The following is an 88,810-nucleotide window of genomic DNA, read 5'->3' as shown; positions in this document are numbered from 1 at the left end:
GCCGCCCCCTCCCCCCCGGCCCCCCCCCCGCAGGCGGGAGAGGGGAGCCCCCCGCGGACCGCCCTCAAATAACCCCGCCGTTCACGCGCAGGGTCTGGCCGTTGACCCACGCCCCGTCGGCGCCGGCGAAGAACGCCACGGCGTTGGCGATGTCCTCTGGCGTGCCCAGGCGTTCGAGCGGGGCCATCTTTGCCATCCGGTCGATCAGTTCCGGCGACTTGCCGTCGAGGAACAGTTCGGTGGCGGTTGGCCCCGGGGCCACCGAATTGACGGTGATATTGCGGCCGCGTACCTCCTTCATCAGCACGGCGGTCATGGCTTCCACGGCGGCCTTGGAGGCGGCGTAGACGCCGTAGGTTGGCATCAGCAGGCCCACCAGGCTCGACGACAGGTTGATGACGCGGCCGCCGTCGCGCAGCCGGCGTGCCGCCTCGCGCAGCGTGTTGAACGTGCCCTTCAGGTTGATGTGGATGACGCTGTCGAACAGCGCGTCGTCGCTTTCGGCCAGCGTGGCGAGCTTCATGACGCCGGCGTTGTTGACCAGCACGTCGACCCCGCCGAATGCCGCCTCGGCGGCGGCAAACATGCGGGCCACGGCGGCCGGGTCGCTGACGTCGGCCTGATGGGTCAAGGCGCGGCCGCCAGCGGCTTCGATGTCCGCGGCCACGGCTTCGGCTTCGCGGGCGCTGCCGGCGTAGTTGACGACGATCGTCAGGCCGTCGGCCGCCAGGCGTCGGGCAATGGCGGCGCCGATGCCGCGCGAGGCGCCGGTCACGATGGCGACGCGGGTCGGCTGGGAGTCGGTAGCGGTGGTAGGGGTGGTGATGGTCGCGGTCATTTCAGGGCTCCGGGTAAGTCGCTGCGGGTTGGGTAGACCGCGTTGCGCCGCGGTGTGACTGCACTATGCGCGATAGTCCGCGCTGGATAATCGGTCTAGAATTGCCTGCACTTGTTCTGTCAAGGAAACAATGGTTTCCGTGTAGGCATCAAGAGGCACATAAAGAGGGCGCAGATGGACCGATTCGACGCGATGCGGCTCTACACGCGGGTGGTGGAACGCCGCAGCTTCACGCTGGCCGCCAGCGACATGGACGTGCCGCGTTCCACGGTGACCAAGGTGATTGCCGACCTGGAAAAGCGCCTGGGCGTGCGTCTGCTACAGCGCACCACGCGCGTGGTGCGGCCCACGCTGGACGGCGAGGCGTACTACCGCCGATGCCTGCGCATCCTCGACGACATCGAGGACGCCGAAGGCGGCTTCAGCGGGGCCGAGCCGCGCGGGATGCTGCGGATCGAGGTCCAAGGCACGCTGGCGCGGCATTTCCTGATGCCCGGCTTTCCCGATTTCCTGGCCCGCTACCCCCAGTTGCAGATCACGATGAGCGAAGGCGACCGCTGGGTCGACCTGGTGCAGGAGGGCGTGGACTGCGTGCTGCGCTATGGCAAGCTGCCCGACAGCGAACTGGTGGCCCGCCAGGTGGCCATGCTGGACCGGCTGACCTGCGCCACGCCCGACTATCTGGCGCGCTTCGGCACGCCGGCCGATCTGGCATCGCTGGAGGGCCACCGGATGGTCGGCATCCGCCAGATGAGCAGCGGCAATGTCACGCCGCTGGAGTTCGTGGTCGGCGACGACCTGAAGAGCCTGTCGCTGCCGTGCCCGCTGGCCGTGACCGGTACCGAGAGCTACCTGGCCGGCATCGAACTGGGCCTGGGCATCGCCCAGGTGCCGCGCTTCCATATCGTCGATCAGCTCCGGCGCGGCGCGCTGGTGGAGATCCTGCGCGACACGCCGCCGCCGTCGCAGCCGGTGTCGCTGCTCTATCCACGCTCGCGCCAGCTATCGCCACGGGTGCGGGCGTTTCTGGACTGGGCGGCGGGGGAGTTTGCGCGGCGCCAGTTGGCGGCTTGATGGGGCGTGGGACGGCTGCCATTTTTGGTATTCTTCGCGGCACACAAACAAGAAAACTGACAGGGTCCGTCACCACGAACATGGAAGCGCCAACGCAAGGCCGTCTTACGCCGCCCGCCCGGATTCACATCCTGATGGCCCGGGATGCGCAAACCGCAGTCGTCATTCGCCGCGGCCCCACGCGCTGGACAGCCCTGATCGGCTGGAACAGGAAGCGCGACACTTTCGAGGTGGGCCAGTGGTTCAATGCCCGCATCTTCGATCGGCGGTCCGATCTGTCGCCGGATGGCCGCTTCCTGATCTATTTCGCCCTGAACGGCAAGTGGAAATCGGAAGTGAAGGGCGCGTACACCGCGATCTCCCGGGCCCCCTATCTCAAGGCCGAGACGCTGCTCGCCAAGGGCGACACGTGGCACGGCGGGGGGCTGTTCGTGAACGAAAAGGACTACTGGCTCAACGACGGATACGGGCACAAGGTGGTGCGCGACGAATCGCAAGCCAGGCGCACCAAGACTTACCCGTGGCCGGAGTTTCCGCCCATCGGGCACACCAACTTATATGAAGTCCGCTTGCAGCGCGATGGCTGGCAGCGCATGAACGAGGGCTGGTCAGGCAAGGGCGCGATCGTTTATTTCGAGAAGCCGATCGGTCCGCGCTGGACCTTGCGCAAGCGACTGACCGGGACCACGGAGCGGCACGAACTGGTGCACGTCAGCACCGGCCGCACGATGCCGCAGCCGTCCTGGCAATGGGCCGATGTCGACGGAAAGCGCCTGGTGTGGGCGGACGCGGGAAAGCTCTATGCGAGTGGCCTCGACGCCGACGGACTGCGCGACGTGAAACTGCTGCACGACTTCAACCCGTACCAGTTCGAGCCGCTGGCGGCGCCGTACTAGGCGGTGCGCCAAGGCATCAGCAGACGGAAGGAGACCGCATGACGATTACCCCACAGCTGTTAGCGGCCTCGGCGCTTGCCGCGCTGGTTCTGTACGGGCTGGCCTTTGGCGGCGGCCTGCCGTCTGCCTACGCCCGCCGCCGGTGTCAGGGCCGTGCGTGGCGGAACGCGTTTCCGACGGCGTCCAAAGCCGAGATCCGCGACTACCTGAGCCTGTTCGCGGATGCCTTTGCGGTGCGTGACACACACAAGCTCCAGTTTCGGCCCGACGACACCATCCTGTCGATCTACCGGGCATGGTATCGATACCCGTGGATGGCCGACGCGCTCGAACTCGAGACGCTGGCCGAGGCCATCGAAACCAGGCACGGGTTGCGGCTCGAAAATCTGTGGACCGATGACCTGACGCTCGGCCAACTCTTCGTGCAGACCCGGCGGCCCGATTAGCCGTCCGCCGGGCCCAAACGCTTCACCCCAATACCGCCCGCACTGCGCTTAACTGATCCAACGCCTCGCGCAGCTCGCGCTCCAGTACTGCGACAAGCTCGGCCGAAGACATCGAGCGCGTCAGCGGCACGGCCTGGCCGGCCCATTGGGCGGCGTATTCGCTGACGCCCTTGGCCTTGGCGGCGGCGTGCAGTGCCTTGCCGGCGTCGTACGTCACGGGGTAGTCGGGGATTGCCGGGGCGTCTGCGGCAGTGCCCATGCGCGTGAAGCGGCTGGTGAAACCGCGTGCCGCGCGGCCGGAGATGGCGCGGGTCAGCGTGGTCGGCCGGGTATCGGCGGCGGTCAGCGCGGCGCGGTAGGCGGCGTCGGCGGCCGATTCGTCGGTGGCGACAAACGCCGTCCCCAGCTGCGCGGCGGCGGCGCCCAGTGCCAGCACGGCGGCGATGCCGGCGCCATCCATGATGCCGCCGGCGGCGATCACCGGCAGGCTGGTGCGGGCCACCAGCACGCGCGTCAGCGCGAACGTGCCAAGCCCTTCGTCGTCAGCCTCGGTATCGAAGGCGCCGCGATGGCCGCCGGCCTCGATGCCTTGCGCGACGATGGCGTCGATGCCGGCCGCCTCGATCTGCCGTGCTTCCGGCAGCGACGTGGCGCTGGCCAGCAGCACGATGCCAGCCGCCTTCAGCGCATCGATCCATTCCTGCGCCGGCAGCCCGAAATGAAAGCTCACCACCGCAGGCTTCTCTTCCAGCAGCATCCGGTACATCGCGTCATCGACCACAAAGCTCTTGTAGATCTCGCGCAGCGCTCCCGGCGGCGTGGCGCCGAATTCGGCGAAGGTCGATGCCAGGTACTTCAGCCATGCCGATTCGCGCTCGGCGTTGGGCGTGGCGGGCGGATGGCAGAACAGGTTGATGTTGAACGGGCGGGCGGTCAGCGCGCGGGTCTCGCGGATCACCTTGCGTGCGCCCTCGGCGTCCATGGCGCCGACGCCAAGCGAGCCCAGGCCACCCGCTTCGGATACGGCTGCGGCCATGGCGGGGGTGCTGACGCCTGCCATCGGGGCCTGGATGATGGGCAGGCGAATGCCCAGGCGCGACAACAGGTTGCGGGACGGGTTCTGACGGTTGGGTTCCATGGCGGCGTTCCTTGTCATGCGGGCGGGTGACGACGCAGTTCCTGCGCGAATGCGTCGTAGGCGGATGTGGTGAAACCGGAGCGGTGAATCAGATACGTATGCACTTTCCGGACGGGGACGGTCTGTAGCGCGCCCAGGTCGCCCTGCATGGCCAGCAGCGAGCGCGGCACGATGGCCACGGCCGAGCCTGCCGTGACCTGGGCCAGGATGGCGTGGTATGAAGGCAGTTCGATCACGGTGAGATGGCGGCGCACATCGTCGCCGGCCTGTTCGAGCCAGTCTTCCGCGCACCGGCGATAGGTGCAGCCGCGCGAGAACGCGGCCAGCTGGCGCAGCGTCACGTCTTCGGGGCGTCGCACCTTCGGATGGGTCGCCGGCAGCACCAGCACCAGTTCCTCGGTGGTCAGGAAGACGCCTTCCAGGCCCGCGCCCATTTCGGATACGTCGATGTCGCGGGGGCTGCCCGTGCCGGGATGGGCCACGATCGCGCAGTCCAGCCGGCGTTCCAGCACGCCATCCGCCAGCGCCTGCGAGGTGCCCGTGGCCAGTTCCAGTTCGACGTCGGGCCACGCGGCGTGGAAGCGTCCCAGCGGCCGGGGCAGCAGCGTGGCTGCGGTGCTCTCCATCGATCCCACGCGCAGGCGGCCGCTCGGCGCATCGGCGCGCATGGACTGCCGCGCCTCTTCGGCCAGCGCCAGCAACTGATCCGCATAGCCCAGCAGGCGCTGCCCGGCCGGGGTCAGGATCATCTGCTTGTTCGCGCGCTGGAACAGGTCCACGCCCAGGCTTTCCTCAAGCTGCTTCACGCGCGTGGTGACGTTCGACTGCACGCGGTCCAGCGACCTGGCGGCACGGGTGATGCTCTGCTCGCGCGCGACCACCCGGAAAATCTCGAGTTCTGCCAGTTCCACGCTGTGCGACGACACCCATGGTGTCGTTCTCCATTAGAGAATGAAAGTGTATATAGTATTGCGATATGAGAATGAATTGTCAAGCAGGTCGGGCGCCGGCTGTGGGCGTCGTCACTGCTGCCGGGCCCAGCGGTCGAAGCCGGCGCAAGCCAGCAGCAGGGCACTCGTGACGAAGAACACCGAGCGCATGCCGAAATGCACGCCGATCTGGCCGCCGATCAGCGGCCCCACCACCTGGCCGGCAAACTGCGCCGATTGCAGGTAGCCCAGCATCTTGCCCGACTGATGTTCCTTGACGGCCTGCCGGACCAGTTTGCCGATGGAAGGCAGCAGCCCCGCCAGCGTCATGCCCATCAGGCCGCGCAGCACCGCCAGCGTCCACCAGTTGGTCACGAACGCCTGCGGGATCATGACCAGCGCGGTGGCCACCAGGCAGCCAATGATCACGTTCCAGGCGCCGACGCGGTCGGCCAGCGCGCCAAGCCGCGAAGCGGTCAGTACGCTGCCCAGTGCCGAACTGGCCATGACGATGCCGGCCGCCGTGACCAGTCGGTCGTGCGGCACGCCCAGCTGGCCGATGTAGACGGTGATGATCGGCTCGATCGACATGTTCGACAGCAATACCATGGTGGCGGTGATCAACAGGGCGGCCAGCGGAATGCGGGAGGCGCGCGCGTGTGCGGTGGCGCCGGACGGCACGGCGCCGGCGGGCTTGGCCGGCCGGCGGAAATCCTCGCGCACCAGGAAGATCGTCAGCAGCGCGGCCACGGCAATCATCGCCCCGCCCGCGAAGAAAGTGCCCCGAATGCCGATCACGCCGGGCAGCAGGCCGCCCACCAGTGGGCCGACCAGATTCCCGACCAGCGCGCCGGTCGACAGCACCCCCAGCGCCCACCCGGAACGTTCCGGCGGCGCCTGCGTGCCGATCATCACCGTGGCGGCTGACGCGTATCCGCCGATCAGCCCCGCGGCAAAGCGCAGTGCCACCAGTTCGTAGACGTTGTGCGCCAGGCCGATCATAGACATGACGATGGCCATGCCCACGGCCGCGCGCACCAGCATCGGCTTGCGCCCGAAACGGTCGGCCAGCTTGCCCCACAGCGGCGCAGTCGCGGCCGTGGCCAGGAAGGTCACGCCGAAGGCAACGCCCGACCATTGCACGATGTCGGCTTGCGCCGTCACGCCCAGCTGCTCGACGTAGAGCGGCAGGAAGGGCAGCAGCATGCTCAGGCTGACGAGCGTGGTGAACGAGCCGAACGTGGCCACCGCAAGATTGCGCTGCCAGTGCAAGGCGTTGCGGGCGGCGTAGCTGTGGGCCGGGGTGTCTTCGGGGAGGGTGAGGGCGCTGGGGGATTCGGACATGGTGTGATTTATAGTGGTGCCCGGCTGGCGGCACCCGAAGGCTTGATGGGTGCCCGACTGGTCGGGTGCCTCAAAGCTAGGGGAAAACCCGCGTCATCGCGAAGGCACACGGCGTATCAACAGTTATGCATGGCGGTAACAATTCAACGGGAGACAGCGACATGAAGAAGGGAGAACCGCAGGCCGGCGTACCGGCCGCCGCGCTGATCGATGCCAGGATCGCCGAGCTTGGCGACTGGCGCGGCGAGATGCTGGCGCAACTGCGGGCCATCGTCAGGGAAGCCGACCCCGATGGGGTCGAGGAATGGAAATGGAGCGTGCCGGTGTGGTCGCACGACGGCATCCTCTGCACGGGCGAGGTCTACAAGGCCGCCGTGAAAATGACGTTTGCCAAGGGCGCATCGCTGGACGATCCCAAGGGGCTGTTCAATGCGAGCCTGGACGGCAACGTGCGCCGTGCGATCGACTTCCGCGAAGGCCAGGCCATCAACAAGACCGCCCTGAAAGCCTTGATCCGCGCGGCCGTGGCGCTGAACCAGTCCACGGGCAAGCCCAAAGCCAAGGCGAAGGCCTGATCCGGCCGGGGGGCAGACCGGCCCCTGTGGCTTCGCCGATGTCGGCGTGACACCGACATCCATTTCGGTTGCCGCGGGGTAGCATAAGTCGCTTTGGCTTGTTCTTGCGCGCCGTGCGGTGACCCGGCGCGCGCAGCCGCGACTTCCTCTATCCGGTCGGTATGCAACTGTCTTCCCTGCAACGCTTCCTGTTTGGCGCGATCCTTGTCCCGGTCTCGATGGCCGTGGTGTTCGGCATTGACGCGCTCACCCCGCTTGGGCTGGCGGCGTGGCTGTTCTACCTGGTGCCGGTCTGCCTGACCTTGTACGGCAATGACCCGAAGCTGCCGCTGATTACCGCTGCCGTGGGCACCGTGCTGATCGGCATCGGCTATGCGGTGTCGCCGGTCAGCAGCATCCGGCCGATCTACGCCATCGTGAATCGCGGCGCGGGCGTGGTGATGCTGTGGTTCCTGGCGGCGGTGGTCTATCGCTATATCGTCTCGCAGGCGGCTATGCAGCGCGCGGCGTGGTTGCAGCAGACGCAGGTACGGGTCCATCAGGCCGTACGCAATCCGCAAACGGCGGGCAACGTGGCCGATGCGCTGGTGCGAGTGCTGGCGCAAGCCTTCCAGGCGCACGTGGGCGTGGTGTATCAGGTGGATGGCGCCCAGATGCGCCGCGTGGCCACCTGGGCGCTGGCCCATGCCGACGACCTGCCGCAGACGCTGACGTCGGGGCAGACGCTGGCCGGCCAGGCAGCGGCCGAGAACCGTGTGATCGCGGTGGGCGGCCTGCCGGCCGACTATCTCCGCGTGTCATCCGCCCTGGGCCGGACGTCGCCCAACGAGATCGTGGCGGCGCCGCTGACTGCTGAAGGCGAGGTGGTGGGCGTGGTGGAACTGGGCTTCGTCGCCATGCAGCGCGATACCGCCGACATCGTGGAACTGCTGGAGCGCATTGGCGATTCGATCGGCATGACCTTGCGTGCCGCCGCGTACCGGGGCCGCCTGGAGACGCTGCTGGGCGAAACCCAGCGCCAGAGCGAGGAGTTGCAGGTCCAGCAGGAAGAACTGCGCGTATCGAACGAGGAACTGGAAGAGCGCGGCCGCGCGCTGATGGATTCGCAGGCGCGGCTCGAAGCCCAGCAGGCGGAACTGGAACAGACCAACGTTCAGCTCGAAGAACACGCGCAACGGCTGGAAGGGCAGAAGCGCGAGATGCTGGCCTTCCAGGCCGAACTGGCCGCCAACGCGCGGGCGCTGGAGCGATCCAACCAGTACAAGAGCGAATTCCTGGCCAATATGTCGCACGAACTGCGCACGCCGCTGAACAGTGCGCTGATTCTGGCCAAGCTGCTGCAGGAGAACAAGGACGGCACGCTGACCGCCGAGCAGGTGCGCTACGCGGCCACCATCCACGCGGCCAACACCGACCTGCTGAACCTGATCAACGACATCCTGGATCTGTCCAAGATCGAGGCTGGCCATCTGGTGATCGAGCGCGAGGCGGTGGAACTGCAGGCGCTGACCGAGACGCTGCAGGGCATGTTCGGGCCGATTGCCGCGCAGAAGAGCGTGCGGTTCCGGATCGAATTCCTGCCCGGCGTACCTGACGCCATCGTGTCCGACAACCTGCGGCTGCAGCAGGTGCTCAAGAACCTGTTGTCCAATGCGTTCAAGTTCACGGAGTCGGGCGCGGTCACGCTGGCGCTGGCCGCGCAGGGTGACGACGCGCTGCGGTTCGAGGTGCGCGACACTGGCATCGGCATTCCGAAGGACAAGCAGCAGGTCATCTTCGAGGCTTTCCAACAGGCCGACGGCACCACCAGCCGCCGCTATGGCGGCACGGGGCTGGGCCTGTCGATCTCGCGCGAACTGAGCCGCCTGCTGGGCGGCGTGATCTCGGTGGCCAGCGAGCCCGGCCAGGGCAGCGTGTTCGCATTGACCGTGCCGCGCCTGCTCGGCGGAGACTCCGCCACCCAGGCCGGCCTGATGATGCTGCCGGGCAGCGCGCCGGCACCATTGGTGATGGCCCCGCCGCCCCGTGCGGTGCCGCCTGCCCCCGCGCCGGCACAGGAACCCATGGACCGCGTGCAGCCGGGCTATCCGGCACCGATTGCCGACGACCGCGACCATCGCACGCGCGGCAACCGGTTGATTCTGGTGGTCGAGGACGACCTCGACTTTGCCGGCATTCTCTACGACCTGGCCCACGAACTCGATTTCGACTGCATCCACGCCACCACGTCGGCGCAGGGCCTGGAACTGGCACGCCAGCACCAGCCATGCGGCATCCTGCTGGACGTGGCGCTGCCCGACCAGTCGGGGCTGACGCTGCTGGACTGGCTCAAGCGCGACCCCGCCACACGGCATATCCCGACGCATCTGGTATCGGTCAGCGACCATGCCGAAGCGGCGCTGCACCTGGGCGCGGTGGGCTACACGTTCAAGCCCAGCGAGCGCGACAAGCTGGCGGCGGCGATCCGCGGGCTGGAGGCACGCATGGTGGCGGGCCAACGCCGGGTGCTGGTGATCGAGGATGACCCGGCGCTGCGCGAGAGCATTCGCGCGCTGCTGAAGTCGCTGAAGGCCGAGATCGTGACCGCCGACAGCGTGGCCGAGGCCACGGCGGCGCTGGACGGTACGCCGTTCGACTGCGTGGTGATGGACATGGTGTTGCCGGACGGCACCGGACACGACCTGCTGGCCCATATGGCGCAGCGGGCGCAGGCCAACGCTGGCGCCATGCCGCCCGTCATCATCTATACCGGCCGGCAGTTGTCGGCCGAGGACGAGCAGAAGCTGCGCCGGTACTCGAAGTCGATCATCATCAAGGGCGCCCGCTCGCCAGACCGGCTGCTCGACGAGGTGACGCTGTTCCTGCATAGCGTGGAGTCGTCGCTGCCGCCGGAACACCAGCGCATGCTGCGCGCCGCCCGCAGCCGCGACGACACGTTCGACGGCCGGAAACTGCTGCTGGTGGAAGACGACGCGCGCAATATCTTTGCGCTGTCGAAGGTCATCGAGCCGCTGGGCGCCACCGTGGAGATCGCCCGCAGCGGCCGCGAGGCGCTGGACGTGCTGAACCGGATGGACGACATCCACCTGGTACTGATGGACATCATGATGCCCGAGATGGACGGCATAACCGCCATGCGGCATATCCGCCAGATGCCGCAGTACGCGCGGCTGCCGATCATCGCGCTGACGGCCAAGGCCATGCAGTCCGACCGCGAGGCCTGCCTGCAGGCCGGGGCCAACGACTACATCGCCAAGCCGATCGATGTGGACAAACTGCTTTCGCTGTGTCGCGTATGGCTACACGCAAACTGAAACCGAAGGACGTGGAGCCGCTGGCCGACGCCGGGGCCGTCGACGGCATGGTGCTGCTCGACGCCAATTTCGAGATCGAACTGGAACTGCTGCTGGAGGCCATCTTCCGCAAGTACCAGCATGACTTCCGGCGCTATTCGCGGGCGTCGCTGCGGCGCCGGCTGGAGCAGGCGCTGCGGGACCTGAACCTGGCCACGCTGTCGCAGCTGCAGGACCGCATGCTGCGCGACGCCGTGCTGTTTGGCCGGTTGCTGCAATACCTGACGGTGCAAGTCAGCGAGATGTTCCGGGACCCGTCTTACTTTCGTGCGATTCGCGAGCACGTGGTGCCGGTGCTGAAGACCTATCCGTCGGTCAACGTCTGGGTGGCCGGCTGCAGCAGCGGCGAGGAGCTGTGGTCGCTGGCTATCCTGTTCGAGGAAGAGGGCCTGGCGGCGCGCACGGTGTTCTACGCGACCGACATCAACCCGGAGGCCCTGGCCACCGCGCGCGCGGGCGTGTACGACGCCGGCCGCCTGCGCGACTTCGGCGCGAACTACCTGGCCGCCGGCGGCCGTGCGTCGCTGTCGGACTACTATCACGCCGCCTATGGCAAGGCCAAGTTCAATGACCAGCTAATCCGGCAATCGGTGTTCGCGGACCACAGCCTGGCGACCGACAGCGTGTTCCAGGAGGCCCAGCTGATTTCGTGCCGCAATGTGCTGATCTACTTTGACCGCCCGCTGCAGGACCGTGCCATCGGCCTGTTTCGGGATGCGCTGGCGTGGCGAGGGTTCCTGGGGCTGGGCAGCAAGGAGAGCCTGCACTTCAGTGCGCATGGGCAGGGTTTCGAGGCGGTGTCGTCGCGCGAGCGGCTGTACCGCAAGCTCTGAGGCGCGATCATGCAAACCGGGACGCAGGCGTGCAGCGGGGTGGTGATCGGCGGTTCGGCCGGCGCGCTGGAAGCGCTGAATGCCGTGCTGCCGATGCTGCCGGCGCGCTTCATGCCGCCGGTGGTGATCGTCATGCACCAGCTGGCGTCGAGCCCCAGCCTGCTGCCGGGACTGTTTGCCCTGCGTTGCGCCATGCCGGTGTACGAGGCCGAAGACAAGCTGTCGGTGCAACCCGGCCATCTCTATCTGGCCCCCCCGAACTATCACCTGCTGCTGGAACAGGATCCCGAGACGCCGGACGGCGTGCGGCTGGCCCTGTCGGTGGCGCCGCCCGTGCGGTTTTCCCGGCCGTCGATCGACGTGCTGTTTGAGTCGGCCGCCGTGGCCTGGCGGGAGGGCGTGCTGGGCGTGCTGCTGTCGGGCGCCAACGACGACGGTTCGCGCGGCCTGGCCATGATTCGCGCGGCGGGCGGCCGTACCTGGGTGCAATCGCCGGAATCCGCCATGGTGGGAACCATGCCGCAAGAGGCCATTGCGCGCGGCGCGGCCGAACACATACTGACCCTGGAAGCCATTGGCCACGGGCTGGCCCGCCTGACTGAATGACGCCTACCATGCAAGCTCCCGTGAAGATCCTCGCCGTCGACGACATTGCGGCCAACCTGACAGCGCTCGACGCCGTGCTGGCCAAGCCGGGCGTGGAGATCGTCCATGCCAATTCCGGCGCCCAGGCGCTGGAACTGCTGCTGGATCACGATTTCGGGCTGGCCATCCTGGACGTGCACATGCCCGAGATGGACGGCTTCGAGCTGGCCGAACTGATGCGCGGCAGCAAGCGCACCAGCCAGATCCCGATCCTGTTCCTGACCGCGGCGGGGCACGACAGCCAGCGCGCGTTTCGCGGCTATGCGTCGGGCGCGGTGGATTTCCTGTTCAAGCCCGTGGATGCCCGCGTGCTGTCGGCCAAGGTCGATGTGTTCGTGCAACTGGCCCAGCAGAAGCAGCTACTGGCCGAGCAGCTGGAAACCGCCCAGCAACTGCTGAAGACCAACGAAATGCTGATGGCCGTGCTGGCGCACGATCTGCGCACGCCGCTATCGGCCATCATCGCCTCGGCGTCGTTCCTGGGCCGCTTTGGCGGCGAGGAAAAAATCAGGCCGGCAACGGACCGGATTGCCCGCAGCAGCCAGCGCATGGCGCGCATGGTGGACCAACTGTTGCATGTGGCCCGCCTGCATGGCGGACGGGTCAGCCTGATGCCGCAGGCGGCAGACCTGGGCGCGATCTGCGCGGCCATCGTCGATGAATGCCAGGTGTCGCGCGGCGAGCCGCAACTGGTGCTGGAGCAACAGGGCGACACCCGGGCCACGATCGATCCCGACCAGATTGCCCAGGTCGTGCAGAACCTGGTTGGCAACGCGCTGCAGCACGGCGATGCCGGGGCGCCGGTGATCGTGCGCGTCGACGGCACGGCCCGGGACAGCGTGACGGTGGCGGTGTCGAACGGCGGTGCCATCGACGCCCGCGTACTGCCGCATATCTTCGATGCCTTCCATTCGGGGATGGGCGCGACGGCGGCGGCAACGAGCGCCAGCAGCGCCGAAGGGCTGGGCCTGGGCCTCTACATCGCCCGCGAGCTGGCCATGCTCCATGGCGGCACCGTGGTCGCTGAATCGTCGCCCGAGCTTTGCACCACGGTATTCACTGTGACGCTGCCACGGGAATGCTGCCAGGCGCAGCGGGCCATCCAGGCCTGATGCCGCCGGATTTGCGCCCCGGGCCAGGGTCTTGATCGGCGACGGGTGACGATGACAGAATAGCCCGATGCCCGCCGCCCCCCACGCCACCTCCGACAACACCCTGCGTGACCTTGCGCGCCTGCGCCGCGTGCGGGATCGGATCGACCGCGACTATGCGCAGCCGCTGGACGTCGAGGCGCTGGCGCAGGGCGTCCACATGTCGGCCGGCCATCTCAGCCGCCAGTTCCGGCTGGCCTACGGCGAATCCGTATATGCCTACCTGATGACGCGGCGCATCGAGCGCGCCATGGCGTTGTTGCGTCGCGGCGACCTGAGCGTGACCGAGGTCTGCTTCGAGGTCGGCTGTGCATCGCTGGGTACGTTCAGCACGCGATTTGCAGAGCTGGTCGGGATGCCGCCCAGCGCCTACCGGCGCGAGTGCGCGCGCCAGACCGAGGGCTTGCCGTCCTGCGTGGCGAAGCAGGTCACGCGACCGATCAGGAATCGAGAAGCGCCGGAAAATCTGCCCGGCTAGACTGCTTCCATGGTTCGGACGCGAGGCAGCCAGGTGGCCAGTCCGCACGGCTGGGCCGAATCCTGACAATTCCTATCATGGAGACAATCTTGGACATCACCATTCATTCGACCTTCCTGCCGCACAGCGACCCGGAAACCTCGCTGGCGTTCTACCGCGACGCGCTGGATTTCGAGGTGCGCAAGGACGTGGCGTTCGGCGGCAACCGCTGGATCACCATTGGGCCGAAGGGGCGGCCGGAGACCTCGATCGTCCTGTTTCCGCCCAATGCCACGCCTGGCGTCACCGACGACGAGAAGCGCACGATTGCCGAAATGATGGCCAAGGGCACGTTCGCGATGCTGCTGCTAGGCGCGAAGGATCTGAATGCCACGTTCCAGCGGCTGCAGGATTGTGACGCGGAGATCGTCCAGGAACCGACCGACCAGCCCTACGGTGTGCGCGACATGGGCGTGCGCGACCCCGCCGGCAACATGCTCCGTATCCAGCAACTGGTCTGACCGGGCGGGGCGCTGGCCCCGCGGTTCAGTGCGACAGTTCGGCGCCGGTCGCCCCGGCCGCCTTGTCGTGCGTGGCGTACTTCTCGATCATCGTCGCGCTGGCGCGGTTCAGGCCCACGATGTCGACGGCGATGCCGTTGCGGCGGAACTTGTGGACGATGCGGTCCAGCGCCTCGATGGCCGTGATGTCCCAGAAATGGGCGTGCGACAGGTCGAGCCTGACCGCCTGGACCGGCTCCCGGAAATCGAACTCGGCGACAAATGCTTCCGACGACGCAAAGAAGACCTGGCCGCGCACCGCGTAGTGGCGAGCCTGCGTGGCTTCGTCGAGCGTCGACGACACGGTCAGGATGCGGCGCGCCTTGTCGGCGAAGAAGACCGCGCTCAGCAGCACGCCCAGGCCGACGCCGATGGCCAGGTTGTGGGTCGTGACCACGGCAATGACCGTCGCCACCATGACCACGGACGAACTTTTCGGGTGGGTCCGGAGCCTGGCGACCGAGCGCCAGTCGAACGTGCTGATCGACACCATGACCATGACGGCCACCAGCGCCGCCATCGGAATCTGCCGTACCCACGGCGCCAGGAACACCACCAGTACCAGCAGGAAAGCCCCCGCCACGAAGGTGGACAGGCGGCCGCGACCACCCGACTTCAGGTTGATGACGGTCTGGCCGATCATGGCGCAGCCGGGCATGCCGCCCAGGAATCCGGCGACGATATTGGCGCAGCCCTGGCCGCGGCATTCGCGGTTCTTGTCGCTGGCCGTATCGGTGAAATCATCGACGATGCTGGCCGTCATCAGCGATTCCAGCAGGCCCACCACGGCAATGCTGACCGAGTACGGGAAGATGATGCCCAGCGTGTCCAGCGAGAAAGGCACGTGCGGCAGCGCAAAGACGGGCAGTTCGTCCGGGAACGACCCCATGTCGCCGACGGTGCGCAAATCCAGCTGCAGGGCCATCGAAATGGCCGTCATCACGACGATGCAGACCAGCGGAGAAGGCACGGCGCGGGTGACGCGTGGCAGCAGGTAGATGGTGCCCAGGCCGCCCGCGACCATCGCATACGCATACCAGGCGCCGCCCTGCAACTGCGGCAGCTGGGCCAGGAAGATCAGGATGGCCAGCGCATTGACGAAGCCAGTGACGACCGAACGCGAGACAAAGCGCATCAGGGCGCCAAGCCGCAGGTAGCCGGCGCCGATCTGCAGCAGGCCGGCCAGGATACCGGCCGCCAGCACATATTCGACGCCGTGCGCTTTCACCAGCGACGCGATTACCAGCGCCACGGCGCCCGTTGCGGCAGAGATCATGCCGGGGCGCCCGCCCGCGATGGCCGATACAACGGCGATGCTGAAGGCGGCATACAGGCCGACTTTCGGATCCACGCCGGCAATGATGGAAAAGGCGAGTGCCTCGGGGATCAGCGCGAGGGCGACAACGATGCCCGCGAGCATGTCGCCACGGACATTGGAGAGCCATTCCTGGCGGAAGGCTTGCGCGAAGGTACGCGATTGCATGAGAAGAACCTGCTGGGAAGTCGACGCCGGTCAGACCGGGCGGCGGCGGGAAAGACGGAAATGGCGAAGCGGCGCGGCCGCGATGACCTGATGACGCGGTGCACCCCGGTGCGTGGGCAAGCGTGTTGCACGAACCTCCGTCCGGCCAGCGCGATGCGTGTTGGGCGATGGGCGATGACGAGGGGAGGTGGCGCTGACGCGTTACATCGGGGTCTCTGTGCGGGGGCTTTGCGGGCAGGCGATCAGGTAGGCGATGGGATCGCTGCGACGCAGCATTTTAGGCAAACGGCGACGCGGCGTCCAGGCTGGCCGTGCGCCATTCGCCACAAATGCATGCCGTTTCCGTCGAGTCAGCCGCGAATCCGTTGCCGATCAGCGGCTCCAGGGCGCCGCACCCGCATCCAGCCCGTAACGCGCCAGCGCTTGCGCGTGCAGCGTGGCGTCGATTGCATGTAGCGCGCTGACGACGATATGGTGGCGGTCGATCTCGAAGAAGCGTCGCAGCGCGCTCCGCGTGTCGCTGCGGCCGAAGCCGTCGGTGCCCAGCGCGATATAGCGGGCCGGCACGTAGGGCGCGATCAGCTGGGCATAGGCGCGTACGTAATCGGTGGCGGCGACGACCGGCGCCGGGCCGGCCAGGCAGCGCGCGACGTGGCTGGTGGTGTCGCCTTGGCCCGCACCGGCGCCAAACATCTGCTGGCGCTCGCACTCGCGTGCATCGCGGGCCAGTTCCGGAAAGCTCGTCACACTCCAGATTTCGCTGGCGATATTCCAGTCCTGCGCCAGCAGGTCGGCGGCGGCGATGACCTCGCGCAGGATCGGGCCAGAGCCCAGCAGCCGCACGCGCGTGGCGCCGTCACCGCGCGTGCCGAAGCGGTACATGCCGCGCACGATGTCGGCATGCGCCGAGGCCGGCACGGGAGGGTGTGCGTAGTTCTCGTTGTTGACGGTGATGTAGTAGAACTCGTCGCGCTGTTGCTCCAGCATCGCGCGGGCGCCGTGGTCGATGATGACGGCGGCCTCGCCCATGAAGGCCGGGTCATAGGCACGACAGTTGGGCACCGTGGCGGCCACCAGCTGGCTGCTGCCGTCCTGATGCTGCAGGCCCTCGCCGGAAAGCGTGGTGCGGCCGGCGGTGGCGCCAATCAGGAAGCCGCGGGCGCGCTGGTCGGCAGCGGCCCAGATCATGTCGCCCACGCGCTGGAAGCCGAACATCGAGTAGTAGATGTAGAACGGCAGCATCGGCTCGCCGCTGACGCTGTACGACGTGGCGGCCGCCGTCCAGGACGCCATCGCGCCTGCCTCGGTAATGCCTTCCTCCAGCAGCTGGCCGTCCCGGCTCTCCTTGTAGTAGAGCATCGAGCCCGCGTCTTCCGGTTCGTAGAGCTGGCCCTGCGGCGCGTAGATGCCGATCTGCCGGAACAGGTTGGCCATGCCGAAGGTGCGCGCCTCGTCGGCCACGATCGGCACGATGCGCCGGCCGATCGTCCTGTCCTTTATCAGGTGGGTGAACAGGCGCACGACGCCCGTGGTGGTCGAGACCTCGCGCCCGTCGGGCGTCAGGGCGAAGCCGGCGTAGCTGTCGAGTGGCGGCACTGGCAGCGCCGGCGCGGTGTCGGTGCGCCGGGGCAGGTGCCCGCCCAACGCAGCGCGACGCTCGCGCAGATATACCATTTCAGGACTGTTGTCCGCTGGCTTGTAGAACTGCATCGATTCGAGCGCGGCGTCGTCGATGGGCAGCGCAAAACGCTGGCGAAACGCGTGCAGGGCATCGATGTCGAGCTTCTTCTGCTGATGGGCGGTCATGCGCGATTCGCCCGCATTGCCCATGCCGTAGCCCTTCTTGGTCTTGGCCAGGATCACGGTGGGCTGGCCGGGGTGGTGAGCCGCGGCATGGTAGGCCGCATGGAGCTTGCGCAGATCGTGGCCGCCACGGCGCAGGCCGTCGATGTCGGCCGCGCTCATGCCTGCCACCAGCGCCTTCAGTTCGGGGTCCTGGTGGAAGAAGTGCGACAGGTTGTAGTCACCGTCCTTGGCGCCCAGGTTCTGGTACTCCCCGTCGACCATGGCCGCAAAGCGCTTCAGCAGGGCGTGGTTGGTATCGCGGGCAAACAGCGCGTCCCATTCCGAGCCCCAGATCACCTTGATGACGTTCCAGCCCGCGCCGCTGAACAGGGCTTCAAGCTCGTTGATGACCTGGCCATTGCCACGCACCGGACCATCGAGTCGTTGCAGGTTGCAGTTGATCACGAACGTCAGGTTGTCCAGGCCTTCGCGGGCAGCCAGCGACAAGGCGGCCAGCGATTCGGGCTCGTCCATCTCGCCATCGCCGAACACCCCCCAGACCCGCCGGCCCGCCGTGGTGGCAATGCCGCGATGCGCCAGGTAGCGCAGGAATCGCGCCTGGTAGATGGCGCTGATCGGGCCGATGCCCATCGAGCCGGTTGGAAACTGCCAGAAATCGGGCATCAGCCACGGATGCGGATAGGAGCACAGGCCGCCGCCATCGACTTCCTGCCGGTAGCGGCTCAGTTGCGCCTCGGAAAGGCGGCCCTCCAGGAACGCGCGCGCATAGACGCCGGGCGCCGAATGCGGCTGGAAAAAGACCAGATCGCCTTTGCGCTCCGGCGTATCGGCGCGGAAGAAATGCTGGAAGCCCACCTCGAAAATCTCGGCGGCCGATGCGTAGCTGGCCAGGTGCCCGCCCAGTTCGCCGTACGCCTTGTTGGCGCGGACCACCATCGCCAGCGCATTCCAGCGCAGGATGGCCGTCAGCCGCTGTTCGATGGCCAGGTCGCCTGGATAGGGCGGCTGGGCCTGCGGCGGAATGGTGTTCTGGTAGGCGGAGTAGGCGTGCGCGCGCTTGTCCAGGCCAAGATGGCCGGCATGCTCGCCCAGCCGCTCCAGCAGGAAGCCCGCGCGCTGCGGCCCCGCTGCCGACACGATGCCGCTCAGGGCATCCTTCCATTCCTGTGTTTCCAGCGGATCGATATCGCCATCGATCTGAAGCGGCTGAAGCGGTTCGGCGCGGCCCATGATCTGTCTCCGGATGCGAATGCCCTTGTGGTGACATCGATTCTAGGGGGTGGGCCGAAACAGAACGTCCCGGATTGCGCGGTGAAAGCCCTGGGTGGCGGCATGATGTGCCGTGATATGCCGTCTCGACAACACAACCAGCTGCTCCTCGTAAAAGTGGCAGGCGAGGCCGCCGAGGCGTTCGTTTCTGCGGAAGATCGCAATTGCTTTCGTCCTCCCCGCGATCTATAGTTATCCGTCTGGCTAACTATTAAGGAGACCCCGACCATGACGATCACCGTACAAACCACGGTTGCCGCCCCGATCGACAGCGTGTGGCGCGCCTACACCACGCCTGACGACATCAAGCAATGGAATGCCGCGTCCGACGATTGGCACACCACGGCCGCGTCGGTCGACCTGCGAGTGGGCGGCGCGTTCTCGTCGCGGATGGAGGCCAAGGACGGCAGCATGGGCTTCGACTTTGCGGGCACCTACACCGAGATCGTGCTGAACCGGCGCATCGTGTACGCCTTCGGCGATCGGAGCGCCGAGGTGGATTTTGCGGATACCCCGCAAGGCGTGGCGGTGCGCGTGAGCTTCGACGCGGATTCGGAATATCCGGTCGAGCAACAGCAGCAGGGCTGGCAGAGCATCCTCGACAATTTCAAGCGGCACGTCGAGGGCAAGTAGTCAGCGGCGTTCAGCCACCGTGCGCGCTGGTGGCAGCCGGCGCGACGGCATCGGGGCATGCCCTAGAATGTCGGCAAAAATGCCAAGAAGAAAATCAATATGTTTTTCCGTCCTGCCAGACTGGTTCCCTTACTGCTTTGCCTTGGCCTTGGTGCGTGCATGACACGGCCGATGCAGCCACCGCCGCCGCTGTTCCAGAACTGGACCAAGCCGGGCGCGAGCCAGCAGGTGGTGCGCAACGCGCTGCTCGCATGCGGCTTCGCGGATGCGGCACAGGTCACGTCGGTGGAGATGGCCACGAACGACTATGCGCGCAGCGAGTTGTGCATGCTCGATCGTGGTTTCACCTATACCGGCCAGAGCATTGTCTGCGCCCATGCGCCGGAACTGCCGGCGTGCGCCCACGTGCCGCGCGGCAAGACGTTCGGCACCGGCGCCGATTTTGATCCCGCCTTGCTCGACCGGCGCCCGAAGCTGCCCCCGGCCTATTCGGAATGGAGCCGGCCCGATACCGATATCGAAGGCGTCAAGTGGGCCATGACGGCGTGCGGATACACCACGCTGATCCGGCCCGTGGACTTCATGAAGTTGAACGACATTGCCGCGGCGCAGTTGTGCATGATCGACCAGCAGTTCCGCTTTGCGCGCCCGCCGTCGTCGCTGCTATGCAAGAACCCGCCCGCGCTTCCGGCATGCCGCGACCGGAAGATCGACTTGAAGACGTGCTGCGGGCCGATCAAGACCGCCGGTGAGCCATAGTCGCCAGACTCCAGCCTGGCCAGCCCGACTGGTCTAGCTGGCCAGGCGCGGCAATGTGATGGTGGCCCGCGTGCCGCCTGCGGGGCGCTGCGTCAGGTCGAGCCGGCCGTGATGGGCATCGACGATGGACCGGCAGATGCCCAGGCCCATGCCCATGCCGTTGGGCTTGGTCGTGAACAGCGGCTCGAAGATGCGGTCAGCCAACTCGGGCGCGAAGCCTTCGCCGTGGTCGTCGATATGGATATGCAACACGTCTTGCACGGGCTCGCACGCCAGGGTCAGCAGCCGCTTGCCGGTGGGCATGTCCAGCATCGATTCCGCGCCGTTCATCAGCAGGTTGACGATGGCCTGCTGCAACGGCACGCGCTCGCCGCGCAAGGGCGTGGCACAAGGCGGACCATCCAGGCGCAGTTCCACGTTCATGGCGTCAAGGGTGGCCGCGACCATGCCGGCCACCTCCTGCAGGGCGTCATCGAGATCGAAAAGGGTGAAGGTTGGGGGCGCCTGCCGGGCCTTGGCGCGCAGGCCGTTGATGATGGTGCGCGCACGCAGCGCGCATGCCGAAATATGGGCGAGCATCTCGCGGGCGCCATCGATATTGGGGCTGCTCCGGTCAAGCCAGCGCAGCCCCGCGCGGGCCGATGAGTCCAGCGCGGTGACAGGCTGTGCCATCTCGTGCACGATCGACGCGACCAGCTCGCCATACGCCTGGAAGCGGCTGGCGCGTGCCAGTTCCGACAGCGTGTCGCGCATCTTTTCCTCGGTGCTGCTCAGGCGCGCGCATTGTTCTGACAGCGCGTCGTGCAAGCGGGCGTTCTCCAGGGCAAACCCGGCCTGCAGCGCGATGATTTCCACCACGGCTGTCCGCGTCGGCGTAAATGCGCCTGGCGTATGGAGGTGTTCCAGGTAGAGGGCGCCGACCAGTCCGCCGTTGCAGCGCATTGGCACGCAGATCACGGAACGGGGGCGGAAGCGGCGTATGTAGTCGTCGGTCTGCCAACTGGAGGACGCCAGGGCGTCCTCCAAAACCAGCCCGTTGTGCAGGCGGGCGGCCGCATCGAGGATGGCGGTGGGCAACACGCCCATGGCGACCGGAAGCAAAAAGGCATCCGGGTCGGCAAGTGTCAGCAGCCGGTCTGACGCCACGGCGCTGGCCGCGATGTCCCAGTCGCCATCCTGCAGCACGGTGAGGCATCCCCAGGAGGCGCCGGTACTTTGCAGCGCGGCGTGCAGCAGCGTTTCGATGCGCCTGGCGGGCGTGACCTCTGTGGAGAGGCTGTGCGAGATCTGGCGCAGTGCCTGCATGTCCGGCGGCGCAATCTCGGCAGGGTTGCGGTCGGGGCCCGCAGGGCGGCTGGCATGCGCCGGAACGGTGCGCCGGAAATCGTCGAGTTCGTTATTCATGTTCTTTACCTCTTGCCCGCTGATCGTGCGTTCTGTTCGATCCGGCCAGGCGCCTTCGCGAATCGCCACTCATGTAGTGAACGCTCCATAAATCAACCTTAGCACATTGTTTTTGGAATTGACAAATGCCCGAGCGTTGCGCGGGTGCTGAAAGGCCATTGAAATTAGGCCGTCTTCAACGATCAATGCATTGAATATAAAAGACTTTAAGGATTCGTCTTGCGATTGGCGGGCGCGCCTAGTATCATCCGTTCGCTCATGTAGTGTTCCCTGTATGAAATGACATTGGAACGAATCCATCGGTGAGGATTCATGAGTCAGCGGCGACGGGCCGCTGTCCTAGGAGCGATATGACACAAGCAGCAAAAAAGGCCGTGCGTGGCACCGGCGTCCGGGAGGCCGCGGCGCAGGCCACCCGCGACAAGATTCTTCGCGCGGCGACCAAGGTCTTCGCGCGCTACGGCTATGAAGGCGGCAGCGTGGAAAAGATCTCCAGTCTGGCGAAGTCCTATGACCGGATGATCTACTATTACTACGGCAGCAAGGAGGGGCTGTTCATCGCGGTGCTGGAAGGCATCTACCGTCGGATGGACGAGGCCGAGGCCAAGGTGGCACCCGATGCGTCGGACCCCGTCGAAGCGCTGAAGACCGTGATCCGTTTCAAGATGGACTACTACCGGCGCAACCCCGATTTCGTCAATCTGCTCAATACGGAAAATCTGCACAAGGGCCGCCATGTGTCCAAGTCGGATCGCCGGGGCGAATACTCGTCCCATGCGATGCGGATCATTGAGCAGATCCTGGCCAGCGGCATTGCCAAAGGCTTGTTTCGCCCGGACCTGAATGCGCGCGACGTCTTTTTGCTGATCGCCTCGCCGGCGTATTTCTATACGTCGAATCGATACACGCTGTCCGCGTTTCTGGGCGAGGAACTTGATACTCCCGAGGCCGTGCAACGCTGGGAGTCGTTTGTGATTGACAGCGTATTGCGCACGGTTCGTGCGGATGCGCCAGCCAGCGGCCAGCCCGCCTGACCATGCACTATCTTCGCCCCCATACCATCGACGCCGCGCTTGCCAGGCTCGCAGAGCGGCCGCGGCGCGTGCTGTGCGGCGCCACGGACTGCTTCGCGGCGCCGGCGCTCGTGCCCGGCCGGCACGAATGGGTGGATATCAGCAGCATCGACGCGCTGCGCGGCATCGCGCGCCACGACGGCATCGTCCGGATCGGTGCGGCCACCCCCTGGGAGACTATCGTCCAGTCGACGTGGCTGCCCGTGGCGCTGCGCGATGCCGCGGCGGGCGTGGGTTCGCGGCAGATCCGCGTACAGGGCACCCTCGGCGGCAATCTGTGCCATGGGTCGCCGGTGGCCGACGGCATGCCGCCGTTGCTGGCACTGGATGCCGAGGTCGAACTGGCCAGCCTGCGGGGCGTACGCCGTTTGCCGCTGCGCGACTTCGTGCTGGGCAGTCACCGTACCGCGCTGGCGGCCGATGAACTGCTGGTGGCCGTGACGTTCGCACTCCCCGCAGTGCCGGCGCGTACGGCCTTTGTAAAATGCACCAATCGCGATGGGATGGCATTGGCCGTGGTGTCGGCGGCTGTCCGCGTGCGCATGGCCGATGACGATACGCTGGCCAGCGCCGCCATCGCGGTCGGCGGCGCCTCGGAGGTGCCGCTGCGGATGACCGCGCTGGAGGCCGCGCTCGTCGGCCGCCCCCGGCGAGAGCTTGCCGCCGTGGTGGCGGACGCATCGCTGACGGTGTTGTCACCCATCGACGATTGCCGCGCCACGGCGGTTCATCGTATCGATCTCGCCCGGCTTGCCATTGCGCGGGCAGTCGGCCAATGTCTCCAGGAGTCAGCCCGTGACGATTCCGCTGTTTGAGGACGTCGGTGCGGTTGCGACCGCTGAACCGGCTGTTCCGCCAGATGCCGAGGGGTTCGCGCTCAATGGCGTGTGGCATCCCTTGCCGGCCGACCCGTCGCTGCGGCTGCTCGACCACCTGCGCACCGACCTGCGCCAATTCGGTACCAAGGAAGGCTGTCGTCAGGGTGACTGCGGCAGTTGTACGGTGCTGGTGGATGGCGAGGCGCGCTACGCCTGCCTGGTGCCCGTGGGGCAGGTGGCCGGCCGCAGCGTGGTGACCGTCGAGGGCATCGCTGCGGGTACGCAATGCGGTGGCCGCCTTCAGCAGGCATTCCTGGCCCACCAGGCCGTGCAATGTGGCTTCTGCACGCCGGGCATGCTGCTGGCGTCGGCGGCTGCCATCGACGCCGGCCGCGTGACGGACCGCGCCAGCGCACGCGACGCCATCGACGGCGTACTGTGCCGTTGCACCGGCTACCAGAAGATCGTCGACGCCGTGACCGAGGTGGGATGCGGCGTCGCCCCCTGGCCATGCACCTTGCCGCCTGGGCAGGGGCCGGCGGTGGGCGTGCCCCTGACCCGGCTCGACGGGCCGGAAAAGGTCGATGGCAGCCAGCACTTTGGCGCCGACGGCTGGCCGGTGGGCAGCCTGGTGCTGCGCGCGGTTCGCAGCCCCCATCATCGGGCGCGCTTCACCTTTGGCGATATTGATGGCTGGCGCGCGGCGCATCCAGGCGTGAGGCGCGTGCTGACGCATGCCGATGTGCCGGGGCTCAACCTCCATGGCGTGGCCACGCCTTACGCCGACCAGCCCGTGCTGGCGGTCGACGAAACGCGCCACTACCTGGAAGCCGTCGCCTTGATCGTCGGCGAGCCCGAAGCGATGATGGCGCTGGACCTGCAGCGTTTTCCGGTGACCTGGGAACCGCTGACGCCGGTGCTGACCGTGGACGACGCCACGCAGGACGACAGCCCGGTACTGCATGCCGCGCGGCCGGACAATATCCTGATCGAAGGTCTGGTACGCCGTGGCGATGCAGCGGCTGGGCTCCGGGATGCGCGCTACGTCGCCAGTGCCACGTTTACGTCCAGCTTCGTCGAGCATGCCTACCTGGAGCCGGAAGCCGGCTGGGCGCAGCGCGTGGGTGACAGGGTGGAGATCCATTCGTCCACGCAGGCGCCGCATCCGCATCGCGCGGATCTTGCACGTATCCTCGGCGTTGCGCCGGAACGGGTGCGCGTGGTGGCCACTGCCGTGGGCGGCGGATTCGGCGGCAAGCTGGACATGAGCGTCCAGCCGTGGCTGGCGCTTGCCGCGTGGCATGTGGATGGCCCGATCGGCATGGTGTTCTCGCGCGAGGAGTCGATGGCGACTTCCACCAAGCGCCATCCTGCCCGGATCGTGTCGACCATGGCGGCCGATGCGGACGGGCGCCTGTGCGCGGTGGAATTCGACGGCGATTACAACACCGGCGCGTTCGCGTCGTGGGGCACCGCCGTGGCCAACCGGGTGCCGGTTCATGCCGGCGGCCCCTACGTCATTCCGCACTACCTCGCCCACTCGCGCGCCGTGCATACGCATATCACGCCAGCCGGCGCGTTCCGGGGCTTTGGTGTGCCGCAGACCATGATGTCGCAGGAACAGCTGATCGACGAACTGGCGCACCAGGCCGGCATCGACCCGCTGGAATTCCGGGCGATGAACGCGCTGCGCGCCGGTGATTCGCTGCCAACGGGCCAGGTGCTGGACCAGAGCGTCGGGCTGACCGAATGCCTGGACGCGCTGCGACCGGCCTGGCGCGAGGCCCGCGCACGTATTGCCACGCGCAATGCGTCGGCCCCCGGGCCGCTTCGGTACGGCGTGGGCATCGCGGCGTTCTTCTATGGGTGCGGGAATACGGCATTGCCGAATCCGTCGACGGTGCGATTCGGCGTGCGGCCCGACGGCACCATCGTGCTGCACCAGGGCGCCGTCGATGCCGGACAGGGCGCCAATACCGTGATTCCGCAGATCGCGGCCGATGCGCTGGGCGTGCCGGTGGACCGGCTGCACATTGTCGGGCCGGACACGCACCTGACCCCCGATTGCGGCCGCACATCGGCATCGCGACAGACATTTATCACGGGGCGCGCCGCGTTCCTGGCGGGCACGGCGTTGCGGCAGCAGTTGCTGCGGCTGGCGAATGCCCCCGCCGATGCCACGATTTCCGCCCACGCGGACGGCCTGCGCATCGAAGGCCGCCCACTGGACCTCCGCGCACGGCCGGCGGATGCGCACGGCTATGCCGTTGCCGCCGAGGAAAGCTTCGATCCACCGATCACCGCGCTTGACGATGCGGGTCAGGGCAACCCCTATGCCACCTATGCCTTCGGCGCGCAGATGGCGGAAGTACTGGTCGATTGCGAAAGCGGGCGGGTGCGGGTGCTTAAGGTGGTGGCCGCGCACGACGTCGGGCGCATGGTCAATCCCACACTGCTGGAAGGGCAGGTCGAAGGCGCGGTGGCGCAGGGCGTGGGCCTGGCGCTGATGGAGCAATACCATCCCGGCAAGCACAACAACCTGCATGACTACCTGATTCCGACCGTGCACGACATGCCTGAGGTGCGGGCGATCTTCATCGAGGCGCCCACGGCGCTGGGGCCCTACGGTGCCAAGGGCATCGGGGAACCGGCGCTGGTGCCCACCGCGGCGGCCATCCTGAACGCCATCCACGACGCCACCGGCGTACGCATCCGGCAGGCGCCCGCCACGCCCGATGTGGTGCGGCGCGCGTTGGACGGATGCATGACTGACGGCGTGCGCGCCAGGGGTTCCGATCATGTCCACCATTGACCTTAGCCCCCAGGCGGACGCGCTCGACTTCGTGCAAGGCACCGTCTATGTGGTGGACGACGATGAACTGGTGCGCGGCGCGCTGGTTGGCCTGCTGGAATCGATCGACCTGCGGGTTAGGGCCTTCGCGTCGGTCGAAGAATTCCTGCGCGCGCCCGAAGCCGAAGGCCCGGCATGCCTGGTGCTGGACGTCCGGCTGCGCGGCCAGAGCGGGCTGGCATTCCAGAAGTCGATCGTGGACAAGGGCCTGCCGCACATGCCCATCGTGTTTATGAGCGGCCACGGCGATATCCGCATGACCGTCACGGCCATGAAAGCCGGAGCGGTTGACTTCCTGGTCAAGCCGTTCCGGGACCAGGAGATGATCGACGCCGTGATCGCCGCGTTGGACCGCGACATGAAGCGGCTGGAGGCTGAGCTGTCGCTGCGCGGCCTGCGCGCCTGCTGGGAGACGCTGACCGTGCGCGAGCGCGAGGTGCTGCGTCACCTGGTGACCGGCCTGATGAACAAGCAGATCGCGGCCGCCATGGGCGTGGCCGAGATCACCGCGAAGATCTATCGCGGGCATGCCATGCGCAAGATGAACGCACGGTCCGTGGCGGAGGCGGTCCGGATGATGCAGGCCCTTGCGGGCCAGGGCGTCGTCTGACCGCGCAGGCGGGCCAGCATTGCCCGCCTGGCGCGGTTTCAGCGCGTGCGAACGCGCAGTGACTGCACCCCGCGCAGGTTATTGCGTCGATGCCACGACAGCTGGTCGAGATCGACGGGCTGCAACGCCGGAAAACGCCCGAGCACCCCGGCCACCGCCGATTCCAGTTCCAGCGTGGCCAGCCGGGCGCCCAGGCAGTAGTGGATGCCGCCGCCGAAGGACAGGGACGGCGCGCTCTCGCGGGACAGGTCAAGGCGGTCGGGCTCGCTGAATGCGGCCGGATCGCGATTGGCGGCGCCGATCAGCATGAAGACGATGCTGCCGCGCGGCACGCTGACGTCGTCCAGCGTCACGTCTTCAAAGGCCGTACGCACCACCATCTGCACGGCGCCGTCATGGCGCAGGCATTCCGCCACGGCGCTGGCCACCAGCGACCGATCCGACAGGCCGGCCTTCAGGCGCTGCAACGCGTCCGGCGCACGGAACAGCGCGATCATGCTGTTGCCGATCATGTTTGACGTGGTCTCGTGGCCAGCCACGAACAGCAGGATCACGTTCGAGATGATCTCGGCCTCGGTCAGCGTCGCGCCGTCGGCCTCGACCGCCAGCAGGCTCGAAATCAGGTCATCGCCCGGCTGCGCACGCCGCTGGGCCACCACGGTGCGGAAATGGGCTTCCAGCGTCAGGGCCGCCTCGTTGGCCTCGGCAAGCTGGCCGGCATCGAGCGGCGCCAGATCCAGCGCGCTGGCCAGCCGGCTGGCGGCCGTGCCGAGCTTCACGCCGTCCTCGACCGGAATATCGAGCAGCCGGCAGATGATTTCCACCGGCAGTGGCAAGGCGAAATCGGCGATCAGGTCGAATTCGGTCTTGTTGCCGATGCGGTCGAGCAGGCTGCGCGTGGTGGTCTCGACGATCTGCGCCAGCGCCTCGACCTGCCGACGGTTGAAGGCCTGCATCAGCAAGGCCCGCAGCCGCGTGTGGGCCGGCGGATTCATCATCAGGAACGTGCGGCTCAAAGCCTGGAACACGGGGTCGTGCGTGGCGGGCTCGCCGTAACGCGCCTGCACGCTCTGCAGATAGGTCTTGCCCATGCGGCGGTCGCGCAGCAGGGCGTCGATCACGTGGAAGCGCCCCGTGACGAAGATGTTCGGGCCCAGCGGCAGCAGGGGGCCAGCGGTGCGAATCTGCGCGTACAGCGGGTACGGATTCTCGAAGAAGGCGGGGGAGGCGAAAGACTCGAAATTCATCACGGCGTTTTTCTTGGTGTTGCCTGGTCAGGCTTGTTCTGGCGAGGAAGGACAAAAGAAAACCCGGCGCGGGTTTTCGCGCCAACTTATATCAGCACGCCAGCCGGCAATCTATCGCGTTATGTATCGCAATGTATCTGGGGCCGCCATTGCGACATGGTGTTACGGATCGCCGGACCGCGTTACGCGATATGTATCAGGTTGTATCGCCGGGGTCGGACGATACATGGCGATCCAAAAACGTGCCTGAGTCGACATCTAACGCGTGCATTCGATTTCTAGACTGCGATGGTTCATTCACGACCGATGCCGTGTCCTGCCGCCAGGCAAGAGATGGCGCCAACCAGGAGAACCATTCATGTCGCACGCCTTGACAGCCTTGACCCGAGATTTCCCGGCGGCTCGCCGGACCGTTGCAGCCGCTGCCGCACTGGCGGCCATCGCCCTTGCTGGCCACCTCCAGCCCGCCTTGGCCGCGGACGCCGCGCCCAAGGCCAAGGCAGCCGCCAGCCAGGCCAACGCCGACGAAAGCATCCGCCCGTTCCACGTGCATGTGCCGCAGGCCCAGCTCGACGACCTGCGCCGCCGGATCGCCGCCACGCGCTGGCCCGACAAGGAAACCGTCAGCGACGATTCGCAGGGCATCCAGACCGCCCGCGTCCAGGAACTGGTCAAGTATTGGGGCACCCAGTACGACTGGCGCAAGGCCGAGGCCCAGCTCAATGCGCTGCCGCAGTTCGTGACGAAGATCGATGGGCTGGATATCCATTTCATCCACGTGAAGTCGCGCCATCCGAATGCGCTGCCGCTGATCCTGACGCACGGCTGGCCGGGGTCGGTCTTCGAGTTCACCAAGACCATCGGCCCGCTGACCGACCCCACCGCGTACGGCGGCCGCGCGGAAGACGCGTTCGACGTGATCATCCCGTCGATTCCCGGCTACGGGTTCTCCGGGCGGCCGGCGGAACTGGGCTGGGGGCCGGATCGCACGGCGCGTGCCTGGGACACCCTGATGAAGCGGCTGGGCTATACGCACTACGTGTCGCAGGGCGGTGACCATGGATCGGTGATTTCCGACGCGCTCGCGCGCCAGGCGCCGGCGGGCCTCAAGGCCATCCACCTGAACATGCCGGCTACGGTGCCGGGGCCCCTGATGAAGTCGATCCTGGCCGGCGATGCAGCGCCGTCCGAACTGACCGACCCGGAACGCAAGGCCTACCAGTCGCTGAGCAGCTTCTTCGGCCGCAATGCCGCCTATGGCGCGATGATGGTGACGCGTCCGCAAACCATCGGTTATTCGCTGTCGGATTCGCCGGTGGGCCTGGCGTCGTTCACCTACGAGAAGATTGCCGCGTGGAGCGACAGTGGCGGCGTGCCCGAGCGCGTGCTGTCGCGCGATGCCATCCTGAACGACATCACGCTCTACTGGCTGACCAATACCGGCGCATCGTCGTCGCGGTTCTACTGGGAGAACAACAACAACAATTTCAGCGCCGAGACCCAGAAGACGCGCGACATCAAGGTGCCGGTGGCCATCAGCGTCTTCCCGCACGAGATCTACCAGGCGCCGGAAAGCTGGAGCAAGCAGGCGTACCCGTCGCTGTACTACTACCACGCGGTGGCCAAGGGTGGGCATTTCGCGGCGTGGGAACAGCCGCAGCTGTTTGCGGAAGAACTCCGGGCGGCGTTCAAGTCGGTGCGGTAAGGCGATCCTGCGCCAGACTAGACCCGCTTTTTGGCCCAGCCTCACGGCTGGGCTTTTTTGTGGGCGCCGTCTAGCGGCGCTGGGCCAGCCAGATGCCTGCGCCAATGCAGACCAGCCCGGTGGCGTGATACCAATGCGGCGAATCGCCCAGCAGCACGGTCGACAGCACGGCGGCAAACAGTGGCGTGAGCGTGATGAAGAACACCGGCAACTGCGCGCCGGCGCGTGCAATGGCGCGATCCCACGCGAAATACGCCAGCAGGGACGGCACGGTGCCCACATAGAGCAGGATCCAGCCAACCTTGCTGCTCCATTGCAGCGGCTGGCTCAGCGTGCCGATTTCCCACGCCGCAAGCGGAAGGCTGGCGATGACGCCGGTCACGATCTGCGCGAACAGCAGCACCTGCAGCGGCAGGTTGGGGCGATGCTTGCGAAGCAGCCAGGTATAGATGCTCCAGGCAATCGTTGCGGCCAGCATGAACAGGTCGCCCGCGACGAATTCCAGCTGGGCCAGCCGGGCGGGCTCGCCACGCATCAATACGAACGACACGCCCACCAGGCACAGCAGGGCGCCTGCCACGTGCCACGTCCGCAGGCGTTCCCGGAAAAACCCGGCGCCGATTATCAGCAGGAAGAGAGGGGTCGACGCGCCGATCAGGGTGACGTTGATCGGCGTGGAGGTGGTCAGCGCCAGGTACTGGAACGCGTTATAGCTCGCGATCGACAGGACACCCATCGCGGTCAGCATGCCCGCGTGTCGCCACAGGGCCGCCCAATGGGCAACGACGCCGGGCCATGCGTAGGGCACCAGCAGCAGGCCGGCGATGAGCCAGCGTACGAGATTCAGCGTGATCGGCGGTACGCTGCCGGCGGCCAGGCGGCCCACAATGGCATTCCCCGCCCAGGCCATCGGCGGAAAGGTCAGCAGGAACAGCGTGGTGCGATCGATGCGGGTTGTTTTCATGGCGAGGCCGGCGCGCCGGCACGATGCTGGCCGCGTCGCTGGCCGGGCAAGGATGGGTTCTCGTTGGCGGGTGAGACCGTACGGCGATGGCCGCCGCGCGATTGTACCGGTTGGCGGCAGGGGGCATGACGCGGGTAATGGTGCGAGGATGATCCGCCAGGGCGAGCGCCGGCCGGACATGCGGCGGCAGCGCGGGCCGTCGCGGGCGTGCCGATATAGGCGGTGCTGGCGTGCTAGTCAGGAAGTTGCTGCGAGGTGTTGCGAACGTCCGGCGATGCGATGTGGCCGGAGCCGGTGAGTGGGCGCGCCTGCCGGACGCAGACGCGCCTGCATCATGACTGCGCTGCTATGACTTCTTCTGATTGGCGTTGGCGCGCGCGGTGGAAATTGCCGCATCGCGTTCCTTGGCTGCTGCGGCCTTCGCGTCGTTGTAGACCTTCTTCGCCTCGGCAACCTTGGTGTCGTATGTCTTGCGTGCCGCCGCGATCTCCTGTCGCATATGGACAATCTCGTCGCTGGGTGGCTGGGCCTTCGCCCCGCTTGCCGATTGACCCATGGCGGGCAGGGCGGACAATGCAAGGATGGCGCTGGTCAGAATGACGATGGGCTTCATGCTTGTGCTCCAGGGTGGGTTCCGCTCACGGTAGTCCGATCGCGGCGTGTGTTCCATTGGACCAAGGTCCTACGGTGCCTGGGCGTGGTTGCGCGCTGGACAAGACAATCAGGGCACGCCATGGCTGCATCGCTGGTGTTTCCCCCGCACATCTGCCAAGATTGCGCCCCCTCAACTGGCACGGTCGAATAAGCGTCGCGTCACCATGGCTTCAAACAAGGCACATCACGCCACCGGATGGGCGGCGGCCGTTATCGCCGTTGCCGTTATCGCCCGGCATGGCGGCGCAGGATGGTATTGGGCAGGCGTGCTCGGATTCGTGGCGGCATTGTGTGGCAGCACAGCGCCCGACTGGCTGGAAGTGGCCTGGTGGTCCAGGTCGCGGCGCCTGTGGATTACGCATCGATCGTGGACGCACTGGGGCGTCGCATGGATCGGCCTTCTGGTGTGGGCCTATCACGCGCTTGGCACGCATGTGCTGGCGGCGCCGGCGTTCGGCTTTGCCTGCGGGGGCGTCATGCACCTGCTGGCCGACTGGCCCAATCCGCTCGGTGTGCCATGGATCGCCGGACGTCATTCGCTGAACTGGTGGAAAAGCGGGCGATGCGACCTCATCGTGGTTGCCGCCTCATGGCTGATTGCCTTCTTCGTTTCGGATGACCTGTGGTTTTATGGCCAGCATAGCGTGGCGCTGTTCCAGCATCTGCGCATGGCGACGATTCGCTTCTGACGGCCTGCCTGTCCTAGGTGAGGCCCGTGGCATGATCACGGCATTATTGGAGGCACTATCAAATGGTGATCGACTTCCCCAGCTTCACCCCGTGGGCTTCGCTGGCAGGCGGGGTTCTGATTGGTATCGCGGCCACGGCCCTGCTGCTCTTCAACGGCCGCATCGCCGGAATCAGCGGGATATTGGGCGGCCTGCTGGCACTGCCGCGCAACGATATGGCGTGGCGCATGGCCTTTCTCGTCGGTCTGATTGGCGCGCCTGTCGTGGCGGCGGCATTTGGTTTGCCGGCGATTTCCAGCATCGAGGCAGGCTGGCCGGAGATCCTGGTGGCCGGTTTCCTGGTCGGGCTGGGCACCCGCTACGCCAGCGGCTGCACGAGTGGCCATGGCGTCTGCGGGATGTCCCGTGGCGCGGTCCGGTCCATCGTGGCGACGCTGACGTTCATGGCGACCGGCTTCTTGACGGTCTTCGTGCTGCGGCACATCGTGGGAGCCTGAGCATGCCGCTTCTGTTTGCATGGTTGGCCGGCCTGGTTTTCGGCATCGGCCTGATGGTGTCCGGCATGGCCAACCCGGCGAAAGTCCTCGGCTTCCTTGATCTGGCCGGCGCCTGGGACCCTTCGCTGGCGTTCGTCATGGTCGGGGCCATCGCGCTGACGGTGGTCGGCGTCTTCATCGCCCGGCGTCGCGGGCGGAGTCTGTTGGGATTGCCGCTACAGTGGCCAGCCAATACCGGTGTCACGGCGCGGCTCGTACTGGGCAGCGCGTGCTTCGGCGTGGGATGGGGACTGGCAGGATTTTGTCCGGGTCCGGCGCTGGTGGCATTGGGCGCCGGTTATCCCAAGGCGATGGGATTTGTCGCGGCCATGCTCGCCGGCATGACAGTATTCGAGGTTGTGGAGCGTGTCAGGGCCCGCCGCTAATTGCCTCGACGTTAATTCCCGCGTTACCGGGACCAGATAATCTGAGTCATCAGTATCGGGATGGTCTTTTAAGTTTGATTTTGACGGGCGCCGATAAGAGGCAGCGCTTTATCGTCGCCGCCCGTTTTCCACTATTCTTGAACTCTGGGCCATTTCCCATTTTTTCAGCATCGCGGCCCCTTCTTTCGTGGGGTCACTCAGGTATCAAGCAAACTGCATTTTCGCCGTAAATCTCTCCTGAATGCGACTATTGGCGTCAGCGTGCAAGATTTGATGCGGAGACCTATCGTCCGGCGCGGGGACAGTGGCCGAAGCCGAAACCAATAGCGTCCGTACCATTATTCGAGGCGTATCCCATGTTTCCATTCAGCACTCCCATGGGCCGTGTATGGCTCGCCGCAAGTCTTTGCCTGGCATTGCAGGCCTGCGCACCAACGATCGATACGTTGCCGGCAACGGAACTGGCGCAGCCAGTCGGCCCGGCGAAGCGCGCCCAGCTGCTGGCGCCGGCGGCGATCAAGCTGGATACCGGCTACTCGCGCGAGCTCGCCGCCAAATCGACCTGGTTGTTGATCGGACGCCTGCCGCAAGGCGATGTCTACCGTCCGATCGGCACCATTCTGACGATCGAGGGCCGCCAGGTCCACGAGGCCTACCTGGTTATTCGCAACAACACCCTGGTGGGTTTTTATTTGCCCGGGGAGCAAAATTACTCCCCGCTGACCACTACCGTACCGTTGAATCTGGGAGAGTTGGAATGAAACGTATTGCTCGCATGCTCATCGCTGGGATGGCCGTGTCCTCGCTGCTGGCGGGATGTGCGTCCGGAGTCAAGCATGCCGACATGGCGTCATCGCTGCCGACGCTGAAGGCGAATGAGGGCCGGATTTACTTCATGCGATCGGCGTCGATTTTTGGCGCGGCTATCCAGCCGGATATCCGCCTGAATAACGATGTGGTTGGCGAATCAAAACCGGGCGGCTTCTTCTTCGTTGATCGCGCGGCCGGCAAGTATGTGGCATCCGCTGCCACCGAAACCGAAAAGACGCTCAGCTTTGTCCTGGACGCCGGTGAAACCAAATACGTGCGCAGCTCCCCGTCGATGGGCCTGATGGTCGGCCGCGTGGTGCTGGAACTGGAAACCCCGGAAAAGGCAAAGGAAGAGCTGTCGTCGCTGAGCTATACCGGCAATCAGAAACCGGCAGTGAAATAACGCGCTGGCGCAGCGCCGGGCATGCTGCCTGTGGCTTCAACAACGCCTACGCCAATCGCAGATCCCGCAACATATCGAGGACGTGTTGCGTGGAACGCTCGACGTGCCCCGCACGATGGGCAATGCCGAGCCGACGCCACAACGCCGGCCGCAGCGGACGCATGACAATGCGCGGGTCGGGGGACGGCGCAGTCGCCTCGTGGGGCAGGAGGGCGGCGCCATAACCTGCCGCAACCAGACTCTTGATCGCGTCGTTGTAGTTGAGCTCGATACGTGCCGCTGGGTGATATCCCCCGGTGGCGAACCACTCGGTCGTCAGGCGCGAAAGACGCGTGGTCGCGTCATTGAGAATGAGAGGTTGGGCCGCCAGCCATTCAGGCGTGACGTGGGCAGGGCAATGCCAATGGGCCGGCACAAAGGCCATCACGGGGTCGCGCCTCCACGGCTTGATCACCAGCCCAGCCACCGGGGGCTGGGGCAGTGCGACCAGCCCGACGTCCAGCGTCCCATCCGCCAGCCGCGACAACGTTTCATGTGAAGTCAGCACTGCAACCTGAATGTCGATAGCGGGGTGGTGTTGGCGCAGCACCTCGAGCGCTTGCGGCAACAGGTGCGCGATCGCGCCCGTCGATGCACCCAGCCTTACGCGCCCTTCGAGCCCCTGTACCTGGCGTTGGATGTCGTCCAGCGCCTTTTCGGCATCGGCCAGCAGCCGACGCGCGCGTTCCACCAGCACCTCTCCAATTGCCGACGGCCTGACGTGTCCGCGCTTCCGCGACAGGAGGGGCGCCCCAATGCGGTCTTCAAGTTCAGCGATGTGGAGGCTGACGGTTGGGGGCGCCAGGTGCAGTGCCCGTGCCGCTTCGGCAAACGAGCCACGGTCTGCAATGGCAACCAGGGTGCGCAAGCGGTCCAGACTGATCTCTCGCATGTCGGCGTCCAGATTCAGAAAAACTGAATGTAAAAGTTGTGAAATGCAACTTTCTATATTGTAGCGGTGCGCGGAATATAGGGGCTCGTTATTCGTTATTCGTTCTCCTTACAACCGAAAGTTTGCGGAGTATTTCAGCTATGAGCTCTCCCGTTGTTTTCATCGACGGCGACCAAGGCACTACCGGTTTGCTGATCCACGAACGGTTGCGTAACCGGACCGACATCGAACTGGTTACGCTTGCCGCTGCGGAGCGCAAAGACCTGCGGCGGCGCGCGGAAGCGATCAACGCCTGCGACATCGCCATCCTCTGTTTGCCGGATGCTGCCGCGCGGGAGGCGGTGGCGACTATTGTCAATCCTGCGGTTCGCGTCATCGACGCAAGCTCCGCCCACCGTACACAGCCGGACTGGACTTACGGATTTCCGGAGATGGCGGCGGGGCAGGCCGAGCGCATTGCCAACGCACGTCGGGTCACCAACCCCGGTTGCTATCCGACCGGTGCGATCGGGCTGCTGCATCCGTTGGTGCAAGCCGGGCTCATACCGGACGATTACCCCATCAGCATTCATGCGGTGTCCGGCTACTCCGGACGCGGGCGCGCCGGTGTGGAGGAATATGAGGGCCCCGGAGCCGCCAACGCGCCCTCCTTCCAGGTATATGGGCTGGAACTCGCGCACAAGCACACGCCGGAGATCCGGCAGTACGCCGGGCTCGCGCAGCCTCCCATTTTCGTCCCTGCATACGGAGCGTTCCGCCAGGGCATCGTACTGACAGTGCCACTGGCGCTACGGCTGCTGGCACCCGGCGTGAATGGCGCGACGCTACACGCTTGCCTGGCGCGCCACTACGCCGATGCAGACCACGTACACGTCGCTCCGCTGGAGGAATCGAGTGTCTTGAAGCATCTGGATCCCCAGGCGCTAAACGGTACGAATGACATGCGCTTGAGCGTATTTCCTGGCTCGGAGCACGGGCACGTCCTTCTGTCTGCGGTGTTCGATAATCTGGGAAAGGGTGCCTCCGGCGCCGCGATTCAAAACCTGGACCTGATGCTCGCGACATGAGTCGGATTGCGCGTTAAGTCAGTTGATGGCGTTGAGATGTGATGGCAAGCCCATCCGGAACTTGCCGTCGCCACGCTTCAGCCTTGCATAGGCTTCTGCCGCCCGCTCCAGCGGCATCGTCTCGATGCGGGGGCGGGCATCGACCAGTAGGCTGAAATCCGGCGTGCGTTTGCATTCGCACGGCGTTCCAGTCAACGAACCAAGTCATGCATGCATCATGTTCCGGCCAATTCAGAATGTCCTCATCATTGTCCAGTGGGTTCTGAGATGTCACTCCGTCCGCTAATTAGAAATGTCAGTCCGGGCGTGCTTTTTGTGCGGGGTGGGATGTTTGTTGTGGGGGGGCTGTCGGGCGGTGGCACTGGCCGGCAGCACCTGAGGCTGGAGCAGGGTGGGGGCCGTCGGGTCCCACCATCGCCCGCTCCAGATCGAGCCGGTTGATCAGCCGCTGGCGCTTGACGTTCGGCGCGGCCTGCACCGCGCGCGGCGGGCCGCCCGACAGCGTGCGCGACGGCCCCGCCTGATGCCGGTTATCGCGCAGCGCCTGCACGCGCGCCGCGATCGCCAGCACATGGCCGAGCCGCTTGTTCTCGACGATCGCCCCCTGGTCGATCTCCGGGAACCGGTGATACGTGGTGAAGGGCAGGGACGCGCCATTGGCCCACAGCTCGATCCCCCCGTCCGGATACTCGGCCACCTCGATGTAGCGGTGGATCAGCCGACGGTGCTCCGGGCGGTCCTCCAGCAGGTACATGGTCTTGTCGTACTGCAGTGTCAGGCTCTGCGAGACCTTGCGCCATTCGCGCCAGCTGAAGATCCGTGCCAGATCCTCGTCGTCGCGGCGAAGCTGGGAGCCTACGGGATAACAGAGGTGACATCTCTAATCATCGCAAAGGTGACATTACTTATATGGTCGCCTCCCTTTTGCAAGGGATATCGTCGGCGGCGAGCAGGGTAGTTGCGGACTTATATCCGGACTCGATCGCAGGGGAGATCCCCTGCCGGCCCCGATGGATTTCGCCGCAGAGATTCCTAATCTAAAAAGCGGACTCGAGATCCGAGTAATGTCTCAGGCTTAGCTCTGCGCGGTCCAACCTGTCTTGCCATCGTGATATCAACCTTTGCAACTTTGAAAAGTGTTATGACAACCGTTGTGGAGCTCAAGCAGGCATTCGCGGTGCCACGGGCACCTGATACGTGCGCCCATATGCCAGGAGGGCCCAGATAATCCTCGCCATCTTGTTGGCTAGTGCTACGGCGACGATGTTTGTGGGTCGTCGTGCAAGCATGGACTTGAGATGTTCAGGTAAATGTCGTGCGCTTGAGATCACGGCTCGCGCGCCGTGGATCAACAAGGTGCGCAGGTACACATCTCCACGTTTGCTGATGCCGCTGAGTTTGACCTTGCCGCCGGAGCCATTCTGTCGAGGCACGAGTCCAAGGTAGGCCGCGAACTCTCGCCCGGACTTGAAGCTCTGAGCATTCCCGATGACGGCCACCGCAGCTGTGGCCGTCAGTAAGCCGACGCCGGGTATCTCGGAGATACGGCGGCATGCTTCGTCACTTCGGCGCCACGCCGTAATACGTTGCTCGATTCGTGCAATTTGCTCGTCGAGCGTGAGCAGACGGGAGAGTTGGTCTTGCAAGCTGTCTACCAGCATCGCAGGTAACTGCGCGGCCAATTCAGCCAGGGCGACCTCGGCTGCAGCGACCCCTGCGCAGCGGCCTTGAGGAAGGACGATACCGAATTCGTAGAGCAATCCGCGTAGCTGGTTGACCTGCATGACCCGGAAGCGGACAAGTTGCTGACGCATGCGATGAAGCGCGAGCATGGCTTGTTGTTCCTCGGTCTTGATCGCCACAAAGCGCATTCCTGGTCGTTGGGCTGCTTCCCAGATTGCAGCTGCATCAGCACGGTCGTTCTTGTTGGACTTGACGAAGGGACGGACGAACTGTGCAGCGATTAACCTGACGTCGTGGCCGAAAGATGCGAACTTGCGCGCCCAATAGTGGGCACTGCCACAAGCTTCCATCACGACCCGTGACGGTGGGAGGTTCGCAAAGTACGGTAGCAACTGAGCGCGCTTGATCGGTTTGCTACGGATGGTGCCGCTGTCAGGCTCGACAAAATGAACCTGAAAGATGTGCTTGGCCAGGTCGATAGCTACTATGGTCGGTTCCATTTGGATCCTCCTAGGCGGGGGTTGCTGCGACAGAGTTAGCACTGTGGCCATAGGGACTCAGCCAACTGAGAACGGTGCCCAATCACGATTGGCGATCCACTGAGGCGGGAGGCGACCATTCCATCTAATAATGGCCAACATCATTTTATTTATAATATAGATTATGTTAAATAATGGATAAAACAAAACTCCCTCCGTGGGCCAATTCGCAGCCTGTTATCAGCCCGCGATCACACCCCCAAATCCCCATATCCTTCGATCACCACGATATCCGCCTGCGAGTACGGCGCGCGGAGCGCGATCAGGCTCTGGTATTCGGGCGATCGGTAGCACTCCAGCGCCCTGGCGTAGCTCTCGAACTCGATCACAACGATACGCGAGCGCGGTGCGCCTTCCACCACTGATTTTTCGCCGTTTCTGACCAGGAACCGGGCGCCGTATTTGTCGAATACCGCCTTGTTGCCCGTGATGTAGCCCTGATAGCCGGTGGCATCGGCGATGTCTACGGCGGCCACCCAGTAACCCTTTTTCATGCCTGTCCCCTTGCTTCAGTCAATTTGAATGACTCTGACAGCACCGGCCGCGTCGCGCGGGTCGGCACATCACTATAGTTCGGCACATGGGGCGCGCAAAACGTTATAGGGCCGTCCGGATGATTTGAACAAGGAGTCGGCATGGTCACAAATGGAAGCGCGGGCCGCACGGGCGGCGCAGGCAAGCTAGATATCACGGCTTTCGCTTTCGTGGCCGGATATACGGACGTAATCGGATTCATCGCGTTGGCGGGCTTGTTCACGGCGCATGTGACCGGCAACCTGATCATGATCGGCGTGGAATCGGTAGGCAGTACCGAGGGACTGTTTCTGAAGGTGCTGGCGCTGCCGGTCTTTGTTGGCGTGGTCGCACTGGTCCGATTGACTGAGAAGCGTTTGATCCAGCGGGATCGCGATGCGGCAGTGCCGCTGGTTGCCGTAGAGAGCCTGCTGCTGGCGGCGTTTGCTAGCGTTGGCTTGCGGATGCAGGCGCTGGGCGCCGGGACGGACTCGCATCTGGCGATGCTGGCCGGTTTGCTGGCCGTGGCGGCCATGGCGATCCAGAACGCGTTGTCGCGCACGTCGCTGGCGGATCTTGGCCCGACCACGATCATGACAGGCAACAGCACGCAGGTGGTTATCGATCTGGTGGACCTGTTTTCCGCTCCGCCGGAGTCGCGCGGCGCGATTCGTGCCAGGCTCGGCAAGATGGTGCCCAGCGTGCTGTCCTTCGCAGTCGGGGCGATTCTGGGCGCGCTGGCCTACACCCGGGTCGGCTATGCCGCCGTGGCATTGCCCATTGTCGTCCTTGTGGTCATCTGCGTCCGGCGCGCCCGATCACGTACGGCGGTGCCGGCCCGTTGATCTGCCCTCGCCCGGCGCGATATGGCGCCCGCCAGCTTACTTTTGCGCGCAAGGCCGTGTATAAGTCGTTTTCATTTGACGCGGAATCAAGAATGAAGACGACCGTCGACGAACTGCTGGCCTTCGCGGCCGTCGTGGATACCGGCTCGATCACCGCCGCGGCCGAGCAACTGGCCCTGACCGTGTCGGCCACCAGCCGTACGCTGAGCCGGCTCGAAGAAAAGCTCCAGACCACCCTGCTGCGCCGGACCACGCGCCGACTCGAACTGACCGAGGAAGGCGCCGCCTTCCTGCAGCATGCACGGGCCATCCTGTCCATGATGGACGAGGCCGAAGAGCAGATGGCGGCCCGCCGCATGCGTCCGTTCGGACGGCTGCGCGTCGACGCCGCCACGCCCTTCATGCTCCATGTGATCGTGCCGCTGGTGGAAGGCTTCCGCGAGCGCTATCCCGAGGTGGAACTGGAGCTGAACTCGAACGAAGGCATCATCGACCTGCTCGAAAAGCGGACCGATGTGGCCTTCCGCATCGGCGCGCTGAAGGATTCCACGCTGCATGCGCGTCCCATCGGCACCAGCCGCATCCGTATCCTGGCCAGCCCCGATTATCTGAAGCGGCACGGCACGCCGACCAAGGTGGAGCAACTTGCCGGCCATGCGCTGCTGGGCTTTACGCAGCCCGATTCGCTCAACGACTGGCCGCTGCGCGATGGCGACGGCGACACCATCCGTATCAAGCCGACCATTGCTTCGTCCAGCGGTGAGACGTTGCGCAGCCTGGCACTGGCTGGACAGGGCATCGTCTGCCTGTCCGATTTCATGACCCGCGCCGACCGCGAGGCTGGCCGACTGGTGCCGTTGCTTGCCAGGCAGACGCTCGACGCGCGCCAGTCGATCAATGCGGTCTACTACCGCAACACCACCCTCGCCTCGCGCATTACCTGCTTTGTCGACCACGTGGTCAGCGTGCTGGGCAGCAAGCCGTTTGACGAGCCGTCCTGACAGAAAACACTGCGCGGCACCTGACGCCTACGCACAGTGTTTGCGCGCGAAATGATCCCGGATGACGCCGGTGACTGCTAGGTGACGGGTGCTTTCCAGCAGGCCCACGCGGCGCGCCATGGGCTTGCCGGGCAGTGGCAGCAGGCATAACCCGACGTCGCGATGCCAGCCAAAATGATGGAGAACTGGCGCGATGGCCACGCCAGCCTGCTGTCGGACAAGCTCCACGATGGCCGGCAAGGAGTTCATTTCGACGAGGTCGTTGGGCCGCACGCCGCTGCGCCGCAGGAACTGGTCGATCCATGCCCCGGTGGTCATGCCACGATCCAGGCGGATGAACGGCTGCCTGCGCAGAATGTCCAGCGCGTCCATGCCCGGCGCCGCCACACTGGCGCCGGCAATCAGCATCAGCGGCTCCTCGTACAGATGGGTCCAGATGGCTGCGCGTCCGTCCGGCCGGACCGTCTCCACCAGGATCGCGGCGTCCAGGTCGCCGTCGATCACCCGGCCATACAGATCGGCCTGTCGCCCGTTCTCGATGCGAATGTCCAGCGATGGATACGGCGCCTTCAGGTCCACCACGCTCGTGGCCAGCGCACCCATGGCTGACACGATCGCGCCGATCGTGACCGTGCCGGCGATCTCTTCGCCGCTTGGCGGCCCGGCCAGCATATCCTCGTAGTCATCCACCAGTCGCCGGGCGCGCGCCACCAGCGCCAGTCCTGCCGGGGTGAACGTCACGGCGCGCCCTGCCCGGTTGAACAGCGGCCGCTTGAACAGGTCTTCCATGGCCTTCATTTTCGCCCCGACCGCAGCCGGGGTCAGGGCCACGCGTTCCGCGGCAGCGGCGAACGAGCCAAGCTCGGACACGGCCAGGAACGTCTTGAGCATGCGGATGGTGCTCATCGGATGGCTTCAGAATGAAAAGCTGAATCATAAAACTTTTCTTTAGGATGACTAAGAAAGCATCTGTTTGTCTTTTAGTGCGGCTTCATCAAGAATGCATGTGCCCGGCGCGAGGCACGGGCTACATCAAAAATGAGCGAGACAATCCCCGATGCCGTCCCCTACCCCTTCCAAGACTGACACACCCGCCCCGACATCCCGGGCGCCCATGACCGCCATGAAGGCGCTGGCGCTGGGCATGCTGGCGCTCACCCCTGCGGCGCACGCCGCCAGCGCCTGTGAGTCGCTGGGCGAAATCAGCCTGCCTGGCGTGAAGCTGACGGCCATGGCCGATCAGCCGGCAGGTACGCTGAAGCTGCCGAACGGGCACCAGGTCGAGAACCTGCCCGCTTTCTGCCGTGTGTCGGGCCGCCTTGCGCCGACTGTGGATTCTGATATTGGCTTCGAGCTCTGGATGCCGCCTGCGGGCGAGTGGAATGGCAAGACGATGGTGGTCGGCAATGGCGGCTATGTCGGGACGATCCGTTACGACGAACTGGAGCCGGCCGTGCGACGTGGTTACGCGGTGATCTCCAGCGATAGCGGCCACGAAGACAAGGCCGGCTATCGGAACGAGAACCTGAACTGGGGCGTTGGCCACCCCGAGAAGATTGCCGACTGGGCCTATCGCTCGGTCCACGCCGCGGCCATGGCGTCGCGCGTGCTGGTCAAGGCCTACCAGCAGCGCGAAGCGTCGCACGCGTACTACTTCGGCTGTTCCACCGGGGGCGGCCAAGGCCTGGCGGCCGCGCAGCGCTATCCCGAGGACTTCGACGGCATCATTGCTGGCGCGCCGGGCAACAACCGCACGGCGCTCAATGCGGGCTTTTTGTGGATGGCCACGCAGAACATGAAAACTGAGGCCGGCTATATCCCGCCCTCGAAGCTGCCGGCGATCAATCGAGCGGCAGTTGCGGCCTGCGACGCCAAAGACGGCGTCAAGGACGGTCTGATCGGCGATCCGGCCCAATGCCACTTCGACCCGAAGGTGCTGCAGTGCAAGGGCAACGCGGACAGCGATGACTGCCTGACATCGGCACAGGCGGACACACTCAAGCGCCTCTACGCCGGGGCGCGCAATCCGCGTACGGGCGCGCAGATCTATCCGGGCTGGCCGGTCGGCAGCGAGTCAGGCTACCTGGGTGGTTGGGGCTATTCGATCAAGGGACCAGAGGCGTTCCGCACCGAGTTCTTCCGCGACTGGGTCTTCCAGGACGCCAAGTGGGACTGGCGCAGCTTCGACTGGGACCGCGACATGGCGGCCGTGCAGCAACGCGTCGGGCCGCTGGTCGATTCGGTGAACCCAGACCTGAGCCGTTTCAAACAGCGCGGCGGCAAGCTGATCGTTTATCACGGCCTGGCCGACCCGATCGGCAATGCCTATGACACGATCCACTACTACCAGGCCGTGAGCCGCACCGTTGCCGGCACGCCGGACTTCGCCCGCCTCTTCCTGTCGCCCGGCATGGGCCATTGTCGCGGCGGCGTGGGTCCGAACACGTTCGATGCCATCGGCGCGCTCGAAGCCTGGATCGAAAAGGGTCAGGCGCCGGACCAGATCCTGGCGGCGGCCAAGGGGTTGGAGAGCAAGACCGGTGGCCTGGCCACTGCCGCCCAGGTGACCGAAGGTTCGAGCCGGACGCGGCCACTGTGCGCCTGGCCGAAGCAGGCCAGATACAAGGGCACCGGCAGCGTTGACGACGCGTCCAGCTTTGTCTGCGCCAGAGTGGCTTCGCGCAAATAGCGGAGGATGACGGCCGGGCGGCACCGCCCGGCTGCCTAGGACTCGGCGCCCTTGCCTCCCGGTCGCATGGTTGCGCTCTCAAGCAACTGTTCGTGGATAAACGAGTACAGCAGCAACGATTCCCGCTCGCCGTACGCGTCAAAAGCCACGCCCACATGGTGGAACGGCTCGGTGGCATCGGCGTCGGGATCTTCGCGCGTCCAGCCCTCGATCGACAGCCGCTTCTTCAAGCCCGCCGCTCGCAGCGTGAATTCCAGCCGCACCTGCTGGCCCGGCGTGCCGAACTGGCTCGATGCCGTGGAAATCGACGCGCCGCCGGTGCTCAGGTCGGTAATCAGCACGGTCTGCGGCGCCGGCTGGCCCTCCGCCAGCGACAGCGATGCCACCAGCCGCACGGGCACGCGGATGCTGCCACGCAATTCCCGGGCCTCCAGATGCCGGATGTCGTCGAGCATCCAGTACGGGAACGGCGTACGCGACGTGGCCTGCACGCGGGCCGAGAAGCTGTGGATATTGGTGCCGGAGAACCCGCGAAATAGCACGGTCTCGCCGTCGTCGATCTCGGCCGCAATGCCGGCCAGGCTCGGCCAGCCGATGAACGCGGCACCATCGTTGAAGCCGATCAGGCGACTGACCGCCGCGCGGTTGGCATCGCCGGGCCGCTTGACGTGCAACAGTGTGCCAACCAGCAGGCCATAGCGGTCGTGCCAGGCGGCATTGGGCGCGTCGGCCCGCAGCGGCGCGAGGTCGTCGGCCCAGAAGCAGCGGCCGCCCTGTAGCGCAAGTGTGCGCTCCTCGGCCGTATTGAAAACGGTCCCCTCGTCGGCGACGGGAAAATTAAGCTCGTCGACCAGGGCCGATTTGAGCGGATTGCCCAGCTCGATATCGTCAGCCTGTACTTCCCTGCGCATGGGTCGCCCTTTCCGATTTGGCATTTTTCAGCCGCCACTTTAAATTTTCTTTGCGCCTTGGACAATCCCGATTCGGCGCTGCTATATTGACGTGACCATTTTCCGGCCCGTCCATGCCATCCTGCCCATGGCACGCTTGCCTCGCCTGCTTTCGCTCGCTGCATTGGTCGTCCCGCTATATGGCTGCGCGGGCGCGCCGGCCGTGCCCCTCTTCGGTGCCTATTTTCCGCTCTGGCTTTTGAGCGCACTGGTCGGCATCGCCGGTGCCCTGATAGCCTGGCGGATATTCGTGACAACCGGTTGGGCGGAAACCATCCGCTGGCAGCTGCTGGTCAATACGGCAATCGGGCTGATGATTGCCGAAATCGTCTGGTTAATCGGCACGGGGCATTTTCCATGAAAATGGCAGGTATTAGCCGGCCTCCGCTGCGCGGCAAACTGATTACCCTGGCAATTGTCCTGCTCGCGGTGCTGCTTTCCGTCTACGCGTGGCAGCGCACGGTCCGCTACCCTTCCACCGACGATGCCGCGCTCGATGCCGACTTCGTGCACGTGGCCTCGCCGGTCGGCGGCCGCATCGCCCGCATCCTGGTTACCGAAAACCAGCATGTCGCCAGGAACCAGATCCTGTTCGAGATCGATCCTGTGCCGTACCGCCTGGTTCTGGCCCAGGCGCAGGCAGACCTGGAGCTAGCAAAAGCCATGCTGGGCACGCGCCGCCGGTCGATCGGCACGGAGCGCGGCACGGCATCGATGGCGTCGGAACAGATTGCCCGCGCCGAGCAGAACTACGCGCTGACGGCGCGTACCGTGGAGCGATTGCGTCCGCTGGCCGCCGAGGGCTATGTCCCGAAGCAGCAGCTTGACCAGGCCGAGGTGGCATGGCGCGACGCGGCCGTGACCCTGAAGCAGGCGCAGCTGCAGCGCGCCACGACGGCGCAGGCCGTGGGGAGCGACGACGATGCCCTGGCCACCGTGCAGGCGCGCGAGGCCGCCCTGGCCATCGCCCAGCGTGCGCTGGACGACACCGTGGTCCGCGCCCCGCACGCCGGTCGCGTCAGCAGCCTGCGGTCGCTGTCGGGAGAGGTCGTGATCCCGAACCAGTCGCTGTTCCTGCTGGTCGATACCGGCGAATGGTTCGCGGTGGCCAATTTCCGCGAAACCGAACTGGCCAGTATCCATGTGGGCGACTGTGCCACCGTCTATTCGATGATCGACCGGCGCCACGCACTGCGCGGCACGGTGCAAGGCATCGGCGTGGGGATTACCGATACGGATCGGCTCAACCTGCCGCGCGCCCTGCCCTACGTGCAGCCGTCGGTGAACTGGGTGCGCGTGGCGCACCGCTTCCCGGTGCGGATCAAGCTCGTTGAGCCGCCTGAAACGCTGGCCCGTGTGGGTGCCAGCGCAACGGTCGAGGTGCGGCATGGCGCGGCCTGCCGCTGAGCCATCGCGCCTTGGCCTGGCCGATATGGGCGCCCTGCTGGCGCCGTTCCCGGGGCGCGCCGCCGCCGCCACGCGCATTGCGGCGGCCAGCACGCTGACCGCCTTGATCGCGGCGATCTATGGCACGCCCGAAGCGGCCATTTCGGCCTACGTGATCTTCTTTATCAATCGCGCCGACCGTACCAGCAGCATCGTGATGAGCGTGGGCATGCTGGTGCTGGTCAGCGTGATCGTGGGGCTGGTGATCATGCTGGCGGGGTTCACGCTCGACAGCGCCCTGCTGCGTGTCGCGTGCATGGCTGTCGTGTCTGCCGGGTTGCTGTTCCTGACCTCGGCCAGCAAGCTGCGGCCGGTGGGCGCCATCGTGGCCATGATTATCGGCTTCGGGCTCGATGAACTTGGCCTGGTGCCCGGTGGCGAGGTCGCTACCCGGGCGCTGCTTTACGCCTGGCTGATGGTGGCCATTCCGATCGCGGCCAATGTGGTGGTCAATCTGCTGATGGGCCCGTCGCCGCGCCGCCTGGCCGGGGCGCGCCTGGCGCACTGCGTGCGGGTGGCGACGCAAGGCTTGCGAGAACCCGACGCCGACGGTGCAGCCGTCGCCAGGGCGTTGCGCGATGGCGTGCAGCCCGTGGCCGGCTGGCTGAAGCTGGCCAGGTTCGAGGGCAGCGCCAATGTGGCCGATGTCGTGGCGTTGCAGCAGGCGATGACGTCGACCATGGCGATCCTGATGGCGGCCGACGTGGCCTGCCGGCAGGTCAGCGCCCGGTTGCCGGCCACGTTTGCCAATCCGCTCGCCGAAACGCTCAAAGCCATGGCGCAGATGCTCGATGCCGGCGGCTATCCGGTGGAAATCGCCGTGACGCTGCCCGACGCGGCCGGCCTTTCCCCGTTGCAGCAATCGGTCGTGGGCGAACTGCGCCATGCCATTACGCACTATGCCGAGCCCGCTGGTAAGCCCGATGCTGAGCCACACACTGAGCCCGTTGCGACCCCCTCCGGCGCCGACCACTATGTGGCCGACAAGAAGCCAGGCGGCTTTCTCGATGCCGATGCCTTCACCAACCGCTCGCACATCCACTACGCCCTGAAGACCACCGGCGCGGCCATGGTCTGCTATTTGCTGTACCAGCAGCTCGACTGGCCGGGCATCCATACCTGCTTTATCACCGTCTATCTGGTGTCGCTGGGCACGGCGGCGGAATCGGTCGAAAAGCTTACTCTCCGGTTGGCGGGCTGCCTGATCGGGGCGGCGCTGGGTACGGCGGCGATCGTCTTGATCGTTCCGGCGCTCGATTCGGTGGGCGGCTTCCTGGCACTGGTGTTCGTGGGCACCGGGCTGTCGGCGTGGGTGGCCATGGGATCGCCGCGCATTGCCTACGCGGGCTATCAGATCGCGTTCGCGTTCTATCTCTGCGTGATCCAGGGGCCGGCGCCAGGATTCGACCTGACCATTGCCCGCGACCGCGTGATCGGCATCCTGATCGGCAACCTCGTGGTCTATCTGGTGTTCACGCGTATCTGGCCGGTCAGTATCGCCAGCCGTATCGAGGGCGCCCTGAGCGCGTTGGTCACCCAGTGGCAGGAACTGGTGGCCGCCCGGCAACCGGGCCAGCGGCGCCAGCACGCCGCCACGGCGCTGGGATTGCAGGGGTCGATCGCGCAGGACCTGGCGCTGGCCCGCTACGAACCCGCGACGGTAGGCCCCGGACCGGCGTGGATCGACCAGCACCGGCAGCGGCTGGGTGTGCTCGATGCCGTGGCCGGCCCGCTATTCCTGCTGGCCGAGCGGTTTCCGGGAGATCCCGATGTGGCCGCACGGCTGCATGCCATGAAGACGGCGGCGGCGCCGTCAGCGGCCTCTCCGACCCCTCCGACCCAGCCGATACCACTAGAAAACGAGGCCGAGGCCCGAACGCGCGATGCCTTGATGGCCATTGTCGACAAACAGCTGGCCGACTCGCCGTCCGGGCCCGCCCATCCCCCCGCTTCGCATGGATAGACCTGATTCGCTGGCACGCCTGCCGATAGGCCACGCGCTGCTCGTCACGACCGCGCTGGCGCTGTCCGGCTGCGCCACATCGGCGCTGGACCTGGCCCCGCCGCAGGCCGACCGCCCGTGGCAGCCGCAGACCTCAGCCACCGGAGAGATCGTGGCCGGCGCCGCCAGCCGGCCCGCCCCGCAAGGTCGGTCGCCCGACTACACGCTGCCGGCCAATTCGGCGCTGGCGACCATTGCCCCGCCTGCCCAACTCGACGCCACGCACCCGTACACGCTGGCCGATCTGATCGACCTGGCCGAATCGTCGAACCCGCTCACACGGGTGGCCTGGAACGATGCCCGCAACGCGGCGCTGGCCACCGGCATCGCCCGGAGTACGTATTTGCCGCAGATTTCCGTGGCGGCGATGGGCGGCTGGCAGAACGGCCGGCTATCCAGCAACACGGCATTGGGCACGGCCGGTGTGGATGCGTCGCATCATGGCGCCATTTCGGTCGTGTCGCTGCAATGGCTGCTGTTCGATTTCGGCGAGCGGGCGGGCTTGGTGGAAGCGGCCGAACAGGCCACGGTGGCGGCCAACATCGCCTTTACGGCCATGCATCAGCGCATCATTCACGACGTCAGCGTGGCGTACTACCGCTATCAGGCCGCGCGTTCGCGCAGCGCCACAGTCGATCAGGCCATGGCGAATGCCGATGCGGTGATGACGGCGGCCAAGGCACGCTATGCGCGTGGCGTGGGGACGGTGGTGGAAGTGGCACAGGCTACACAGAACCGCGCCCAGACCAAACTGGCCATGGTGCAGGCGCAAGGCGCGGAGACCGATGCCTACCTGGGGCTGGTCACGGCCATCGGCATCTCGCCGATGTCGAAGCCGCGTATCGCCGAGATGCCGGTCAGGCCGTTGTCGCCGGCTTTGCGCAGTTCGGTCGAGCAGATCGTGGAACGCGCGATTGCACAGCGGCCCGACGTGCTGAGCGCCTACGCGCTGGAACGCGCCAACCAGGCCCGTGTCAAGGCGGCCGAGGCGGCCTTCCTGCCCAAAGTCTTCATGTCGGCGTTTGCGTCGTATGCGTCGGGCGGGTCGGCCATCACCGCAATTCCGTCGGTCGGCCAGCAGCCGCCCACCGTCAACCTCAATGGCTATCGGTACGGCAACAGCGTGTTCCTGGGGGTGACGCTGCCGATCTACGACGGTGGCATGCGTTCGGCGGTGCTGGCGCAGGCGCGCAACGACGTGGACAGCGCGTCGGCCAAGCTGACTCGGGCCAAGGAGGAATCGGTGCGTCAGGTGGTGGTCAGCCAGAGTGCACTGGAATCTAGCCTGGCCGTCTACGACGCCGCCCGGGCCCTGTCCGATGCCGCGCAAATCACCTATGACGCGGCCTTCGCCGCCTATCGCAAGGGCGTGGGCACCGTGACCGAAGCCAACCTGGCGCAAAACCAGTTGCTGCTGGCGCGCAATGCATCGGCCGATGCCTACAGCGCCGCGCTGGCTGCCGCCGCCACGTTGGCGCTGGCGGCTGGCGACATCGGCAAGACGCCCTAGCCGGCCGCACACCGCGCCTAGCCTCCGAACGCATCCTCCATCTGCCGCGCGCGCTTGACGCTGTCGCCGTGCAGGTACAGCGACGTGGTCGAGACCGACGCATGGCGCAGGTTGTCGCGCACCGTGGTCAGTTCCGCCCCGCGGGCCAGCGCATGGGTGGCATGGGTGTGGCGCAGCCAGTGCGGGCTGGCGCGGCGCAGTTTTTCTGCGGTGGCCGGGCGCTCGGCATCGAGCTGGTCGGCGGCCGTGCCAAAGAACCGCTTGATGATCATCCACAGCCGGGCGCCGGTGATGCCGCCGCTTTCGTCCGGGCCCAGATTGCCGACGATCAGCGTGGATGGATCCCACTGCGCACGCGTCACCGGCAGGCCGCGCTCTACCAGATAGCGATCCAGCGCGTTACGGGCCAGCGGCGGCAGCGCGACCCGGCCGGCCTTGGCGCCTTTGCCGACCAGGTGCAGCCAGTGGTCACCGTGGATATCGGTTTCGATATTGCGTAGCGTCGCGCCCACCAGTTCGCTGGCGCGCAGGCCCGTGGCATAGGTGAAATCCAGGATGAAGCGCAGCCGTTGCGCAGCCGGGGCTTCCCAACCGTACGACCATTCCAGCCCGTCGGCGATGCTGCGGGTCAGCATCCATTCGCCTTCGGAGAACGCGTGCGACACGTCAAGCGCGGCCGACTTGGCGCCGCCCCGCACCTTGAGGCCGGCAAACGGGTTCGCCAGCACATAGCGCTGCTGGACCAGCCACCGGAACAGCGCACCCAGCACCTGGAGCGTATAGGCGGCCGAGCGCGGCGACAGCGCGTCGGTGAACGGTTTCCAGTCCGGTGCGCTCCGTGGACGCGCCGGCCCTACCCACCGCTCGCGCGGCGACGGCTGCCGCAGGAAATTGCGGTACGCGGTGGCGTCCTCGGTGGTCAGCGACGACAACGGCCGGCCTTTCTCGATGATTGCCCACAGAATCAGCCGCTCGGCCTCCTTGCGATAGGCCCGCTGTGTGGCGGGTGATTCGTGCAGCCCCAGCCACGCCTGCACGGCGGCGTAGTCGTTGTCGGCGTTGAGCGAAGAGGTTTCGCGCGGTGCCCGGAACTGACCCTGCGATCCGTCTACTTCATGGGGCAGGTGGCCCATCTGCTCCCACGGCACGATGGCGCCGCGTGGTTCCGTGGCGATCAGCGCGCGGGCGCGGGCCGTCAGCTCCGGCCAATCCGCAAAAAACGCCTCGATCCGGCGGGCGCCGTTGACGCCCAAGCCGGGGATTGTGGCCCACCACTGGCGGCGGCGCGGGATGCGAACGGTCAGGTCGGCCAGCGTGTGGATGTCCTGCGCGCGCAGCGCGGCCACGGCGCCCGGCGTCAGCCACATGCCGATGTCGTCGGCAATGGCCGGTGCGGGCGGCGGCATGGTGCGCAGCGTCGCGATGGCCTGGTCTGCCGCCCTGCCCTGCTGCGGGCGATCCGCTGCCGCGAATTCAAACAGGACAGCCAGGTCCTCGCGGCGCCGGTAGCGCGCATAGGCGGCCAGTTCTCGGCGAATCCCCCCCAGGATGCCGCGCGACGACTGGCCGTGCGCCCGGTCGGCGTCCAGATATTGCGTAACGGCTGCCCGTGTCGACATGCCGGCATGCCACGCGCGCAGCGCGGCAAGGGAGTCGGCATCGGGAAAGGCGTACGGTTGGGATGGGCGGTTTTTCATGCGGCGAAGTTTAGCATCCGCGTGAACATATTGCGATAAGAAAAGTTATCGCAATGACGTTATGGAAGTGCATGAACTGGCGGGTGGAAAGAAGATGGGTGGCGGCCTCGAAGAATCCGTTTAAGTGAGCAAAAGAAGCTTTCACTTGATCCGCCCTTCGGGCTTGGGGCAGCATTGCCTTACCACCGTCCAGGGAGGCGCCAAGCGACCGCTCATCGGCCATCCGGGCCTGCTGTTTGTCGTGCTGTTGGTGTTGATGGGCATTGCCACCGCCATCGGCGCGCTGGTGTTGCGCCGTCTGCGACCCCTGGGCAGCGACGGTCGGGACGACTTCAATATCATCCAGGGCGCCACGCTAACGCTGCTGGCGCTGCTGATCGGCTTCACGCTGTCGATGGCCGTTGGCCGGTACGACCAGCGCAAGAACCTTGAGGAAGAGGAAGCCAACGCGATCGGTACCGAGTACCTGCGCGTGGAGTTGCTGGAGCGGAACACCGATGCGCTCAAGGCGCTGCTGGCGCGCTATCTGGACCAGCGCATCCACTACTACCAGACGCGCGAGCACGGGCAGCTCGACGGCATCGAGGCCGCGACTTCCCAGATCGAAGACGAGATGTGGAAGCTGGTACGTGGCGCGGCCCGTGAGGCGCCGACCCCGATCACGGCGCTGGTGGTGGCCGGCATGAACGACGTCATCAACTCCCAGGGCTATACGGAAGCGGCCTGGCGCAATCACATACCGCTGGCGGCATGGGGTCTGATGATCATCATCGCCTTTTGCAGCAGCCTGATGCAGGGCTACGGCGCGCGTACCGAAAGCACGAAGATGGTGCTGCTGCTGGTGGTGCCGCTGACCGTGTCACTGTCTCTGGCGTTGATCGCCGACATTGACAGCCCGCGCGGCGGGCTGATCCGGGTGATGCCCCAGAACCTGCTCAGCCTGCAGGCTTCGTTGAAACCGTAGCCCGGATCGCGCGCTGCGCGGCAGCCCGGCCAGGCTGCCGGGTGTGTCAATGCACGGTCTCGCCGCGAATCAGCAGGACCGGCTTGTTCGACTTCGAGATCACACCCTCCGACACGCTGCCCATGATCACCCGCCGCATGCCGCGTCGGCCGTGGGTGCCCATGATGATCAGATCGGCCGGCCAGTGATCGGCGCACTTGACAATGGTCCCGGAGATATTGCCGGGCGAGACTGGCTTTTCGGCTAGTTCGGTCAGACAGCGCACGTTGGCGTTCTCGAAGCGCCGTGCGGCGGAAGCCAGGGCCTTCTGGCCCACTTCGATCATGCCGCCCACGATCTGGCTGGGATCGATATGGGCATACTCGAAGAACAATTCGCTGTCGTCCACCACGAACAGCACCTTGACTTCGGCCGACAAATGCTTGGCCAGGCCCACTGCCTGTGAAATGGCCAGCTCCGAAGACGGGCCGCCGTCCACCGCCACGAGAATCCGTTCGTACATCGATCCACCTCCGCATTGACGTTGTCTCGTAGACAAGCATAGTCCGCGGCATGGCTTGTTAATTGACCTGTATCAAACGCCAAGCAATAGCAGAAACTTTGTTTTCAGATGTACGAAGGGATGGATACGTCACGATGTTCGGATACGATACGCAAAGGACAAACGCTATCGACCTTCATACGATGACTGTTGCCCCTGCAGCCATGCCAGCCCCGACGGCGAACGCCACGGCCTTGCGTTCGCACCGTCGTCTTTCACACGTTTCCACGCGAGTTTCCGCGCGGGCTCCTTCCCGAATCGCCCTCCTGGCCAGCGCCGGTGCGGCCTGGCTGCTGTGCAGTGCCACGGCCGCATGGGCCCAGCCGCCACAGGCGCCGGGCCTGCTCTGGTTTGCCGATGGACGCCCCTCGCAGGCTGCGCAAGCCGCGGTCAAGGCACTGAATGGTGCCGGTACCGATGGTCTGGAGCCGCACGACTACGATGCCGACGGCCTGCAGCGCGCGCTGGCGCAACTGGTCGATACCCAGGCTGCCCCGCCAGACGCAGCGCAACGCTTTGACGGTGCGCTGACGGGCGCGATGAAGCGCTACCTGTCCGATCTGCACCGGGGCCGGGTCGATCCGCGCAAGGTCCACGCGAATTTCTCGGTCGGCAATCTCCCGCCATTCGATCCGGAGAGCTACCTGCGCAACGCCATGGCGGCCAACCGCTTGGCCGACGCGATGCGTGAAGCCGCGCCGTCGTTCCCGCTCTACGGCACCCTGCGCGACGCGCTGGCGAAGTATCGCAAGCTCGCAGCCGAGCCGTTCTGGAAGCATCCCCTGCCCGCCATCGCAGGCGGCAAGCTGAATCCGGGGCAGGCCTACAGCGGCCTGGCGCAACTGGCACAGCGACTGGAAGCCCTGGGCGACCTGCTGCCCGCCGGCACGGCGGTGCCGCAGCGCTACGAAGGCGCGCTGGTCGATGCCGTCAAGGCGTTCCAGACGCGTCATGCGCTGGATGCCGATGGCGTGATCGGCGCGGGTACGCTGGCGCAGCTCAACGTGACACCTGCCGCGCGGGTCGACCAGATCGCGCTCACGATGGAGCGCCTGCGCTGGACGCCGCTGACCGACGGCCCGCGCATGATCGTGGTGAACGTGCCGGAGTTCGTGCTGCGGGCCTACGACTACGACGAAGGCAAGCTCGACATCAAGCTGGAGATGAAGGTCATCGTGGGCAAGGCGCTCGATACGCGCACGCCGCTGTTCAAGGAGGACATGCGCTATATCGAGTTCAGCCCGTACTGGAACGTGCCGTCGTCGATCGCACGCAAGGAGGTCATTCCGAAATCGCAGCGTGATCCCGGCTATTTCACGCGCCAGGGCTTCGAGTTCGTCTACGGCACCCAGGCAAACGCCACGTTCAGCCAGGCCAATGTCGATGCGGTGCTGAACGGCCAGGCGCGTATCCGCCAGCGGCCAGGCCCCCTCAATGCGCTGGGCGACATCAAGTTCATCTTCCCGAACAACCAGGCCATCTATCTGCACCATACGCCCACGCCGCAGCTGTTCAATCGCGGGCGGCGCGATTTCAGCCACGGCTGCATCCGCGTGGAAGACCCCGTCGCCCTGGCGCAATTCACGCTTCAGGGCATGCCCGAATGGACCCCGGAACGTATCCGTGAGGCAATGACGGCAGGCAAATCGAAGACCGTCGCGCTACAGCAGCCGGTGCCCGTGGTGCTGGCCTACGGCACTGCCATCGCGCGTGCCGATGGACGGGTATACTTCGTGCCTGACATTTACGGACAGGACAAATTGCTGGACCAGGCGCTGCGGCAGCGCACCGGTGCCAAGCCTGCCGTACGGCCTTCCTGAATGCCGCGCCGTTGTAAAACTTTCCATGTCTGAATCCAGTTCCAACCAGCGTCGCCGTTTTTTTCATCGTGCCGGCGCCATCGCGCTGGGCGCGGGCCTGTCGACGCTGGCGCCCCGTGCTGCGCTGGCGGCGCTGGGACCCGATGCCCGCTCGCTGTCCTTTGAACACACCCATACCGGCGAACACCTGTCGCTGGTCTATGCCATGGGCGACCAGGTGCTGCCGCAGGCGCAGACCTCGCTCAACCACTTTCTGCGCGATCACTACTCGGGCACGGTCGGGGACATCGATCCGAAGCTGTTCGTCCTGCTGTTCGCGCTGCGGCGCGAGGTCGGCAGCGAAGCGCCTTTCCAGGTGATTTCGGGCTACCGCTGCCCGATCACCAACGAGCGCCTGCGCAAGACCCGTGGCGGTGGCGTGGCCAAGCACAGCCTCCACATGGACGGCATGGCCATCGACATCCGGCTGCCTGGCGTGGGTCTGGCAGACCTGCGCGATGCCGCGCAATCGCTGCAGGTGGGCGGCGTCGGCTTCTACAAATCCGAAAACTTCGTCCACGTCGACACGGGACGCGTGCGGCGCTGGGGCTAGGTGCGCAGCCGCGCGCCGATCGCCCCGCCCAGATATGTCACGATTTTGTCGGAAAACCGAACAATCCATCGACTTCGGTGCTTATTGTTTCACATGTATGACATGAGACGTCCCTAGACTGCGTCCTCTTCCGACGGCCCGCTTGCCGTCGTTCTTTTTGAGGACCCCTCTCATGTCTATTTCCCAGCCCGGGATCCCGTCGGCCATCGCGGTCGCGTGCCTTGCCCTCCTGCTCAGCGCCTGCGGTGGCGGCGACGACAACAATCAGAACAACGCCAGTGTCACACCGCTGGCCGTGCCGGCGCCGCCGGCCGACCCCGGGTTTGTCGACAGCGCGCCCGTACAGGCATCGGTGCTGCCGTTTGTCGACAACATCGCCACGAACCAGCGCGGTGACGCGCGCTACGCAACCGTCGACACCAATGCCGGCGTGCGCCTGGTCACGGGCTTTCTCGATGTCTGGGAACCGCTGACGCGCCTGGTCGATGCCGGTGCGCCCGCCGCTGCCAACGGTTCCTTCCCGGCCGTTGCCGCGTCCACGTGGACCGGCTTGCCGAACGACGGCACGGTGGGTGGTTCGGTGACCAACGCCGCCGCGCACAACGCCAACGTCCAGTACGTCATCAACGCGACCACGCAGCGCACGGCTGCGCAGGCCGAAGCCGCGTATTACGACGATCGCCGGGGCAAGAACTACAGCGTGACGGACGGCATGGGCCCGCTTACGGCGGCATGGCGTGCCGCCGCCCAGCAAACCACGACGATCACAAGCATCCCGGCCGACGCCACCACGGTCAAATATGACGAAGGCGGCAACAACACCGGCGTGGCGGGTGCGGGCAACGCGGCGTTCGGCGATGTGATCACGATGGTCAACAAGGTGGGCGACAACGCCTCGACCGAGCCAGCCAAGCGCTTCTACAAGTACGCCCGGCCGTATCGCTGGAACTCCAGCGTGGTGCTGGCGCCGACACTGGTGCCGGCCATCAGCGCCGATCCGACGACCGACGGCGGTTTTATCAGCGGCCACACTGCCGAAGCGCTGCGCAACGCTGTGGTGATGGCCTACCTGGTCCCGGAACGGTTCCAGGAAATGCTGAGCCGTGGCATGGAGCTGGGCGAAAACCGTATCCTCGCCGGCATGCATTCGCCGTTCGACGTGATCGGTGGCCGCATGCTCGGCATTGCCTCGGCGGCAGCCAATCTCTATGCACCGGCCAATGCCACGCTGAAGGCCTCCGCTTATGCCCAGGCCCACACCACGCTGATGACGGCCACCGGTACCACGCCGGCCACGTTCCGCACCTTCGCGCAGTCAGGCACCGCCAGCAATGACCGATTCAGCGACTACGCGGCCAACAAGGCCAACTTCCTGCGCCGCATGACGTTCGGCTTCGCGCAGATCGGTTCGGCCACGGTCGACCCGGTGGTACCCAAGGGTGCCGAGGTGATGCTGGAAACGCGCTTCCCGTATCTCAGCGCCGACCAGCGTCGCGTCGTGCTGAAGACCACTGAAGTTGCGTCGGGCTACCCGGTCATGGACGACGCGGAGGGCTGGGGCCGCCTGAACCTGTTCGCCGCCGGCGACGGGTATGGCGCGTTCAACGGCAACGTTGTGGTCTCGATGGATGCCAGCAAGGGTGGATTCAGCGCCGGCGACATCTGGCGCAACGATATCGGGGGCGCCGGCAAGTTCACGCTCTCCGGCACCGGCAACCTGAAGCTCGGCGGTGCCAACACGTACTCCGGCGGCACGCAGGTGGCAGGCGGCGCGCTCGAGGCAGTGTCGGCCAAGGCCTTTGGTACCGGCGACGTCTACCTGGGCACGGGATCGGTCATCATCAATGCGCCGCAAAGCGTGGCAATTGCCGGCAAGTACACGCAGCTGGCCGACACCACGCTCGATCTGCGCGTCGGCCCCAACGGGCAGGGCCGCATGACCGTGGCGGGCGTCACGACCATTGCTGGCGGCACGCTGCGCATCGCGTTTGTCGACGGCTATGCGCCCAAGGCTGGCGACACGATTGCCGTCATCACCGGCAGCAGCATCAAGGGCCAGTTCGGCACGGTTGCCGTGGACGGCTACAAGGCCACGCCGGTCTACTTGTCAAACGGCGTGCAGATCCGCATCGACGGCTGATCTGGCGTGCAGTGAAGTCCCCTGTCGCTACGCGTTCGCGTGCGCGACAGCGGGACAGCGCCGCAACTCATCCCCTCGCCTCCCGCCGCACCGCCTGCGGCGGCATGCCGAAGCCCCGGATAAACGCCTCGCGCAGGTGCCGGCGGTCGCGGAATCCGGTCTCTTTTGCCACCACGTCCAGTGGATGGCGGCTTTGTTCGATCATCAGCCGCGCGGCCTCCAGGCGCAGGCTTTCCACGGCCTTGGCCGGCGACTGCCCCGTTTCGGCCGTGAAGACGCGGCTGAATTGCCGGGGGCTCAGGTGCACGGCGCCGGCCAGGTCTTCCACGGTCAGCGGCTGGTGCAGGTGCTTGCGTGCGTAGTCGAGCGCACTCTGGATGCGGTCCGACTTGGGGGCCAGGTCCAGCAGTTCGGAGTGCTGCGACTGGCCGCCGGAACGTCGCTGGTACATCACAAGCTTGTGCGCCACCGACCGCGCGACATCGCCTCCGAGGTCCGTTTCCACCATCGCCAGCGCCAGGTCCAGCCCGGCCGTCATGCCGGCCGACGTCCAGATCGGTCCGTCGACGATATGGATGCGGTCGTCCTCCACGCGAACCTGCGGGTGCGCGCGCTGCATGTCCCGCGCGTAGAACCAGTGCGTGGTGGCGCGGCGGCCATCGAGCAGTCCGGCCTCGGCCAGGATGAACGCCCCCGTGCAGATCGATGCCACGCGCCGTGCCCGGGGCGCCCCCTTGCGCACGAAATCCAGCACCGGCTGCGGTGTGGGCGTGGCCACGGGGTCGGCCGCGCCGGCCAGGACCCAGGTGTCGATGGTGACCCGTGTGCTGGCTGGCCGCGTTTCCACCGCCATGCCCAGCGACGAACGCACTGGCCCGCCCGCCACTGAGTAGCTTTCGATCCGGTAGAAGGGCTCTCCCGCCACCAGGTTGGCGTACTCGAACACGCTCTGCGCCGCCAGCGCCATCACCTGAAAGCCATCCATCAGCAGAAATCCCACCCTGTGCATGCCGCCACCCCGCTTTTTGTCCCATGTCATGAAACATGACTATATACGTCATTTCGGTCAGGCGTGAACCGGCCTACGATGCTTCACATGGATGCGACGCATCCGAACCCACCCCACCGAACGGAGAAGCATCATGACGCAGCAACAACATCTGGGTACGGCACTGGTTACTGGCGCATCGTCGGGCATCGGCGCGATCTACGCGGATCGCCTGGCACGGCGCGGCTACGACCTCGTGCTCGTGGCGCGCAATCGCGACAAGCTCGACGCGCTGGCGCGCCGCATTGCCGACGACACCGGCCGGGCCGTCGAAGTGTTTGCTGCCGATCTCAACGACCGTGCTTCGCTGGCCCGCGTGGAAGACAAGCTCCGGTCCGATGCCAGCATCACGCTGCTGGTCAACAACGCGGGCATCGGCACGCACACCCCGCTGTTGGACAGCAACGTCGACGCGATGACCAGGATGATCGAGCTGAACGTCACCGCGCTGACGCGCCTGACTTACGCCGCCGTGCCCGGCTTCGTGGCGCGCGGCAAGGGGGCGATCATCAATATCTCGTCGATTGTCGGCATCGCGCCGGAGGTGCTGAACGGGGTCTACGGCGGCAGCAAGGCGTTCGTGACCGCGTTCAGCCAGTCGCTGCATCATGAAGTGGGCGCCCGGGGCGTGCGCGTGCAGGCGGTGCTGCCCGGCGCCACGGCCACCGATTTCTGGGAGGTCGGCGGCCTGCCCGTGGAGAATCTGGACCCTGCCATCGTGATGCAGGCCACCGATATGGTCGATGCCGCGCTGGTCGGCTACGACAACGGCGAGCTGATCACGATCCCGTCGCTGCACGCCATCGAGCACTGGAACGCGTACGAGGCGGCACGTGGCGCGATGTCCGGTGTGCTCTCGAACAGCACGCCGGCCCCGCGCTACGTGAAGGCCTGACGTGTCACGCGGCCGGCTGGCTCAGGAATGGCAGACGAGGCCGTCCTGCAGCTGGCTGGCTTCGTAGGCCACGTCGCCGGCGCGCTGTTCGCGGGCGCGTTGCAGGGCGCCGTCGCGGCGCCAGTCGCGGACAGCCTGCTCGAACCAGACGGCGGACTGGGGATCGGCGGCATGCAGGCCGATGCGCGCGGCGCTGGCGTCAGCCTGAAGATCGCCGTCGAGCTTGCGATAGAAGCGCCATTCCTGCAGCGTCAGCAGGCGGGCCACGACCGGCGTATCGTCGGCAAGTGCCTGGCATTCGCCAGCCAGGAACCCCGTGGCCGCGCGAATCGATGAGGCGTAGACCTTCGGCACGCCCTGAAAGTCCTGCGCGATGCGCGTGGCGTAGGCGCTGCCCTGCCCCACGCAGACCGGCTGGCCCCGCAGGTCGTCGGTACGCTGGTAGCGGCTGCCGCGCAGCACCAGCAGCGATCCTTCGCCGATGGCGTAGGCCGACGCAACTGGCACGACCGGCGCGTTCGACACCACCGCGTCGCCACCTGGTGTCGGGGTCGCGCCCGCGATGACCACGTCGACATCGCGTTGCGCGGCCTGCCACGCCGATGATCCCGGCTCGCCGGGCAGGCCGGCAACCTTCAACGTCACCCCAAGACGATCCGCTACATAGCGCGCCATGGCCACGTCGAAGTGATCGGGCTCGGGCGGCGTCGGCGCCTTGGGCGGCGCGGGGCGCGCGTATTGCCGCACGCCCACCACCAGCGTGCCGCGTTGCTGCACCGTTTGCAGCCACGGGCCAGGCGCGACGGGCCGGTCTATGGCATAGGCGGCAAAAGCGGCATATGCCGTGGCGATGCCGGCCAGCGCCAGCAGCGCGGCCAGCCAGCGGTATCCGCGCAAGCTAGCCATTGAGCGTCAATCCCTTGCGCCAGCGCGTGAGCCGGCGTTCCACCACCGCCAGCACATAGTTGAGCGCCAGCCCCAGCAAGGCCAGCAGCAGGATGCCCGCGTACATCGTCGGAATCTGGAATACCTCCTGCGAATTCAGCGTCAGGAAGCCCAGCCCCGAGTGAGCACCGATCATTTCGGCCGCCACCAGCGCGGTAATGCAATACGTGCCCGCCAGCCGCACCCCGGTGAAGATCGACGGCGACGCCGCCGGCAGCACCACCTTGCGGAACACGAACAGGCGGTTGGCGCCCATCGAGCGCGCCGAATCGATCAGCAGCCGGTCTACCTGCTTGACGCCGCTGATCGTACTCAGCAGCACCGGCCAGAACGACGCCCAGAAGATGATGGCCACCTTGGACGTCTCGCCAATGCCCAGGAACAGGATGAACACCGGGAACAGCGCAAAGGCCGAGGTCTGGCGGAACAACTGCAGAATCGGGTCGACGATGGCCTCGAAGCGGGTGAACCATCCCATCAGCAGGCCCAGCACCACGCCCAGCACGATGGCCGACAGCAATCCGTACAGCGACCGCTGCAGGCTGGCAAACAGGTGCTTGAACAGCGCCCCGCTGCTGACCAGATCCCAGATCGTGACGATGATCTGCGACGGCGGGCTCAGGTAGGCGTCGCTGACGATATGCAGGCGCGGCACCAGTTCCCAGACCAGCAGGAACGCGACGATGCCCAGGACGCCCAGGGCGCGGTCGCCCAGGCGCGAAAGCGAAGCGGCGCGGCTCATGATGCGGCCTTCGCCACGCCGGCGGTCGCGGGTTCCACTGACTGTCCAACCTGCTGTCCGACCTGATGTCCAACCGGCGGTCCCACCTGGGCGCGCTCGCCATGCAAGCGTTCGCCCGGGTTGGCCGTGGCGCCCAGCGGACGCGGCGCGGCGGCCGGGTTGGCGAATTGCACTTCGTCCTTGAGGATGTCCCAGGCCTGCTGGCGCAGCCGGATAAAGGCTTCTGAATTGCGCACCTCGGCGGCGCGCGGGCGTGGCAATGGTACGTCGATGATCTGCTTGATGGTGCCGGGGCGCCGGGTCATCACGGCAATCCGGTCGGACAGGAAGATGGCTTCGTCCAGGCTGTGCGTGATGAATACGATGGTCTTGCGCCGCTGTTCCCAGATGCGCAGCAGTTCGCCCTGCAGGATTTCACGGGTCTGGGCATCCAGCGCGGCGAACGGCTCGTCCATCAGCAGCACCTCGGGCTGGTAGGCCAGAGACCGGGCGATGGCCACGCGCTGCTTCATGCCGCCCGAGATCTCGTGCGGATAGCGCTGGCCAAAGCCAGTCAGCCCCACCAGTTCGAGGTATTCCTCGGCGATCGCGCGGCGCTTGGCCCTGGGCACGCCGCGAATCTCCAGTCCCACCTCGATGTTCTGCAGCACGGTGCGCCACGGGAACAGCGCATAGCCCTGGAAGACCACGCCCTGCGCTGGGTGGATGCCGCGCAGCGGCTGGCCATCGATGGCGATGTCGCCGCCCGTGCGTTCGGTCAGCCCGGCGAGGATGCTCAGAAACGTGGACTTGCCGCAGCCCGACGGCCCGAGGATGGAAATAAATTCGCCCTCGCGGATATCGAGGTCGAAGTCGCGCAGCACGGCCACGTTGTCGGCGCGGCCCGCTTCATCGCGCACGGCGTAGTCCATCTTGACACCGCGCGCCACGATCTTGTGGCTCATGGTGGGCGTCCTATGCCTTGGCGAACGGGTTGAAATCGTTCGTATAGATGTCGCGGGCGGCTACCTTGCCGCGGGTCAGCTTGCCTTCGGCCTCCAGCACGTCGATGTAGTACTGGATCGGCGGCTCGGTGACCACGAGGTTGTCCACGTAGGCGTAGCGGTCGACGAAATCGAGCTGCAGGTTGATGCGCTTGGACACCAGCTTGCGCGCCTCTTCGGGGTTGGCGTTGACCCAGTTGGCCGCCTTGGCCAGCGCCGTCACCACGTCGCGCACGTTCTCCGGGTGCTCGCGCAGGAACTTGCCATGCACGCTGTACGGCTGCATGCCGCCCAGACCGCCATCGAGGTCGAAATCGCTCCACAGCCGCGTGAGCTTGTCGGCATGGTCGGCACGGCCCGAGAACGGCGCGTGGATGATGGCCAGGTCGGTGTTGCCGGTGGCCAGCGTCTGCTCGGCCTGGTCGTCCGGAATCACCACGAAGTTGATCTTGTTGACGTCCACGCCCTTCTGGCGCAGGAACGTCTTGGTCACGAACTCGGCGCAGGCGCCGAAGCTGTTGATGCCGATGGTCTTGCCTTCCAGGTCACGGGGGGCGCGGATGCCTGAATCCTTGCGCACGAAGTACTTCATGTGCGGGGCGTCCTGCAGCGTCTTGTTGCCGGCCGCCACGATCTTGAGATCGGCGCCGGCCGCCACGGCCGAGATCACCAGCGGCACCATGCGCGAGCCGAAATCGATCTCGCCGGTGCCGGTCAGCGGAATGATCTGCGGCGCGGCCACCTTGCCGATGTAGTTCGGCCGCGTATTGGTGCCCTCGAAATAGCCAAGCTGGTCGGCCAGGTAGACCAGGTCGAAGGTGGGATTGTCCGGATACTTGAAGCTGACCTTGTCGCCGGCCTTGCCGATCACGGCCGGGGCGCTGGACTGCGCGGAAGGTTTGGCAGCGGAGTCGCCCTTCGAGCAGGCGGCCAGCAGCGGACCTATGCTGCCGGCCACTGCCAGCGATGCAAGTTGCTTGAGCGCGCCACGGCGGCCGGGCGCGGGAGAGGTAAGTTCGGAGGCCATATTGTTGTGTGATGAGTGCAGTTTCCGTTCGCAGTATTGCGAAGCGCCGCACTCTCACACAACGAAGACTTTTGTCTATCGATATCGGATTCGCCGAGAGTCAGTCGATGCTGGCGCCGGAATCGCGCACGAGCTTCGACCACTTCACCGTGTCATGCTGGATCAGGGTCGAGAACTGCGCGGGGGTGGACGTCAGCGGCGATGCGCCGGCCTGCAGCAGCTTGTCGCGGGTGCTTTTGTCCTGCGCGATCCGGGCGATCTCGCCCGCCAGCTTGCCGACCACATCGGCCGGCATACCCTTGGGTCCCACCACGCCGAACCAGACGTCCGCCTCGTAGCCGGTGATGCCTGCTTCGGCCATGGTCGGCACGTCGGGCAGCGCAGGAGAGCGCGTGGCGCTGGTCACGGCCAGCGCGCGCAGCCGGCCAGCCTTCACGTGCGGCAGCGAGCCTGGCAGGTTGTCGAACATCAGTTGCACCTGATTGGCCAGCAGGTCGGCCATGGCCGGGCCGCTGCCCTTATAGGGCACGTGGGTGATCTGCACGCCCGCCATCGACTTGAACAGCTCGCCGGACAGATGATTGGTCGTGCCATTGCCCGCCGACCCCATGTTCAGCGCGTTGGGGTGCGCCTTGGCATAGTCGACCAGTTCCTTAACGCTCTTCGCGGGCACCTTGGGATTGACCACCAGGATATTCGGCACGCCCGCGAACAGCGCCACGGGGGTGAAGTCCTTCTGCGCGTCGAACGGCAGGCGCTTGTAGAGCGAACTGTTGATCGACTGCGTGCCCACCGTGCCGAACATCAGCGTGTAGCCATCGGCCGGCGACTTGGCCACCACGTCAGAGCCGATCGTGCCGCCCGCGCCGGGCCGGTTGTCGACGATCACCTGCTGCCCCAGGGCTTCGGACAGACGGTTGGCCAGCACCCGGCCCAGCAGGTCGGTGGTGCCGCCCGGCGGAAACGGTACGACCAGGCGAATCGGCTTGTCGGGGAACGGGCCCGCGACAGCCAGCGGGGACGTCAGGGCCGCGCCCAGTGTCAGGCAGGCGGCGGCGAAAGCATGCGCAATCGGTTTCATGGGGGGCGGATCTCCGGGTCGGACAGTCGTGGAAAAAGGATCGCGGGCCGGCTATGGGCGACTTGGCGATGTGGCTACGGATGCCGGCTGGCGAGTTGTTCGACCGCGTGCTTCATCGTGGCACGATTCGTCTCCACGGTGTGGTGCAGCGCGTCGATGGCATGGCGGTCTTGCGCCAGCGCGGCAAGCTGGGCGTCGACCTGATCACGTACCAGGTCCGGCGCGGGGCCGCCGGCAGCCAGGCGCGCGGCAACGCCCTGCTCCGGGTCCAGGCAGCGCGCCACGGATGCGGCATCCAGCGCCAGCGCTCGGCCGATGTGATGCACCGCCGCCCGGTTCACCATGTCGCTGTCGATCTCGCAGGCGGGGATGTGCCGGTCCAGCGCCTCGCGCACCACCGCGCCCACCACATGGTGGGCCTCGCGGAAAGACATGCCGGCGTCACGCACCAGCATGTCGGCCAGGTCGGTGGCCGAAGAAAAGTCGCGGCGGGCGCGCGCCAGCATGTTGCCGCACTGTGGCGTGGCGTTTTCCAGCACGAGCTTGAGCAGGCTGGCACAGCGCAGTGCTTCGTCCGTGGCCTCCCAGAAGCCACGCATGCTTTCGCGGTTGCCGTCGCCGCTGTGTGTGAAGTGGCTGCCCTTCAGCGCGGCCAGCGACGCCGTCAGCAGGCCAATCATGTGCCCGCCCTTGCCCTTCAGGTATTCCAGCACGACCGGGTTTTTCTTCTGCGGCATGATGCTCGACGTGCCGGCCACGCTGTCCGGGAAGTCGATCAGGCCGAACTCCGGCGTCGCCCAGACATACAGGTCCTGCGCCACGCGGCCCCAGGTGACCGTGGCAATCGTGATGGCGGACAGGATTTCCCAGGCAAAGTCGCGCGAGGCCACGGCGTCGAGCGAATTCGGCGCGTAGGTGGAAAAGCCCAGCCAGCGTGCCGTGGCCGCCCGATCGATCGGGAACGCCGTGCCGGCCAGCGCGCCCGCGCCCAGCGGGCAGGCATCGAGGCCATCCAGTGCATGGCGCAGCCGGGCGATATCGCGCCCCATCGCCTGCGCCACGCCGGACAGGTAATAGCCATAGGTGATCGGTTGCGCGGCCTGCAGGTGCGTGTAGCCGGGCATCACTGCATCGGCGTGGGCGGCGGCTTGTTGCAGCACCACGTCGCGCGTATCGGTCAGGGTGGTCAGAAGCGCCAGCACGGTATCGCGGGCGCGCAGCCTGTCGTGCGTGGCGAGGATGTCATTGCGGCTGCGCGCCACATGAAGACGGCCGCCGGCATCGGCACCCGCCACGGCCATCAGGCGCGCTTCGTAGTTGAAATAGGCGTCTTCGCGCTCGGGGTCCAGCGGCACGGCGGCCGGGCCGTCTTGCTCGATCTGGCGCAGCGCCCGGGCCAGCGTGCCCGCCACATCGGTCGGGATCAGGCCGGCGCCGTGCAGCATCAGCAGGTGTGCCTGGTTGATGTCGGTGAGATAGCGGAAGCCGGGGCCGAATTCACGATGCAGCCGCGGCAGGTAGATGTGCTCGCAGACTTCGGGGGCGGTGGCTTGCGTCAGGCGGCGGCTGACCTTCGATTCCATGCTTTCTCCTCGTTGTTGGAGCCCAGTATGGGAATCGGGTCGACATATCGTCAAATCAGCGGTTTCATCGTCCGCATACGGATTTGATATACCATCGGCGCACGTCCACCTTCCCTTTGCACCGGCGCCAGTCTCATGAATTTCAAGCAGATCGAAGCGTTTCGTGCCGTGATGCTGTCCGGTTCGATGACCATTGCGGCCACGCAGCTGCACACCTCGCAGCCCAATATCAGCCGGGTGATCGGCCAACTGGAAAAGGCCTGTGGCTTCCGGCTGTTCACGCGCATTGCCGGGCGCCTGACGCCCACCGTGGAAGCCGATGCGATGTTCCGCGATGTCGAGCGGGCCTTTGTCGGGCTGGACAGCCTGCAGGCGTCCGCGCGCTCGATCCGCGAGGTGGGTGTCGGCACGCTGCGCGTGGGCACGGTGCCGTCGATCGCCATGACCGTGATGCCCCAGGCGATTGCCCGCTTCCGGACCCTGCATCCAGACGTGCCAATCGCCGTGCACACGAGCGATTCACCGACCGTGGCCAAATGGACGGCAGCGCGGTTCTGCGACGTCGGCCTGGTGTCTTACCTGGTGGAAATGGCGGGCATCCAGAGCGATCCCCTGCACCGCGAGGCCGGTGTCTGCATCGTACCGACTGCCCATAGCCTGGCGAAAAAACGACGCGTGCGTGCCGGCGACCTGGCCGGCGAACCCTTCATCTCGCTGACGCACGGCGACGGTACACGCGCCATTGTCGACGCCGCGTTTGACCCCGACCGACGCGTGCTGACGCTGGAAACCCCCTACGCCGCCACCATCTGCACGATGGTGGAAATGGGTCTCGGCGTGAGCGTGGTGAACCCGCTGGTGGTGCGCAGTCTCCGGTTCCCCGGCCTGAAGGCACTGCCATTCGAGCCCGCCATCGAATTCGAGAGCTTCGTGCTGGTCAACCAGCAGCACCCCGTGCCGGCACTGGCCCAGGAATTCCTGGGTTGCGTGCGGGAGGTGATGCGGGGGTAAGACTAATCGAATATTTTCGCTGATTAATGCGTTTGCAATATCTGATAATGCAGGAATAGTTCAACCACTGGAAATCGCGTGCGCCCCGTGCCAGAATCGCTCGAAAATCCAAATCAGGGGGTGAATACCATGGACTTTATCGACGAGGTGCGTACGCTTGCGGCACGAGTCGCCGCCGCGAAGGATATGGTTCAGACCGAGGAGGCCACCAAGAATGCGATGGTCATGCCATTCATTCATTTACTCGGATACAACGTATTCGATCCCCTTGAAGTCACCCCGGAACTGATTGCGGACGTCGGAACGAAAAAGGGCGAAAAGGTCGACTACGCGATTCTCAGGGAAGGGAAGCCGATTATTCTTTTTGAATGCAAGAAATCGGGAGGCGACCTCAATATCAACCATGCGAGCCAGCTCTTTCGATATTTTCATGTGACAGAGGCCAGATTCGGCGTTCTGACAAACGGCACGACCTACCGGTTTTTCACGGACCTCGAAAAGCCGAACAGAATGGACGAGAAGCCATTCTTTGAATTCAATCTGATGGATTTCAGAGAGCAGGATGTCGAGGAACTGAAGAAGTTTGCCAAAGCCGCCTTCGATCTTGAGAACATCCTGACCACGGCGAATCATCTCAAGTACACCCGCTCGATCAAGAACACGCTGGCCGCCTGGATGGCCGAACCTCCAGAGGATTTTGTACGCCTGGTCTCGGCAGACTTCCTCGCGGGCAAGCAATTCCGGGCTGCTATCAAGGACCAGTTCACCCAGATCACCAAGCATGCTTTTCAGCAACTGATTGCCGACAAAATCAATGAACGCCTGAAAGGTGCCATGAGTCCCGAGACCTCATTGATTCCGTCCGGTAAGGCCGAGCTGAGCGACGCTGAAGAGCCAGCGGGTCCGGTCGAGCCATCGCCCCTGGAGATCGAGGCATACCAGATTATCCGGGCCATCCTCAGAACGGTGGTGCCACCTTCGCGGATCGCCATCAGGGATGCTGCAACTTACTGCGCGATCCTGTTCGACGATAACAATCGGAAGCCCATTTGCCGGCTGCGCTTTAACAACGAGGCGCGCCTTGTCATTGGCATATTCAACGACGCCAAAGAGGAAGAGCGGGTGCCGTTGCAGAATGTGGATAGCATCTTTGACCTTGCCGAGAAGCTGAAGACATGCGCCATCAGCTATCTCAACCCTTCCAGGCAAAAGCCATCGGATACGGAAGTGCCGGCAGGCCAGGAATAACCGGGCGTTACCTCACCCCCGCTCCTTCTCCGCCGCCCGGTCGAGCATTGCCTGCCCGATCACTGTGCTGCCCTGGCCCATCAGCGCCTCGCCGGGGCCGCGGATATCGCGGGCGTCCTTGTGCTGGCCCAGTTTCAGCTTGCCTTGCAGGCGCGTGATCTCGATCTCGATGCCGACGATGGACTTCAGCAGCGTGTCGATGAAATCGGTCGGCGCGTCGGACATCTTCCAGGGACGCGGCTGGCTGGCTTCGTGGTGGCGCGTGAGGCGGGCCACCACGCCGCGCACGTAGCGCTCGTCGTCATGCACGGTGATGCGCCCGTGGGCGTGCACCACCTGGTAGTTCCAGGTTGGCACCTGCTTGTGGGCTTCGTGCTTGCTGGGATACCAGTTCGGCGAGATGTAGGCATCGCCGGCGCGGAACACGACCAGCACCTCGTCACCATTGGCCACGTCCTGCCAGACCGGATTCGCGCGAGCCACGTGGGCCTTGAGGATGCCCGATTCGCCCTGCGCCGGATCGAGTTCAAACGGAATGTGGGTGGCGTCCATGCCGCTGCGCCCGTGTGTGAACAGGGTGCCGAACGGGTTGGCGCCGATCAGCGCGTGCATGGCCTGCTGGTCGGCCAGTTCAAAATGGGCGGGGACGTACATGACTGCTCCGGCGTGGTGTTTGGAGGGGCGATGAAGCCGTATTCTGGGTGGAAACTGGAGTAGAGTGTAGGGCCAGTTTATGCCGATTTCATCGGACCACTTTCTCCCCTTCCCTTCCCCCTGTTTGCCCCGCCATGCCCAGAACCGCACAGGTGCCCGAGATTCCGTTTATTGGCGCGCTGGATCGTGATGCAGGGCCGCTGAGCCGCCAACTGGTGCAGGCGCTGCGCGACGCCGTGGCGCTCGGCGACCTGAAGCCCGGCGAATCGCTGCCGTCCACGCGCGCACTCGCCAATGCGCTGAAGGTGTCGCGCGGCACCGTGGTCGAGGCCTTCGAGCAGCTGGTTGCCGAGGGCGTGTTCAGCGCACAGCATGGCGCCGGCACGCGGGTAGCGGCACTGGCGCCCGTCCCGGTCGCGCGACGGCGCACGCGAGACAGTGTTGCGCTGCCCCCTGCCGCCCAGAAATTCGCCGCCATCGCCAGGGAATTCACCGCGCTGCCGCAGGTGCCGTTCGCGGTATCGGTGCCTGCTGGCGCCGCTGCGCCCAACGAAGACTGGCGCCGGCTGGGCAACCGGTTGCGCGCCGGCGGCAGTGCCGCACCGGGCGGCTACGGCGAACCGCAAGGCGCGTTGCCGTTGCGCGAGGCGATTGCGGACTACCTGCGGCGCTCACGCTCTGTGCATTGCGACGCGAGCCAGGTCGTGATCACGACGGGCACCCAGCAGGGCCTGTTCCTGTCATGCCAGGTGCTGCTCGACGCCGCCGATGCCGTATGGGTCGAGAACCCGGCCTACCGTGGCATTACGGCCATTCTGGAAAGCATCGGGCCGCGCGAGCGCATCGCGCGCGTGCCAGTGGATGCGGAAGGCATCGACGTCGAAGCGGGCATCGCGCTGGCGCCGCAGGCGCGCGCCGCGTTTGTCACGCCGTCGCATCAGTACCCGCTGGGCATGCCGCTGAGCATGGCACGCCGCAAGGCTTTGCTGGCGTGGGCCGACACGCAGCAGGCCTGGGTCGTCGAGGACGACTACGACAGCGAACTGCGCTACGCCGGCCATCCGTTTCCGTCGCTGCAGGGGCTGGCGCCAGAGCGCGTGGTCTACCTGGGCACGTTCAGCAAGATCCTTTATCCGTCGCTGCGGCTGGGCTATGCGGTGGTGCCCGAGCCGCTGGTCGACGCCTATATCGGCGCACGCGTGCTGATGGATCGGCATCCGCCTACGGCAGACCAGCACGTGCTGGCCGCATTTATCGCCGAAGGCCATCTTGATCGCCATATCCGCCGCGTGCGCGGCGTGCACGCCGAGCGGCGGGCATTCGTGATCCGGACGATCGAACGGGAAATCCCCGCCGATCTGGCGTGGTTGCAGCCGTCCGACCAGGGCATGCATCTGGTGTTGTGGCTGGCACCGGGGATCAACGATCGGGAAGTGGTCAGGCGCGCCGCCGAAGCCGGCGTGGCGGTACGCGCGGTATCGCCGACCTACGCGGGAGACAGCCCACCGCCGGGGCTGGTGCTGGGATTCGGCGGCTTCGGGGATCAGGAAATCGAGGAGGCGACGCGGCGGCTGGCGGGGGTGATTGGCAGCGTGGCCGCTTCAGGCTGACGCCGCCTGCGCGTTGGCGCGGGATTGGGGCTCAGGTCGACCCCCGCTCCACAATCCTGAATCCCATGTCCACGACCGGCTCCGGCACGGTCTCACCCCGGCAGCGCGCCAGCAGCAGGCCGGCGGCCAGCGTGCCGATGCCGGCGCCGTCGACCTGTACCGTGGTCAGTGACGGGGCCATGTCCGCCGCAAAGTCGGCGTCGCCGAAGCCGCAGATCGCCAGATCCTCGGGGATGCGCAGGCCGCGCGCCCTCGCCTCTTCCATCACACCCTGCGCCAGTTGGTCGGAACTGCAGAAGATGGCCTGGATGGTCGGGTCCTGCGCCAGCAGATTGCGCAGGGCCTGGCGTCCCAGTCCCAGGCTGCTGGGTGCGGGCACGCGTGCCGTGGGCACGTCGTGGCCCAGCGTCGAGATGAACCCTTCGCGACGTACGGCTGCGCGCTGGTCGTCGCCCGTGGCGATGCCGAACCGTCGCCAGCCCTTGGCCAGAAAGTATCCGGCCACGGCGCTGCCGACCTTCAGGTGCGAGAAGCCCACCGCCATGTCGACCGGCCGGTCGCTCAGGTCCCACGTTTCCACCACCGGAATGCCGGAACGGCGCAGGCGGTCGCGTGATGCCTGGGCGTGCACGAGCCCCGTTATCACGATGCCATCGGGCCGGCGGCTGATCATGGTGCCCAGCAGCGCCTCTTCGCGAGCATGGTCATAGCCGGTCTGCCCCAGGATCAGCTGGTAGCCGGCCGCATCCAGCGCATCGGTCAGCGCCTTGACGGTAGGAATGAACTGCGCGACGGCGATGTTTGGCACGAGCGCCGCCACGGTCAGGCTGCGGCGCGATTTCAGGCCGCCGGCCAGCAGGTTCGGGATATAGCCGGTGATCTCCACGGCCTGCTGCACGCGGGCGATCGTCTTGGCGGAAACCAGTCCCGGATTGCCGAGCGCGCGCGATGCCGTGATCAGGGACACCCCTGCTTCGCGCGCCACATCGTGCAGCGTGACGGACTTGCCGCCGGATGAATCAGCCATGCCTGTTCTGGTAAATGGATAGGGTGCGGGTAAACGACGATGCCAACTGCCGTCGTAACGGTTGACCGTCTCAAATGACAACGTTAGCATTCTTCTCATCCGCTGTCCCGGACAAAGTCCCGAATCAGACGGATGACGCATTTTCATGGCACGTTGCAGGGGTTTGCCTGCGTATATCGCGCGCAACTTTGCGGCGGCCGGCATTATAGCAACGCATACAGGCCGACATCCGGCCATTTTTTGACAACGATGTCATACGATGTCCGAAGTCTAGGAAGTCTCACAGGATTGCACCGCCTTATGACCACCTCCCCCGCCTCTGACGCCATCACCTCCATTCGCCTGTCGTCCTGCTACCTGCCGCTGGCCACGCCGATCAGCGACGCCAAGGTACTGACCGGCCGCCAGAAGCCGATGACGGAAGTGGCCATCCTGTTTGCCGAAATCCGCACGGCCAGCGGCCACGAAGGACTGGGCTTCAGCTATTCCAAGCGCGCCGGTGGCCCCGGCCAGTTTGCGCACGCCCGGGAAATCGCCCCGACCCTGCTGGGCGAGGATCCGAGCGACATCGCCAAGCTGTGGGACAAGCTGTGCTGGGCCGGCGCCTCGGTCGGACGCAGCGGTCTGTCGACGCAGGCCATCGGTGCCTTCGACGTGGCGCTATGGGATCTCAAGGCAAAGCGCGCCGGCCTGTCGCTGGCCAAGCTGCTGGGCTCGCATCGCGATTCCGTCCGCTGCTACAACACGTCGGGCGGCTTCCTGCATACGCCGCTGGACCAACTGCTGGTCAACGCGGCCGCGTCGGTGGAGCGCGGCATCGGCGGCATCAAGCTGAAGGTGGGCCAGCCGGACGGCAAGATCGACATCCAGCGCGTGTCCGCCGTGCGCGAAAAACTGGGCGACGCCGTGCCCATCATGGTCGATGCCAACCAGCAGTGGGATCGCCCCACCGCGCAGCGCATGTGCCGCACGTTCGAGTCGTTCAACCTGGTGTGGATCGAGGAGCCGCTCGACGCCTACGACCACGAGGGCCATGCCGCGCTTGCGCAGCAGTTCGACACGCCCATCGCCACCGGCGAGATGCTGACCAGCGCCGCCGAGCACTGGGACCTGATCCGCCATCGCGCGGCCGACTACCTGATGCCCGACGCGCCGCGCGTGGGGGGTATCACGCCGTTCCTGAAGGTCTGCGCGCTGGCCGAGCATGCCGGGCTGATGATCGCGCCCCACTTCGCGATGGAACTGCACGTGCATCTGGCCGCCGCGTATCCGCGCGAGCCGTGGGTCGAGCATTTCGACTGGCTCGAACCGCTGTTCAACGAGCGGCTGGACATTGCGAACGGCCGCATCATCGTCCCGACCCGCCCGGGCCTGGGGCTGACCGTCAGCGAACAGGCACGCGCCTGGACGCGCGAGCAGGCCGAATTCAGCGCCAGCTGATCGAGGGTCCGCAGTCGTCAGACAACATCACCGCAAACATCAGTAAAACGGAAACACAAGGAGACAACGATGATGAAGAAAGCGCTGGTTTCGCTACTGCTTGGGGTCACCATGGCGGCGGCTCATGCCGCCTGGCCAGAAAAGCCGGTGACGATGATCGTGCCGTTCCCGCCGGGCGGGTCGACGGACAACATCGCCCGCATCCTGAGCGCCAAGTTCCAGCAGACGTTCGGTGGCAGCTTCGTGGTGGACAACCGCCCCGGCGCAGCCGGCATGATCGGCGCGGCCGCCGCCAAGCGTGCCCCGGCCGACGGCTACACGCTGTTCGTGTCGTCGCTGGGCCCGTTCGTGATCGGCCCGCACCTGACGAAGACCGCCGGCTATGACCCGACCAAGGACTTCGACTACATCAGCGTGGCCGTGCAGGCGCCCAACGTGCTGGCCGTGCCGGCCAGCTCGCCGTACAAGTCGCTGCAGGACGTCGTCAACTACGAGAAAGCCAATCCGAACAAGATGACGTTCGCGTCGGCCGGCAACGGCACCAGCGACCACCTGACCGCCGAACTGTTCTGGCAGCAGACCGGCACCACGGGCGTCCACGTTCCGTATAAGGGCGGCGCGCCGGCGCTGAACGACCTGCTCGGCAGCCAGGTGGATGCCACGTTCATGAACATCAATACCGCCGTGCCGCACCTGAAGGCCGGCAAGCTGCGCGCGCTGGCCATCACCAGCAGCAAGCGGTCGCCGATCCTGCCCGACGTGCCGACCATGGAAGAACTCGGCTACAAGGGCGTGACCGTGTATTCGTGGCAGGCCATCGCCGCGCCCAAGGGGCTGCCGGCCGATATCAAGGCCAAGCTGCACAGCGCCGTGGTGGCGGCCATGAACGATCCGGCCAACAAGCCCAAGCTGCTGGAACTGGGTTTCGAGGTCGTGGCCAATACGCCGGAACAGTTCACGGCGTTCCAGGCATCGGAGTTCGCGCGCTGGAAGAAGGTGATCCAGACCGGCAACATCACGGCCGACTAAGCCTCCGCCAACAGCGCGGCCAGGCCCGTTCACGGGCCGCCGCGCGCGCGGTAAATACCATCGCCAAAGGGCGCCATCATGGCGCCCTTTTTTCATTTCCGTGACAAGACGTCTTTTTACATCTGGTTGCCAGATGCGCTCATTGCGTCACTGGTTTGTCACGTTTCGTCCTTAGTCTTGGCGGGCCTCCGGAAGCACATTTCTCGAATTACCCTGAATCACCCTCAAAGCCGAGGACTCCCCAAATGCAATCCATGCGCCTGACCAGGGTGCTGCTGGCCGTCTGCCTGACGGCCGCGGCACTGTCCGCCTGTGGCGGCAACGACGATGGCCCTGCCAATCCGTCCAATCCGTCGAACCCGGGCGGCACCCCGTCCCAGCCGGTCGAAAAACGCTGCGCGCCGTGATGCGCGCCGACCGCACGCACCGCCCGACTCTCCCTTGTACAGCCAGAACATGAACTCTCGCCGCAAATTCCTGCAGACGAGCGCAGGCGCCGCTTTTTCGGCCGCAGCGCTCGCCGCCTTCCCGCCCAGCATCCGCCGCGCGCTGGCCATCCCGGCCAGCAACGTCACCGGCACGATCATGGACGTGCAGCACGTGGTCATCCTGATGCAGGAGAACCGCTCCTTCGACCACTACTTCGGCACGCTCAACGGTGTACGCGGTTTTGGTGACCGGATCACGATCCCGATGCCGAACGGCCGCAAGGTCTGGCAGCAGGAGCGCACCAACGGCACGCTGATTACCCCGTATCACCTCGACAGCACGGCCAACAACGCCCAGCGCGTGTCCGGCACCCCGCACGCCTGGGCCGACAGCCAGCAGGCGTGGGACAACGGCCGCATGTCGCGCTGGCCGGTGGCCAAGACCGATACGTCGATGGGCTATTTCAAGCAGAAGGAACTGCCGTTCCAGTTCGCACTGGCCAACGCGTTCACGATCTGCGATGCCTACCACTGCGCGATGCACACCGGCACCGACGCCAACCGTTCGTTCCACATGACCGGCACCAACGGCGCGATGCCGCAGAACGTGGCGTTCGTGAACAACGAATGGGATGCCATCAACGGCGTCGCGGCCGATGCCACCAAGGGCTACACGTGGAAGACCTACGCCGAGCGCCTGGAAGAAGCCGGCGTCAGCTGGATCAGCTACCAGAACATGCCCGACGAATGGGGCGACAACATGCTCGGCGCATTCCAGACGTTCCGCCGCGCCAACCTGAACTCGGGCTTTCCGGTATCCAGCGGCGGCTCGCCGGGGGTGCCCTACACCAACACCGGACAGGCCGTGCCCTACAAGGCGTATGACGCCGCCACCGATAACGCGGCCAATCCGCTCTACAAGGGCGTTGCCAACACGCTGCCGGGCACGCAGCCGGAGCAGTACCTGGACGCCTTCCGCCGCGACGTGATGAACGGCACGCTGCCGCAGGTGTCGTGGATCAACGCCCCGTCGATCTACTGCGAGCACCCCGGCCCGTCCAGCCCGGTGCAGGGGTCGTGGTTCCTGCAGGAAGTGCTCGATGCGCTGACCGCCAACCCGGAGGTCTGGAGCAAGACCGTCCTGCTGATCAACTTCGACGAGAACGACGGCTACTTCGACCACATGCCGTCGCCGTCCGCGCCGTCGCTGAATCCGGACAAGAGCTACGCCGGCAAGACCACGCTGACCGAGGCCGATCTGAAGGCCGAGTATTTCACGCATGGCGCGCCGGTCGGCAGCACCGGCCAGCCCGCCGCCGACGGTCGCGTCTACGGCCCCGGGCCGCGCGTGCCGCTGTACGTGATCTCGCCGTGGAGCCGGGGCGGCTGGGTGAATTCGCAGGTGTTCGACCATACGTCGGTGCTGCGCTTCCTGGAAGCCCGCTTCGGCGTCCAGGAGCCCAATATCAGCCCGTTCCGCCGCGCGGTCTGTGGCGACCTGACCAGCACCTTCAACTTCAAGACGCCGAACGCCGAGGCCTTGCCGACGCTGTCCGGCCGCTCCACGCGTACCGCCGCCGACCAGTTGCGTGCGGCGCAGCAGGCCTTGCCCGCCGTGCCGGTGCCCCGCGACATGCCGCTGCCGTTGCAGGCGCCGGGCACCCGCCCGTCGCGTGCCCTGCCCTACGAGCTGCACACCAGCGCGCGCTGCTACAACGGCGGCCAGGTCGAACTGATCTTCGCCAACACCGGCACGCAGGCAGCCGTGTTCCACGTCTATGACGTCTACAAGCTCGATCGCGTGCCGCGCCGCTACATGGTGGAAGCGGGCAAGACGCTGATCGATACCTGGGACGCCGGGCTCGACAATTTCGGCCAGTACGACCTCTGGGTGCTGGGCCCGAACGGCTACCACCGCCACTTCAAGGGCGACCTGAACCGCCTGGGCGCCGCTGCGGCCTCGCCGGAGATCCGCGTCTGCTACGACATCGCCAATGGCAACGTCTTTGTGGACCTGATCAACAAGGGCGCCCAGCCCTGCACGTTCACGGTGACGCCGATGGCCTACCGCACGGACGGCCCGTGGCAGGCCACCGTGGGGGCCGGTGCCACATCCACGCTGGACTGGAAGCTGCAGGATAGCGGTCAGTGGTACGACTTCGCGGTCACGTGCAGCAGCGACCCCGCGTACTACCGGCGCTTTGCCGGACGCGTGGAGACAGGCAAGCACACCGTCAGCGACCCGGCGATGGGCGAAGGCTGAGCCTCAGCGACGAACGCCGGCGCCGCCTGATGTGCCATCAAGGCGTGCCGGCCGCCGCCCGCCCCAGCAGCCTGCGCAACTGGGCGGCGGTGTCCTCCGCCGCCGACAACGGCAGCAGCGGCACGCCGATGGCCTTGTGCCAGTCCATCAGCGTGGCGCTGTGGCCATCGGCAAAGCTGCGCACATTGCGTCGCAGCGCCTCGCGGCCGAAGCCCAGTTCCACCTGCAGCTCACCGTCGCTGACCACCAGTTGCCCCGACGCGGGCAGCTCCAGCAGGAACGGGTCGTAGACCAGCACCGACAGCACGTCGTTACGGCTGCGTAGCGCCAGCATCAGGTGCCGGGTCTGCTCATCGCTGCCATCGAAATCGCTGATCACGATGACCAGATGGTCGTGGTGCGCCAGCCGCAGCGCTCGCTGCAGCGCCCCGTTCAGCTGCGTAGCGCCGCGCTGGGCCCGTGCATCGGCGCGCAGGCGCTGGTTGTGCCGTGCCAGGTCGCCCAGCAGATGCAGCACGCCATGGCGGCTGCGCTGTGGCGCCAAGCTGGTCAGTTCGGCATCCCCGAACATCACGCCGCCCACGCGGTCGCCATCGGCCAGCACCCGCCATGCGGCCAGCGCCGCCGCCTCGGCCGCCGTCACCGATTTCATGGCCCGCCGGCTGCCGAAGAACATGTTCATGCGCTGGTCCACCACCAGCAGCACCGGCCGTTCCTTTTCCTCGGCATACAAACGCACGTGCGGCTTGCCGGTACGGGCGGTCACGCGCCAGTCCATCGACCGGACATCGTCGCCGGGCAGGTACAGGCGCAGTTCCTCGAAGGCCAGGCCCCGGCCATGCACACGCGACCCATGCCGCCCCGACAGCAGGCTATGTACCGGTTGCCGGGTGCGGAAATGGAAGTCGCGCACGCTGGCTTCGAGCGTGGCCAGCGCGGCAAGGTCCACGCTGACGCCGGGCACCCCCTGCGAAGCGGCCGGCGCGGGGTTGGTGTTGGCCTGGGCGCGGGCGCGCGCGGCGATGTCGCGGGTCATGGCGCGTGGTGCCGGTATGTGGTGTCAGTGTCAGTGTGGCGCGGTCAGGCCACCGCCACGCGTTCGAGCAGGCGGTCGATCACGGCGTCGGCGGCCACGGCCGCCGCATGGGCCTCGTACGACAGAATCAGCCGATGGCGGAACACGTCGTGCACCACGGCCTGCACGTCGTCGGGCGTCACATGGTCGCGGCCACGCAGCCAGGCGATGGCGCGGGCCACCTTGTCGAGTCCGATCGATCCACGCGGGCTCACGCCCACCTGAATCCACCGCTTCAGGTCGTCGTCGAACCGCCCCGCGTCCCGCGTAGCCTGTACCAGCGTGACGATGTAGCGCTCCACCGGCTCGCTGACCGTCACGCCGTGAATGGCCTGGCGAGCGGAGAAGATGACTTCGGGCGACAGGCGCCCGGCGTCGCCGTGTGCGCCCGGACTTGCGGTGCCGCCGTCGTCCTCTTCCGCCCGGGCCAGCCGGATGATCTGCGCCTCGGCATCGGCCTGCGGGTAGCCGACACTCACGTGCATCAGAAAGCGGTCCATCTGCGCCTCGGGCAGCGGATACGTGCCTTCCTGCTCGATCGGATTCTGCGTGGCCATCACCAGGAACAGCGGTTCCAGCCGATGGGTCTTGCCGCCGACAGTCACCTGCCGCTCCTCCATGGCCTCCAGCAGCGCCGCCTGTACCTTGGCGGGCGACCGGTTCACCTCGTCGGCCAGCACCAGGTTGGCAAACAGCGGCCCAGGCTGGAAGCGGAATTCGCCCTTGCCGCCATCGGTGACATAGATGTCGGACCCGGTGATGTCGGCGGGCAGCAGGTCGGGGGTGAACTGCACGCGCGACAGCCTGGCGTCCAGATGCCGGGCCAGGCTCTTGATCGCCCGCGTCTTGGCCAGGCCGGGCAGGCCCTCCACCAGCAGATGGCCGTTGGCCAGCAGGCCCAGCAGCAACCGCTCGATCATGCGTGCCTGGCCGACGATCGATTCGCCCATGCGCGCCTGAAGCTGCAGGATGTCGTCGCGCGCACTCATCGTGGTCTCCTAGTGGGCCGGGCGTCCGCCCGTGAACCAGTTGTAGTAGGGGTTTTCCGGGTCCGCGCGCATGACCGTGTCGATATCGCGCATCCATTGCGCGCGGTCGCCGCGATACGCATCGAGGCCGGCCGCATAGAACGTATGCAGCGTGGCGCGTTCGCGGCGGATGTCCTGGTACAGCGTGTCGCTGGCGCCCTTGAGCGGTGGATCGCCGGTCAGGTCCAGCAGTTCACTCAGCACAGGCGGAAAGTCCTGTCGCCGTACCCAGCCCGTGTACTCGATGCGCGGCCGGTCGTCGGTCACGGCCGGGGCATCGCCCGCAAACCAGTCCAGCCCGGCCCGATCGGTGACATAGGTGGCCAGCAGCGCCGCTGGCGACGCCACCCCCACCGCGCGCAGTGCCGCCGATACCTGCGGCTGGGCGAAGCGCGAGGCAATGCTGCTCGCGTCCAGCGTCATCGGCTGCAGCGAGCCCACCAGCAGCATTTCGTGCAGTTCGGTGGTCCATAGCGTGGCGTGCGGAAACACGTCCAGGAAGCTGCGCACCAGCGACCGGGTGTCATCGCGGTTCTGCGTCGGCAGCGGCAGCCACTGGGCCACGATGCCGCCCGTCTGCAGCCGTGCGGCGGCCAGCTGGTAGAACTCGCGCGAATACAGGTTGACCACGCCGCTGGCCGATGGCGGCGGCGGCTCCAGCGTGATGAGGTCGTAGCGTTGCGCGCTCTGCAGCAGCTCGCGGCGTCCGTCGCGCAGGCGGATATCGACCTGCGGGCTGCGGCTGACGTCGAAATTGCCCTGAAACTCGGGCACCGCCCGCACCACGGCGGGCAGGAGTTCGGCCACCACGCGTTGCTCCAACCCTGGGTACTGCAGCGTCGCGCCGGCCGTAATCCCCGTGCCCAGCCCGATCACCAGCGATGCGCGCGGCGTGCCGTTGTGGACGATCAGCGGCAGCAGCGCCTGCAGACGCATGTAGCGCAGCGACGTCATCGTGTCGCCCGAATTCGACACGCCCTGGATGTACAGCCGATGAAAGCGCTGCGTGGCCTTGCCCTGCTCCACCACGGCCACGGTGGCACCGCGGCTTTCTTCATAGAAGACCAGATCGCCGCCGCGCGTCTTGGCCAGTAACGCGGCAAGCCGGTCGACCGGCGTGGCCACGGCAACGATCAGTGCGACCACGGCTAGCAGCGGGATGGCGAAGCGGGCGCGGCGCCCGGCACCGTCGCCAAACGCCACCGCCAGAATCGCCACCAGGCCGCTGGCACAGGCCAGCACGCCGAGCGTATGAATCACGCCCAGCGCGGGCACCAGCCAGACGCCAGCCAGCACCGACCCGGCGATGCCACCGAGCGTGTTCAGCGCCAGCACGGCACCCACGCCAGTTCCGGTGCGCGACGGATCGACCGACAGGCGTACCACGTACGGGAAGGCGGCCCCCAGCAGCAGCGTCGGTACGAGCACGATGCACAGCGCGGCCACGGCAAAGCTGGCGCAGGTGGCCACCAGCAGGTTGCCCGTCGCGCCCAGCGCGCGCTGCGACACCAGCTGCTGCGCGGCGGGCAGCCATTCGCCCAGCCACGCGAATTCGACCAGCGCCACCAGTCCGGCGCCCACGACCAGCAGCGCGAACACGCCCCACGGGTCTCTGGCGCGGTCCACGCGTCGGGCCACGACAAGACTGCCGATCGTCAGCCCGGCCAGGTAGGTCGCCAGCATCACGGCAAAGGCAAACGCCCGCGTGCTCAGGAACTGGACGATGGCCTGCGACCAGACCACCTCGTAGCCCAGGGCGATAGCCCCGGCCAGCGCATACAGCGTCAACGCCAGCACGCGCTGGCCCGACGCGCATGGCGCGCTCGCCTGCGCGGGCGCTGCCTCGACTGGATCGGCCAAAGCGCGGCCAAACCACCAGGCACCCAGCGCCGCCAGCGCGTTGAGCGCGGCGGCCACCAGCGCACTGCCGGTGATGCCCAGCAGCGGAATCAGGACAAAGGCAGCCAGCAGCGTGCCGGCGATGGCGCCAGCGGTATTGGCGGCGTAGAGCCGCCCGCCATTGGCGCCCAGTGTCACGCCGTCGCCGCGCAACGCGCGCATCAGCGCGGGCAGCGTACCGCCCATGGCGATGGCGGGCAGCCCGACCAGTGCCAGCGGCAGCACCCAGGCGGCGGCACCTGCCCGCACTTCGAGCCACGCGAACGGGGCGGCGGCATGGGCCAGCGCCAGCGTCGCGGCGATGCCCAGCACGGCAATCGCCACTTCCAGCCACAGGTAGAGCCGCCAGGCCGATGCCGCACGGTCCGCCAGCCGGCCCACGGCCCAGCCGCCCAGCGCCAGCCCGCCAAAGAACGCGCTGACGCCGATGGTGACCGCATGCACGTCCACGCCCACCACCAGCGACAGCTGCTTGATCCACAGCACCTGATAGACAAGCCCGGCCACGCCGGACAGACACAGCAACGCCGCGGCCTGCCGGAGTCCGGCACTGCCGCGGCGCACCCGGGCATCCGCCCCCGCCGCAGCGGAGACGGATGTGGCTGGCTGGCGTGCCGCGCGCGGGCGTTTCACGCCGGTTCCCAGCTTGCGGTGGGCTGCCGTCACTTCTTCTGCTGTGTTTGGGGAACCTTGGCCATCTGGTCCGCCACCTGCCGCTTGATCTTCTCGCTGGCCTGGTCGATCGTGAAGCTGGCCGGCAACTGGCTGGGCGGGTAGTCCACAAAGGTCTGCAGGAAGTTGATCGCTCGGCGGTTGCCCTCGATGAACAGGAACGGGTTCTGCGTTTCCAGATCGAAGTACCGGTTGGTCGGGCCCGTGTCGGCACGTTCGTAGGGATCCATGCGCAGGTTGAAATACTTGGGCGCGCGCAGGCACGTGAACGGCTCCTTCCACACCATGAACGACCCGTTCTGACGCTGCTCGCAGAACACGATCTTCCACGCGGTGGGCTGCGTGGCGCCCTGGGTCAGCACGTCATAGCGCATGGCCACCAGTTCGGCATCGTCATTGAAGTAGTAGAACTCGTTGCGCGCACTCTTGTCGGTCTGGCCCGTGAGCATCGGCAACTGGTTGTAGCCGTCCAGGTGTACCTTGGCGTTCTTGCCGCCCAGGCTCGTGCCCTTCAGCAGGCGGTCCTTGACATCGCCGTCGCCGGCCGCCGCCAGCAGCGTCGGGAACCAGTCGAGGCCGGACATCAGGCCGTTCGTCACAGAGCCGGGCTGAATCCTGCCCGGCCATCGCACCATCGCCGGCACACGGAACGCGCCTTCCCAGTTCGAGTCCTTCTCGCTGCGGAACGGGGTATTTGCCGCATCGGGCCACGTGAAGAAGTTGGGGCCGTTGTCGGTGGTGAAAATCACGAGCGTATCGTTGGTGATGCCCGAGTCATCCAGCACCTTGAGCAGCTTGCCCACGTTCTGGTCCATTTCCCACATGCCGTCCGCGTACTCATGGCCCTTGCCGAGTCCGGCTTTGCCCTCGTACTCCGGCCGCACGTGCGTGAACAGGTGCATGCGCGTGAAGTTCATCCAGACGAAGAAGGGCTGCTTGGCCTGCGCCTGCTTCTGGATGTAGTTGACGGCGGCTCCGGTGGTTTCGTCGTCGATCGTTTCCATGCGCTTGCGGTTCAGCGGGCCGGTGTCCTCGATCTTGCCGTCCGCCGTGCTGTGCAGCACGCCGCGCGGGTTGTAGAACTTGAGGAAGTCGGGGTTGTCCTTGGGCCAGTACGGACGCTCGGGCTCTTCCTCGGCGTTCAGGTGGTACAGGTTGCCGAAGAACTCGTCGAAGCCGTGCTTGGTCGGCAGGAAGCGGTCCTGGTCGCCCAGGTGGTTCTTGCCGAATTGCGCCGTGGCATAGCCCAGTGGCTTGAGCGCCTGGGCGATCGTGATATCGCGATCCTGCAGGCCCACCGGTGCGCCAGGCAGGCCCACCTTCGACAGGCCGGTGCGGAACACCGACTGGCCCGTGATGAACGTCGAGCGCCCCGCCGTGCAGCTGTTCTCGGCGTAGTAGTCGGTCATCATCATGCCTTCGCGGGCAATGCGGTCGATGTTCGGCGTCTTGTAGCCGACTACCCCGTGGCTGAACGCGCTGACGTTGCCCAGGCCCACGTCATCGCCAAAGATCACCAGGATGTTCGGCTTGCCGCCACGTCCACCCTGCGCCACCGTGCCGCTGGCCGGTGCCGCCACCACGGGCGACGCGCCGGTGGCGTCCGGTGCCGAAGCCACCGGCGGGGTTGGCGTGGTCGCCACGGGTTGCGGCGCGACCGGTACCTGGGCGGCCGGCGCGGATGCAGCACCGGGCGCCGCCTTGTTCTCGTCGGCTTTCTTGCAGCCGGCTACGGCCAGGATGGCGACAATCGCCGCGCTGGTGGCCAGCCTTGTCAGACGCGTTCCCGCTTCTGGTCTCATCGAAAGCTCCCTCTGGTTTCGTTCAGGGCGTTAAGAGATTCTGGAAATCGCCAGGATCAAGGCTGGGGCGCCGGATAAATACGCGTCCAGTCCTGCTTCATGCTGATGACCGTCCAGCCACGCGTGACGGCTTCGTCCAATGCGCGGTCGAGCTTGCCGATGCCCGATTTGCGGTCGTAGGCGAACTCGCGCTCGGCGTCGTCGTGGTGCACCAGCACGGCCAGACGCTGGCCGGTGCCGGCCAACGTGTACTGCAGCATCTGCAGGTCGCCGTCGGAATTGCCCACGGCCAGGATGGGCCGCCGGCCGATTTGTCGATAGATGCCAACGGGCTTGCCGGCGCCGTCATTGATGAATTCGAGCTTGGGGCCGCGCACCAGCGTGGGCTGGCCATTGCGCACCTCGTAGGTCACGGTCTGTGTGGAGCCCACCACCTGCTCGGGCGGAATGCCATACACGCGCTCGGACCACGGGCGCATGAACTCGATGGTGCCGCCCGACACGATGAACGTCTTGAAGCCATTGGCACGCAGGTAGTTCAGCAACTCGATCTGCGGCTGGAACACCAGGTCCGTATAGCGCCGGTTGAGTTTCGGGTGACGCGCGGTGTCCAGCCAGGCCCGGATCGTGCGGTCGTACTCGTCCACCGTCATGCCGCTGTTGGCTTGGGCGATCAACGGCAGCAGCCGCTTTTCCTCGCGCATCAGCGCGGCCATGTCATTGGCCATCAGCGCCTTGAAGGCCGGATTGTTTTTCCATTCGGGATGCTGGGGCGCGGCGGCACGAATCTGGTCAAGCAGGAAGAAAAACTGGAAGTACAGCGGCTGCTCGCTCCACAGCGTGCCGTCGTTGTCGAAGACGGCAATCCGTTCCGCAGGTGGCACGTACTGGGGCGTGCCCGGCCGCGTGACCGATTCCACGAAGCGGACGATGGCCTGCCGCGCCGGGCCGTCGCGCCACGATGGCAATGCCGCCGCGCTTGCCGCGTTGGCCGCGCCCGCCGGCTGTGCGCTGGCCGATGCGTCGGTGGCGGGTGCCGACGCGCACCCGCCCAGCGCCGCCACCAGCACGGCCAGGGCCGCCACGGTCGTCAGTTCCGACGCTGCGCGGCGAACAAGCCGATAGCTTCCTGCCAGGGCGAATGGCATCGCGCTCCTCCTTGATTGTCCAGACGGGAAACGGGCTACGGCCGTGCAGCCAGTGCGGGCTGCCGGCGTGCCTCGGCCCAGGTGCCGTCATCCATCACCAGCCGGAAGCCCAGGTGCGACATGCTCGTGTACGGGTCCGTGCCCCGTCGCGCGCTGGGCCGATAGCTCAGGCAGAAATCCTCGTTACACAGGAACGAACCGCCGCGCGTGACGCGTTTGGGCGCAGACACCGGCACGCCCGGTTCGGTCGGGTCCCATGAATCGGATGGCCCGGCAGGGTTCTGCAACACCGCCGTGGTGATCTGGGCTTCGCGCCGGAACTGGTCGGCCCGATACCAGTCAGCCACCCATTGCCACGCGTTGCCGGTCATGTCGTAGAGCCCGTAGCCGTTGGCCGGAAACGTGCCCACCGGGCTTGTGCCTGCCGCACCGCCCGCCTTGGCGCTGACCACCGGAAATGGCTGCACCTGCTGGCCCTGCCACACGTTGGCCATCTGGCGGCCATCGGGCGCGAACTGGTCGCCCCAGGCGTAGGTGGACTGCTCAAGCCCCCCGCGCGCGGCAAATTCCCATTCGGCCTCGGTGGGCAGACGCTTGCCCACCCACCGTGCATACGCCTGCACGTCCTCGTACGACACCTGCACCACGGGGTGATTGTCCTTGCCGTCGATGTTGCTGCCGGGGCCGTTCGGGTGCTTCCAGTCGGCGCCGGGTACGAAGCGCCACCAGCGCCAGTACTCGCGCAGCGGCACCGGGCTGTGGGTGCCGACAAACACCATCGCGCCCGCGACCATCGCGCTGTCGGGCGGCCGTGGCGTGCCGGGTGGCAGCTGCACCTTTATCGTTTCCCAGTCCGGCGTGCGTTCGGCGGTGGTCAGGTAGCCCGTGGCCGCGACGAACTTGCGGAAATCGGCGTTGGTGACGTGGTGCTGGTCCATCCAGAAGCCGTTGACGTGGACCTTGTGCGCGGGCCGCTCATTGGCTTGCGCCATCTTGTGGTCGCTGCCCATCTGGAAGTCGCCGCCAGGCACATGCACCATGCCGCGCGGGCCGTTCTTGCCATCGCCTGCGCGGATGGCAGGGGCGTCGGCGCGGGCGTCCTTGGCGTGGTACCACCAGGTGCCGCCGGCGCCCGCCACGACCATGCCCAGTGCAAGCACTGCCAGCCACACGCGTTGGCGCCACACCGGCGTGGCGGTGGCGATGGCCTTGGCCCTGCCCTGCTGCTTCTGTCCCATCCACGCTCCTTGCACGATACGTCTCGATCACCTGATATAGCCATCCCAGTATGGGCGGGGTCCCTGCCAGAGCGGAATGCAAACTTTTGGAACTTTGATCTGAATGATTTTGTTCCCTACGGATTCAGCGGCGGCAGTGGAGGCGCATGGCCGGGGCGCGGCCTGCCCGCGTGCGCACCCCGTCCGCGTGGGCGCCAGCCCATGTGCCAGCGCCATGCCGCGTGGCCTGCCGTGAGCGCCACCCCGGCCAGCAGGGCCGCGATCCGCCAGTCGAGCCATCCGGGCAAGCGCATCGGCGCACCGCCCGTGGGCGCCAGGCCCAGCCCCGGCGCGGCCCGTGCGACGTCGAGGGTCACGGCCGGCACGGACGATTGCGCGCGCTTGCCCGTAGCCGGGTCGTACCACGCCACGGAGACGGCCGGCAGCGTGTAATGGCCGCTGTCTTCGAGCACATAGGTGACCGTCTCCACGCGCCGGCCACCGGTGGCACCGGCCGGCTCGTCGCCGCTGGCCGCCACGCCGTCCTGCAGTTGCGGATCGGCACGGAACTGCCGCACGCCACGTGGCGCGTCCAGTTGCGGCGGCTCGATCATCATCGCGGGCGTGCCCGGGGCAAAGATCGTGATGGTGCGCACCAGCGCATCGCCGGCCCGCAACTGGGCGTCCTTGCCGCTGACGGGCTGATCGAAAGCCTGGTGGATGAAGATCGGCGACGCAGGTAGCAGCGGCGCAGCGGCCGATGCCTGTGCGGCGGCGCCCTGGCTTTCGTTCTTCTGGACCCCGGCGTGGATCGTCGTGGGCGGCAGCGTCACGATGGCCTCGCGCGGCTTGCCGTCGTCACCGGACCATGTGAAATGAATCTCGGGCGTCGGCAGCGTGAAATCCCCGCCGGTCTGTGGCGTGAACACGTAGATCTTGCGGATGCCCGCATAGCTGGTGCCATCGATGGATTCGGTGGCGTTCACGCCGCGCTCGTCGGGCATCGTCACCACGGCGCCTGGCACCTGCAGCGCCGGAAATGCCGGCGCGGATAGAAAGAAGTTCGGCGCCAGGATCGTGACCTCGATCTGCACCGACTGCCCGGCTACCACAGGCTGCTGGCCCAGCACCCGCACGCGTACCGTGGGCGCGGCGGCCTGGGCCGCGCCGGACGCGAACAGGAGCAGGACCGCGAGCAGGCAGGCAAGCCAGCGCATCGTCATGGCCGGCCCTGTGACTGCAGCGCGAACTTGCGCGCCAGCAGCGCCGTGGGCGATGTCTGGATCGCGCGCATCCACATGTCGGCGTTCTGCTGCACCAGGCCCCGCTGCATCTTGTCGCCGCCCGGGTGCGGTAGCGGCTTGCTGGCGTCGATCTCAATCTTGTCGGGCTTCAGGTCGGGCGGCTCTTCGTCGCCCTTGTTGTTCTTCTCGGCCTGCTTCTGGCGCTCGATGGCCTGCTGCATCAGCGTCAGGTTGCGCTGCGCGGGTGGCCAGCCGGGGCGCTGCTGCAACACCAGCCGGTAACGGGCGGCGGCCTCCGGGTATTTATTCTGCCGGGCCAGCGCGTTGCCAAGGTTGAACTGGGCGTCGGTGGAGCTGATCTGCTCGAAGGCCCGCGCCGCATCGTCGAACTTCCCGGCGCGGTAGTACGCCACGCCGCGCCACATGGGGTCATCGAACAGCGTGGCCGCCGCTGCATAGTCCCCGCGCGCAAAGGCGCACCGACCTTGCTGGTCGTGCGTCAGCCATAGATCGACAAAGTGCCAGCCTGGCGGCGGCGGGCTGGCCTGCGCCCGCACGTCAGCCGGTGGGACGGCCACCAGTGCGGCCAGTGCCAGCGATGCCAGCCAGCGGATGGTCCAGCCCTTGCGGAACCAGAGCAGCGCCAGCACGGCGATGGGAATCGTCAACGGCCAGCCGGCGTCGTGCCAGCGCAGCGTGTCCTGCGCGCTGGCCTGCTCCACATGCGACTGGACATGGCGCTGCACCCAGGCCACGTCGTCATCGCTGTCGGTGGTCAGCGTGGCCACGGGAATGCCGGTGTCGCGCAGCCGGTGCAGCGCCGCCGCATCGAGCCCCGGCGCCGCGCCGTCTCCCGCCTTCAACGGGCCACCCGCCGTAGTGCCGATGGCCAGCACCACGATCTGCGTACGTTTGTCGCGCTGCTGCAGCGCCGCCGTTGCAGCAGGCTCCACGCCATCGGTGAGCAGCAGGATCGTGCCGGGCACGGGCTCCTTCGACAACGCCGCGCCGATGGTCCGGATGGCCAGCGCCGAGTCCTTGCCCGGCACGGGCATGACGGCGGTCTGCAGCGCATCGACAAAGGTCTGCAGCAGCGCCGCGTCGTCGGTCAGCGGCAGCACAAGATGGGTAGAGCCGGCGTAGGCATAGAGCGCCGTGCGCCCGCCGTCGCGATGATCCAGCAAAGCCTTGATCTTGAGCTTGGCGCGCTCCAGTCGCGTCGGCGTGATGTCGATCGCGTTCATATCGGGCGTCAGGTCCACGGCGATGGCCAGCGGCGCCTTGTCCGACAGGAACGGCGGCCGCTCGCGTTCCCACGCGGGGCCCGCCAGCGCAATTGCGCCCAGCGCCAGGGCCAGCGCGGTCAGGTGTACCGGGCGCACCGCGCGATGGCGGCCTTCGCGCACCACCAGCGCATCGAGCAGATGTGGCGCGATGGTCCCGCGCCAGCGCCGCCGCACATCGCCCTGCCTGCGCACAGCCCAAGGCAGCCACACGGCGGCAATCAGCACCAGCAGCCACGCGGGCCGCAAGAAATGGAACTGCGCCAGCGCGTGGAACCCGTCGCTCATGCTGCGGGCTCCTTGCGCGTGGCCGGCACTGGCGCGCGTGCCACGGCGTACGCGTAGGCTGCCATGGCGATCTGGTAGGCCAGCACCAGCAGCACCGCGGCGCCCAGCGGCCACATGAACAGCTCGCGGCGCGGGCGCCAGCTCAGCGTCTTTTCCTTGTGCGGCGTCACGCGGTCGAGCGTGGCATAGATCGACGCCAGCGCGGTCTGGTCCGCGCCGAAGAAATAGCGCCCGCCCGTGGTGCTGGCGATGCGCTGCAGCGTTTGCAGGTCCACCTTCTGCTCGCCGGTGGCGGCAGGGTCGCCAATGCCCACCGTGTGCACCACCACGCCACGCGTTCTGGCGATCTCGGCGGCCTGTGCCGGCGGCATGCGGCTGGCGGTGTCATTGCCGTCGGTCAGCAGGATCAGCACCTTCTCGGCGGCGTGGCTGTTGTCGAACATCTTGATGCCCAGCCCGATGGCATCGCCCAGCGACGTACTGGCACCCGCCATGCCGGGCACCACGTCGTCGATCAGCGTGCGCACCAGCGCGTGGTCGAGCGTGAATGGCGCCAGCGGGTATGGTGCATCGCCGAACACGATCAGGCCGATGCGGTCTCCGGGCCGGTGGGCCACGAAATCGCTCACCACCTGCCGGACGGCCTGCACGCGCGCTTCGACCACGCCGGCAGGGTCCTTGAAGTCGCGGGTGTCCATCGACTGGGAGAGGTCGAGCGCCAGCAGCAGGTCGCGCACGGGCTCGCTCTTGTACACGGGCGGCTCCAGGAATTGCGGCCGCGCCAGCGCCGTCACCACCAGCGCCCAGGCCAGCGGCGCCAGCAGATGCTGCACCAGGTTGCGGTGCGGCACGTGGGCGCCGGCGGCGGGCT

Annotated in this window: 79 protein-coding genes (1 of these 79 only partly in view); 42 read left to right on the top strand and 37 right to left on the bottom strand. The window is 66.3% G+C overall.

Translation table 11 applies throughout. The features are described 5' to 3' along the window. Nucleotides 1-64 precede the first annotated feature (64 nt). Nucleotides 65-838, bottom strand: coding sequence for an SDR family oxidoreductase (locus CYJ10_RS28580; RefSeq protein ID WP_101684796.1), 774 nt, complete (start codon nucleotides 836-838; stop codon nucleotides 65-67). 174 nt (nucleotides 839-1,012) lie between these two features. Between CYJ10_RS28580 and CYJ10_RS28575 the strand changes: the two genes are divergently transcribed. Genes CYJ10_RS28575 through CYJ10_RS28565 form a run of 3 tightly spaced genes read left to right on the top strand, consistent with a single transcriptional unit; the run spans nucleotide 1,013 to nucleotide 3,254 of the window. After that, complete coding sequence (locus tag CYJ10_RS28575; protein ID WP_101684795.1) at nucleotides 1,013-1,912, top strand: LysR family transcriptional regulator; 900 nt, start codon at nucleotides 1,013-1,015, stop codon at nucleotides 1,910-1,912. After that, on the top strand, nucleotides 1,912-2,808 hold the full coding sequence (locus CYJ10_RS28570; RefSeq protein ID WP_146002140.1) for a hypothetical protein: 897 nt from the start codon (nucleotides 1,912-1,914) through the stop codon (nucleotides 2,806-2,808). Before CYJ10_RS28575 ends, CYJ10_RS28570 begins: the two co-directional genes overlap by 1 nt. 38 nt (nucleotides 2,809-2,846) lie before the next feature. Then, complete coding sequence (locus CYJ10_RS28565; RefSeq protein ID WP_257993579.1) at nucleotides 2,847-3,254, top strand: hypothetical protein; 408 nt, start codon at nucleotides 2,847-2,849, stop codon at nucleotides 3,252-3,254. 22 nt (nucleotides 3,255-3,276) lie between these two features. On the opposite strand, the gene CYJ10_RS28560 is transcribed toward CYJ10_RS28565, so the two are convergent. From CYJ10_RS28560 to CYJ10_RS28550, 3 genes are all read right to left on the bottom strand, one after another. Beyond that, nucleotides 3,277-4,392 (bottom strand): NAD(P)H-dependent flavin oxidoreductase, encoded by a 1,116-nt coding sequence (locus tag CYJ10_RS28560; protein ID WP_101684793.1) that lies wholly within the window; start codon nucleotides 4,390-4,392, stop codon nucleotides 3,277-3,279. A gap of 14 nt (nucleotides 4,393-4,406) precedes the next feature. Beyond that, nucleotides 4,407-5,303, bottom strand: coding sequence for a LysR substrate-binding domain-containing protein (locus CYJ10_RS28555; RefSeq protein WP_101684811.1), 897 nt, complete (start codon nucleotides 5,301-5,303; stop codon nucleotides 4,407-4,409). 111 nt (nucleotides 5,304-5,414) lie between these two features. Next, nucleotides 5,415-6,665 (bottom strand): MFS transporter, encoded by a 1,251-nt coding sequence (locus tag CYJ10_RS28550; RefSeq protein ID WP_101684792.1) that lies wholly within the window; start codon nucleotides 6,663-6,665, stop codon nucleotides 5,415-5,417. A 161-nt stretch (nucleotides 6,666-6,826) separates the two neighbouring features. On the opposite strand from CYJ10_RS28550, the gene CYJ10_RS28545 reads away from it, so the two are divergent. The 7 genes from CYJ10_RS28545 (at nucleotide 6,827) to CYJ10_RS28515 (ending at nucleotide 14,200) form a co-directional block, all read left to right on the top strand. Beyond that, nucleotides 6,827-7,240, top strand: coding sequence for a DUF1801 domain-containing protein (locus tag CYJ10_RS28545; RefSeq protein WP_101684791.1), 414 nt, complete (start codon nucleotides 6,827-6,829; stop codon nucleotides 7,238-7,240). A gap of 161 nt (nucleotides 7,241-7,401) precedes the next feature. Beyond that, nucleotides 7,402-10,554: a response regulator gene (locus tag CYJ10_RS28540; RefSeq protein ID WP_219621543.1), complete on the top strand. Its 3,153-nt coding sequence runs from the start codon at nucleotides 7,402-7,404 to the stop codon at nucleotides 10,552-10,554. A 47-nt stretch (nucleotides 10,555-10,601) separates the two neighbouring features. Next, entirely contained in the window at nucleotides 10,602-11,426 is an 825-nt protein-coding gene (locus tag CYJ10_RS28535) for a CheR family methyltransferase (protein ID WP_101684809.1), read from the top strand. Nucleotides 11,427-11,435: 9 nt separating this feature from the next. Continuing rightward, complete coding sequence (locus CYJ10_RS28530; protein WP_101684790.1) at nucleotides 11,436-12,032, top strand: chemotaxis protein CheB; 597 nt, start codon at nucleotides 11,436-11,438, stop codon at nucleotides 12,030-12,032. A gap of 8 nt (nucleotides 12,033-12,040) precedes the next feature. Continuing rightward, nucleotides 12,041-13,183, top strand: coding sequence for a hybrid sensor histidine kinase/response regulator (locus CYJ10_RS28525; protein ID WP_101684808.1), 1,143 nt, complete (start codon nucleotides 12,041-12,043; stop codon nucleotides 13,181-13,183). 67 nt (nucleotides 13,184-13,250) lie between these two features. Continuing rightward, on the top strand, nucleotides 13,251-13,700 hold the full coding sequence (locus CYJ10_RS28520; protein WP_101684789.1) for a helix-turn-helix transcriptional regulator: 450 nt from the start codon (nucleotides 13,251-13,253) through the stop codon (nucleotides 13,698-13,700). A gap of 89 nt (nucleotides 13,701-13,789) precedes the next feature. Then, the gene (locus CYJ10_RS28515) at nucleotides 13,790-14,200 is read left to right on the top strand and encodes a VOC family protein (protein ID WP_101684788.1); all 411 of its coding nucleotides are present in this window, start codon (nucleotides 13,790-13,792) and stop codon (nucleotides 14,198-14,200) included. 25 nt (nucleotides 14,201-14,225) lie between these two features. Here the strand turns inward: CYJ10_RS28515 and CYJ10_RS28510 are convergent, their stop codons facing one another. Together CYJ10_RS28510 and mdeB are read right to left on the bottom strand one after the other, a co-directional pair. Then, entirely contained in the window at nucleotides 14,226-15,722 is a 1,497-nt protein-coding gene (locus CYJ10_RS28510; protein ID WP_101684787.1) for a SulP family inorganic anion transporter, read from the bottom strand. A gap of 372 nt (nucleotides 15,723-16,094) precedes the next feature. Then, the gene (gene mdeB, locus CYJ10_RS28505; protein ID WP_101684786.1) at nucleotides 16,095-18,758 is read right to left on the bottom strand and encodes an alpha-ketoglutarate dehydrogenase; all 2,664 of its coding nucleotides are present in this window, start codon (nucleotides 18,756-18,758) and stop codon (nucleotides 16,095-16,097) included. Nucleotides 18,759-19,025: 267 nt separating this feature from the next. On the opposite strand from mdeB, the gene CYJ10_RS28500 reads away from it, so the two are divergent. Next, on the top strand, nucleotides 19,026-19,430 hold the full coding sequence (locus CYJ10_RS28500) for an SRPBCC family protein (protein WP_101684785.1): 405 nt from the start codon (nucleotides 19,026-19,028) through the stop codon (nucleotides 19,428-19,430). Between the two features lie 171 nt (nucleotides 19,431-19,601). Continuing rightward, nucleotides 19,602-20,189, top strand: coding sequence for a hypothetical protein (locus CYJ10_RS28495; protein WP_257993578.1), 588 nt, complete (start codon nucleotides 19,602-19,604; stop codon nucleotides 20,187-20,189). Between the two features lie 33 nt (nucleotides 20,190-20,222). Here the strand turns inward: CYJ10_RS28495 and CYJ10_RS28490 are convergent, their stop codons facing one another. Further along, a complete protein-coding gene (locus CYJ10_RS28490; protein WP_101684807.1) occupies nucleotides 20,223-21,593 on the bottom strand; it encodes a sensor histidine kinase in 1,371 nt (456 codons plus the stop codon). 350 nt (nucleotides 21,594-21,943) lie between these two features. On the opposite strand from CYJ10_RS28490, the gene CYJ10_RS28485 reads away from it, so the two are divergent. Genes CYJ10_RS28485 through CYJ10_RS28470 form a run of 4 tightly spaced genes read left to right on the top strand, consistent with a single transcriptional unit; the run spans nucleotide 21,944 to nucleotide 26,945 of the window. Next, a complete protein-coding gene (locus CYJ10_RS28485) occupies nucleotides 21,944-22,627 on the top strand; it encodes a TetR family transcriptional regulator (RefSeq protein ID WP_101684783.1) in 684 nt (227 codons plus the stop codon). Between the two features lie 2 nt (nucleotides 22,628-22,629). After that, nucleotides 22,630-23,481, top strand: coding sequence for an FAD binding domain-containing protein (locus CYJ10_RS28480; RefSeq protein WP_101684782.1), 852 nt, complete (start codon nucleotides 22,630-22,632; stop codon nucleotides 23,479-23,481). Continuing rightward, nucleotides 23,462-26,296, top strand: a complete 2,835-nt coding sequence (locus CYJ10_RS28475; protein WP_101684781.1) for a molybdopterin-dependent oxidoreductase — start codon at nucleotides 23,462-23,464, stop codon at nucleotides 26,294-26,296. The genes CYJ10_RS28480 and CYJ10_RS28475 overlap by 20 nt, the downstream gene beginning before the upstream one ends. Next, nucleotides 26,283-26,945: a response regulator transcription factor gene (locus tag CYJ10_RS28470; protein WP_101684780.1), complete on the top strand. Its 663-nt coding sequence runs from the start codon at nucleotides 26,283-26,285 to the stop codon at nucleotides 26,943-26,945. Before CYJ10_RS28475 ends, CYJ10_RS28470 begins: the two co-directional genes overlap by 14 nt. Before the next feature lie 38 nt (nucleotides 26,946-26,983). Here the strand turns inward: CYJ10_RS28470 and CYJ10_RS28465 are convergent, their stop codons facing one another. Beyond that, complete coding sequence (locus tag CYJ10_RS28465; protein ID WP_101684779.1) at nucleotides 26,984-28,192, bottom strand: cytochrome P450; 1,209 nt, start codon at nucleotides 28,190-28,192, stop codon at nucleotides 26,984-26,986. A gap of 358 nt (nucleotides 28,193-28,550) precedes the next feature. Between CYJ10_RS28465 and CYJ10_RS28460 the strand changes: the two genes are divergently transcribed. Beyond that, the gene (locus CYJ10_RS28460) at nucleotides 28,551-29,897 is read left to right on the top strand and encodes an epoxide hydrolase family protein (protein ID WP_101684778.1); all 1,347 of its coding nucleotides are present in this window, start codon (nucleotides 28,551-28,553) and stop codon (nucleotides 29,895-29,897) included. A gap of 70 nt (nucleotides 29,898-29,967) precedes the next feature. Here the strand turns inward: CYJ10_RS28460 and CYJ10_RS28455 are convergent, their stop codons facing one another. Together CYJ10_RS28455 and CYJ10_RS28450 are read right to left on the bottom strand one after the other, a co-directional pair. Continuing rightward, a complete protein-coding gene (locus CYJ10_RS28455) occupies nucleotides 29,968-30,861 on the bottom strand; it encodes a DMT family transporter (RefSeq protein WP_101684777.1) in 894 nt (297 codons plus the stop codon). A gap of 346 nt (nucleotides 30,862-31,207) precedes the next feature. Next, a complete protein-coding gene (locus CYJ10_RS28450) occupies nucleotides 31,208-31,474 on the bottom strand; it encodes a hypothetical protein (RefSeq protein ID WP_101684776.1) in 267 nt (88 codons plus the stop codon). Nucleotides 31,475-31,679: 205 nt separating this feature from the next. Here CYJ10_RS28450 and CYJ10_RS28445 point away from each other — a divergent pair, with 205 nt between their 5' ends. The 5 genes from CYJ10_RS28445 (at nucleotide 31,680) to CYJ10_RS28425 (ending at nucleotide 34,339) form a co-directional block, all read left to right on the top strand. Continuing rightward, nucleotides 31,680-32,204 (top strand): metal-dependent hydrolase, encoded by a 525-nt coding sequence (locus CYJ10_RS28445; protein ID WP_101684775.1) that lies wholly within the window; start codon nucleotides 31,680-31,682, stop codon nucleotides 32,202-32,204. Nucleotides 32,205-32,266: 62 nt separating this feature from the next. Then, nucleotides 32,267-32,701 carry a YeeE/YedE family protein gene (locus CYJ10_RS28440; protein ID WP_101684774.1) on the top strand — a complete coding sequence of 145 codons (435 nt, stop codon included), beginning with the start codon at nucleotides 32,267-32,269 and terminating at the stop codon, nucleotides 32,699-32,701. 2 nt (nucleotides 32,702-32,703) lie between these two features. Further along, entirely contained in the window at nucleotides 32,704-33,126 is a 423-nt protein-coding gene (locus CYJ10_RS28435) for a DUF6691 family protein (protein WP_101684773.1), read from the top strand. A gap of 356 nt (nucleotides 33,127-33,482) precedes the next feature. Further along, a complete protein-coding gene (locus CYJ10_RS28430) occupies nucleotides 33,483-33,887 on the top strand; it encodes a hypothetical protein (protein ID WP_101684772.1) in 405 nt (134 codons plus the stop codon). Beyond that, nucleotides 33,884-34,339, top strand: a complete 456-nt coding sequence (locus CYJ10_RS28425) for a DUF2846 domain-containing protein (protein ID WP_101684771.1) — start codon at nucleotides 33,884-33,886, stop codon at nucleotides 34,337-34,339. Before CYJ10_RS28430 ends, CYJ10_RS28425 begins: the two co-directional genes overlap by 4 nt. Nucleotides 34,340-34,385: 46 nt before the next feature. Here CYJ10_RS28425 and CYJ10_RS28420 read toward each other — a convergent pair whose 3' ends face one another. Next, complete coding sequence (locus CYJ10_RS28420) at nucleotides 34,386-35,270, bottom strand: LysR family transcriptional regulator (RefSeq protein WP_101684770.1); 885 nt, start codon at nucleotides 35,268-35,270, stop codon at nucleotides 34,386-34,388. A 140-nt stretch (nucleotides 35,271-35,410) separates the two neighbouring features. Between CYJ10_RS28420 and argC the strand changes: the two genes are divergently transcribed. Then, complete coding sequence (gene argC, locus CYJ10_RS28415) at nucleotides 35,411-36,337, top strand: N-acetyl-gamma-glutamyl-phosphate reductase (protein WP_101684769.1); 927 nt, start codon at nucleotides 35,411-35,413, stop codon at nucleotides 36,335-36,337. Nucleotides 36,338-36,355: 18 nt separating this feature from the next. On the opposite strand, the gene CYJ10_RS34300 is transcribed toward argC, so the two are convergent. The 4 genes from CYJ10_RS34300 to CYJ10_RS28400 all read right to left on the bottom strand — a co-directional run bounded on the left by CYJ10_RS34300 (nucleotide 36,356) and on the right by CYJ10_RS28400 (nucleotide 39,053). Beyond that, nucleotides 36,356-36,532, bottom strand: coding sequence for a hypothetical protein (locus CYJ10_RS34300; RefSeq protein WP_180863090.1), 177 nt, complete (start codon nucleotides 36,530-36,532; stop codon nucleotides 36,356-36,358). 100 nt (nucleotides 36,533-36,632) lie between these two features. Beyond that, nucleotides 36,633-37,091 (bottom strand): hypothetical protein, encoded by a 459-nt coding sequence (locus CYJ10_RS28410; protein WP_180863089.1) that lies wholly within the window; start codon nucleotides 37,089-37,091, stop codon nucleotides 36,633-36,635. A gap of 406 nt (nucleotides 37,092-37,497) precedes the next feature. Next, complete coding sequence (locus tag CYJ10_RS28405) at nucleotides 37,498-38,520, bottom strand: IS110 family transposase (protein ID WP_101684768.1); 1,023 nt, start codon at nucleotides 38,518-38,520, stop codon at nucleotides 37,498-37,500. Nucleotides 38,521-38,750: 230 nt separating this feature from the next. Then, nucleotides 38,751-39,053 carry a DUF1330 domain-containing protein gene (locus CYJ10_RS28400; RefSeq protein WP_101684767.1) on the bottom strand — a complete coding sequence of 101 codons (303 nt, stop codon included), beginning with the start codon at nucleotides 39,051-39,053 and terminating at the stop codon, nucleotides 38,751-38,753. A gap of 141 nt (nucleotides 39,054-39,194) precedes the next feature. On the opposite strand from CYJ10_RS28400, the gene CYJ10_RS28395 reads away from it, so the two are divergent. Both CYJ10_RS28395 and CYJ10_RS28390 read left to right on the top strand, forming a co-directional pair. After that, complete coding sequence (locus CYJ10_RS28395; RefSeq protein WP_101684766.1) at nucleotides 39,195-39,917, top strand: YoaK family protein; 723 nt, start codon at nucleotides 39,195-39,197, stop codon at nucleotides 39,915-39,917. Between the two features lie 92 nt (nucleotides 39,918-40,009). Further along, nucleotides 40,010-40,918 (top strand): LysR family transcriptional regulator, encoded by a 909-nt coding sequence (locus tag CYJ10_RS28390; RefSeq protein ID WP_101684765.1) that lies wholly within the window; start codon nucleotides 40,010-40,012, stop codon nucleotides 40,916-40,918. A gap of 27 nt (nucleotides 40,919-40,945) precedes the next feature. On the opposite strand, the gene CYJ10_RS28385 is transcribed toward CYJ10_RS28390, so the two are convergent. Beyond that, on the bottom strand, nucleotides 40,946-41,824 hold the full coding sequence (locus CYJ10_RS28385) for a LysR family transcriptional regulator (RefSeq protein WP_101684764.1): 879 nt from the start codon (nucleotides 41,822-41,824) through the stop codon (nucleotides 40,946-40,948). 208 nt (nucleotides 41,825-42,032) lie between these two features. Here CYJ10_RS28385 and CYJ10_RS28380 point away from each other — a divergent pair, with 208 nt between their 5' ends. Then, nucleotides 42,033-43,607, top strand: a complete 1,575-nt coding sequence (locus CYJ10_RS28380; RefSeq protein WP_180863088.1) for a tannase/feruloyl esterase family alpha/beta hydrolase — start codon at nucleotides 42,033-42,035, stop codon at nucleotides 43,605-43,607. A gap of 35 nt (nucleotides 43,608-43,642) precedes the next feature. Here CYJ10_RS28380 and CYJ10_RS28375 read toward each other — a convergent pair whose 3' ends face one another. Then, entirely contained in the window at nucleotides 43,643-44,518 is an 876-nt protein-coding gene (locus CYJ10_RS28375) for a flagellar brake domain-containing protein (protein ID WP_101684762.1), read from the bottom strand. A gap of 127 nt (nucleotides 44,519-44,645) precedes the next feature. Here CYJ10_RS28375 and CYJ10_RS28370 point away from each other — a divergent pair, with 127 nt between their 5' ends. From CYJ10_RS28370 to CYJ10_RS28355, 4 genes are read left to right on the top strand one after another with little or no spacing between them, the layout of a single operon-like run. Beyond that, nucleotides 44,646-44,918: a hypothetical protein gene (locus CYJ10_RS28370; RefSeq protein WP_101684806.1), complete on the top strand. Its 273-nt coding sequence runs from the start codon at nucleotides 44,646-44,648 to the stop codon at nucleotides 44,916-44,918. After that, the gene (mdtN, locus tag CYJ10_RS28365) at nucleotides 44,915-45,964 is read left to right on the top strand and encodes a multidrug transporter subunit MdtN (RefSeq protein ID WP_101684761.1); all 1,050 of its coding nucleotides are present in this window, start codon (nucleotides 44,915-44,917) and stop codon (nucleotides 45,962-45,964) included. The genes CYJ10_RS28370 and mdtN overlap by 4 nt, the downstream gene beginning before the upstream one ends. After that, a complete protein-coding gene (locus tag CYJ10_RS28360) occupies nucleotides 45,945-47,966 on the top strand; it encodes an FUSC family protein (protein WP_101684760.1) in 2,022 nt (673 codons plus the stop codon). Before mdtN ends, CYJ10_RS28360 begins: the two co-directional genes overlap by 20 nt. Next, nucleotides 47,959-49,515, top strand: a complete 1,557-nt coding sequence (locus tag CYJ10_RS28355) for a TolC family protein (protein ID WP_101684759.1) — start codon at nucleotides 47,959-47,961, stop codon at nucleotides 49,513-49,515. The genes CYJ10_RS28360 and CYJ10_RS28355 overlap by 8 nt, the downstream gene beginning before the upstream one ends. Nucleotides 49,516-49,532: 17 nt before the next feature. Here the strand turns inward: CYJ10_RS28355 and CYJ10_RS28350 are convergent, their stop codons facing one another. After that, nucleotides 49,533-51,212, bottom strand: coding sequence for a site-specific integrase (locus CYJ10_RS28350; protein ID WP_101684758.1), 1,680 nt, complete (start codon nucleotides 51,210-51,212; stop codon nucleotides 49,533-49,535). A 256-nt stretch (nucleotides 51,213-51,468) separates the two neighbouring features. Between CYJ10_RS28350 and CYJ10_RS28345 the strand changes: the two genes are divergently transcribed. Then, nucleotides 51,469-52,176 (top strand): bestrophin-like domain, encoded by a 708-nt coding sequence (locus CYJ10_RS28345; RefSeq protein ID WP_101684805.1) that lies wholly within the window; start codon nucleotides 51,469-51,471, stop codon nucleotides 52,174-52,176. Nucleotides 52,177-52,222: 46 nt separating this feature from the next. Here CYJ10_RS28345 and CYJ10_RS28340 read toward each other — a convergent pair whose 3' ends face one another. Then, nucleotides 52,223-52,678, bottom strand: a complete 456-nt coding sequence (locus tag CYJ10_RS28340) for a universal stress protein (RefSeq protein ID WP_101684757.1) — start codon at nucleotides 52,676-52,678, stop codon at nucleotides 52,223-52,225. A 203-nt stretch (nucleotides 52,679-52,881) separates the two neighbouring features. Here CYJ10_RS28340 and CYJ10_RS28335 point away from each other — a divergent pair, with 203 nt between their 5' ends. From CYJ10_RS28335 to CYJ10_RS28325, 3 genes are all read left to right on the top strand, one after another. Continuing rightward, entirely contained in the window at nucleotides 52,882-54,537 is a 1,656-nt protein-coding gene (locus tag CYJ10_RS28335) for a L,D-transpeptidase family protein (protein ID WP_101684756.1), read from the top strand. Between the two features lie 25 nt (nucleotides 54,538-54,562). After that, the gene (locus CYJ10_RS28330; protein ID WP_101684755.1) at nucleotides 54,563-55,129 is read left to right on the top strand and encodes a YcbK family protein; all 567 of its coding nucleotides are present in this window, start codon (nucleotides 54,563-54,565) and stop codon (nucleotides 55,127-55,129) included. A gap of 172 nt (nucleotides 55,130-55,301) precedes the next feature. Then, complete coding sequence (locus tag CYJ10_RS28325) at nucleotides 55,302-57,269, top strand: acid phosphatase (protein ID WP_101684754.1); 1,968 nt, start codon at nucleotides 55,302-55,304, stop codon at nucleotides 57,267-57,269. Nucleotides 57,270-57,336: 67 nt separating this feature from the next. Here the strand turns inward: CYJ10_RS28325 and CYJ10_RS28320 are convergent, their stop codons facing one another. Next, nucleotides 57,337-58,278: a GlxA family transcriptional regulator gene (locus CYJ10_RS28320; RefSeq protein WP_101684753.1), complete on the bottom strand. Its 942-nt coding sequence runs from the start codon at nucleotides 58,276-58,278 to the stop codon at nucleotides 57,337-57,339. A 133-nt stretch (nucleotides 58,279-58,411) separates the two neighbouring features. Between CYJ10_RS28320 and CYJ10_RS28315 the strand changes: the two genes are divergently transcribed. Next, the gene (locus tag CYJ10_RS28315) at nucleotides 58,412-59,212 is read left to right on the top strand and encodes an SDR family NAD(P)-dependent oxidoreductase (protein ID WP_101684752.1); all 801 of its coding nucleotides are present in this window, start codon (nucleotides 58,412-58,414) and stop codon (nucleotides 59,210-59,212) included. 21 nt (nucleotides 59,213-59,233) lie between these two features. Here CYJ10_RS28315 and CYJ10_RS28310 read toward each other — a convergent pair whose 3' ends face one another. The 6 genes from CYJ10_RS28310 to argH form a co-directional block, all read right to left on the bottom strand. Beyond that, nucleotides 59,234-60,118: a transporter substrate-binding domain-containing protein gene (locus CYJ10_RS28310; protein WP_101684751.1), complete on the bottom strand. Its 885-nt coding sequence runs from the start codon at nucleotides 60,116-60,118 to the stop codon at nucleotides 59,234-59,236. After that, on the bottom strand, nucleotides 60,111-60,899 hold the full coding sequence (locus CYJ10_RS28305; protein WP_101684750.1) for an ABC transporter permease: 789 nt from the start codon (nucleotides 60,897-60,899) through the stop codon (nucleotides 60,111-60,113). The genes CYJ10_RS28310 and CYJ10_RS28305 overlap by 8 nt, the downstream gene beginning before the upstream one ends. Then, nucleotides 60,896-61,843, bottom strand: a complete 948-nt coding sequence (locus CYJ10_RS28300; protein ID WP_101684749.1) for an ABC transporter ATP-binding protein — start codon at nucleotides 61,841-61,843, stop codon at nucleotides 60,896-60,898. The genes CYJ10_RS28305 and CYJ10_RS28300 overlap by 4 nt, the downstream gene beginning before the upstream one ends. A 10-nt stretch (nucleotides 61,844-61,853) precedes the next feature. Continuing rightward, a complete protein-coding gene (locus tag CYJ10_RS28295; RefSeq protein WP_101684748.1) occupies nucleotides 61,854-62,909 on the bottom strand; it encodes an ABC transporter substrate-binding protein in 1,056 nt (351 codons plus the stop codon). A 100-nt stretch (nucleotides 62,910-63,009) separates the two neighbouring features. Continuing rightward, nucleotides 63,010-63,990, bottom strand: coding sequence for a Bug family tripartite tricarboxylate transporter substrate binding protein (locus CYJ10_RS28290; RefSeq protein WP_101684747.1), 981 nt, complete (start codon nucleotides 63,988-63,990; stop codon nucleotides 63,010-63,012). A 74-nt stretch (nucleotides 63,991-64,064) separates the two neighbouring features. Beyond that, a complete protein-coding gene (gene argH, locus CYJ10_RS28285) occupies nucleotides 64,065-65,573 on the bottom strand; it encodes an argininosuccinate lyase (protein WP_101684746.1) in 1,509 nt (502 codons plus the stop codon). A gap of 135 nt (nucleotides 65,574-65,708) precedes the next feature. Here argH and CYJ10_RS28280 point away from each other — a divergent pair, with 135 nt between their 5' ends. Next, the gene (locus CYJ10_RS28280) at nucleotides 65,709-66,584 is read left to right on the top strand and encodes a LysR family transcriptional regulator (RefSeq protein ID WP_101684745.1); all 876 of its coding nucleotides are present in this window, start codon (nucleotides 65,709-65,711) and stop codon (nucleotides 66,582-66,584) included. Nucleotides 66,585-66,713: 129 nt separating this feature from the next. Further along, nucleotides 66,714-67,832 carry a type I restriction endonuclease gene (locus tag CYJ10_RS28275; RefSeq protein WP_101684744.1) on the top strand — a complete coding sequence of 373 codons (1,119 nt, stop codon included), beginning with the start codon at nucleotides 66,714-66,716 and terminating at the stop codon, nucleotides 67,830-67,832. 12 nt (nucleotides 67,833-67,844) lie between these two features. Here CYJ10_RS28275 and CYJ10_RS28270 read toward each other — a convergent pair whose 3' ends face one another. Continuing rightward, entirely contained in the window at nucleotides 67,845-68,486 is a 642-nt protein-coding gene (locus CYJ10_RS28270) for an FMN-binding negative transcriptional regulator (RefSeq protein WP_101684743.1), read from the bottom strand. A gap of 134 nt (nucleotides 68,487-68,620) precedes the next feature. On the opposite strand from CYJ10_RS28270, the gene pdxR reads away from it, so the two are divergent. Continuing rightward, complete coding sequence (gene pdxR / locus CYJ10_RS28265) at nucleotides 68,621-70,096, top strand: MocR-like pyridoxine biosynthesis transcription factor PdxR (protein WP_101684742.1); 1,476 nt, start codon at nucleotides 68,621-68,623, stop codon at nucleotides 70,094-70,096. A gap of 31 nt (nucleotides 70,097-70,127) precedes the next feature. Here pdxR and CYJ10_RS28260 read toward each other — a convergent pair whose 3' ends face one another. After that, the gene (locus CYJ10_RS28260) at nucleotides 70,128-71,123 is read right to left on the bottom strand and encodes a LacI family DNA-binding transcriptional regulator (RefSeq protein WP_101684741.1); all 996 of its coding nucleotides are present in this window, start codon (nucleotides 71,121-71,123) and stop codon (nucleotides 70,128-70,130) included. 300 nt (nucleotides 71,124-71,423) lie between these two features. On the opposite strand from CYJ10_RS28260, the gene CYJ10_RS28255 reads away from it, so the two are divergent. From CYJ10_RS28255 to CYJ10_RS28245, 4 genes are all read left to right on the top strand, one after another. Continuing rightward, nucleotides 71,424-72,563 (top strand): L-talarate/galactarate dehydratase, encoded by a 1,140-nt coding sequence (locus tag CYJ10_RS28255; protein WP_101684740.1) that lies wholly within the window; start codon nucleotides 71,424-71,426, stop codon nucleotides 72,561-72,563. Nucleotides 72,564-72,635: 72 nt separating this feature from the next. Further along, nucleotides 72,636-73,592, top strand: coding sequence for a Bug family tripartite tricarboxylate transporter substrate binding protein (locus tag CYJ10_RS28250; RefSeq protein WP_180863093.1), 957 nt, complete (start codon nucleotides 72,636-72,638; stop codon nucleotides 73,590-73,592). A 245-nt stretch (nucleotides 73,593-73,837) separates the two neighbouring features. Beyond that, nucleotides 73,838-73,999, top strand: coding sequence for a hypothetical protein (locus tag CYJ10_RS34295; RefSeq protein WP_180863087.1), 162 nt, complete (start codon nucleotides 73,838-73,840; stop codon nucleotides 73,997-73,999). Nucleotides 74,000-74,048: 49 nt separating this feature from the next. Next, the gene (locus CYJ10_RS28245; protein WP_101684804.1) at nucleotides 74,049-76,283 is read left to right on the top strand and encodes a phosphocholine-specific phospholipase C; all 2,235 of its coding nucleotides are present in this window, start codon (nucleotides 74,049-74,051) and stop codon (nucleotides 76,281-76,283) included. A 37-nt stretch (nucleotides 76,284-76,320) separates the two neighbouring features. On the opposite strand, the gene CYJ10_RS28240 is transcribed toward CYJ10_RS28245, so the two are convergent. The 9 genes from CYJ10_RS28240 to CYJ10_RS28200 form a co-directional block, all read right to left on the bottom strand. After that, the gene (locus CYJ10_RS28240) at nucleotides 76,321-77,319 is read right to left on the bottom strand and encodes a DUF58 domain-containing protein (RefSeq protein WP_101684738.1); all 999 of its coding nucleotides are present in this window, start codon (nucleotides 77,317-77,319) and stop codon (nucleotides 76,321-76,323) included. Between the two features lie 44 nt (nucleotides 77,320-77,363). Continuing rightward, nucleotides 77,364-78,347 (bottom strand): AAA family ATPase, encoded by a 984-nt coding sequence (locus CYJ10_RS28235; RefSeq protein ID WP_101684737.1) that lies wholly within the window; start codon nucleotides 78,345-78,347, stop codon nucleotides 77,364-77,366. A gap of 9 nt (nucleotides 78,348-78,356) precedes the next feature. Next, nucleotides 78,357-80,951: a fused MFS/spermidine synthase gene (locus tag CYJ10_RS28230; RefSeq protein WP_374703318.1), complete on the bottom strand. Its 2,595-nt coding sequence runs from the start codon at nucleotides 80,949-80,951 to the stop codon at nucleotides 78,357-78,359. Then, on the bottom strand, nucleotides 80,948-82,759 hold the full coding sequence (locus CYJ10_RS28225; RefSeq protein WP_101684736.1) for an arylsulfatase: 1,812 nt from the start codon (nucleotides 82,757-82,759) through the stop codon (nucleotides 80,948-80,950). The genes CYJ10_RS28230 and CYJ10_RS28225 overlap by 4 nt, the downstream gene beginning before the upstream one ends. Before the next feature lie 56 nt (nucleotides 82,760-82,815). After that, nucleotides 82,816-83,907, bottom strand: coding sequence for an HAD family hydrolase (locus tag CYJ10_RS28220; RefSeq protein WP_101684735.1), 1,092 nt, complete (start codon nucleotides 83,905-83,907; stop codon nucleotides 82,816-82,818). A gap of 35 nt (nucleotides 83,908-83,942) precedes the next feature. Beyond that, nucleotides 83,943-85,145, bottom strand: coding sequence for a formylglycine-generating enzyme family protein (locus tag CYJ10_RS28215; RefSeq protein WP_101684734.1), 1,203 nt, complete (start codon nucleotides 85,143-85,145; stop codon nucleotides 83,943-83,945). 116 nt (nucleotides 85,146-85,261) lie between these two features. After that, nucleotides 85,262-86,347 (bottom strand): BatD family protein, encoded by a 1,086-nt coding sequence (locus CYJ10_RS28210; protein WP_219621541.1) that lies wholly within the window; start codon nucleotides 86,345-86,347, stop codon nucleotides 85,262-85,264. Then, nucleotides 86,344-87,939 (bottom strand): vWA domain-containing protein, encoded by a 1,596-nt coding sequence (locus CYJ10_RS28205; RefSeq protein WP_101684733.1) that lies wholly within the window; start codon nucleotides 87,937-87,939, stop codon nucleotides 86,344-86,346. Before CYJ10_RS28205 ends, CYJ10_RS28210 begins: the two co-directional genes overlap by 4 nt. Beyond that, nucleotides 87,936-88,810: the 3' portion of a vWA domain-containing protein gene (locus tag CYJ10_RS28200; RefSeq protein WP_101684732.1), read on the bottom strand. Its footprint extends 142 nt past the window's final position; only the last 875 of its 1,017 coding nucleotides appear in the window; its start codon lies off the right edge, out of view; the stop codon is at nucleotides 87,936-87,938. Before CYJ10_RS28200 ends, CYJ10_RS28205 begins: the two co-directional genes overlap by 4 nt.

This window comes from Cupriavidus pauculus (assembly GCF_002858765.1).
Classification (GTDB): Bacteria; Pseudomonadota; Gammaproteobacteria; order Burkholderiales; family Burkholderiaceae; genus Cupriavidus; species Cupriavidus pauculus_B.
Note: the sequence above shows the minus strand (reverse complement) of the source record. Positions and strands in the feature narration are given on the sequence as shown.

Coding starts and splice junctions, on each gene's coding strand:
- CYJ10_RS28280 (WP_101684745.1), top strand. CDS start 65,709: ATGAATTTCAAGCAGATCGAAGCGTTTCGTGCCGTGATGCTGTCCGGT.
- CYJ10_RS28525 (WP_101684808.1), top strand. CDS start 12,041: ATGCAAGCTCCCGTGAAGATCCTCGCCGTCGACGACATTGCGGCCAAC.
- CYJ10_RS28275 (WP_101684744.1), top strand. CDS start 66,714: ATGGACTTTATCGACGAGGTGCGTACGCTTGCGGCACGAGTCGCCGCC.
- CYJ10_RS28470 (WP_101684780.1), top strand. CDS start 26,283: ATGTCCACCATTGACCTTAGCCCCCAGGCGGACGCGCTCGACTTCGTG.
- CYJ10_RS28435 (WP_101684773.1), top strand. CDS start 32,704: ATGCCGCTTCTGTTTGCATGGTTGGCCGGCCTGGTTTTCGGCATCGGC.
- CYJ10_RS28375 (WP_101684762.1), bottom strand. CDS start 44,518: ATGCGCAGGGAAGTACAGGCTGACGATATCGAGCTGGGCAATCCGCTC.
- CYJ10_RS28215 (WP_101684734.1), bottom strand. CDS start 85,145: ATGGGACAGAAGCAGCAGGGCAGGGCCAAGGCCATCGCCACCGCCACG.
- CYJ10_RS28465 (WP_101684779.1), bottom strand. CDS start 28,192: ATGAATTTCGAGTCTTTCGCCTCCCCCGCCTTCTTCGAGAATCCGTAC.
- CYJ10_RS28570 (WP_146002140.1), top strand. CDS start 1,912: ATGGGGCGTGGGACGGCTGCCATTTTTGGTATTCTTCGCGGCACACAA.
- argH (WP_101684746.1), bottom strand. CDS start 65,573: ATGGAATCGAAGGTCAGCCGCCGCCTGACGCAAGCCACCGCCCCCGAA.
- CYJ10_RS28460 (WP_101684778.1), top strand. CDS start 28,551: ATGTCGCACGCCTTGACAGCCTTGACCCGAGATTTCCCGGCGGCTCGC.
- pdxR (WP_101684742.1), top strand. CDS start 68,621: ATGCCCAGAACCGCACAGGTGCCCGAGATTCCGTTTATTGGCGCGCTG.
- CYJ10_RS28225 (WP_101684736.1), bottom strand. CDS start 82,759: ATGAGACCAGAAGCGGGAACGCGTCTGACAAGGCTGGCCACCAGCGCG.
- CYJ10_RS28290 (WP_101684747.1), bottom strand. CDS start 63,990: ATGAAACCGATTGCGCATGCTTTCGCCGCCGCCTGCCTGACACTGGGC.
- CYJ10_RS28545 (WP_101684791.1), top strand. CDS start 6,827: ATGAAGAAGGGAGAACCGCAGGCCGGCGTACCGGCCGCCGCGCTGATC.
- CYJ10_RS28400 (WP_101684767.1), bottom strand. CDS start 39,053: ATGAAAAAGGGTTACTGGGTGGCCGCCGTAGACATCGCCGATGCCACC.
- CYJ10_RS28510 (WP_101684787.1), bottom strand. CDS start 15,722: ATGCAATCGCGTACCTTCGCGCAAGCCTTCCGCCAGGAATGGCTCTCC.
- CYJ10_RS28445 (WP_101684775.1), top strand. CDS start 31,680: ATGGCTTCAAACAAGGCACATCACGCCACCGGATGGGCGGCGGCCGTT.
- CYJ10_RS28390 (WP_101684765.1), top strand. CDS start 40,010: ATGAAGACGACCGTCGACGAACTGCTGGCCTTCGCGGCCGTCGTGGAT.
- CYJ10_RS28270 (WP_101684743.1), bottom strand. CDS start 68,486: ATGTACGTCCCCGCCCATTTTGAACTGGCCGACCAGCAGGCCATGCAC.
- CYJ10_RS28430 (WP_101684772.1), top strand. CDS start 33,483: ATGTTTCCATTCAGCACTCCCATGGGCCGTGTATGGCTCGCCGCAAGT.
- CYJ10_RS28550 (WP_101684792.1), bottom strand. CDS start 6,665: ATGTCCGAATCCCCCAGCGCCCTCACCCTCCCCGAAGACACCCCGGCC.
- CYJ10_RS28490 (WP_101684807.1), bottom strand. CDS start 21,593: ATGAATAACGAACTCGACGATTTCCGGCGCACCGTTCCGGCGCATGCC.
- CYJ10_RS28340 (WP_101684757.1), bottom strand. CDS start 52,678: ATGTACGAACGGATTCTCGTGGCGGTGGACGGCGGCCCGTCTTCGGAG.
- CYJ10_RS28255 (WP_101684740.1), top strand. CDS start 71,424: ATGACCACCTCCCCCGCCTCTGACGCCATCACCTCCATTCGCCTGTCG.
- CYJ10_RS28560 (WP_101684793.1), bottom strand. CDS start 4,392: ATGGAACCCAACCGTCAGAACCCGTCCCGCAACCTGTTGTCGCGCCTG.
- CYJ10_RS28450 (WP_101684776.1), bottom strand. CDS start 31,474: ATGAAGCCCATCGTCATTCTGACCAGCGCCATCCTTGCATTGTCCGCC.
- CYJ10_RS28295 (WP_101684748.1), bottom strand. CDS start 62,909: ATGGCCTCCGAACTTACCTCTCCCGCGCCCGGCCGCCGTGGCGCGCTC.
- CYJ10_RS28480 (WP_101684782.1), top strand. CDS start 22,630: ATGCACTATCTTCGCCCCCATACCATCGACGCCGCGCTTGCCAGGCTC.
- CYJ10_RS28345 (WP_101684805.1), top strand. CDS start 51,469: ATGGGCATTGCCACCGCCATCGGCGCGCTGGTGTTGCGCCGTCTGCGA.
- CYJ10_RS28240 (WP_101684738.1), bottom strand. CDS start 77,319: ATGACCCGCGACATCGCCGCGCGCGCCCGCGCCCAGGCCAACACCAAC.
- CYJ10_RS28250 (WP_180863093.1), top strand. CDS start 72,636: ATGAAGAAAGCGCTGGTTTCGCTACTGCTTGGGGTCACCATGGCGGCG.
- CYJ10_RS28520 (WP_101684789.1), top strand. CDS start 13,251: ATGCCCGCCGCCCCCCACGCCACCTCCGACAACACCCTGCGTGACCTT.
- CYJ10_RS28305 (WP_101684750.1), bottom strand. CDS start 60,899: ATGAGCCGCGCCGCTTCGCTTTCGCGCCTGGGCGACCGCGCCCTGGGC.
- CYJ10_RS28540 (WP_219621543.1), top strand. CDS start 7,402: ATGCAACTGTCTTCCCTGCAACGCTTCCTGTTTGGCGCGATCCTTGTC.
- CYJ10_RS28410 (WP_180863089.1), bottom strand. CDS start 37,091: ATGTACCTGCTGGAGGACCGCCCGGAGCACCGTCGGCTGATCCACCGC.
- CYJ10_RS28210 (WP_219621541.1), bottom strand. CDS start 86,347: ATGACGATGCGCTGGCTTGCCTGCCTGCTCGCGGTCCTGCTCCTGTTC.
- CYJ10_RS28235 (WP_101684737.1), bottom strand. CDS start 78,347: ATGAGTGCGCGCGACGACATCCTGCAGCTTCAGGCGCGCATGGGCGAA.
- CYJ10_RS28360 (WP_101684760.1), top strand. CDS start 45,945: ATGGCGCGGCCTGCCGCTGAGCCATCGCGCCTTGGCCTGGCCGATATG.
- CYJ10_RS28405 (WP_101684768.1), bottom strand. CDS start 38,520: ATGGAACCGACCATAGTAGCTATCGACCTGGCCAAGCACATCTTTCAG.
- CYJ10_RS28380 (WP_180863088.1), top strand. CDS start 42,033: ATGACCGCCATGAAGGCGCTGGCGCTGGGCATGCTGGCGCTCACCCCT.
- CYJ10_RS28530 (WP_101684790.1), top strand. CDS start 11,436: ATGCAAACCGGGACGCAGGCGTGCAGCGGGGTGGTGATCGGCGGTTCG.
- CYJ10_RS28575 (WP_101684795.1), top strand. CDS start 1,013: ATGGACCGATTCGACGCGATGCGGCTCTACACGCGGGTGGTGGAACGC.
- CYJ10_RS28425 (WP_101684771.1), top strand. CDS start 33,884: ATGAAACGTATTGCTCGCATGCTCATCGCTGGGATGGCCGTGTCCTCG.
- CYJ10_RS28315 (WP_101684752.1), top strand. CDS start 58,412: ATGACGCAGCAACAACATCTGGGTACGGCACTGGTTACTGGCGCATCG.
- mdeB (WP_101684786.1), bottom strand. CDS start 18,758: ATGGGCCGCGCCGAACCGCTTCAGCCGCTTCAGATCGATGGCGATATC.
- CYJ10_RS28205 (WP_101684733.1), bottom strand. CDS start 87,939: ATGAGCGACGGGTTCCACGCGCTGGCGCAGTTCCATTTCTTGCGGCCC.
- CYJ10_RS28385 (WP_101684764.1), bottom strand. CDS start 41,824: ATGAGCACCATCCGCATGCTCAAGACGTTCCTGGCCGTGTCCGAGCTT.
- CYJ10_RS28420 (WP_101684770.1), bottom strand. CDS start 35,270: ATGCGAGAGATCAGTCTGGACCGCTTGCGCACCCTGGTTGCCATTGCA.
- CYJ10_RS28300 (WP_101684749.1), bottom strand. CDS start 61,843: ATGAGCCACAAGATCGTGGCGCGCGGTGTCAAGATGGACTACGCCGTG.
- CYJ10_RS28455 (WP_101684777.1), bottom strand. CDS start 30,861: ATGAAAACAACCCGCATCGATCGCACCACGCTGTTCCTGCTGACCTTT.
- CYJ10_RS28325 (WP_101684754.1), top strand. CDS start 55,302: ATGTCTATTTCCCAGCCCGGGATCCCGTCGGCCATCGCGGTCGCGTGC.
- CYJ10_RS28220 (WP_101684735.1), bottom strand. CDS start 83,907: ATGCCATTCGCCCTGGCAGGAAGCTATCGGCTTGTTCGCCGCGCAGCG.
- CYJ10_RS28260 (WP_101684741.1), bottom strand. CDS start 71,123: ATGGCTGATTCATCCGGCGGCAAGTCCGTCACGCTGCACGATGTGGCG.
- CYJ10_RS28330 (WP_101684755.1), top strand. CDS start 54,563: ATGTCTGAATCCAGTTCCAACCAGCGTCGCCGTTTTTTTCATCGTGCC.
- CYJ10_RS34295 (WP_180863087.1), top strand. CDS start 73,838: ATGCAATCCATGCGCCTGACCAGGGTGCTGCTGGCCGTCTGCCTGACG.
- CYJ10_RS28580 (WP_101684796.1), bottom strand. CDS start 838: ATGACCGCGACCATCACCACCCCTACCACCGCTACCGACTCCCAGCCG.
- CYJ10_RS28370 (WP_101684806.1), top strand. CDS start 44,646: ATGGCACGCTTGCCTCGCCTGCTTTCGCTCGCTGCATTGGTCGTCCCG.
- CYJ10_RS28335 (WP_101684756.1), top strand. CDS start 52,882: ATGCCAGCCCCGACGGCGAACGCCACGGCCTTGCGTTCGCACCGTCGT.
- mdtN (WP_101684761.1), top strand. CDS start 44,915: ATGAAAATGGCAGGTATTAGCCGGCCTCCGCTGCGCGGCAAACTGATT.
- CYJ10_RS28310 (WP_101684751.1), bottom strand. CDS start 60,118: ATGGCTAGCTTGCGCGGATACCGCTGGCTGGCCGCGCTGCTGGCGCTG.
- CYJ10_RS28495 (WP_257993578.1), top strand. CDS start 19,602: ATGCAGCCACCGCCGCCGCTGTTCCAGAACTGGACCAAGCCGGGCGCG.
- CYJ10_RS28395 (WP_101684766.1), top strand. CDS start 39,195: ATGGTCACAAATGGAAGCGCGGGCCGCACGGGCGGCGCAGGCAAGCTA.
- CYJ10_RS28565 (WP_257993579.1), top strand. CDS start 2,847: ATGACGATTACCCCACAGCTGTTAGCGGCCTCGGCGCTTGCCGCGCTG.
- CYJ10_RS28440 (WP_101684774.1), top strand. CDS start 32,267: ATGGTGATCGACTTCCCCAGCTTCACCCCGTGGGCTTCGCTGGCAGGC.
- CYJ10_RS28355 (WP_101684759.1), top strand. CDS start 47,959: ATGGATAGACCTGATTCGCTGGCACGCCTGCCGATAGGCCACGCGCTG.
- CYJ10_RS28535 (WP_101684809.1), top strand. CDS start 10,602: ATGGTGCTGCTCGACGCCAATTTCGAGATCGAACTGGAACTGCTGCTG.
- CYJ10_RS28320 (WP_101684753.1), bottom strand. CDS start 58,278: ATGCACAGGGTGGGATTTCTGCTGATGGATGGCTTTCAGGTGATGGCG.
- CYJ10_RS28350 (WP_101684758.1), bottom strand. CDS start 51,212: ATGAAAAACCGCCCATCCCAACCGTACGCCTTTCCCGATGCCGACTCC.
- CYJ10_RS28485 (WP_101684783.1), top strand. CDS start 21,944: ATGACACAAGCAGCAAAAAAGGCCGTGCGTGGCACCGGCGTCCGGGAG.
- argC (WP_101684769.1), top strand. CDS start 35,411: ATGAGCTCTCCCGTTGTTTTCATCGACGGCGACCAAGGCACTACCGGT.
- CYJ10_RS28500 (WP_101684785.1), top strand. CDS start 19,026: ATGACGATCACCGTACAAACCACGGTTGCCGCCCCGATCGACAGCGTG.
- CYJ10_RS28245 (WP_101684804.1), top strand. CDS start 74,049: ATGAACTCTCGCCGCAAATTCCTGCAGACGAGCGCAGGCGCCGCTTTT.